69 protein-coding genes and 3 tRNA genes (1 of these 72 cut by a window edge) are annotated in these 81,909 nt (G+C 38.4%); 44 read left to right on the forward strand and 28 right to left on the reverse strand.

The features are described 5' to 3' along the window. Nucleotides 1-189: the 3' end of a 1,6-anhydro-N-acetylmuramyl-L-alanine amidase AmpD gene (ampD, locus tag IMO47_RS15315; protein ID WP_196076734.1), read on the forward strand. 393 nt of this gene lie to the left of the window's left edge; 189 of the gene's 582 nt are visible here — the last part of the coding sequence; its start codon lies off the left edge, out of view; its stop codon occupies nt 187-189. 95 nt (nt 190-284) lie between these two features. Then, a complete protein-coding gene (gene murJ, locus IMO47_RS15320; protein ID WP_196076733.1) occupies nt 285-1,835 on the forward strand; it encodes a murein biosynthesis integral membrane protein MurJ in 1,551 nt (516 codons plus the stop codon). 73 nt (nt 1,836-1,908) lie between these two features. On the opposite strand, the gene IMO47_RS15325 is transcribed toward murJ, so the two are convergent. The 5 genes from IMO47_RS15325 to IMO47_RS15345 all read right to left on the reverse strand — a co-directional run bounded on the left by IMO47_RS15325 (nt 1,909) and on the right by IMO47_RS15345 (nt 7,292). Further along, complete coding sequence (locus IMO47_RS15325; RefSeq protein WP_196076732.1) at nt 1,909-2,598, reverse strand: FKBP-type peptidyl-prolyl cis-trans isomerase; 690 nt, start codon at nt 2,596-2,598, stop codon at nt 1,909-1,911. A gap of 46 nt (nt 2,599-2,644) precedes the next feature. Continuing rightward, entirely contained in the window at nt 2,645-3,355 is a 711-nt protein-coding gene (locus IMO47_RS15330) for an FKBP-type peptidyl-prolyl cis-trans isomerase (protein WP_196076731.1), read from the reverse strand. A 189-nt stretch (nt 3,356-3,544) separates the two neighbouring features. Continuing rightward, entirely contained in the window at nt 3,545-5,740 is a 2,196-nt protein-coding gene (locus IMO47_RS15335; protein ID WP_196076730.1) for a polysaccharide biosynthesis tyrosine autokinase, read from the reverse strand. A gap of 21 nt (nt 5,741-5,761) precedes the next feature. Next, the gene (locus tag IMO47_RS15340; RefSeq protein WP_196076729.1) at nt 5,762-6,190 is read right to left on the reverse strand and encodes a low molecular weight protein-tyrosine-phosphatase; all 429 of its coding nucleotides are present in this window, start codon (nt 6,188-6,190) and stop codon (nt 5,762-5,764) included. Nucleotide 6,191: 1 nt separating this feature from the next. After that, nucleotides 6,192-7,292, reverse strand: a complete 1,101-nt coding sequence (locus IMO47_RS15345; protein ID WP_196076728.1) for a polysaccharide biosynthesis/export family protein — start codon at nt 7,290-7,292, stop codon at nt 6,192-6,194. Nucleotides 7,293-7,829: 537 nt separating this feature from the next. On the opposite strand from IMO47_RS15345, the gene IMO47_RS15350 reads away from it, so the two are divergent. The 14 genes from IMO47_RS15350 to galE are packed head-to-tail and all read left to right on the forward strand — an operon-like array spanning nt 7,830 to nt 23,710. After that, a complete protein-coding gene (locus IMO47_RS15350; RefSeq protein ID WP_227552342.1) occupies nt 7,830-9,080 on the forward strand; it encodes an oligosaccharide flippase family protein in 1,251 nt (416 codons plus the stop codon). Next, nucleotides 9,077-10,075, forward strand: coding sequence for a glycosyltransferase family 2 protein (locus IMO47_RS15355; RefSeq protein ID WP_196076276.1), 999 nt, complete (start codon nt 9,077-9,079; stop codon nt 10,073-10,075). The genes IMO47_RS15350 and IMO47_RS15355 overlap by 4 nt, the downstream gene beginning before the upstream one ends. After that, entirely contained in the window at nt 10,076-11,419 is a 1,344-nt protein-coding gene (locus tag IMO47_RS15360; RefSeq protein WP_196083702.1) for an O-antigen polymerase, read from the forward strand. Next, on the forward strand, nt 11,419-12,588 hold the full coding sequence (locus IMO47_RS15365; RefSeq protein ID WP_196083701.1) for a glycosyltransferase family 4 protein: 1,170 nt from the start codon (nt 11,419-11,421) through the stop codon (nt 12,586-12,588). The genes IMO47_RS15360 and IMO47_RS15365 overlap by 1 nt, the downstream gene beginning before the upstream one ends. 21 nt (nt 12,589-12,609) lie before the next feature. After that, nucleotides 12,610-13,746, forward strand: a complete 1,137-nt coding sequence (locus tag IMO47_RS15370) for a glycosyltransferase (RefSeq protein ID WP_196077983.1) — start codon at nt 12,610-12,612, stop codon at nt 13,744-13,746. Next, nucleotides 13,746-14,780, forward strand: a complete 1,035-nt coding sequence (locus tag IMO47_RS15375; RefSeq protein ID WP_196076152.1) for a polysaccharide biosynthesis protein — start codon at nt 13,746-13,748, stop codon at nt 14,778-14,780. The genes IMO47_RS15370 and IMO47_RS15375 overlap by 1 nt, the downstream gene beginning before the upstream one ends. Nucleotide 14,781: 1 nt before the next feature. Beyond that, nucleotides 14,782-15,894 carry an NAD-dependent epimerase/dehydratase family protein gene (locus IMO47_RS15380; RefSeq protein WP_196076153.1) on the forward strand — a complete coding sequence of 371 codons (1,113 nt, stop codon included), beginning with the start codon at nt 14,782-14,784 and terminating at the stop codon, nt 15,892-15,894. A gap of 11 nt (nt 15,895-15,905) precedes the next feature. Then, complete coding sequence (wecB, locus tag IMO47_RS15385; RefSeq protein ID WP_196076154.1) at nt 15,906-17,036, forward strand: UDP-N-acetylglucosamine 2-epimerase (non-hydrolyzing); 1,131 nt, start codon at nt 15,906-15,908, stop codon at nt 17,034-17,036. A gap of 9 nt (nt 17,037-17,045) precedes the next feature. After that, nucleotides 17,046-18,239, forward strand: coding sequence for a glycosyltransferase family 4 protein (locus IMO47_RS15390; RefSeq protein WP_196077808.1), 1,194 nt, complete (start codon nt 17,046-17,048; stop codon nt 18,237-18,239). Between the two features lie 20 nt (nt 18,240-18,259). Beyond that, a complete protein-coding gene (locus tag IMO47_RS15395) occupies nt 18,260-18,880 on the forward strand; it encodes a sugar transferase (RefSeq protein WP_196075408.1) in 621 nt (206 codons plus the stop codon). A gap of 20 nt (nt 18,881-18,900) precedes the next feature. After that, nucleotides 18,901-19,776, forward strand: coding sequence for a UTP--glucose-1-phosphate uridylyltransferase GalU (gene galU / locus IMO47_RS15400; RefSeq protein ID WP_196075409.1), 876 nt, complete (start codon nt 18,901-18,903; stop codon nt 19,774-19,776). 15 nt (nt 19,777-19,791) lie between these two features. Next, nucleotides 19,792-21,051: a UDP-glucose/GDP-mannose dehydrogenase family protein gene (locus tag IMO47_RS15405; protein WP_196075410.1), complete on the forward strand. Its 1,260-nt coding sequence runs from the start codon at nt 19,792-19,794 to the stop codon at nt 21,049-21,051. Further along, nucleotides 21,048-22,679, forward strand: a complete 1,632-nt coding sequence (gene pgi, locus IMO47_RS15410; RefSeq protein ID WP_196075411.1) for a glucose-6-phosphate isomerase — start codon at nt 21,048-21,050, stop codon at nt 22,677-22,679. Before IMO47_RS15405 ends, pgi begins: the two co-directional genes overlap by 4 nt. Before the next feature lie 11 nt (nt 22,680-22,690). Further along, on the forward strand, nt 22,691-23,710 hold the full coding sequence (galE, locus tag IMO47_RS15415) for a UDP-glucose 4-epimerase GalE (RefSeq protein ID WP_196075412.1): 1,020 nt from the start codon (nt 22,691-22,693) through the stop codon (nt 23,708-23,710). Nucleotides 23,711-23,763: 53 nt separating this feature from the next. Here galE and IMO47_RS15420 read toward each other — a convergent pair whose 3' ends face one another. Then, a complete protein-coding gene (locus IMO47_RS15420) occupies nt 23,764-25,134 on the reverse strand; it encodes a phosphomannomutase CpsG (RefSeq protein WP_196075413.1) in 1,371 nt (456 codons plus the stop codon). Nucleotides 25,135-25,552: 418 nt separating this feature from the next. Here IMO47_RS15420 and IMO47_RS15425 point away from each other — a divergent pair, with 418 nt between their 5' ends. Genes IMO47_RS15425 through IMO47_RS15435 form a run of 3 tightly spaced genes read left to right on the forward strand, consistent with a single transcriptional unit; the run spans nt 25,553 to nt 30,497 of the window. Beyond that, nucleotides 25,553-27,106 carry a TolC family protein gene (locus IMO47_RS15425; RefSeq protein ID WP_196075989.1) on the forward strand — a complete coding sequence of 518 codons (1,554 nt, stop codon included), beginning with the start codon at nt 25,553-25,555 and terminating at the stop codon, nt 27,104-27,106. Beyond that, nucleotides 27,103-29,238, forward strand: coding sequence for a type I secretion system permease/ATPase (locus IMO47_RS15430; protein WP_196075990.1), 2,136 nt, complete (start codon nt 27,103-27,105; stop codon nt 29,236-29,238). The genes IMO47_RS15425 and IMO47_RS15430 overlap by 4 nt, the downstream gene beginning before the upstream one ends. Further along, the gene (locus tag IMO47_RS15435) at nt 29,235-30,497 is read left to right on the forward strand and encodes an HlyD family type I secretion periplasmic adaptor subunit (protein ID WP_227552272.1); all 1,263 of its coding nucleotides are present in this window, start codon (nt 29,235-29,237) and stop codon (nt 30,495-30,497) included. The genes IMO47_RS15430 and IMO47_RS15435 overlap by 4 nt, the downstream gene beginning before the upstream one ends. A gap of 213 nt (nt 30,498-30,710) precedes the next feature. Here IMO47_RS15435 and IMO47_RS15440 read toward each other — a convergent pair whose 3' ends face one another. The 7 genes from IMO47_RS15440 to IMO47_RS15470 all read right to left on the reverse strand — a co-directional run bounded on the left by IMO47_RS15440 (nt 30,711) and on the right by IMO47_RS15470 (nt 36,775). Beyond that, on the reverse strand, nt 30,711-32,048 hold the full coding sequence (locus tag IMO47_RS15440) for an MFS transporter (protein ID WP_196075991.1): 1,338 nt from the start codon (nt 32,046-32,048) through the stop codon (nt 30,711-30,713). 26 nt (nt 32,049-32,074) lie between these two features. Beyond that, the gene (locus IMO47_RS15445) at nt 32,075-33,532 is read right to left on the reverse strand and encodes an NAD-dependent succinate-semialdehyde dehydrogenase (RefSeq protein WP_196075992.1); all 1,458 of its coding nucleotides are present in this window, start codon (nt 33,530-33,532) and stop codon (nt 32,075-32,077) included. 6 nt (nt 33,533-33,538) lie between these two features. Next, nucleotides 33,539-34,975 (reverse strand): sigma 54-interacting transcriptional regulator, encoded by a 1,437-nt coding sequence (locus tag IMO47_RS15450; protein ID WP_242052681.1) that lies wholly within the window; start codon nt 34,973-34,975, stop codon nt 33,539-33,541. A 2-nt stretch (nt 34,976-34,977) separates the two neighbouring features. Further along, nucleotides 34,978-36,132, reverse strand: a complete 1,155-nt coding sequence (locus IMO47_RS15455; protein WP_196075993.1) for an iron-containing alcohol dehydrogenase — start codon at nt 36,130-36,132, stop codon at nt 34,978-34,980. 325 nt (nt 36,133-36,457) lie between these two features. Beyond that, nucleotides 36,458-36,533 (reverse strand) — tRNA-Gly (locus IMO47_RS15460). Nucleotides 36,534-36,578: 45 nt separating this feature from the next. Then, nucleotides 36,579-36,654 (reverse strand) — tRNA-Gly (locus tag IMO47_RS15465). A gap of 48 nt (nt 36,655-36,702) precedes the next feature. Continuing rightward, nucleotides 36,703-36,775, reverse strand: a tRNA-Gly gene (locus IMO47_RS15470). Nucleotides 36,776-36,992: 217 nt separating this feature from the next. Here IMO47_RS15470 and IMO47_RS15475 point away from each other — a divergent pair. From IMO47_RS15475 to IMO47_RS15490, 4 genes are all read left to right on the forward strand, one after another. Then, the gene (locus IMO47_RS15475) at nt 36,993-37,301 is read left to right on the forward strand and encodes a BolA family protein (protein WP_196075994.1); all 309 of its coding nucleotides are present in this window, start codon (nt 36,993-36,995) and stop codon (nt 37,299-37,301) included. 18 nt (nt 37,302-37,319) lie between these two features. Further along, nucleotides 37,320-37,712, forward strand: a complete 393-nt coding sequence (locus IMO47_RS15480) for a SirB2 family protein (protein WP_196075995.1) — start codon at nt 37,320-37,322, stop codon at nt 37,710-37,712. A gap of 84 nt (nt 37,713-37,796) precedes the next feature. Further along, nucleotides 37,797-38,633 (forward strand): ParA family protein, encoded by an 837-nt coding sequence (locus IMO47_RS15485; RefSeq protein ID WP_196075996.1) that lies wholly within the window; start codon nt 37,797-37,799, stop codon nt 38,631-38,633. Nucleotides 38,634-38,646: 13 nt separating this feature from the next. Next, nucleotides 38,647-39,060 (forward strand): hypothetical protein, encoded by a 414-nt coding sequence (locus IMO47_RS15490; RefSeq protein WP_196075997.1) that lies wholly within the window; start codon nt 38,647-38,649, stop codon nt 39,058-39,060. A gap of 68 nt (nt 39,061-39,128) precedes the next feature. Here the strand turns inward: IMO47_RS15490 and IMO47_RS15495 are convergent, their stop codons facing one another. Then, nucleotides 39,129-39,779 carry a DedA family protein gene (locus tag IMO47_RS15495; protein ID WP_196075998.1) on the reverse strand — a complete coding sequence of 217 codons (651 nt, stop codon included), beginning with the start codon at nt 39,777-39,779 and terminating at the stop codon, nt 39,129-39,131. 196 nt (nt 39,780-39,975) lie between these two features. Between IMO47_RS15495 and IMO47_RS15500 the strand changes: the two genes are divergently transcribed. The 5 genes from IMO47_RS15500 to IMO47_RS15520 all read left to right on the forward strand — a co-directional run bounded on the left by IMO47_RS15500 (nt 39,976) and on the right by IMO47_RS15520 (nt 45,168). Continuing rightward, nucleotides 39,976-40,392 carry a DoxX family protein gene (locus IMO47_RS15500; RefSeq protein ID WP_196075999.1) on the forward strand — a complete coding sequence of 139 codons (417 nt, stop codon included), beginning with the start codon at nt 39,976-39,978 and terminating at the stop codon, nt 40,390-40,392. 354 nt (nt 40,393-40,746) lie between these two features. Next, nucleotides 40,747-41,046: a hypothetical protein gene (locus IMO47_RS19725; protein WP_242052683.1), complete on the forward strand. Its 300-nt coding sequence runs from the start codon at nt 40,747-40,749 to the stop codon at nt 41,044-41,046. Between the two features lie 209 nt (nt 41,047-41,255). After that, nucleotides 41,256-42,824 carry a glutamine-hydrolyzing GMP synthase gene (guaA, locus tag IMO47_RS15510; protein WP_196076000.1) on the forward strand — a complete coding sequence of 523 codons (1,569 nt, stop codon included), beginning with the start codon at nt 41,256-41,258 and terminating at the stop codon, nt 42,822-42,824. A gap of 457 nt (nt 42,825-43,281) precedes the next feature. Continuing rightward, on the forward strand, nt 43,282-44,205 hold the full coding sequence (locus IMO47_RS15515; protein WP_196076001.1) for a LysR substrate-binding domain-containing protein: 924 nt from the start codon (nt 43,282-43,284) through the stop codon (nt 44,203-44,205). Between the two features lie 84 nt (nt 44,206-44,289). Beyond that, complete coding sequence (locus IMO47_RS15520; RefSeq protein ID WP_196076002.1) at nt 44,290-45,168, forward strand: SDR family NAD(P)-dependent oxidoreductase; 879 nt, start codon at nt 44,290-44,292, stop codon at nt 45,166-45,168. 137 nt (nt 45,169-45,305) lie between these two features. Here the strand turns inward: IMO47_RS15520 and IMO47_RS15525 are convergent, their stop codons facing one another. Further along, complete coding sequence (locus IMO47_RS15525; protein WP_196076003.1) at nt 45,306-46,073, reverse strand: putative porin; 768 nt, start codon at nt 46,071-46,073, stop codon at nt 45,306-45,308. A 485-nt stretch (nt 46,074-46,558) separates the two neighbouring features. Between IMO47_RS15525 and prfB the strand changes: the two genes are divergently transcribed. From prfB to IMO47_RS15550, 5 genes are all read left to right on the forward strand, one after another. Further along, nucleotides 46,559-47,654, forward strand: a protein-coding gene (prfB, locus tag IMO47_RS15530) for a peptide chain release factor 2 (protein ID WP_100250478.1) whose coding sequence is annotated in 2 segments (ribosomal slippage) — nt 46,559-46,630 and nt 46,632-47,654 — 1,095 coding nt in all. Because the reading frame shifts where the segments join, the coding sequence is not laid out codon by codon here. A 139-nt stretch (nt 47,655-47,793) separates the two neighbouring features. After that, nucleotides 47,794-48,093 (forward strand): helix-turn-helix transcriptional regulator, encoded by a 300-nt coding sequence (locus tag IMO47_RS15535; protein ID WP_009585144.1) that lies wholly within the window; start codon nt 47,794-47,796, stop codon nt 48,091-48,093. Between the two features lie 36 nt (nt 48,094-48,129). Next, on the forward strand, nt 48,130-49,188 hold the full coding sequence (locus IMO47_RS15540) for an alkene reductase (protein WP_196076004.1): 1,059 nt from the start codon (nt 48,130-48,132) through the stop codon (nt 49,186-49,188). A gap of 356 nt (nt 49,189-49,544) precedes the next feature. After that, nucleotides 49,545-50,825: a 3-deoxy-D-manno-octulosonic acid transferase gene (locus tag IMO47_RS15545; protein WP_196076005.1), complete on the forward strand. Its 1,281-nt coding sequence runs from the start codon at nt 49,545-49,547 to the stop codon at nt 50,823-50,825. Nucleotides 50,826-51,309: 484 nt separating this feature from the next. Further along, nucleotides 51,310-52,023 carry a 16S rRNA (uracil(1498)-N(3))-methyltransferase gene (locus tag IMO47_RS15550; RefSeq protein ID WP_196076006.1) on the forward strand — a complete coding sequence of 238 codons (714 nt, stop codon included), beginning with the start codon at nt 51,310-51,312 and terminating at the stop codon, nt 52,021-52,023. Here IMO47_RS15550 and IMO47_RS15555 read toward each other — a convergent pair. Beyond that, the gene (locus tag IMO47_RS15555) at nt 52,006-52,983 is read right to left on the reverse strand and encodes a mechanosensitive ion channel family protein (RefSeq protein ID WP_196076015.1); all 978 of its coding nucleotides are present in this window, start codon (nt 52,981-52,983) and stop codon (nt 52,006-52,008) included. The genes IMO47_RS15550 and IMO47_RS15555 overlap by 18 nt on opposite strands. 150 nt (nt 52,984-53,133) lie before the next feature. Beyond that, nucleotides 53,134-53,715, reverse strand: a complete 582-nt coding sequence (locus IMO47_RS15560) for a DUF805 domain-containing protein (protein ID WP_196076007.1) — start codon at nt 53,713-53,715, stop codon at nt 53,134-53,136. A gap of 293 nt (nt 53,716-54,008) precedes the next feature. Here IMO47_RS15560 and acs point away from each other — a divergent pair, with 293 nt between their 5' ends. Both acs and IMO47_RS15570 read left to right on the forward strand, forming a co-directional pair. Further along, on the forward strand, nt 54,009-55,955 hold the full coding sequence (acs, locus tag IMO47_RS15565; protein ID WP_196076008.1) for an acetate--CoA ligase: 1,947 nt from the start codon (nt 54,009-54,011) through the stop codon (nt 55,953-55,955). 167 nt (nt 55,956-56,122) lie between these two features. Further along, complete coding sequence (locus IMO47_RS15570; protein WP_196076009.1) at nt 56,123-57,304, forward strand: acyl-CoA dehydrogenase family protein; 1,182 nt, start codon at nt 56,123-56,125, stop codon at nt 57,302-57,304. Between the two features lie 123 nt (nt 57,305-57,427). Here the strand turns inward: IMO47_RS15570 and ampC are convergent, their stop codons facing one another. From ampC to msuE, 3 genes are all read right to left on the reverse strand, one after another. Next, on the reverse strand, nt 57,428-58,549 hold the full coding sequence (ampC, locus tag IMO47_RS15575; protein ID WP_227552274.1) for a class C beta-lactamase: 1,122 nt from the start codon (nt 58,547-58,549) through the stop codon (nt 57,428-57,430). Between the two features lie 355 nt (nt 58,550-58,904). Continuing rightward, nucleotides 58,905-60,023 carry a dimethylsulfone monooxygenase SfnG gene (gene sfnG / locus IMO47_RS15580; protein ID WP_196076011.1) on the reverse strand — a complete coding sequence of 373 codons (1,119 nt, stop codon included), beginning with the start codon at nt 60,021-60,023 and terminating at the stop codon, nt 58,905-58,907. Between the two features lie 44 nt (nt 60,024-60,067). Continuing rightward, nucleotides 60,068-60,805 carry an FMN reductase gene (msuE, locus tag IMO47_RS15585; RefSeq protein WP_196076012.1) on the reverse strand — a complete coding sequence of 246 codons (738 nt, stop codon included), beginning with the start codon at nt 60,803-60,805 and terminating at the stop codon, nt 60,068-60,070. 377 nt (nt 60,806-61,182) lie between these two features. Here msuE and IMO47_RS15590 point away from each other — a divergent pair, with 377 nt between their 5' ends. The 4 genes from IMO47_RS15590 to IMO47_RS15605 all read left to right on the forward strand — a co-directional run bounded on the left by IMO47_RS15590 (nt 61,183) and on the right by IMO47_RS15605 (nt 66,874). Beyond that, nucleotides 61,183-61,836 (forward strand): response regulator transcription factor, encoded by a 654-nt coding sequence (locus IMO47_RS15590; RefSeq protein WP_004832028.1) that lies wholly within the window; start codon nt 61,183-61,185, stop codon nt 61,834-61,836. Between the two features lie 231 nt (nt 61,837-62,067). Continuing rightward, complete coding sequence (locus tag IMO47_RS15595) at nt 62,068-63,306, forward strand: MFS transporter (protein ID WP_196075076.1); 1,239 nt, start codon at nt 62,068-62,070, stop codon at nt 63,304-63,306. 219 nt (nt 63,307-63,525) lie between these two features. Continuing rightward, on the forward strand, nt 63,526-65,925 hold the full coding sequence (locus IMO47_RS15600; RefSeq protein WP_196075089.1) for a YgiQ family radical SAM protein: 2,400 nt from the start codon (nt 63,526-63,528) through the stop codon (nt 65,923-65,925). A 424-nt stretch (nt 65,926-66,349) separates the two neighbouring features. Beyond that, the gene (locus tag IMO47_RS15605; RefSeq protein ID WP_196075077.1) at nt 66,350-66,874 is read left to right on the forward strand and encodes a DUF2726 domain-containing protein; all 525 of its coding nucleotides are present in this window, start codon (nt 66,350-66,352) and stop codon (nt 66,872-66,874) included. A gap of 54 nt (nt 66,875-66,928) precedes the next feature. On the opposite strand, the gene IMO47_RS15610 is transcribed toward IMO47_RS15605, so the two are convergent. The 7 genes from IMO47_RS15610 to argS form a co-directional block, all read right to left on the reverse strand. After that, the gene (locus IMO47_RS15610; RefSeq protein ID WP_196075078.1) at nt 66,929-67,285 is read right to left on the reverse strand and encodes a RidA family protein; all 357 of its coding nucleotides are present in this window, start codon (nt 67,283-67,285) and stop codon (nt 66,929-66,931) included. 68 nt (nt 67,286-67,353) lie between these two features. Next, on the reverse strand, nt 67,354-67,563 hold the full coding sequence (locus tag IMO47_RS15615) for a hypothetical protein (protein ID WP_196075079.1): 210 nt from the start codon (nt 67,561-67,563) through the stop codon (nt 67,354-67,356). Nucleotides 67,564-67,628: 65 nt separating this feature from the next. Continuing rightward, nucleotides 67,629-69,041, reverse strand: coding sequence for a cell envelope integrity protein CreD (creD, locus tag IMO47_RS15620; protein WP_196075080.1), 1,413 nt, complete (start codon nt 69,039-69,041; stop codon nt 67,629-67,631). Between the two features lie 118 nt (nt 69,042-69,159). Then, the gene (creC, locus tag IMO47_RS15625; RefSeq protein WP_196075081.1) at nt 69,160-70,620 is read right to left on the reverse strand and encodes a two-component system sensor histidine kinase CreC; all 1,461 of its coding nucleotides are present in this window, start codon (nt 70,618-70,620) and stop codon (nt 69,160-69,162) included. A gap of 9 nt (nt 70,621-70,629) precedes the next feature. Continuing rightward, nucleotides 70,630-71,343, reverse strand: coding sequence for a two-component system response regulator CreB (gene creB, locus IMO47_RS15630; protein ID WP_196075082.1), 714 nt, complete (start codon nt 71,341-71,343; stop codon nt 70,630-70,632). A 451-nt stretch (nt 71,344-71,794) separates the two neighbouring features. Next, on the reverse strand, nt 71,795-72,394 hold the full coding sequence (locus tag IMO47_RS15635; protein ID WP_004832014.1) for an SPOR domain-containing protein: 600 nt from the start codon (nt 72,392-72,394) through the stop codon (nt 71,795-71,797). Between the two features lie 88 nt (nt 72,395-72,482). Next, entirely contained in the window at nt 72,483-74,273 is a 1,791-nt protein-coding gene (gene argS, locus IMO47_RS15640) for an arginine--tRNA ligase (RefSeq protein ID WP_196075083.1), read from the reverse strand. Nucleotides 74,274-74,470: 197 nt separating this feature from the next. On the opposite strand from argS, the gene IMO47_RS15645 reads away from it, so the two are divergent. Next, a complete protein-coding gene (locus IMO47_RS15645; protein ID WP_196075084.1) occupies nt 74,471-74,890 on the forward strand; it encodes a hypothetical protein in 420 nt (139 codons plus the stop codon). 57 nt (nt 74,891-74,947) lie between these two features. Continuing rightward, the gene (locus IMO47_RS15650) at nt 74,948-75,217 is read left to right on the forward strand and encodes a DUF2798 domain-containing protein (protein WP_196075085.1); all 270 of its coding nucleotides are present in this window, start codon (nt 74,948-74,950) and stop codon (nt 75,215-75,217) included. Nucleotides 75,218-75,229: 12 nt separating this feature from the next. Here IMO47_RS15650 and IMO47_RS15655 read toward each other — a convergent pair whose 3' ends face one another. Continuing rightward, nucleotides 75,230-75,823, reverse strand: a complete 594-nt coding sequence (locus IMO47_RS15655; RefSeq protein ID WP_196075086.1) for a hypothetical protein — start codon at nt 75,821-75,823, stop codon at nt 75,230-75,232. A gap of 325 nt (nt 75,824-76,148) precedes the next feature. Here IMO47_RS15655 and IMO47_RS15660 point away from each other — a divergent pair, with 325 nt between their 5' ends. From IMO47_RS15660 to IMO47_RS15670, 3 genes are all read left to right on the forward strand, one after another. Beyond that, a complete protein-coding gene (locus IMO47_RS15660; RefSeq protein WP_196075090.1) occupies nt 76,149-77,846 on the forward strand; it encodes an NAD-dependent malic enzyme in 1,698 nt (565 codons plus the stop codon). Between the two features lie 226 nt (nt 77,847-78,072). Next, nucleotides 78,073-81,393, forward strand: a complete 3,321-nt coding sequence (locus tag IMO47_RS15665; RefSeq protein WP_196075087.1) for a type VI secretion system Vgr family protein — start codon at nt 78,073-78,075, stop codon at nt 81,391-81,393. Continuing rightward, nucleotides 81,386-81,909 (forward strand): LysM domain-containing protein (locus IMO47_RS15670; RefSeq protein WP_196075088.1); only part of this gene is annotated, 524 nt, incomplete at its 3' end. The genes IMO47_RS15665 and IMO47_RS15670, both read left to right, overlap by 8 nt.

The following is an 81,909-nucleotide window of genomic DNA, read 5'->3' on the forward strand; positions in this document are numbered from 1 at the left end:
GAAGAAGTACAATATCAACAGTTGGTTGATGTGGTGATGGCTTTGCAACAGGCATATCCGAAAGCTGATCATCATTTAGCTGGGCATTCCGATGTTGCGCCTGGTCGAAAAACTGACCCAGGAGCACATTTTCAATGGCAACGCTTTCGGGAAGAATTGACGCAGAAAAAATTGAGTATAAAAAATTGAGTATAAAAAAATAAGACTAAAATAGATTTCTGTTTATGATTTAACAACGCAATTTTGAGAATATTTAATTACAATAGCGACTTTATTTTAACTAGGTGAATACGATGGCGCTGTGGCGATCCACCTTTATTGTTAGTGCAATGACCATGCTGTCAAGAGTCTTGGGTCTGGTACGAGATATGGTACTGCTCAATGTCTTTGGTGCAGGTAAGGATTTTGACACCTTTGTGGTTGCTTTTCGTATTCCCAATTTTTTCAGGCGGTTGTTTGCTGAAGGGGCATTTTCTCAAGCATTTATTCCCGTTCTCACTGAGTACAAAACTACAAAACTGCATGCTGAAGTGCAAATTTTGATTAGTCGGGTGTTTGGTTGTTTGTTAATGGTGATGTCATTATTAACGCTGATCAGCATGATTATTGCGCCAGTCATTTTGTATATTTATGCACCTGGTTTTCATAGCGATCCCGCCAAATTTGACCTTGCTGTCGATATGTTCCGTTTGACGATTCCATATCTGATGTTTATGTCACTGACCGCGTTTGCCAGCAGTATTTTAAACAGCTATGGATCATTTGCATCACCTGCATTTTCGCCTGTATTGCTCAATGTTGCAATGATTGCAGGGGCTTGGTGGCTAACGCCTTATATGGCACAGCCAATTATGGCGCTGGGTTGGGCTGTGGTTGCTGCAGGGGTTTTACAACTTGCGATACAAATTCCTGAACTCTGGAAGAAAAAATTACTGATTCCACCTAAAGTTGATTTTAAACATGAGGGTGTAGATCGAATCTTAAAGCTGATGTTGCCTGCTTTATTTGGGGTATCCGTGACACAGATTAACTTGTTGTTGAATACAATCTGGGCATCGTTTATGCAAGATGGCTCTGTATCATGGTTATATAGTGCAGAGCGAATGACTGAATTGCCGCTTGGGCTGATCGGAGTTGCGATTGGTACAGTGATTCTTCCTTCTCTTTCGGTGAGTAAAGCTGAACAAGATCAAGCCAAGTTCCGTAGAATGTTGGATTGGGCGGCACGTGTGATTGTTTTGGTGGGTGTTCCTGCCAGTATTGCATTATTCATGTTGTCTACCCCCATTATTCAAGCGCTTTTCCAACATGGTGCTTTTGATGCACGTGATACACAAATGACTGCATTGGCTCTGCAATGTATGAGTGGTGGTGTACTGGCATTTATGCTGATTAAAGTCTTTGCACCAGGTTTCTACGCCATTCAGGATACCAAAACACCGGTACGAGTGGGATTAATGGCCGTTGCTGCCAATGCCATCCTAAACGTGATATTTATTGGAATCTTTAAACTGATTGACTGGCAAGCAGAGCATATGGCTCTAGCAATTGCGTCATCAGGTTCTGCTCTGGTAAATGCTGGGATGTTGTATTTTTATTTGCATAAAAAAGACATATTCCGTTTTGGTGCACATTGGAAAAAACTTTTCATTCAGTTTGCGATTGCCAACATTGCCATGATTGTAGCATTATGGTGTGCTTTGACTTGGTATGATGGTAGCGTTTCTCAATGGATTCGGATTCTTGAGGTGGTTGGGCTCTGTCTAGTCGGTGTGATTGCTTATGCTGTTGCTTTACTGGTATCGGGTTTTAGACCAAGACATTTAAAGCATTAACGATAAGATTGATGCTTATTAGAAATAAAAAACATCGCAATTTAAGCGATGTTTTTTAATATTTATGCTGAAACTAAGGTAACACTTTCAACAGCTCTACATCAAAGATTAAGGTACTGTCTGGTCCAATCGCATCGCCTGCACCCATGTCTCCATAGGCGAGTTTTGCTGGAATAAAGAAGCGATATTTAGCACCTTCTTTCATCAGTTGTAACCCTTCAGTCCAGCCTTGAATGACTTGGCTGACTTGGAATTCAACAGCTTCGTTGCGTGCAAAAGAACTATCAAAAACGGTGCCATCCAGTAAGCGACCTTCATAATTGACAGATACTTTAGACTTTGCTGAAGGTGATTTTCCAGTTCCTTGTTGCAAGATACTGTACTGTAAACCACTTGGGCGTGTAATCACACCTGCTTTTTTTGCATTTTCAGCAAGAAATTTTTCACCAAGTTGAGCATTTTCATCAGCGACTTTTTTAAATTCTAGCAACTGTTTAGCTTCAGTCTGTTGCTTGTATTGGGCTAATGCTTTGGCCATTTCTTCATCGGTCAATGCAGCTTTTTGACCTGTAGATCCTTCTTTAATTCCTTGAATAAAGGCATCTAAATTGATCTGTTTAAGGGTATCAGCATTGCTACGTCCCATGACATAACCATAGCTGTAGCCAAGTTGATCTTGCTGAGCGCTTTTATTGTTAATGGGTGCAGCAAAAGCAACGCTACTTATTAAACCCATACTGAGTGCAATCAGTGTCTTTTTCATAATTAAAAATCCAAAAAGGAGAGTAAACCTCTCCTTTCTTTAACTGTTATTTCACTTGAATCAGTTCAACATCAAAAATGAGTGTACTGTTTGGAGGAATCGTCCCTGGAACACCTTGTTCACCATATGCCAGTTTTGCAGGAATATACAAGGTTGCTTTGCCGCCTTCTTTCATCAGTTGTAAACCTTCAGTCCACCCTGGAATCACTTGATTTAAAGGGAATTCAACAGGTTGACCACGGTCATAAGAGCTATCAAACACTTTACCGTCTAAAAGTTGACCTTTGTAGTGTACGGTCACTTGTGAGGTCGCAGATGGCTGTTTGCCTGTGCCTTCTTTGGTGATTTTATATTGCAATCCTGATGCAGTTGTTTTAACACCTTCTTTCTTTGCATTTTCTGCTAAGAAAGCATCACTGGATGCATTAGACTGTTTTGTTTGTTGCAATTGCTTTTGTTGCATTTCTTTTTGAAACTCAACATAAGCCTTTTGTAGTTCTTCATCAGTATAGGCACGTTGCTTTTTCGCATGACCGTCACGGATACCGTTAATAAATGTATTGACATCAACTTCTGGTGGAGTTTGGCTGGCAACTTCATAACCAAGCGCATAACTGATTTTTTCTACAGGTTTTGCGTCTTTTGACATTAAATGACTACTGTTTACATCAGCAGGGTGTTGAGATGCATAATAAACAGGAACAAGTGCAGCACCACCTAAGATTACAGCGATTGCGATGGGTAAGGCTTTACTCATAAAAAATTCCAAATTTTAATCTTTTAACAAGTTCATTTACAGAATGAACAGAAACTGCACAAGCATATAACTTCTTTAGTCTAAACGATATAGTTATCTGAGCTGAACAACTAAAAATATACAGTTATGTTGTCCATTGCCCCAGCATAAAAAAGCCAGAATAAATCTGGCTTTTTGTCTTATTTGGAATTAATCATCTTTGGTCGATGTATAAGCATAGGCGTAATTATAGCCATAATTACCGCCAGCTGTTGCTTGAACATCGTTGAGAATAATCCCGTTCACTTTGCTTCCCGCCTGTTCAAAGCGATTCACAGTCAATTCCAATTCTTTCATCTGAGTTTTGGCATAGCGTGCAACCACCAAGTTAACACCGGCAAATTGTGAAATGATGATTCCGTCTGTCACTGCCAAGATCGGTGGCGTATCAATAATAATATGATCATATTGCTGAGACAGTTGGGATAGTAGTTCACTAAAACGTGGTGAACTCAGCATTTCAGCTGCATTGCCTTGGTTCTTACCACGAGGCAGAAAATCCAAGTGGTTTACACTGTTTGAATGCACAATACATTGTTCTAGCGAACTTTGATTGGTTAGATATTCAGTTAAACCTGGTGCTGTATCATTATCAAAGTATTTATGTAAATAGCCACGACGAATATCGGCATCAATCAAAAGCACCTTTTTATTGCCTTGCGCAAAAATTGCAGCAAGATTGGTTGAAATAAAAGATTTCCCAATTTCTGGTGCAGGTCCCGAAATCGCAATAATATTATTTTTGGCATTGTTTAATGCAAAATGGATGGTTGTACGAATACTGCGTAAACTTTCAATCGCGATATCTTCGCCATTTTTAACCGCAAGGATAGGAATCGATTTTTTCTTTTTCAGCAATTGCACACGACTTTCTTGGATTGGAGAACGAGGCACAGTTGCATAAACTGGTAAATCAAGTTCATTTTCAATACGACTTGCATCTTTAATGCCCGATGAAAGCATATTACGAAGTAGAGCAATCATTACTCCAATAAATCCACCTACAAAAATAGAAAGAAGTAACACAATCAATTTTTTAGGCTTAATTGGTTTTACGGGTTCAACTGCGGTATCAATGATACGTACATTGCCGATTTCACCCGCTTTTACAATTTTTAATTGCTGATAGCTATTTAATAATGATGTGTAGAGTTCAGTATTGACTTTAACATCACGGTAAAGTTGTAAGTATAGACGTTGGGTTTCAGGTAAACGTTTAATTGCTTGATTCAACTCAGTTGATTTTTTCTGAATTGCTGCAAGTTGCGCATTGATCTCTGTCATCAGCGGATGATCAGGAGTGTATTTGGCAGAGTATTCAGCTTGTTTCTGCTTTAACTCAATACGCATTTTCTCCAATTCAACATTTTGCTTTAACATCAACTCTGATTCTTGAGTGACGTCCACAGTATTATATTGTTCACGGAATTTATTAAATTTAATTTCGGATGCTTCAAGTTGCTGTTTTAACTCAGGAAGCTGCTGATCAAGAAAACTTAAAGTTTGTTTTGATTCTAAGGTTTTACGTTCAATGTTTTGTTGATGGTAAACACCTAAGATATGATTCAGCACCTGAGTGATATGTTGCCGATCACTTCCACTATAGCTTAGACCAATCACACCTGTCATTTTGCCCTTTTCAGCAACTGAATAAGTTGCTTGAATTATTTTCATCGCTGAAGGAAGTGCAAGTTTAGTAATGGTAAAGTCTTGTTGAAATGGATGGCTACTATTAATTTGAATAGACCATAGACCGTTATTATTTTGAAATTGGTTAATTTGGTTAAGGACACCTTTAAATACAACTTGATCTTTATAAGTTAAACTAAACTGATTTTTGTCTATAAACTTTAAGATGAGCGGTTTATCATAATAATATTCTGGGATATCAAACTTTAATATGGAGAAACCAGACTGATTTTCTTGAAAACTAACGGCTTTGGCACTATAGCTTAGTTGTGTTTTATCTTTAGAGATTAGTCTGTGTAAGAAAGTATCAGCATTGTTCTTGATTCGAATATTTAAATTTAAATTATTGATGACTTTTCCAAGTACAAGTCGTGAATTTAAAATTTCCATTTCAGCATCAGCTGGGGATTTTTGACCAAAGCCGCCAGCAATATCTTTTAACCCACCCATTAAGGCAGCTGAAGCGGCACTCCTACCATCTTCAACCTGAACTAAGGCATCTGTGGAGTAGATAGGTGATGTTACACGTAAGTAAAGTAGAGCACAGATCAAACTTAAAATGACACAAAGTGCAATCACTTTCCATTGGGCAATTAAAGAGAAAAACAACTCTTTTAAGTCAATCGTATCATCATTAGTTTTTGAATTTTGATTCATAGGTAAACAACTAATTAAAATTTATAGATGTGATTGCCAGTCAGTGGCATAAGCTTGGATATTTTTACATGTTTCATCAAAAAAAGCTTGATCATGTTGGTATGGATCAGGCACATTTTGATCTTGCCAATGACCTAAGCGAAACACCTTACCTTTGGCAAAGGGCCATTTCTGCTCAATATGTTGAGACTGATTTTTACTCATTACCAAGATTAAGTCTGCTTTTTTGATCAGATCTGCATTAATTTGTCGTGCAATATGCGAACGCATATCAATACTTAAAGCATCCATACAGGCAATCGCTTTATCATCTGCAGAATGACCAACCATGGCAGCAAGCCCTGCGGATTCTATTTTTAGATTAGGATGGCTTTGTTTTAAAAAAAATTCTGCCATTGGACTACGACAAATATTGCCAACACAAACCACTAATATGTTTCGAATCTGCATCTTATTTACCCAATTGATCAAAGCTATATAAAGCACTTGAGAATGGAATAATTTGATTCATAATACGTTGCCAGCGTGTTAGACCGGTAGCATCAATATAAACGATATCATTTTTTTGCATGGCAAATTGATTGGCTAAAGCCAAATTACCTAGACTACTTAAGTTCAGATGATAAATTGTCGATTGTTTGGTATCCAAATTAGTACGCATCACATAAATTCGTGCAGCACTTGCAGAATAAGGACTAATGCCTTCACTCTCACCAAGTACATCACTTAAGGTCATCCCTTGATCACGCAATGTTAGCGCTTGACTACGACTTGACTCACCCATCACATAGAGTTTTTGATCTTGTTTGGTATGGACAAAAATGGTGTCATTCGGTTGAATCAACAGTTGATGTAGAGACAGTCCCTGTTTTTCGAGCTGAATGGTATTTAAGTTATAGGTTTGACCATTTCGAATCAGCTGAATGTTTGTGGTATCGCCTGTTTTTGTGTCGATACCACCAGCTTGACCTAAGGCAGTATAGATACTGATCGGTTGATCATTTAAAGTATATTGTCCGCTACGCAAGACTTGACCGTTAACAAAATAACGATGCCCTTCATAAGACAGTACACGAACAACCACATCAGGATGTTTTAAATATTTTGCAAACTGGCTGTGTAAAAAACGATTGGTTTCAGCTAAAGTTTTGCCTGCAATACGTACAGAACCCACTAAAGGTAATTGAACATTGCCGTTTGAATCAATTGGATAGCCTACAGCCTTGATGTTGGTCGCATCTTGGATGGGAGGTGTAATTTCAGGATAGGCCCAAAGTTGAATCGAAAGAACATCGCCTGAACTTAAACGATAAGTGCTTTGTTGATGATGAAATAATGAAGCAAGATCGCTGGATTGGGCTTGATCTACAATATTTAGGCTTGGAATAGTCGTTTGGGTTAATTGAACAACTGAGAGTTCAGCACCTTGATCAGTTTTATACTGTCCTTGCTCAGGTAAATCATAGGTTTGAAGCCCTGAAGTGATCGCACAACCAGAAAATGAAATTGAAATGGCTAAAATTGTCAACAGTGATGTGTACGGATACTTCACATTCAAAACCCTTATTTTATATTACGTTTTAACTTGAACTTAATCTGGAGGTAAGATTGTATGCTAAAATTAGCCTAAATCCTACTTTATTTGTGATGGATTGATTGTGGAATTTAAGAAGTTTTGTTTAAAATCTGCTATATAATCGTAGCATATTATTTCATTAGCAATAGTAGTCGATTATCCTGTTTGATGGATTTTATAATGATTAACTTTGGTTGGCCTAGGGAGATATTATCTGTGGTAAGCGAATGTCAGGTGAAATACAATAAAATTTTGTAAGTAAGATGTGATATTGAATGCTTATTATTGATTCTATTGTAGTATTTAAGGTGCTACTAGTTTGAGGTTTTGGAAATTTTTAAATCTATTACCCTGAAATTTTGAGATAATTTTTTGTTGAAGAACAACTTAGTTTGTACTAAATGGCTAAGAGTGATGATGTGAAATAGTCTTAATCCTTCCATTTTTAATAAGTTATGCTGTGTAATTTGATGTTTTTTTGTAAGTAGCCTTATATATGAGTTATATTTAGTGATGAATTTTTTTAAAGTTTCAAACTTTATAAAAGAATATAAAACAGTGATTGAAAATTATTTTTTTATGACAGTTTTACAATTTGTTAATTCATTTGCATATCTTGCAATTTATCCATATTTGATTTTGAAACTTGGTGTAGATCAATATGGTATATATGTCTTTGCATTGTCAATAGTAACTATACTAATAAATATTATTAATTTTGGTTTTGATTTACCTGCTTTAAAAGTTGTTTCTGAAAATCCGCAAGATAAAAATAAGAAAAAAGAAATTTTAGATGTTGTAACATCATCAAAGATATATTTAACAATTATTAGTACTATTTTTTTCTTCTTTTTGTTAGTTTCGATACCATTATTATATAACCATATAGAAATACTTTTGCTAACATATCTTCAAGTATTAGGTACCATTTTTTTGCCATTATGGTATTTTCAAGGCATTCAGAAAATGAAACTTGTTACTATTTTGCAAGTTATATTTAAAATATTATCTATTCCTTTAATTATTTTACTTGTAAAAGAGAAAAACGATTTTATTAACTTTGTTTTAATTGCATCATTAACAACTGTTACTTCTTCAATTCTTGCATTTGTTTTGATTCTATATACGGAGAAAATCAACTTTAAATTAAAAAGAATAAGTGAAATAAAACATATTTTTAAAGAAAGTTTCCCCTTTTTTTTAAACTCTATTACGTCTGTGATTAAGGATCAAAGTGTTGTAATTGTAATGGGGATATTTTTTGGTATGAAAGAGGTTGCATTATACGATTTGGCCATGAAAATAATTATAATACCAAGGACAATTTTTGTTAGTTTAAATGCAGCGATATTTCCCAAGATTATTAATAAAATAACAAAACAACGTATAAAAAATATAATAAAATTCGAATTTGCAATAGGTTTTTTTGTTATCTTTTTTATAACCGTCCTTGGATGGTATTTGGTTGATCTTTTAGGTCACGGTAAAATGGGAGAGGCATATATATTAAGTGTCATACTAAGTGTTACAGTGTTGACTTGGTTAGTTGTAGGTTGTTTTGTTAATTTTATTTTTGTTCCAAATAATAAAACTTTTTATGTAGCTAAAAATCAGTTTGTTGCATTGGTAGTATTGTGTGGTGTGATGCTTATAGGCTTATTTTTGATTAAGAATATAGTTGTATTGGCTTTAGCTGTAGCTATCTCTGCTTTGGCAGAAATTATATATTGTTATTTCGTAGTAAAGAAAGAGAAATTAATATGAAGCCATTAATAAGTATTATTGTCCCAATATATAATGTTGAAAAATATATTGGAAAGTGTATCCAATCTGTTTTTGATCAGACTTATGAAAATATTGAATATATATTTGTTAACGATTGCTCACCTGATAAGTCTGTTCAAATTATAGAACTAGAATTAAAAAACTATCCTAACAGAGTGAAAAATGTTCATATAATTCATCACTCTGAAAATAAAGGAATAGCTGCTACCAGAAATACTGGACTAAAACATGCAAGCGGCTTATATATTCTACAAGTCGACGGTGATGATTATATAGAAAAAGATACAGTATATAGCTTGGTTGAAGTGGCTTTAGCGGAGAAGGCAGATATTGTTACTTTTGATTATTTTTTAGAATGGAAAGAAAAAAACAAAATAGTTTCACATTATTATAGTGATAATAAAAATGAATATTTAAAATTTATTTTGGAGGGGAGATCTGAACCTGCGATTTGGAATAAATTTATAAAGAAAGAACTATTTTTAGAGGTAGGTGCAAGTTTTCATGATGGTGTTAATTATGGTGAAGATTATATGGTGGTGCCTAGATTAATATATGGTGCTAAAAAAATAATAAAAATAGATAAGCCATTCTATCATTATATAAGATGGAATGTTAATTCATACTCTTCAAATATTAAAGATAAAAATATAAAGGACTTAGTTTTTGTGTTAAATGAACATTTAAAGTATTTTGTGGATTTTAAAGGAGAAAAAGGTTTATATCCAAGCATTGAAAAAGGTTTAGAATTGAAAATTATAGAGTTATTGAGAGATGTAAGTTCTATTAGTCAGTATAATTTGATTTATAAGCTTTTTGTTGTTGAAGATAGGGTTTTTTATTCTAGCGGCTCTATGTATGGTAAGATAGTAATGTATTTATTTAAGAACAAGTTCTTTTTTATGTTGATGGGTATTCAGCGAATAATTAAATTTTTAAGAATGAATGTTCAATATATAAAAGGGAGAATGTAAGTGGGTAAAATTTCAATAAATATATTAATGTGTTTTATTTCTATTTTATTTTATATATCTGCTCCGCAAACATATTCTTATGAGTTTTGCTTTTTTGTATTTATTGCCTATATTTTTTTTAATGTGGTTTATTTTTTACAAGATATTAAAAATAGAAATTTATCGTTTGAATTTTTATTCATGATCTCCTTTCTAATGACGAATTTTATTTATCCGGTTTTTTATTATTTAAATAATCCAGCTATTAGCCTATTTGCATTTTCTTTTAATGAAAATGTAATATCAAAATCTACAAGTTTAGCATTGCTGGGTTATGCTTTTTATATACTAGGAAATTCTAATTATAAAAAAAATGTACGATTAAAATATAATGAAATAAAAATTAGTGATCATATAGTGTGGATTGTTTTTTTTCTATCTTTAGTGAATTTTATTATATTTTTTTCATTAGGAGGGTTGAGTTTTTATAAGGATATATATAGCGGTGGAAACGCTGAAAGTGGTGTTAGTGTTTATTTTATGCTTTTTTTAAGCGTTACTACTTATTTGTTAAGTGTATTAATTTTTAATAATAATAATAGACTTTTAAAAATAATTATTTTATTTTATATTTTGGGCCTGATTATAGTATTTCTTTCTACTGGTGCTAGATTATTTGCAATGAGTTTAGCGCTCTTATTATTAATTCAATATTCTAACTTTATAAAAAAGATACCTGTTGCTGTAGTTTCAATGCTGATGTTTATAGGGGCATTTTTGCTTCATGTTGTTCAAGTCTATCGTGAAATAGGTGTAGATAATTCAAGTTTTAGTGCTGTATTGGTTGAGTTGTTTAATGGGAAAAGCTCAGTCTTTGATTCATTTCTAGATTTAATTATTAATAACAGAAACCTATACGTTTTAACTGATTTTGTTGACTCATATGGCTATGTATACTTTTTAAATGTATCGGCTTCAGTTTTTGGTGTTTTTCCAGGAATTAAGAGTTTAATGAATTTTTTTAGTATACCAGACTATATGACGTCAGGTACATTGCCTACATTTCTAGAATTTGGATATAACGCAAGTTTTGGATTAGGCACAAATATGGTTGGTGAGGCATATTTATCTTTAGGTGTGTTAGGGGTGGTTTTTGTATTCTTTGCTTTTGGAGTCATGATTAATTATTTTAATAATAAAGCTAAAATTAATATATATTATAGAATTTGTTTTTTCTTTCTAGCAAGTCAAGCGGTTTTTTTTCCAAGGATTGATTATTTATGGGGAACAAGACTAGTTGTCTGGATGTTGGTGACTTATTTTTTAGTCAAACTTTTTTCTAAATTTTTAAAGAGTAATCATTAATGAAGGTAATCAACCTTTTATATTTAATACCATCATTAAAAAATTCGGGTGGTATGGAAAGAGTTTTAACAAGTAAAGTAAACTTTTTGGCAAACTCTAATAAATATAAAATTTTCATTGCAACAACTGAGATGAGCGATAGAGATCACTGTTTTTTTGAAGTTAATAATGATGTTGAAATTATTAACTTTGAATTGAATTTTAATACTTTATTTAATTTTAATATTTTTAGTAAAATCATTGAAACAAAGAAATTGTTAAATGTATATGAATATGAGCTAAAAAAAATTATATTGCAGAAAGAAATTGATATTTGCATCTCAATGGGGGGGAAAGAGTTAGAGTTTCTTGGAAATTTAAATCTTCCTTGTAAAAAAATATACGAGTGTCATTTTGAAAAAAATTATAAAAGTAAATTTTTGGAAATTTATGGGAAAAATAACTTTTTATGGAAAATTTATGGGAAAATTAGGGATTGGCAACATTTTAAACTAGCTTCTAAGTTCGATATGGTGGTTGTTTTATCTAAAGGAGCATTTAATGATTGGAAAAATCTTCCTAACCGAACAATTATAATTGCAAATGCATCACCTATTTTATTGAACCCTGATTTTAAGATTGATTTATATAGCAAGAGTATAATTTCCGTTGGTAATCTTGTTGTTGTAAAAGGGTATGATTTATTAATTGATGCTTGGGCGTTAATTGCACAAAACTATCCTGGTTGGACCCTTTATATTTATGGGAATGGAGAATTAAAAGATATTTTACAAAAACAGATTAATTCATTAAAGCTAGATAATTCGGTAAAATTAGCTGGTGTAACTAAAGATGTACGACTTAAGTTAGAAAAAAGTGCATTTTATGTTATGTCTTCTAGGTCAGAGGGGTTACCAATGGTATTAATTGAAAGTATAACTTGTGGATTGCCTATAGTAGCTTTTGACTGTGAAACTGGTCCACGTGAAATAATAGAGAATAGTGGTTGTGGTATATTGGTCGAAAATGGAAACATTAAAAAACTTGCAGAGGCTATGAGCTTTATGATTAGTAGTAAAGAGATACGTGCTGAGATGTCTAAAAAGGCTGTTGAAAAGGCAAAAGATTATGAATTAAATAATATAATGCAAAAGTGGGAACAAATTTTTTTTGAAATGACAAAGAAATAGCTTTAGTAAAGAAGGTAGTTCATGAAAGTTTTAGTAGATGCTTCGATTTGCTCAAAAGGCGGTGGGGTTCAAGTTGCTTTAGCACTAATTAATAATATTGCTCTCGATCCTGCATTTGAAGTTATATGTGTTACTTCAGAGGAAGTTGATGCTCAACTTACAAGCAAAATAAAGTTTGGTATTCACCATTATTACCCTGAAAAAAATGAAAATATTTTTGGAAAAAAAAGGCAAGGTAAAAGATTATTAAATATTGAAAAAAAACATAATCCAGATTTAGTATTTGTTGTTTTCGGCCCGTCTTATTGGAGGCCTAAAGCCAAAACTTTACAAGGATTTGCTTTGCCATTAATGGTATATCCTGATACAAGAAATAATGTTTATAAAAATAATAGAATTGAATATTTTTATCAGAAAATGTTGAATGCATATAAAGCTAGGATAATGAGAAAAAATTCAGATTATGTTGTAGTTGAAACTAATGCTTTTAAAGATCGTGTAAGTAAGTTTTTAGGTTTCAGTGATTCTAAAATTTCTGTAATTGAAAATAGTTTTAATGCCAATTTCTTGAATAAAAAAAGTGAAAGAAAGAGTAAAGAAAAGTTAGAGATTCTTGTTCCTACTGCATACTATCCACACAAAAATTTAGAAATTTTAGTTGATGTTGCTTCGAATTTACTTTGTAGCAATAAAACACATATTATTTTTAATTTTTTGATTGATGAAAAGTCAGAACATTGGATTAATATTATTTCGGACGCAAAAAGTAAAAAAGTCGAAAACTTTTTTAACACTTTTGGTCCAGTAAATAACACACAGATGGTGGAGCTATATGCTAAAACAGATTTTGTTTTATTACCTACATTAGCAGAAGCTTCAACGGCTGTATATCCAGAATCTTTTATTAGTCAGAAGGTGTTGTTAACATCTAATCTGGATTTTGCAGTAGAATTGTGTGGAGAGGCTGCTGTCTACTTTGATCCTTTTGATGCTAAAGACATTGCTGAAAAAATTCTAGAAATAGAATCTAATAAGTCTAAGCAAAAAATATTGATTCAAAAAGGCTTAGAGCAGGTCCAAAAGTCTTATCTAACACCTGAAAATAAATGGTTGAAGCAAAAAGATTTAATCACAAGATTAGTTAACGAGAGTTTTTAATGTTCGAAAATAAAGTTCTATTACTTACAGGTGGTACAGGTTCATTTGGTAATGCTGTACTAAATCGTTTTTTAGATAGTGATTTTAAAGAAATTCGTATCTTTAGCCGTGATGAAAAAAAACAAGATGATATGCGTAAAAAGTATCAATCATCTAAGCTTAAGTTCTATATCGGTGATGTACGTGATTTCAATTCTGTATTAAATGTTACACGTGGTGTTGATTATATTTTTCATGCGGCAGCACTAAAACAGGTTCCTTCTTGTGAGTTCTATCCTTTAGAAGCCGTAAAAACTAATGTCTTAGGCACCGAAAACTTACTTGAAGCTGCAATTCAAAATAAAGTATCTCGTGTGGTCTGTCTAAGTACAGATAAAGCTGTATATCCAATTAATGCAATGGGTATTTCCAAAGCAATGATGGAAAAAGTAATGGTAGCAAAATCTCGTAATCTTGAAGGAACAGGAACAGTTATTTGCGGAACCCGTTATGGCAATGTTATGGCTTCACGTGGTTCAGTTATTCCATTATTTGTTGATCAAATTCGGGCTGGAAAAGCCATTACGATAACAGACCCACACATGACTCGCTTTATGATGACACTTGAAGATGCAGTTGACCTTGTACTTTATGCGTTTAATCATGGTCAAAACGGTGATATTTTTGTACAAAAAGCACCTGCGGCAACGATTGATACATTAGCACGTGCAATTACACAAATGCTTGATAAAGAAAATCATCAAATTAATGTGATTGGTACTCGTCATGGTGAAAAAGCATATGAAGCTCTTCTAAGTCGAGAAGAAAAAGCTTGTGCTGAAGATCTTGGTGATTATTTTCGAGTTCCAGCAGATCAGCGTGATTTAAACTATGAAAAATACATTGAAGACGGTAATACCAAAGTTGTTGAATATGAGGATTACAATTCACATAATACAATACGTTTAGATGTTGAAGGTATGAAAAAATTATTGCTTAAACTTGAATTTATTCGCGATTTAACAAATGGTATTTACAAGTCACCAGAGGTTTAAAATGAAAGTTTTGGTTACTGGAGCAAATGGTTTTGTAGCTAAAAATTTAATACAGTATTTATCTGAAAAAGAAAATATTGAAATATTAAAGTTATACCGTGATTCAAGCGAGCAAGAGTTAGAGCAATTGGTTTTGGGTGCTGAGTGGATTGTGCATTTAGCAGGCGTAAATAGACCTAAAAGCGATGATGAGTTTATAGACGGCAATATTTCGCTTACTGAAAAAATTTGTGAGATTTTGCGAGCGAATAAGAAAAAGACATCAATTATATTATCATCTTCTATTCAGGCAGAAAGAGATAACATTTATGGTCAAAGTAAGCTCGGTGGAGAGCAAGCATTAACTAAATTGAATCAAGAAAATGGAAATCCAATTTACATTTCTAGAATGGTCAATATTTTTGGTAAATGGTCAAAACCAAACTACAACTCAGCAGTTGCGACCTTCTGTTATAACATTGCAAATGATCTACCTATACAAATCAATGATCCAAATGCACTGATTAGATTGGTTTATATTGATGATGTCGTTGAAACGATTTGGGATATTTTAAATCAAAAATATTCAGCAAATGAGTCATTTGAAATTAAACCTGAATATCAAATCTCCGTGGGGCAACTTGCTGAAACAATTTATGGATTTAAAGGTTCGAGAGAATCCTTAATTACTGATCGAGTAGGTAAAGGTTTAACTCGTGCTTTATATTCAACATATCTAAGTTTTTTTAGTCCAAAGCAGTTTGACTATCCCGTAACAAAATATGGTGATAATCGTGGTGTATTTGTAGAAATGTTAAAAACCCCTGATGCGGGACAATTCTCATATTTTACAGCTCATCCAGGCATTACTCGTGGTGGGCATTATCATCATACCAAGACAGAAAAATTTTTGGTGATCAAAGGTAAGGCTTTGTTTAAGTTTAAACATGTGATCACTGGTGAGTTTTATCAATTAGAAACTTCTGGTGAAGAGCCGAGAATAGTGGAAACAGTTCCAGGTTGGACACATGATATTACCAATATTGGTGATGATGAAATGGTGGTAATGTTATGGGCAAATGAAATATTTGACCGTTCAAAACCAGATACATATGCAATGCCATTATCTAATTAAAGAGTTATTTTGTGAAAAAATTAAAATTAATGACAGTTGTAGGGACTCGCCCAGAAATTATTCGTTTATCTCGTGTGATGGCCGTATGCGATAAATATTTTGATCATGTTATTGTACATACTGGTCAAAATTATGATTATGAGTTAAATGAAATTTTCTTTACAGACTTAGGTATACGCAAGCCAGATCATTTTTTAAATGCAGCAGGGGCTACTGGGGCAGAAACAATTGGTAATGTTATCATTGCAGTAGATAAGATTCTAGAGGAAGCTCAACCTGATGCATTATTGGTATTGGGTGATACCAATAGTTGTACAGCCGTTATTCCAGCAAAGCGACGTAAAATTCCGACATTCCATATGGAAGCGGGAAACCGTTGTTTTGATATGCGAGTGCCTGAAGAGATTAATAGACGTATTGTAGATCATACTGCTGATATTAATTTGACTTATAGTACAATTGCTCGAGATTATTTACTTGCTGAGGGGTTGCCCGCTGATCTTGTGATCAAAACAGGTAGCCCAATGTTTGAAGTATTAACCTATTATAAAGAGAAAATTCTATCTTCAAATGTATTAGAACAATTGAAGTTGAAAGAGAAAGAGTATTTTATTGTGAGCGCGCATCGTGAAGAAAATATCAACTCAGATGAAAATTTCTTAAATTTGATTGAAATGTTAAATGCCGTGGCGGAAAAATATAATTATCCTGTAATTGTTTCCACTCATCCTAGAACACGTAAACGTATTGAACAAATGGGCGTAACATTTCATCCGTTAGTACAATTGTTAAAACCACTGGGTTTTAGTGATTATAATAAATTACAACTTTGTGCCAAAGCAGCTTTATCTGATAGTGGAACGATTAATGAAGAGTCTTCTATTCTAAACTTTCCAGCTCTGAATATACGACAGGCACATGAGCGCCCAGAAGGTATGGAGGAAGCCGCAGTCATGATGGTTGGCTTAACTTCAGAACGTATTTTGCAAGGGCTGCAAATTTTAGAATACCAAGCTAGAGGAGATGAAAGAGCACTCCGTTTAGTCGAAGATTACAGCATGCCAAATGTTTCGGAAAAAATAGCACGCATTATCTTAAGTTATACAGACTATGTTAATCGTGTAATTTGGAAAAAATATTAAGGCAATTAGATGATGAAAAAGACATACTTAGTAACAGAATACTATCATTCAAATCAAAATACGACAGGGTATTTGTTTCATAAGTTATATATCCATTTGAAAAAGGTATATGGTTCTGAGTTATGTTTGATTATCAAAGAAGACAAAAACAATGATGTTATCGACCCTGAAAGCATCATTGTTAAAGATTTGAATTTGAATAAGAAGAGTTTGATTCAAAGGTTATTTTTTGAATTGATTATTTCTTTTCGTTTTTTTATTAAAATATTAAAAAATGTTAAAAAGCAAGATCTTGTTTTTACGGGAACCACACCTATTTTTCTATTGGTTGTCATTTACTTTGCTAAAAAAATGATCGGTTTTAAATGGGTGTTACTTGTTCATGATGTATTTCCTGAAAACTTAGTGGCTGCTAAAGTTTTGAAAAAGGAAAATTTTCTTTATAAAGTTTTAAAAAAAGTTTTTGATATTTTCTATGCAACCCCTGAAAAGTTGATTGTTATTGGCCAGGATATGAAAGATCTCGTTGATGGAAAAACTCATAAGAAAAATAGTGTTGTGATTCAAAACTGGATTGATGAAAATGATATTGAAGTAGAAGAAAAAAGTTCCAATGAAATATTAAAAAAAATAAACTGGGAAAATGAATCCCCCATTTTTCAATTTTTTGGTAATATTGGACGTGTACAAGGTGTAGATAATATTGTTGAAGCGATTAAGTTAATAGAACCATTCAAAAGACCTAAATTTTTATTTATGGGAGACGGTGTATATGTAGAACAACTTAATCATGCAATACAAATATTAGGTGACTCGAATATACAATATATTGGCTCTGTGCAACAAAGTGAGAAATCTAAGGGCTTAAATGCTGGAGATATTGCGATCGTAACTTTAGCTGACGGAATGTTGGGATTAGGTGTACCAAGTAAAGCCTATTTTTCAATGGCAGCTGATAAGCCTCTATTAGCAATAATGGATGAACATTCTGAAGTTGCTTGTATGATTAGAGCCCATCAAATTGGTTGGGTTGTTCCACCTGAAAATCCAGAGCTTTTAGCGCAAGTTATCCTACAAATTACAGAAAGTACATCAAAAGATAATATGATATCTTCTAGAAGTGTTTTAATTAATAATTATTCTGAGCCAGTAGCAATGAAAAAAATAGTAGAGGTTTTACAGCATGTCTCTAATATTAAATAAGAAATTGAGGTTTTATTGTAATGAAAAGACTAGTTGATATCATTATTGCGTCAATAGCATTTTTATTACTGTCGCCAATTTTTCTGATTGTGTCATATAAAGTACGTAAAAATTTAGGTTCACCTATTTTTTTCTATCAAGAGCGTCCAGGAAAAGATTGTAAAAAATTTAGAATGATTAAATTTCGTTCTATGAAAAATGCTTTTGATCAAAATGGTCAGCCCTTACCAGATGATCAGCGGATTACACCCTTCGGACAAAAATTACGCTCAACCAGTTTGGATGAAATGCCGCAATTATTGAATGTCTTAAAAGGCGATATGAGTATTGTTGGGCCTCGCCCACAACTTCCAGAGTTTGTGGAGCATTATACAACTCACCAAATGCGCCGCCATGAAGTTAAGCCAGGTATGACAGGACTTGCACAAGTGAGTGGCCGAAATAATCTTTCTTGGGAAGAGAAGTTTGATCTAGATGTTGAATATGTTGAAAAACAATCAATTCTTCTTGATTTTAAAATTATGTTTAAAACTGTAGAAGTGATGCTGAAAAAAGAAGGTATTGATTCACCAGACCAAGCAGTTGGTGCGAGCCGTTTTTCTGGTACAGAATCTACAGATACCAAATCTACCAATCATTAATATTGTTGTGAAAGTTCGTTATGATTAAAAAAGCCATTCTTCCCGTTGCTGGTCTCGGCACACGTTTTTTACCTGCAAGCAAATCTATTCCTAAAGAAATGGTGACTGTGGTTGATCGCCCTGCCATTGAGTATGTGGTCAAAGAAGCTGTGGCAGCGGGTATTGAACAAATTATTTTGGTGACGCATTCATCAAAAGCATCTATAGAAAATTATTTTGATCGTAATTTTGAGCTCGAAACAACATTAGAAAATAAGAAAAAAATAGATTTACTCAAAGAAATTACTGAAATTTTACCGAGCAATGTCAGCGTGGTTAGTGTAAGACAGCCTCAACCATTGGGTTTAGGTCATGCTGTGTTATGTGCAAAATCAGTGGTGGGTGATGAAGATTTTGCTGTGTTATTACCAGATGTGTTGGTCAAAGAAAATAGCACTGAAAATGATCTTACTCGTATGATTCAACGTTTTAACACATCGAAAGCATCACAAATTATGGTTGAAGCCGTACCTGATCATTTGGTAGATCAATATGGTATTGTAGATGTTGAAGCATCACCTGAAGAAGGTGAAAGTATTGTCATGCAAGGTATCGTAGAGAAGCCTGCTGTTGGTACAGCACCTTCAAACTTATCTGTGGTGGGACGTTATGTACTGCCTGCTAAAATTATGCAGTTACTCGAACAAACGCCGAAAGGTGCAGGGAACGAAATCCAACTCACTGATGCGATTGCAGCCTTACAAAAAATAGAAAGTGTAGAAGCCTATCGGATGAAAGGTCAAACTTTTGATTGTGGTAGTAAAATCGGTTATTTAAAAGCTGTATTGCACTATGGTGTAGGACATCCAAAACTCGGTGAAGAATTCAAACAACTCATCAAAGAACTGAATTTATAAAATATTGGGTATGATATGAATATTTGTGTATTTGGCACAACACTTCAAGCTGGCGTTCTCGCTGGCTTGTTTGCTGAATATGGGCATCATGTGTATTGGTGTCCTCAAGTAGGCGTTGAAAAGCAGTCCTCAGTTCACTATCAAGATGAAGATTTAAATCGGCTGATCCAAAAACAGATTAAGAATCATGCCATTGAATTGGTTGGCGTGAAGCAACTCCAACTACACAGTGAAGTTTTTTTATTTAGTTTTAACCCGTCTGAATTTGATCAAGCCAAAAAATTAGCTGAAGAACTCAAGCGAAGCCCCATCATACATCCGAAGTTAATGATCAATGGCTCAACCTTTGGTTTGGAGGGTACAGACACACTGAAAGAAATTTTGGTTGCCGATCATTGGGCGTATTTGCCAGACACCATTCAAGAAGGTAATGCGATTCAAAGTTTTACTGGACTCAAGCAGGTAATCATTGGTGTCGATCATGTGGCGACCCAAGCAATTGTTAAAGAGTTGTTAAGACCATTTTTCCAATTAAAACATCAATACCTCTTTATGCCATTTTTAGATGCTGAATTTACCAAACTGAGTATTTCAGGCATGTTAGCAACACGTATCAGTTACATGAATGATATGGCACAAGTGGCAGAAAAACTCAATATTGATATTCAAAATGTAAAACAAGGTTTAGCTGCGGATAATCGAATTGGTGCGAGCTATCTCTCTTCTGGTGTAGGTTTTGGTGGTGAAAATTTTTCTCATGATATTTTAACCCTTACAGGTACCGTTGCTGGTTCTGGAATCAAAAGCCAATTACTCGATCAGGTTTGGAATATTAATGAACAGCAAAAAGAAATTTTGTTTCGCAAGCTGTGGAATTATTACCAAGGACAATTGACGGGTAAAATTGTTGCGATTTGGGGGGCATCCTTTAAAGAAAATACCTCGAGTATTGAAAACTCCCCAATTCATGCCATGCTTACTGCACTTTGGGCACAAGGTGCAATTGTTCAACTCCATGACCCACAAGCATTAGAGCGAGTATCTGCTCTGTATGGCGAGCGCAGTGATTTAATCTTATGCCATGATCAATATCAAGCCGTCGAAAATGCGCATGCTTTATGCCTATTAACCGCTTGGAAGCAATATTGGAGTCCAGATTACACTCAACTTGTGCAGAAAATGGCCCATCCATTTATTCTAGATGGACGTAATATCTGGGATCCAAAATTTGTTAAAGGACAAGGTTTTGCTTATCAAGGTGTGGGGCGCGTATGATAACATCGATATTAGAGATGGATCAAAGTCAGCAAAGCGTTCAACAATTACGTTTAACCGATTTGTTTCAGCAAGACCCACAGCGTTTTGAAAAATTTTCGGTTCATTTTGATCAATTGAGTTTTGATTACAGTAAGCATCGTATTGATCAAACGGCATGTGAAGCTTTGTTTAAATTTGCAGATTCAAAGCAACTGAGTGCATGGATTCAACGTTTATTTACAGAAGAGCCGATCAACTACACTGAAGGTCGAGCGGCAATGCATTGGGCGTTGCGTTTACCTAAACAGGATCAAGATTACCCCGAATTGGCTCAAGCTGTGCACCAACAACTCGATCGCATGTTTCAGCTTGTTGAAAAAGTGCATGCAGGGCAATGTCGTGGTTCAACGGGCGAAGTGATTCAAGATGTTGTGAATATTGGTGTAGGTGGATCAGATCTTGGACCTCTTATGGTCAGCCATGCCTTATCCGATTATAAAGTCACCACAGCAAAACCATTAAAAGTTCATTTCGTCTCGACCATGGATGGAAGCCAGCTTTCTGAACTGTTGCATCAATTGCGGCCTGAAACGACTTTATTTATTATTTCCTCAAAATCCTTTGGGACCATTGATACCTTATCCAATGCACAAACCGTGCGCCAATGGTTGGAAAAAGCATTAGGTCATCACAAAAGTATCGTACAACATCACTTTATTGGTGTTTCAACCAAACCTGAAAAAATGACTGAATGGGGAATTGCACCAGACAACCAGTTCCTGCTATGGGATTGGGTGGGTGGACGTTATTCATTGTGGTCCTGTATCGGTTTGCCGATAGCCTTGCAAGTCGGTGTTGAGGGCTTTAAACAGCTTCTGGCTGGTGCTTATGCGATTGACCAACATTTTCAAAAGACACCGTTTGAACACAATATTCCAGTCCTGATGGGATTGCTGGGGGTTTGGAATACTAATTTTCTGGATATCCAAACTCATGCGGTATTGCCCTATGATGGGCGGTTGAAATATTTTGCATCCTATTTACAACAGCTGGAAATGGAATCGAATGGTAAATCCATTCAACGCAACAATCAGAAAGTCGAGCTAAAAACGTGTCCGATTGTATGGGGCGAAGTAGGACCCAATGCACAACATGCATTTTATCAGTTGCTCCATCAAGGAACACATGCGGTGAGTTGTGATTTCATCGCACCTGTACAGCGCTATAATGCCAATCAATTTACCTATGCAGAAAATGCTGAAGCATTGATTGAACAACATCATCTGGCTTTATCCAATTGTTTGGCTCAATCACGTTTATTAGCTTTTGGTAATCAGGCTTTAAATGCGGATGAGTTAGAGAGTTTACCTGAATATAAACAATATGAAGGCAATCAACCCAGCTCTACACTTTTATTACAAGAACTCAGTCCTTATAGTCTTGGAATGTTGATTGCTTTGTATGAACATAAAGTCTTTGTACAGTCGGTCATGTGGAATATTAATCCATTTGATCAGTGGGGCGTTGAAAAGGGTAAAGAAATTGCCAATCAACTGCTTCCTATTCTTAGTGGTAAAGAAAAAGACTTTTCTCAATTAGATGCTTCCACACAAGGTCTAATCAAGATATTGCTAGGTAAAGAATAGAGAAAAAACGTATGGCGAATATTTTAGTCACAGGTGGAGCAGGTTATATTGGCTCACATACGTGCTTGGAACTTCTAGAAGCAGGACATGATGTGGTTGTGCTTGATAATTTGTCCAATAGTTCAGAAGAATCACTCAAGCGTGTACAGGAACTTACAGGGAAAAGTCTGAAGTTTATCCAAGGCGATATTCGTGATCCACATGATTTAGACCAAGCATTTGCGACACATAAAATTGATGCGGTGATTCATTTTGCAGGCTTAAAAGCGGTGGGAGAAAGCCAAAAAATTCCACTGAGTTATTTTGATCATAACATTGCAGGATCAATCCAGCTGACGCAAGCCATGGAAAGGGCAGGGGTTTTTAATCTCGTTTTTAGCTCATCTGCAACAGTTTATGATGAAGCCAATATCTCTCCTTTAGATGAAACTATGCCAACAGGTATGCCTTCAAATAATTATGGCTATACCAAACTGATTGTTGAGCAATTGTTGCAGAAATTAGCCATCGCAGATCCACGTTGGTCGATTGCACTATTACGTTATTTTAATCCAGTTGGCGCACATAAAAGTGGTCGTATTGGTGAAGATCCGCAAGGGATTCCAAACAATCTGATGCCTTATGTCACGCAGGTTGCTGTTGGACGTCGAGAAAAACTATCGATCTATGGTGATGATTATGACACGATCGATGGGACAGGAGTTCGTGACTATATCCACGTGGTTGACTTAGCCAATGCACACTTATGTGCGCTAAATAATCGTTTAAATGCCAAAGGTTGTCGTGCATGGAATATTGGTACAGGCAACGGTTGTTCTGTGCTTGAGGTAAAGAATACTTTCGAAAAAGTGAATGGCGTTGCTGTCGCTTATGAAATTGCACCCCGTCGTTCGGGAGATGTAGCAACATCATTTGCCAACAATGCACGAGCTGTTACAGAACTCGGTTGGACAGCAAAATATACCCTTGAAGATATGTTAGCAGACAGCTGGAACTGGCAAAAACAAAATCCAACAGGCTACCAATCATAAACTTGTAAAAGGAAAATAGGCGCATTGAGCGCCTATTTTTTTATGATGAAAAACTAAGCCTGAATCAACTGGGTTAATTCATCTACATAGTCCTGCATCGGTTTAGGATCACGATCTGCACGGCTTTCGATATTCAAACGTAATAGGGGTTCGGTATTTGAAGCACGCACATTTAAACGCCATGCACCAAAATCAAGACTTACTCCATCTGTTTGATCAATGGCTGGATTCAAATCAGCAAAATGGTCAAAAATCTTTTGAATGGTGTCTTGAGTATCTTTCACTTTAAAGTTGATTTCACCACTGCACGGAAATTTAGCAATCATATCTTCAACAAGGTTTGAAAGTGATTGTTGTGTATCCGATAACACTGAAATCGCCAATAGCCATGGAATCATGCCACTGTCGCAGTAAGCAAAGTCACGGAAATAGTGATGCGCACTCATTTCTCCACCATAGACCGCATTATGTTCACGCATCACATCTTTAATGAATGCATGTCCAGATTTGGATTGGACAGGTGTTCCTTGATACTGATTGACGATATCTAAGGTATTCCAAACCAGACGGGGGTCGTGGACAATTTTCTCGCCTGATTGTTTCAATAAAAATGCTTGAGCCAATAGACCAACGATATAGTAGCCTTCAATAAATTGACCTTTCTCATCAAATAAGAAGCAACGATCAAAGTCGCCATCCCATGCAATTCCCATATCTGCATGGTGAATTAAAACCGCATTGCGTGTACTGTCGCGATTTTCGACTAAAATTGGATTAGGGATACCATTAGGGAATGTACCGTCTGGATGATTATGAATTTTGATAAATTCAACTGGAATATTTAATGCTTTGAATTTTTCTTCGATGGCATCAACCACATGCCCGGCAGCGCCATTGCCTGCATTCATCACCAATTTGAGGGGGCGAATTTTTGCGGGATCAATATAGGTGAGTAAGTGTTCAATAAATTCAGGCAGAATATTGTATTTTTGCGTTGAACCTTTTTTCTCAACTTCAATGAACTCTTCTGATTCGGCCAAGGCTTGAATATCTTTTAAACCAGTATCTGCACTGATCGGACGGGCATTTTCACGAACCAGCTTCATCCCATTATAGTCCATAGGATTGTGACTGGCTGTAACTTCAATTCCGCCCTGTACATCGAGATGAAAAGCACCAAAATAAACTTCTTCGGTTCCCGTCATCCCCAAATCAAGTACGTCTACACCTGCATCATTTAAACCACGAATAGTCGCTTGTTTTAAATCTTCGCTCGTTAAGCGAACATCACAACCCACCACCACAGTTTTTGGTTGATAGATCTGCCCATAAGCACGACCCACTTTATAAGCAATTTCCTCATTGAGTTCTGTACCCAGTTTGCCTCGGATGTCATAGGCTTTAAAACAAGTCAGTTTATTCATGTCCATCTTTCTATTGTATAAGCTTGGGATTTGAGTGAAGGATCATTTTAACCCTAAAGTGTGTAAAAAATGAGATATGAAGATGTAATTTTAGTTTGAAAGCTAAAATATCATCTTTTCTATGCCTTTCTTGTTATTTTTAAACATATTTTAAGTATTGTTATCTATTTTTAATGAATAGTTTTGGGCGAATTAAAAAATTAATTTTTACTAAATTCTACAATTCATGTGATAAAGATCACGGTTATTTTATTCTTCTTATTGAATTAGAAGATGTTTTCAGAAAAAATTATACTTTAAAAAATTGAAATATCTATTTGCTTGAATTTTATAATGTGTAGAATAGCAATCGAGCAAGGGAATAATTCAAAATAATTCAATGCCGATAATTACAAGCATGTTTAGGTGCCATTCAGGAATGTTAATCACTAAAAAGCCAGCAATTTTTTTAAAAAACTTGGGTGCGATCAGTGTATGTGTTCTGATTCAGAACCATGGTCATGCACAAGATACGACTTATTTAAAAGGCATCAAGGACAGCGTCGCAGGTTTAATCAAACCCAAAGATGACTCATCCTTTCGTACCGTACAACTTAAGCAACTCGCTGACTTTGAATACCAACCCGAGCAAAGCACAGCCAACACTTTGCCTGTGGTCAAACCCTATCTAGGGCAAAAAGCATCTTTGAATAATCTTTATCTGGAAAATACCTCACCAGCCCAGCAATATGCGTTATCTACACGAACCTTGAATCTTGAAGAAGCCGTGCAAATCGCCGTTAAACGCAATCCCAATATTGCCCAAACCATTTCTACTCTGGCTTCTCAAAATGCCAATATCGATGTCGCCAAGGCACAATATTATCCGCAATTAAAAGCCGGTATGAATACTGGTGACTTTACTTCAAATGATAAAGGGCGGCAGCTATATTCTGTTGAAGCCAATCAATTGCTCTATGATTTTGGCAAAGTCAAAAGCAGTGTCACCACACAACAGAATAAATTGGCGGTTGAACAGGCCAACGTCTTGATCAGTATTGATGAAATCTCCACGCAAACGGCGCGAGATATTTTAGCTTTACTGAGATATCGTAATATTATAAAAATCGCCCAGGATCAATTTGATGGGGTCAGCCGTTTACATGAGATTGCACGATTAAGAGCCGAGGCAGGCATCAGCAGCCATGCAGATCCTGTACAGGCACAAAGTTATGTTGAGTATTCTCGTTCCTATCTGATTACTCAACAGAATTTTCTCAGACAGCAAGAACAAAAGCTACGCACCTTATTGGGTTTTGATGTCAGCCAAACCGAGTTCAATATTCCTGATGAATTCGTTAAGCAGTCAGGTTTATATGACGACCCTGAAGTGAATACCATTCCCAGCATGATTGCAGCAAAGGCTCAAATTGATGTGGCACAGAGTCAAAAGAAACAGACCCAACTCAGTGTTTATCCAACCATTTCATTGGTCGGTGCGGTGACCAAGGCATTGCATGGTCAAAACCCCAATACCGGGATTGAAAACGATACCGACAGTTCAATTGGGGTGCAGATGTCGAGTAATTTCTATCAAGGCGGTGCTGTTGGTTCACAAGTCAAAGCGGCAAATTATGCCGAACAGGCCGCACGCGCCAAATTGAATGCCACCTATCTCAATATTATGGATCAGGCACAGATTGCCCGTGAAAGTATAGAAAACACCGATAAACAAATTTGGGTATTGATGGACCGAGAACGCTCAACCGCCAAAACCCGTGAGTTGTATGAAGAGCAATACAAACTCGGCAAACGCTCGATTTTAGATTTACTCAGTTCCGAACAATCATATCAAAGCTCAAGGATTGAAAGAGAAGCTGCACGATTTGATATCTATGACACCATTGCACAGTTTATCAATGTAACCGGTAAGAGCAGACATGCTTATCATTTAAATAATATTCAAATTCAGGGGTTTGAAGTTCAGCCATGAATAATAATACACTCAACTATCAACCCTGGTTACAAGCCATTGTCGCAGTTGCACAACATTACCGTATTCAACCCTCAGAAGAACAAATTCGTCTGCAACTGGATTGGAATAAATATCACCATATTGATGACATGCTGGCATTGATTACCCGTCAAGTCGGCTTAAATGTACGTCAGGCTGACTTTAGCACAGATGTCCTCAATCCCTGGCGCTTGCCTGTAGTGGTTGAACTCAATGATGGTCAGGTGGCGGTGATTGAGAAAGTCGACACGACTGGCAATGTCAGTCTGCAGCTCAGTGGTGATCAAGGGCTGTCACAAAGCTTCAGTGTGCAGCAGCTTCAAGCCCATGCCAAGCGCGTCTATATTTTTAGACCCGAAACCTCCGTGCCTGATGCACGTGTTGATGAGTACATCAAGCCTTATGAGAAAAGTTGGTTCTGGGACATTGTTCTAAAAGACTGGAGACGCTATACCGACATTATGGTGGCTTCCATGATTGCCAATATTTTGGCGTTGGCGACCATCATCTTCTCCATGCAAGTCTATGATCGTGTGGTACCTTCTCAGTCTATTCCCACCTTGTGGGTTCTTGCAGGTGGTGTGCTGATCGCAGCAGTCTTTGAATTCATTCTGCGAATCGCACGGGTCTATCTATCCGACATTATCGGTAAACGTGCCGACTTAAAGATTTCAGACCGGGTATTTGGTCATGCATTGCGCATTCGCAATAAAGATCGGGCACGTTCAACAGGCTCTTTTATTTCGCAGATTCGCGAACTTGAAGGGGTTCGTGAATTGGTCACCTCAACCACCATCAGTGCGATTGCCGATCTACCGTTTTTCTTTCTGTTTCTGGTGATCTTTTGGCTGATTGGGGGCAATATTTTCTGGGTGATGTTGCTGGTTGTACCGTTGATGATTGTTCCGGGCTTCTTGGTACAAAAGAAATTGGCACAATTGGCGACGGAAGGGATGCGTGAATCCGCAATTCGTAATGCGATTTTGGTTGAAGCCGTGCAGGGCATTGAAGATATCAAGTTGCTGCGTGCTGAAGCCAGGTTCCAAAATCAATGGAACCACATGAATGAAGTTTCTGCTGATGTCAGCATGCGCCAACGAAAAATTGTCGGGTGGTTAAATGCATGGACACAAAAGATTCAAGGTTTGACCTATGCCATCGTGGTCTTGGTGGGGTGTTTCGCGGTGATGAAAGGCGATATGACCACGGGTGCCTTGGTGGCGTGTTCAATTCTCTCCTCACGGATGCTAGCCCCCATTTCTCAAGTAACGGGCGTGCTGGGACGCTGGCAACAAGCCAAAGTGGCGAAAAACGGTTTAGATGAGTTGATGCAAAAACCGGTTGATCGCCCTGAACGTGCTCAATTGATTCAGCGTAAAGTGCTGTTAGGCGATTATGATTTTAAAGGTGTGGTGTTTAAATATACCGATGATGATCCACGACCGACCTTGGTCATTCCCCAACTCAAAATTGCGGTCGGTGAAAAGGTGGCGATTCTGGGACGCAATGGCGCAGGGAAATCCAGCCTTTTACAATTACTGGCAGGGATGCAATTGCCTGTACAGGGCAAAATTAGTCTGGATGGTGTCGATCAATCCTTGCTGGATCCTGATGATATTCGCCGGGATATGGCACTGCTCAATCAAAATGCCCATTTATTCTTTGGTACCATCCGTGAAAATCTAACCTTGGGTGCCCCCTTGGCAACCGATGAAGAAATTGTACGTGCTTTGCAAATCACCAATGCACTGGAAATTGTTGAGCAGAAAAAAGAGGGCTTGGACCATACCATTCTTGAAGGCGGTGTGGGCTTTTCAGGCGGACAGAAACAGGCATTACTGCTGACCCGCTTATTGTTGAGAAACCCGAATATTGTCTTGCTGGATGAACCTACGGCGTCGATTGATGATGTCTCTGAAAAAGTCCTGATTCAACATCTAAAACAATGGCTGGGTCATCGCACCTTGGTGGTGGCAACCCACCGCCCTGCAGTCCTGCAACTGGTGGATCGTATCATTGTGGTACATGAAGGAAAGATTATTAAAGATGGACCACGAGATGCCATTTTAAATCCCCAACATCAGCCGAATGCGGGAGGTGCTTCAGCATGAGTCAAGAAAACAATCAACAAAAGATTGAACTGCAAAGCACTGCACCGGCTGCTCCCCATGATCATGAGACGAGCGATCTGCTCAAGCGTCCCAGCAATCCATCCGCATTAAAGTTTTCAGAACCGCCTTTGCCTAAAGCCAGTTTTATTATTTGGATCGTGGCTGCGGGCTTACTGGCATTTCTGATTTGGGCATGTGTTTTTAAATTAGAAGAAGTCTCAACGGGCACAGGTAAGGTGATTCCTTCCTCCAAAGAGCAAATCATTCAATCCTTAGATGGTGGGGTACTCACCAGTTTGGATGTCAAAGAGGGCGATATTGTGCAAAAAGGGCAAACCCTTGCCCAGATTGACCCCACCAGATTTGAGTCACAGGTCGGAGAAAGCCAGAGCAAATTACTGGCAACCCAAGCTACCGCTGCACGTTTAGAAGCAGAAGTGAATGGTACACCGCTGCGTTTCCCCAAAGAGGTATTGTCCATACCTGCCTTGGTTCGAGAGGAAACTGCACTGTATACCTCCCGTCGTGCCAATCTGGATGAGTCCATCACCGGGCTAAAACATGCCTTGTCCTTGGTGCAAAATGAATTGCAAATGACTCAACCGCTGGTTGCCAAAGGTGCGGCATCTGAAGTTGAAGTGTTGCGTCTGAAACGTGATATCAATAACTTTGAAAACCAGATCAATGATAAACGGAATGACTACTATGTAAAGTCACGTGAAGAGTTGGCAAAAGCCAATGCGGATATTCAGTCTTTACAGCAAATCGTGGCAGGACGAAACGACTCAGTCAAACGTTCGACCTTTAAAGCGCCTGTTCGCGGTGTGGTAAAAGAAATTGCCGTAACGACCATCGGTGGGGTTGTACCACAGAATGGAAAGTTGATGACCATTGTACCGATTGATGAACAGTTATTGATTGAAGCGCGGATCTCTCCACGGGATATTGCATTTATTCATCCGGGACAACCGGCTTTAGTGAAAATCACGGCCTATGACTATTCCATTTATGGTGGCTTGGAAGGTAAAGTGACGGTGATTTCACCCGATACCATCCGTGATGAGGTGAAACAGGATCAGTTTTATTATCGTGTCTATATTCGAACCAATACAGATAAATTGGTGAACAAAGCGGGTAAATCTTTTTCGATTACCCCGGGTATGGTGGCAACTGTTGATATTCGTACAGGTCAGAAAACCATTATTGAATACTTGTTGAAACCTTTCAATAAAGCCAAGGAAGCATTAAGAGAACGTTGAGTGTTTTTAGGTCAACAAGCATGGATTGAAATCCATCGATGGAAATAAAAAACCAATCCGAAGATTGGTTTTTTATTGATGTCTGTTGCGTCTGGGTCCTGAATAGCATTGATCCCGGAAAGTTGATAAACTTAAAATATCCGGGTGATATACCGCTCAGCACATTAAGCTGCCCTTGTTGGAAAATTTAATGTGGTCAAAAAACGTTTTAAACTATTTCACATCTTTTAAATCAATGCCTTTCGATTCTTTCAGGCTTGCTACAGCAAGTACTGAAATGAATGAAACGATTGCAATATAAATTTCAATAGGCAATGTTGCATCGTAAGTTTTAAACAAATAGGCACAAATAATCGGTGCCATTGAACCTGCTAAGATTGATGCAAATTGATAAGAAAAAGAAACACCTAAATAGCGCATTTTGGTTGGAAATAATTCCGCCAATGTTGCAGATTCAGGGGCATATGCCATGGCTTGGAACAATAGACCAATACACATCATCACAAAAATCGTGGCGTAATTGCCTGAACTAATTGCTGAGAAATAAAAGAATACCCAGATGATCAACCCAATATTTCCAGCCATCATGGTTGGCTTACGTCCAATTTTGTCAGATAAATAGCCACTGAAAAGCATGGTAAAGAAATGGAAAACATTGGCTGCCAGCAGAATCATCAGCACTGTTTTATATTCAATACCGACTTTTAGGGTGAGGAAAGTGATGGTGAATACCACGATCATATAATAGGAGGTATTTTCGCCTAAACGAAGCAATAATCCAGACGCTAAGCGTTTAGGATAAGTAGTAACTAATTCTTTAAAATTTGAAGAGTTATCTTGCTTTTCCTCAGCTTGTTTCAATGCTTCTTGGAAAATAGGTGCATCTTCCACACTACGGCGAATCCAATAACCAATAAAGATAATGATGGTTGAAAGCCAAAAAGCGACACGCCATCCCCAGCTCAGGAAATTTTCATTGGAGAGAATCATAGACAGCGCCAAAATCACCAAACTTGCTAAAATATTGCCAGCGCTTACGGCAGATTGTGGAAAGCTCGCCCAAAAACCACGTTGATGGTTTGGACTATGTTCACCCACCAACAAGATTGCACCACCCCATTCTCCACCGACTGCAAAGCCTTGGATAAAACGCAGCACAATCAATAACACAGGTGCCATATAGCCAATGCTGTTATAACCCGGTAAGCACCCCATCAAGAACGTGGAAGCACCGACTAAAAACAGACTGAGCTGTAAAAGTTTTTTACGTCCATATTTATCGCCAAAATGACCAAATACCAGACCGCCTAAAGGACGTGCTATAAAACCAATCGCATAAGTGGCAAAGGCAGCAATAATTCCATCTAGGGTGGTTCCTGCATTAGGAAAAAATAAATGACCAAATACCAAAGTACTGGCAATACCGTAAATATAAAATTCATACCATTCAGCAACAGTCCCTGCCATTGAGGCACCGACCACCTTTTTAATATTCGGTGGAGAGCTGTCACTTGTAAGCGGTGTAGAAGTATTTCCTGATACTTGTTCCATTACATCATGTCCTTATTTAATTAAAGTTAAGCTTTAAAATTACCCAAGCATAAATATTTCAATTCGCTATATTCATCCAAACCATGTTTTGAACCTTCGCGTCCTAGTCCTGAAGCTTTAACCCCTCCAAAAGGTGCTTCAGTAGTAGAAATTAAGCCGGTATTAATTCCCACCATGCCATATTGCAGGGCTTCGGCAACGCGAAATGTACGATGAAGATTTTCTGTGAAAATATAGGCAGCCAGACCAAATTCAGTGTTATTGGCACGTTGGATCACGTCCTGTTCATTTTCAAATTTAAAGATCGGGGCGAGAGGGGCAAAAGTTTCTTCTCGAAAACACAGCATGTTGTCCTGTGCATTGGCAATAATGGTCGGTTCAAAGTATTGTGGTCCCAAGGTGGAAACTTGACCGCCATAAACCAATTCACCACCTAGGCTGAGGGCATCATCAATATGTTGCTGGATTTTCTCTACGGCTTTTTGATTGATGAGTGGTCCTAGATCTGTATCAGAATCTAAACCATTACCGAGTTTTAACTGCGAGACTTTGTCTTTGAGTTTGCGAATAAATTGATCGTAAATACTGCTATGTACGAAGATGCGATTGCTACAAACACACGTTTGTCCTGCATTTCGAAATTTACTGTCAATGGCTCCCTGTACGGCATTGTCTAAATCTGCATCTTCAAAGACGATGAGTGGTGCATTGCCACCTAATTCCAGCGATAGTTTTTTAATGGTCGGCGCACATTGTTCCATCAATAAAGCGCCGACAGGGGTAGATCCTGTAAAACTTAATTTTTGTACGATTGGACTCTGTGTCAATGGGGCAACAATTTCTTTTGAATGACCTGTCACAATATTTAAAACACCTTTGGGAATACCGGCTTGCTCAGCAAGATAAGCGAGCGCAAGTGCAGTTAAAGGTGTTTCTTGAGCAGGTTTGACAATCATACTGCAACCCGCGGCCAATGCCGGTGCTACTTTGCGTGTGATCATTGCAGCAGGGAAATTCCATGGTGTAATGGCGGCACAGACTCCCACAGGTTCACGAAAAGTGAGTAAACGTTTGTCTTGGGTAGGCGCAGGAATGGTTTCACCGTACATACGACGACCTTCTTCAGCAAACCATTCAATAAAACTCGCAGCATAAACAATTTCACCCTCAGCTTCTTTGAGCGGCTTACCTTGCTCAAGCGTCATGATGCTGGCAAGTTCCTGTTTGTGTTCAAGGATGAGCGCAAACCATTTTTTAAGTAGATCAGAACGGTATTTGACGGACTGTTTTTTCCAGTCCAGATATGCTTCTTGAGCAAAAATAATCGTTTGCTCGACCTGTGCCACGGTAAGCGCGGGAATTTGTGCAATCACCTGACCTGTCGCCGGATTTTGCACATCGATATGACGTTGATCACTTGAGCTGATCCAGTTACCATTGACATAGGCCTGTTGTTTAAAGGTTGATAAAGAAGCAATATCCATATTGGTTTACTCTTGATAATGTTGCTGATAACGCTGTCGTTTTTTAACCAATGTTGATTGGTCAATACCTAAAGCTTGGGCTGCCTTTTGTGTGGTTTTAAACACAGCAAGGGCGTGAGAAATAATCTTGAACTCAAAATCATCGACTTGTTTTTTGAGTGTTTCTGATGAGTTTGAAAAGGGCGTGCTGAACTGGGTATTGCCATGTAAAGCGCACTGTATATCTTCAGGAATGTCTTCAGGCAAAATGGTGGATGACTCACTCAGCACAACAGTTTGCTCAACAAAATTAGTCAGCTCTCGAATGTTTCCTGGCCATGAATAGGCTTTGACCAACTCGATCACCTCTGCTGAGTAGTGTTTGTTGGTATGATATTTCTTATTGAAATTTGCCAAATAAAGTTCTAATAATGGCTCAATTTCAGAGATGCGATTTTTTAAATCTTCTAATTTTAATGAGGTGACGCAAAGGCGATAATAAAGATCTCTTCTAAATTTGCCTTCCTCAACCAGTTTTAATAAATCGTGATGGGTTGCAGAGATAATACGAACGTCAGTGTAGACATATTCAAAACCGCCTACTGGAATAAAACGGTTGTCTTCAATGACTTTGAGCAATTTTGCTTGTAGCGCCAAAGGCAGGTCACCGACTTCATCCAAAAATAAAGTACCGCCGTTGACGACTTCAAATAAACCTTTCTTACCTTTTTGTAAGGCACCTGTAAAAGCACCCGGCACATAGCCAAATAATTCAGATTCCAGTAAACCGTCTGGCATGGTGGCACAGTTAATTTCCAAGAAAGGCTGATCTTTTCGTGGACTGTTCTTATGAATATAGCGTGCCAGTACGGTTTTTCCTGTCCCTGTATTGCCTTGAATGAGAATTTTAATGTCTGAATGTGCGATACGCTTCGCTCGATTAAAGGTTGTATTGGTACTGTCACTTAAGTTGGTCAAATAGTTGTCATTTAACTTGCGTGTTGAATATTTCTTTTGCGTGTTACGAATGTCTTCAAGCTCTTTTTGATCTTTTTGGGCTTGAAGTAAAACTGTGATGTCACGAACCGATGTAATCACTGCAATAAGTTGATTTTCCTGATTAAATACAGGATGTCCCGTGACCAGCAGTTCAGTATGGTTTTGTAAGGACTGCAAAATGGTAGTTTTCTGATGAGTTTGAATCACGTCCATCGAGACTGAACGTGAAAAAACACCTTGATTGACCAAGTCTTGGATCGGATGATCAATTAAATCTTCTCGATTTAAATGCGTCAGCTTTAAGTAGGCATCATTGACAAATAAAGTGGTGCCCAGATGATCGGTGATATATACACCGTCATCTAAGGCATTCATAATCGATGTTAATATTTGATAAGAAATATCCGCATCTTTTGAATTGTTTGCAAGAAGATTGACCCAAGTCATGGCAAGAAACTCATTCATTATTAATATGCTTCATAATAAATGTTTTCGATTTCCTGCTGTGTTAAACGTCGTGGATTATTGCGGAGTAATCTTTCCACCTTAATCGCTTCCGCAGCCAGTTCAGGAATCACTGATTCAGGAATATTGAAATTTCGAAGACCTTTGGGAATATTGACCATCTCACAAATATTATGTAAACGGCTAATCACACGATCAGCAATTTGAAGATCATTCAGCCCCGTTGTTGGTTCATTAAAGCATTCAGCAATCACTTTAAATCTGTCCAAACAGGCGATGCGGTTGTATTCCATGACGAAAGGCAGCAATAAGGCATTACTGACACCATGTGCCATATGGAAACGCCCACCTAAAGGGTATGCAAGTGCATGTACTGCACCAACGCCAGCATTACCAAAGGACAAACCTGCCATTAAGCTGGCATTTGCCATATCTTCATGGGCTTGTAGGTCATCTGGATTGGCATAGGCTTTGGGTAAGGCATTGATAATTAATTTCATTGCCTGAATCGCCAAGGCATCTGTCAAGGGTGAAGCATTGACAGAAATAAACGATTCAATTGCATGAACCAAGGCATCCACACCACTGGCTGCGGTAATATGTGATGGACAGCTTAAGGTCATTTCAGGTGCGACAATTGCAACATCCGGCAGTAGAAAGTCGCTCACGATACCTTTTTTAATTTGATTTTTAGAGTCAGAAAGAATGGCAATATTGGTGACTTCTGAACCTGTTCCTGCGGTAGTGGGCAATACAATCAAAGGAAGTCCCTTTTGACTGACTTTGTTCTCGCCAAAGAAACTTTCCAAAGGCTCATGATTGTTGCCATAAATGGCAATACATTTTGCGGTATCAATAACACTTCCACCGCCAATTGCGATCACGCCATTATATTGATCTTGCTCAAAGAATTTTTTGGATTGTAAAACCACTTCAATTTCAGGTTCAGGCGTAATATCCGCATAAATTGAAAACTCAATATGCTCTTGTTGTAGTAGATCGGTCAGTGGCGTTAATGAACCTGAATTTAAGATGCCATGATCAGTCAGTATTAAAACTTTAGACATATTTAAATCATGGCAGTATTTGGCTAACTGTTTGGATGCATTAAAACCAGTTACTAATTTATGCGCAGACTTGAATGTATGAATCGGCATCTTTATTCCATTAAGAAGTACAATTTTTGTGTTTTAAGCAATTGCTGTGCCAATTATTTTTAATTATATAAAACAAAAGCTTGTGTTTTTTAAAGATGCTTTTATATGATAGTTTTCATAAATAATGAAAATTATCATAACCACTTGGACAACTTCACTGTGATAACAGCTGAGCTTTAGTTCTGATTTAACGTATGTGTTGGACTTATTTATTGAGCATGAATTGGATCAATCGGTTGAAATTTAGAATAATAAACTTTAGCGTCTAAAGCCTGTCTTTCAGGCAATAAAAAACCCCGATCTTTCGATCAGGGCTTTTTGAATTTGGAGCGGGAAAGGAGACTCGAACTCCCGACCCCAACCTTGGCAAGGTTATGCTCTACCAACTGAGCTATTCCCGCGGAGTCTGTCCAATTTTTTAAATAAAAAACTGAATAAAAAAATTTTGGAGCGGGAAAGGAGACTCGAACTCCCGACCCCAACCTTGGCAAGGTTATGCTCTACCAACTGAGCTATTCCCGCGGAGTCTGTCCAATTTTTTAAATAAAAAAACTGAATGAAAAAATTTTGAGCGGGAAAGGAGACTCGAACTCCCGACCCCAACCTTGGCAAGGTTATGCTCTACCAACTGAGCTATTCCCGCATGCGGTGTATAATACATCAACAAATGATAGGGTCAAGATTTTTCTGCAAGGTTCATGGTTAATTGCATAAAATAAAGACATTTTTATGAAAAAAATTCAAAATTTAATTTAAAACATTCCAATATGGTTGTAAAAGTCTAGCTTTAGTCACGGAGAAGTATACAGAATCCGTTATACTATCGAATCTACCCGTTGGCATCTCTAAAAGGAATCCGCATGAGTTTAGAACAACAATTGATTGAACAGTTAAATCAACTTGAGCCCTCTCATTTAGAAGTGATCAATGAGTCCTCTGGTCATGGTGGATATTTCCCGGGAAAAGAATCACATTTTAAAGTGGTGATCGTCAGTGAACAATTTGCAGGGCTACGTTTGGTGCAGCGTCATCAAAAAGTTTATGCAGTCGCAAAAGAATTACTCAGTCCTGGAAAAATTCATGCTTTGGCAATTCATGCCTACATTCCAAGTGAATGGCAAGGTCAAGCACCTGCAAGCCCTGAATGTGCACATGCACCTAAGTCATAACGCTTAGGAAGATTAAAGATGGATATACATTTATTCGTTAAAATTATTCACATGACCAGCGTTGCTTTACTCATGCTGGTTTTTGTTTTACGTGCAGTGACTTTATTTGTAGGTACAGAAGGTCAACAGCCAAGTTCAAAAGGGCGTGTTGTTTTGGTTGCCTTACAGCACCTCTCCTTGACGCTGATTGTGCTCACGGGTATTACTTTGTTAATCATCAATGATTTCAAAGTACAGCCATGGTTTTATGCCAAAGTCATGCTGTTTATGGTCTTCCTTTCCTCTCAAATTAAAGCCTATAAAAAAGATGACTCAGTGCTTTTGGTTCAACGCCGTGCAGGTATGGTGATTGGCGCGGTAGCGTTGATTGCAACGCTGGGTTTAGTGATGGTTAAACCAGTTTTTGGCTGATTGTTAGACATGAATTTCACACTTGGATGAGGTCTGGGTTAAACTGCATACAAGTTTAAAAATAATGAGATATTGGGGATTTGTATGTTAACTCGTGTGGTGTTTAACCAAAAAGGCGGTGTAGGAAAATCAAGTATTACAGTAAACCTTGCAGCAATCAGTGCGCATCAAGGTTTTAAAACACTGGTGATTGATTTAGACCCGCAAGCAAATTCAAGCCAATACCTGTTAGGTGATGATGCAACCTATTCTGCTGAAAAGACGGCTTTAGAACCCAATATTGAAAACTTTTTTAATGATGTGCTTGGAAACAATCAGCAAAAGGGGCTGATTGGGAATGCACTGGGTACACTTCTCAAAACAAAAAATAAGGGATTTGAACAATATATTCATCGCTCGCCATTTAAGGATTTGGATGTTTTGCCTGCAAGCCCAAGTTTAGGTGAGTTGGAACATGCGCTAGAGTCAAAGCATAAGATTTACAAGCTGCGTGATGCCATTCAAACGTTGTCTGATCAATATGAACGTATTTATATTGATACACCTCCCGCATTTAACTTTTTTACTTTGTCTGCATTGATTTCGGCAGATCGCGTATTGATTCCATTTGATTGTGATGTATTTTCAAAACGTGCCTTACAAACCCTGATTGAAAATGTCATTGAAACACAGGATGATCATAATGATCGCCTTGAAATTGAAGGCATTGTGGTGAATCAATATCAGGCACAAGCAAAATTACCCCGTGAAGTGGTACAACAGCTTAAAGATGAAGGTCTGCCTGTTTTGGAGAATATGCTTCCGCCATCGGTATTGATGAAAGAATCACATCATAAAAATCTACCATTAATTCATTTGGCTACAGATCATAAATTGACTCAAGCCTATCAATCATTGTTCAATGAGATTGATAAAAAATAATTTCGAGATTGTAATGAAATCATTGAAAATGACTTCTGTTAAATTATCCGTTGTTGCTTTAGCGACGGTACTTGTGTCGGCATGTGCGACAACGGTAAAGCCAACTTATGTATCACCAACTCAGTACCAAGCCATGAACTGCATGCAGCTCAATACTGAGTTTAATCGCATTCAGCAGTATATCAACAATGGTGTTCAACCTGCGAAACGCACGGGCGTTGGTGTTGGACTCGGTGTTGGTGGCGGTTGGGGGAGTGGTGGATGGGGCTGGGGAATCGGTCCAAGCATCTCGGTAAACTTAGGACAATCTTCAAATACCAAGAACACTGAACTCTCTCGCTTGTATGGTGAGCAAGATGCGCTTTCACAAGCGGCTCAATTTAAAAACTGCCCTTATGTACCTAAGCGTCAGCAAGTAAAAAAATAAATGCTTTAATCCTATAAAAAAGCCGATTTTAAAAATCGGCTTTTTTTAACTTATTAAATTTGAAGCAATTATTGTTCCTTGGTTGCTTTATTTTTATCAAAAAACTTATGCCGTATATAACCGATCACACCAGGTAATATGCTAATAATAATTATAGCAAAAATAAAATGGGTAAAATGTTCTTTAATAAATGCCACATTACCAAATAAATAACCTGCTGTGACAAATGAACCAATCCAACAAAAACCTCCAATCGCGTTATAGGTTAAGAAGTATTTGTAATTCATACTTCCTGCCCCTGCAACAAAGGGTGCAAAAGTACGAGCGAATGGGATAAAGCGTGCAAAGATAATGGTTTTTCCACCATGCTTTTCAAAAAACTGTGATGTTTTAAGCAAATGTTCTTTATTGATAAATTTTGAATCAATTTCGAAAACACGTGGACCAATATATTTGCCAATATGGTAATTTAAAGTATCACCAAGAACGGCGGCAATAAATAACAGTAAAATTAAAACAGTTGGATCCATTGCACCTGTAGATGCAGCAAGCATACCTGCTGCAAAAAGTAAACTATCTCCAGGTAAAAATGGCATGACCACTAAACCTGTTTCAACGAAAATAATCAGGAATAAGATTGCATATACCCAAACACCGTAATTTTTAATAAATTCAAAAAGGTGCTCATCAACATGCAAAATAAAATCAATCAGATCCATAAGGCAAAAACTATGCGAATTGGTGCACAAATCCTAGCAGTGTGAGTTATGAAAGTCAGTATTAAAAAGTAAATATTTGAATTTATCATTGTTCTTAATTTGCAACGATAAGTTTAAATTTTAGGTATCGATCTGAAAATTTTTACTGACTAATATATATCCATCTTCAAAACGAAATACAAATTTAGGTGTTCTCATGTTTAATCCAAATGTTGTGGTTAAAAATATTGTAAATCAACCGAGTATGAATGCATTCATTGCATTGCTTGCTCGAATTTTAATGGCTTATATCTTCCTTGTGGCAGGCTGGGGAAAAATCACAGCATATAGTGCAACAGTCGGTTATATGGAATCTATGGGTGTACCAGGAGCAATGTTGCCTTTAACGATTTTGGTTGAGTTTGGTGGCGGTTTAGCGTTGTTGTTTGGTTTCCAAGCACGATTTGCTGCATTCGGCTTAGGTGTTTTTAGCTTGATTACGGCTTTCTTGTTCCACGGCGGTGAAACAGATGCAATTAACTTTATGAAAAACTTTGCAATGGCGGGCGGTCTATTTTTCTTAATGCTTCATGGTGCAGGTCGTTTCAGTATTGATCATGCCATTGAAAAATAAAAACGGAACTTGCAATTAGGCCAGATCAATCTCTGGCTTTTTGCGCGTTTTGCTTTGGATTAATCAAATAGATGAATTGGTTTATGCTATCTCAGACACCGTGTTCAAGCTTGCACAATGAAAAAACAAATCTTGGAAAGAATACAGGCACTTGGTGGCAATATTGATCGTGTCAAAGGTATATCGTGAATAGATGACTGATGCGCTATTCGTTTTAATACCGCTTTATATGAGCGACCTCAAGATGCGCCGTGGGCAACATCGGATGATCAAGAACCTATTTATGGTCTAGGTGAATATATCGATCAACATCAAGCCGAACTCGATAAAAATCCTGAGGTATTTTTCACTCAATTGATCCAAGAATATTATCAACTGACTGAAGAAGGACGAGGGCAAAGCTTTTGGCAACCGACACTTTTGACCCCCTATAAAGAAGGTACGGCTGATTTTAATGAATGGAATGATGACTTTTTAGATGATGAGATTGATCTTAAAGCAATCATTCAATTGACCGATAATACAGAACCTGATTTTTTACAATTGTTTTACCGATACGGTTTTCCTGATCATTTATATATTTATGCGTCAGATCCCTGTCCTGAAAATCCTACCTTGTTCGGCACAGATCATGAGTTTTTTTTAAAGAAGTGACGCATGAAGGTTATTTGGAAGATTTTTTAAATCGGTGTATCACACCCACAGAATTAATCGAGATCATTAAACAGAAAATGAATCTATAAGTTGATTATTTAAAATGATTTTTTTGAAAGATTGCGAACTTGCTTGAATGGAGTGCGTACAGCTTATAAAAATGATAGAATACGGCGCTTATATTCGTTTGCCTGCATAGTTGTTGACTCATGACTACCAATACTCAAATTACTGAAGATCGTATCCTTATTCTGGATTTCGGTTCTCAATATAGCCAGCTTATTGCACGCCGTGTACGTGAAGCTGGTGTATATTCTGAAATGTATGCTTTTGATATGTCTGAAGAAGACATTCGTGCGTTTAATCCTAACGGCATCATCTTGTCGGGTGGTCCTGAGAGTGTGCATGAGGAAGGTAGTCCACGTGCACCGAAGTGTGTATTCGAATTAGGCGTACCTGTATTGGGTATTTGCTATGGTTTACAAACCATGTCTGAACAGCTTGGCGGTAAAGTAGAGCCAGGCACAGTACATGAGTTTGGTTATGCTGCCGTTGATGTCTTGGTTCGTGACCAATTGCTTGGCGATTTAAACGATGGTGATGACAAGCTCAATGTTTGGATGAGCCATGGCGATAAAGTTTCAGCAATTCCTGAAGGCTTTAAAGTGACTGCAAGTACACCAAGTTGTCCTTTTGCAGCGGTGAGTGATGAAACGCGTCGTTTTTATGGTGTGCAATTCCACCCAGAAGTGACGCACACTGCCAAAGGTGCAGAGTTATTGTCTAACTTCGTACATCGAATCTGTGGTTGCCGTAATCTTTGGAACTCTGAAAATATCATCGACTTACGTGTTGAACAATTACGTGAGCAGATTGGTGATCAAAAAGTTCTTTTAGGGCTTTCAGGCGGTGTGGATTCTTCGGTAGTTGCTGCATTGCTTCATAAAGCAATTGGTGATCAATTGACATGTGTATTTGTTGACAATGGTTTACTTCGTTTGAATGAAGGTCAGCAAGTGATGGACATGTTTGCGAAAAACATGGGTATTCGTGTGATTCGTGCTGACGCTGAAAATCGCTTCCTAGCTGCACTTGCAGGCGAAGTGGATCCAGAGAAAAAACGTAAAATTATTGGTCGTGAATTCATCGAAGTTTTTGCTGAAGAAGCACGTAAGCTTGATGGCGTAAACTTCCTTGCGCAAGGCACGATTTATCCAGACGTGATTGAATCTGCGGCAACTAAAAATGGTAAGGCACATGTGATTAAATCACACCATAACGTGGGTGGTTTACCTGAGGATTTGGCATTTGAGTTGGTTGAGCCAATCCGTGATTTGTTTAAAGATGAAGTGCGTCGTTTAGGGACAACTTTAGGCTTACCACATGAAATGCTGTATCGTCACCCATTCCCAGGTCCAGGTTTAGGTGTTCGTATTCTGGGTGAAGTGAAGAAAGAATATGCTGATATTCTTCGCCTTGCAGATGACATCTTTATGCAAGAGCTTCGTGCAAGTGGTTGGTATGACAAAACTGCTCAAGCTTTCGCGGTATTCCAACCTGTAAAATCAGTGGGTGTGGTGGGTGATGGTCGTCGTTATGCATGGGTCATTGCACTACGTGCTGTTGAAACAGTTGACTTTATGACTGCCCGTTTTGCTCACTTGCCGTATGAGTTGGTGGACAAAATCTCGACACGTATCATGAATGAAATTAAAGACGTTTCTCGTGTAGTGTACGACGTCTCTTCTAAACCACCAGCAACCATTGAATGGGAGTAAAATCAGGCTTTCAAGAAGCAACGCTTCTTGCTGATTTTACGCCAAGAGCTATGCTCGCGGCAGTAAGAGCTTTCTAAAAGCAACGCTTCTTGCTGATTTTACGCCAAGGGCTATGCTCGCGGCAGCAGGGACTTTTTAAAAGCAACGCTTCTTGCTGATTTTACGCCAGGGGGATATGCTTTTATTAGGTTCGATAAATGACTTTAAAAAGAGCGCTTAGGCGCTCTTTTTAAATGTTTAATTGATAATAAAAATATTAAAGAATTCAACAAGATTTATCGATCAAGAATAAATAATATGCAATGTTTAATCTAACTAAAAATAGAAGATTATGCTATCAAGCCAAGTGTTGTGACCATTTCTTAAAAGCGGATCCTGATTACTAAGCTCGACCTGTATTTTTATTAACGATATGATTTGGACATAAATTCATCAATATTGATCCCTATAAATCCTCATGATAGAAACCAGATTGCTTTATCAATTCATCGCTGTGGCAGAAGAGTTGCATTTCAATCGTGCGGCGATACGGCTTCATATGGCGCAACCTCCTTTGAGTCAAGCTATTCGTCGATTGGAAGAGCAAATAGGAGCCCCTTTATTTGAACGTACTAATCGTAAAGTCACGCTAACGCCAGCAGGTAAAGTTTTTTTAGAGTCAGCTAAAAGAGTATTAGACCTTCTTGATCAGGGTGTTGAGCATAGTCGACGTGTGGCACAGGGAGTTGAAGGTCACCTTATCTTGACTTTTATTAATATCGAACCCTATGCCAAATTACTTACCGCAATTCGACATTTTCATTTTAATTATCCTGCTGTTTCTTTCACGATGCAGGAAGCAACCACACAAGAGCAGATCGAAAATTTAGAGCGAGGACATGCTGCTATTGGTTTTATGAGACGACCAGGTAGGACAGCTCTAGGTTTAAAGTTTGAACCCATTTTAAAAGAATCGGTCATAGTGGCACTGCCTTGCGCACATCGTCTAGCAAAATATCAGAAGATTCCATTGGTTCAACTACAGCAGGATGCTTTTGTTTCTTCTCCTCGGTATTTAGGTCAAGGCTTCCATGACCAGTTGATGCAACTTTGTGAGATAGCGGGTTTTGTCCCACGAGTTGTTCAACAGGCAAGGCAACTCCAGACACTGGTCGCCTTGGTTGCAGCTGGTTTCGGTGTTGCGTTGTTGCCAGCTTCATTGGCACAACATGAAAGAGAGGATGTCGTGTTTAAACCTATTCAAGTAGATGCACCCGATGCATTACGCTATGTGGAGTTGTTGATGGTGTGGAATGAATATAAACACTGTGCAATTCGTGACAAGTTACTTGATGAGGTCCGTAATGTAATGGGATCACAGTCAATCATTGAGATCATTTAAATATGATTTTGGTATAAATAATATATTTTACGTGTAAATCTGACTGTCTCATCATTGTGTTGACTATATTTATGGAGATGCAAGATGGAACAGAAATACGAACAAGCACAGACGCTTTTTAAAAATAAAGTTGCCATCATCACTGGTGCGGGACAAGGTCTTGGACAAGCTTATGCACAAGCGTTATTAGATCGAGGTGCATGTGTCGTCATTAGCGATTTAGGTACAGATCGTTTGGGGCAGGGAAGCAATCAAAGCTTAATTGTTGAGACAGCCCATGCTTTGAATGCCTATGATGGACAATTAATTTCACATTGTGGGCGCTTAGATCAGGAGATGGGATGCAAGGAACTGATTGAGTTAGCCATTGAAAAGTTTGGAGCATTAGACATCCTGATTCATAACGCTGGATGGGTGGGGTATCAGCAGATTGAGGATCAGGATAACGATTTTCTGGAGCGTGCCATGGGGATTAATGTATTTGCGCCGATTTGGTTGAGCAAGTACGCATGGAAGCATCTCAAACAATCGCCATCTGCGCGAATTGTACTCAATACATCTGACCGTGCAATGTATCAACATTATGCTCAATCTGGTTTAGTCGCTTATGCTGCTGGCAAAATGGCTCAAGTAGGGATTATGAATGCTTTAAGTAAAGAAGGGGAACCCTTTGGAATTTTAATTAATGCGATCTCCCCAGTGGCTAAGACCCGTATGTGGGGTATTATACAGCCATCTGAGAATTTAAAGCCAGAATGGGTAACTCTAGGTGTTCTCTATTTGGCGAGCCCGCTTTGCAAGGATACAGGTGTGATTCTTCGTGCTAGTAACAGCCAGTTTACAGCAACCCGTTTTTGTGAGAATGCAGACGTGATTTATCCTGAAAATTTGGCAAGAATTCAATGTCTAAGTATGGAAGAGGTTGCACAAAATTGGCAACGCATTAAGGAATTTAGTGGTTAAGCAAGATTGTTGGTCGATTCTTTGTGATGTCAGAACTGGATTGTGTGAATGAAGTTGGTATAGAGATATAAAAAAGCCAATCAACGAGTTGATTGGCTTTTGTTACTCACAAAGAGCGTTGTTTAATGTACTGAGGCTTAGAAACGGTATCCAGCACGAACACCATAAGTGTTGTAGTCATCACCGAAACCAACACGACCTTCCAGACTTACGTTTTGATTGAAGAATTTCTTCGCAGAAATACCCCATTCATCACGATTGGTTAGATCATTGTTGTAGTAATCAGCACCAACACTTAAAGTTTTGTCTAGATACAAGTCACCACGTACTTTGTATTCATCTAAATCGCCGAATGCACCAAATGCTTCAAAGTTAGCATCATATTGCCCCACTTTAGTCACATATTTAGCACGTACAGTTGGGTCTGCACCGTCATCACCGTTTTTAACGTCATAACCGGTTACACCCAAAGCAAGTAATAAACCTGGTGCAGGTAAATAACCCACTTCAGCACCGTAAGTTGTTACTTTATTGTCGATGTTGGTGCGATCAACTTCATGCTCATCACGACCGATACGACCACTGACATAGAAATCAGAGTTTGGTACGAAGTATTCAAGACCAGCGCCATATTGGCTGTCTTTTACACCGCTATTTTTTGCATATTCCACATTGGCTTTTACGTTACTTGCACGATCTAAGAATGCAGCTTCATTCAACGGTGAGTTACGAGTTTGTACTGGTTTAAAATAATAAGTACCATCTACACCGAAGTTATGAGTAGCATCAGAGTTGTCCCAATCATTATAAGTATAAGAACCACCTACTTCTGCTTGGTAAGCATGTGCAGTGCCAGTTAAAGCGGCTACGGAAAAGATTGCAGATGCAATTGCTAATTTTTTCATGGAATTTGCCCCCTATGAAGAAGAATTGATTTATACATGTTTAGTTACAATTTTGAGTCTAGGTGAAATTCAAAAATCGTCAACCATGCTATGGTAACGGCACTGTAACAATAGTGAGTATATGTAAATGGTTAATATTAAATATATGATAAATATAATTTAAATATTGTGTTTTGTTTTATTAAAACTGTGTAGATAATGTGGATATTAGTAGCCTTTGGGTAAGCCGGGGACATAGTTTGTAATAAAAAAGTACCTAAAAATTAAAATATTCTTAATTTATTGAGCTGCTGTATAAAATCTAAACATGATCTTTTAACTCTTAAAAGTGATGATTTCGATTGGAAGACCGACTTATTTTTTAAAGAGATTATCGTGGCGCTTTCCACTTTATGTTGATCTATAAAAAAGCCATATCTCAACTTTTTCTACTCTGTGGTAGAATGCCTGCGAATTAAAAGACGTCAAATGTGAGATTAAAACTCGTGGAAATTAATCCTTATCTAGTTCAGCTAAAAGACTTAAATGACCGTGGTCTAACACTACGGGGGTATCTTTGACTACGATCTGAAGAAAGAGCGTTTAGAAGAGGTTCTCCGCGAGTTAGAAGATCCCGCAATCTGGAATGATCAAAGCCGTGCACAAGCAATGGCAAAAGAAAAAGGTGAGCTTGAGAACGTCATCAATGTTTTAGAAGGTTTGGCAACCCAGTTAGATGATGCCCAAGCCATGCTTGATCTTGCAGTTGAAGCAGATGATGAAAGCTTATTGGCGGATGTCCAAGCAGAATTGAGTTCGGCTGAAGAAGAGTTGGCAAAACTTGAATTCCGTCGCATGTTCAGCAATCCGATGGATCCAAATCCATGTTATGTTGAAATCCAAGCAGGTTCTGGTGGCACAGAAGCACAAGACTGGGCTTCGATGCTGTTACGTATGTATATGCGTTGGATCGAACGTCATGGTTTTAAAGCAGAATTGATGGAAGAATCAGATGGAGATGTTGCCGGAATCAAATCTGCCACCATTCGTGTAGAAGGTGAGTATGCCTATGGTTGGTTGCGTACCGAATCAGGTGTACACCGTTTAGTGCGTAAGTCACCATTTGACTCTGGTAACCGTCGACATACCTCATTCTCTGCGGTATTTGTTTCACCTGAAGTCGATGATAATATTGAAATTGATATTAATCCTGCTGATGTACGTACCGATACCTATCGTGCTTCGGGTGCAGGTGGACAGCACATTAACAAAACAGACTCAGCAGTTCGTTTAACCCATGCTCCAACGGGGATTGTGGTGGCTTGTCAGAACCAACGTTCACAACATGCCAACCGTGATCATGCTTGGAAACAATTACGTGCTAAATTATACGAATTGGAAATGAGTAAACGTAATGAAGCAGCTCAAGCGCTTGAAGATTCGAAATCGGATATCGGTTGGGGAAGCCAGATTCGTTCATATGTACTGGACGATTCTCGTATTAAAGACTTACGTACAGGCGTAGAAAACTCGAATACCGGTGCGGTATTGGACGGTGATCTGGATAAATTTATTGAAGCCAGTTTAAAACAAGGTCTTTAATTTAAATTTTTAACAAAAGCAAAGCTTTATCTGTGTTTTTGCAATATATCTAAAAAAATCGATATTAAAATCGAAAAAATGCGATATATTATGTGGAAGATGCTGAATGGAGCTTTGCTCTGAATTGAATGTGTCTAAGATGGATATTGATTTAATTTCTAAAGCATTGGCGAATCCAACTCGACGTCAGATTTTGGAGTGGCTTAAAAATCCACAACAATATTTGTCTGAAGAGCAGTGCGGTGGCTTTGGGCGTGGTGTGTGTGCAGGGAATATCGAAAGACTCGGTAATGTCTCTCAATCAACCATGTCAAATCATTTGTCTGTTTTACAGCAGTCAGGATTAATTCAGGCAGAAAAATATGGTCAGTGGTCATACTTTTCACGCAATGAAGCTTTAATTCAGCAATATATTGATTATCTACAAAACTCGCTTTAAGGTCCCAAATTTGGGACAGCGAGTGATGAGGCAAATATGGCTGAACTCAATTCTCCCCTGGTACTTGGCGATTTACATCTCAAAAATCGTGTGGTGATGGCACCATTAACACGTAGCCGTGCCACCACTGACCGTGTACCTACCCCAATGATGGTCGAATACTATGCACAACGTGCCAGTGCAGGGTTGATCATTTCTGAAGCTACTGTCATTTCAGAAGAAGCCAATGGCTATCTCAACACGCCTGGATTATTTAATGATGCGCAGGTAGACGGGTGGAAACCTGTGACTCAAGCGGTACACGATCGAGGCGGATTAATTGTTGCACAGCTGTGGCATGTGGGTCGTGTTTCGCATCCAGATTTACTCAATGGCGAAACTCCTGTATCTGCAAGTTCGATTCAGCAAGCCGGTCAGGTCAGTCTATTGCGTCCTAAACGTGACTATGTGATTCCACGTGCCTTGGAAATTTCTGAAATTCACAGCATTACGCAACAATATAAACAAGCTGCAATCAAAGCCAAACAAGCAGGTTTTGATGGTGTGGAATTACATGCAGCCAATGGTTATCTGATCGATCAGTTCTTACAGAGTTCAACCAATCACCGTGAGGATGAATATGGTGGTTCTGTGGAAAATCGAGCCCGTTTTTTACTTGAAGTGGTAGATGCTTTAATCGAAGTATGGGGTGCAGGTCGTGTTGGTGTACATCTCGCACCACGTGGCGATGAGCATGATATGGGCGATGCTGATCCACGTGAAACTTTTGGTTATGCACTTGAGCAACTTGGCAAACGTAAAATTGCGTTTTTCTTTACTCGTGAGTATTTGGCTGAAGACAGTATCAGTCAATATATGAAGCAGCGTTCAGGCGGTGTACCATATATTGCCAATATGCGTCTAAGCCGTGAAGATGCGATTCACTTATTAGCAACGGGTCAGGCAGATGCGGTATCGTTCGGTAAGGCGTATATTGCCAATCCAGATTTGTTTGAGCGTCTTGTTCAAGATGCACCTTTAAATGAATTGGTATTTGAAAACATGATCGGTTCGCAAACAGCAGAAGGCTATATTGATTATCCAAGCTTAGTTTAATTACATTGTTGTCTTGAGATATCAATTATTTTTTGCTTAATCATATTGAAATAAGTTGATGTAGTTGAAATATGCAAAGCTTTGCAGCATAGGATCTCGTGCATATCGAATATATCGCAAGCGCTAAAGATCAGATTGGGTTGAAGTATAAATCCCTATGCTTCAGCCCTTAAACTTTGAATAGATTTTACTTCTGATCAGCTGAGTAAAACATGCTTTTATGATGATCGGTTCATCACTTTGGCTTGATCTTTGAGTTTTCCAGTGCCTTAACAACAAATCGTTAAATATTATTCATTAACAACTGAATAATGCTCTGTTATATTTGCCCATTGATCTGTATAGAGGCATTCTTTTTGGCTACTCCTTTCTGGTATAACGCAGCACTCGCAATCGTCAAACCTTTGTATCGGTGGCGGATCAAAAAGCGTGCGCAAAACATGGCAGAATACCAACAAGAAAGTCTTGAACGTTTTGGTCCATTTCAGGCAGTCAAAAATCAACATGCGATTTGGTTCCACTGTGTTTCAGTGGGAGAAACCAATGCGGCACAACCTTTAATTGAGCATTATTTACAAGCAGGTCGTACGGTTTTAGTGACCAATACAACAAAAACAGGACAAGCGCGCTCAAAGTCATTATTTTTAAAAGCAGCGTATGAGCCACTTTTTCAAGCGGTTTATTTGCCTGCAGATCAGAAGCATCTGATCGTTGATTTTTATCAAAAATATCAACCAAAGCTGCTGATTTTAGTAGAAACAGAGCTTTGGCCAAACTTGATCGATCAAAGCCAGCAATTTAAAGTGCCGTGTATTTTGGTCAATGCCAGACTTTCAGAAAAGTCAGCCAAAGGTTATGCCAAAGCACCGGGTCTGACTTTGCCAATGCTGAAAAAACTGGATTATCTATTGGCACAGGACCGGGCAACACAGCAGCGTTTTGTTGATTTGGGCATTCAGCAAGTCAAAACAGAAGTGGTCGGCAGTATTAAATTTGATATTTCTGCACCCGTACAATTTATTCATCACGCTGAACAGCTTAAACATGACTGGCAATTGAGTGATCGAAAAATTATAACCATCGCCAGTACGCATGCACCTGAAGAAGAAAAACTGCTGATGGCATTTAAGCCATATTTAGAACGTTATCGAAACTGGTTATTGATCATTGTACCACGCCATCCCGAACGCTTTGATGATGTTTTTTCGACAGCACAAAGCTTAAATCTAATCACTCATCGCCGTAGTTTAGAACAGAAAATCCAAACCGATACGCAAGTTTATTTGGCAGACAGCATGGGTGAAATGTGGCTGTGGTATGCCTTGAGCCAAGCATGTTTTGTGGGTGGATCATTAAATGAACCAGGTGGAGGTCATAATATTCTGGAACCCATGGTTTTAGATGTTCCCACTGTAATTGGACCGCGTTATTTTAATTTTCAGGCGATCGTGGATGAGTTTTTACAGGCAAATGCTGTAAAAGTGGGACAAACGGTTGATGAGGTTGTTGAACTTTTGGTCCGTTGCTTGGAAGATCAGAATTTTGCCCGGCAATTGAGTCTGCATGCAGTTGAAGTACTGAATCGTAATAAGGGCTCCTTACAGAAGCATATTGCAGTAATTGATCGGTATCTATAGTCAATCGGTCAAAAAAACCATCCACAGGAATATCATTTCTATTAATTAATATTTTTAATTAAATCAAATATATGGAAGAATAAGCTGTTTGATTGTAAAAAGCTTGTAATGCCACAGCTTACATTCAAAGTTTAAATATCTTTACCTAAGCAATGCCTCACTTTTCAGAGATGCTGACAAACCTTAAGCTGTAAACAAAGCAGTGCTTTGTTTTTTTTACTGATCTTGGACGAGGGGTACGTCCAATACCTTCGCCCAATGGCGACATCCATCGCTTGGCGGTAGGATAATCATCTATGATGCAACAGTACAAAAAATGAATTAGTCAGCAACAGTTTCTAAAGGTGCATACCAAAACACAAGCTTACTTTGTGATCAATAAATTTTTATAAATCAGTTGTATGAATAATCAAGTGGATTGATTATATAATTTTCATGTTGCGGATGAAGTAAGATAGCAAGCCAAAATGAACCAGACTTTATTATGAACATTGTTCTTCTCGACTCCCGTCAAACACAGTCCGATATTTGGAAAATCAGTTCAGATCGACAAATTGCACATTTGAACAATCATCTTGCTGCCAAAGTTGGTGATACATTGAAAGTGGGAATTCGAGATGGCGATCGTTATTTAACGGAGATTATTGCAGTTTCTGAACGAGAAGTTTTATTGAGACCGATTCAAAAAGAAGCTGTTCCTGCCAAATTACCCGTGACTTTAATTGTTGCTCTCCCCCGCCCGAAAGTATTGCGACGTATAATTATGGATGCAGTCACCATTGGGGTGCAGCATATTAGGCTTATACATAGTTATCGCGTCGATAAAAGTTACTGGCAAACGCCTTTTTTACAGCAGCTTGAACACTATATGACGTTGGGATTGGAGCAAGCAGGAGATACGATTGCACCAAAAATAGAACTACATAAGCGCTTTAAACCCTTTGTAGAAGATGTTTTACCACAGTTGATTGATGAACACTGCCCAGCTTATGTGGCACATCCCTATACTGAACAGAAGATGCCTTTTGCAATTGAGCATGCGTGTACTGTGATTATTGGTCCAGAAGGTGGTTTTATTCCTTATGAAATTGATTTGCTCATCAAAAACGGCTGCCAAGCTGTTAGCTTAGGCAACCGTGTTCTGCGTACTGAAACTGCGATTCCTTATGTACTGGGACGCTTATTTAGCACGTGCTGATTCGAGATCATCGCTAGATGGATCACCACGATATACTTTTACTTCCTGAACTGGATAAGGGATAGAAATATTGTTTTCTGCAAAGGCTTCCAGTACATTTTCTTGGATTTGGCTAATTGATGCAGCGGTAACAACTTGAGTGGTATCTACCCACCAACGGACTGTTAAATTAACTGAGAAATCTGCTAAAGCCGATACGTTTACAGTAAAGCCCGGTTGGCTCAGAATACGTTGATCTTTATCCAGTAATTTGAGAATAATGTCCTTGGCTTTCTGTACATCATCTTCATAGCCAATACCGACCACAAATTCACAGCGACGACGCTGATAAGCAGTATTGACGGTAACTGCGCTGGTATAAACTGTCGCATTCGGGATCACAATACGGCGACCATCGGGTGAGCGTAGGAAGGTGGCACGAATCTGAATATCTTCAACTGTCCCTTCCATGTTATTCACGATGATGTCATCACCAATTTTGAACGGTTCACCTAAAAGAATTAAAATCCCTGACAGTAGATTCTGGAAAATATCTTTAAAGGCAAAACCAATTGCAACCGAACCAATTCCCAATGCACTCATCAATTGCCCTGGTGTGAAACCTGGGATTGCAATGACCATGGCAATTAAAAAACCAAAAAAGATAATCGCCGTACTGCCTACACGGTTCAATACTAAAACTAAATTTTGGCGTGTATAGGTGCGATTTTCGAGTGTTCTACGGACAAAAAATTTAAACAGCTTAGACAGTAACCAGAAAATGGTAATGACAATCAGTGCAATACATAAATAAGGCATACGTTCCCAAAAACCATCGACGAATTTGTCGATGGTTGAGTAGGCATCTTTATACTTTTCGGTATGTTGAATTACCGTTTGTGCAGTTTTTTCGCCTGCAGAACTAATCAATTGAGTCGTGTCTTGCGCAACGGTACTCAATGCATTTGCTTCTTCAGCCACAATGATGTCCAATAAAATAATTGGCATATTTTGCCTGAAATTTTCAAGAAGTTAAGCGTTGATTACAGTTTTTCGTACAACCTAAAAATAAAATAATATTTATGAGAATTTTATCAGCATTCACAACGTTCGTTGCAAAATCAAGGCGCTTTAAAAATATTCAGTTCCCTTTTGAATAATCGCCGTAGGATTGTCAATCTCTCCTGTTCCCAGCATAAAAGACACGATACTGGTAGATGCAAATAAACCAATCACAAAAGTAATCACGATCAGCCAAGCGAGTAATTTTTCAATAAATGTAGATGGGCGTGGATGCCCGAAACGATTGGCCTTGCTGCAACCACGAGCAAAGAGCAAATAAAATGCCATAAAAAACTGCACGATTGGAATCAAAAATAACACCATCCACCAACCTGATTTATTACGATCATGGAGCCGGCGAGTCATCACCACGAAGATGAAATATAAATATATAAAACTTAAAAAGATATAACTGGTTTGACCTAATCCGGAAAGTGAGTGGATTGCATGTTGGCTAAAATGCATTGAATTTAAATTCAGGATTCCCAGCATTACACTTAAACTTAACAGTGCAAAACTAAAGAACAGCTGTAAGATCCCGAACCAAGCAATATAACTTAAACGATTGAAACGACTGTGCATCGATAGTGGATGATCAGTTGGTGATATGACCTGTTTTGAGAAAAATGGAGAGGATTCTTGGGTTTGCATGGTGATTGTGTCCAGTTGAAGAAGTTCAGTAAGGAAATGTTTTTTTCTGAAAAAATCCATATGCACTTATCACCACAAATTATAAGATCAAAAAAACGACATAGATATTGAAAATTCGAATGTTTTGGCAAATGACTTAACATTTTCCGATGGTTAAAGTGACCCCCGTGTCTACGACCAAAGCACAATTGTTAATCAAAATGCGCTATCGTAATACTGAACACATGCAGCAAATAAAATCAATAACGTAGGCATACATCTCGTGATGAGGTGGCAGATCAAGGAAGCAGAATATGAACGAAATATATCCAGTTCCAGAACAATTTGTAAAAACAGCAAGAACCAATGAACAAGAGTATTTTGACCGTTATCAACAGTCAATAGAGCATCCAGACGAGTTTTGGGCAGAAGCAGCAAAAAAACTGGATTGGATAAAACCATTTACCCAAGTTAAAAATACCAGTTTTGACAAAGATCATTTTAAGATTGAATGGTTTGCAGATGGTGAATTGAATGTCAGTGCAAACTGTTTAGATCGTCACCTCAAAGAACATCCACTTAAACCTGCAATCATCTGGGAAGGTGATCATCCATCACGACATAAAATTATTTCTTTTGAAGAGCTGCATGATGAAGTCTGTCGTTTTGCCAATGTATTGAAAAAAAATGGAATAACCAAAGGCGATCGAGTCATCTTGTATATGCCGATGATTCCCGAAGCTGCAATCGCGATGTTGGCATGCGCGCGTATAGGGGCCGTGCACTGTGTCGTTTTTGGAGGATTCTCTCCTGACTCCTTAGCCAGTCGGATTGATGACAGTCAGGCCAAACTCGTCATTACTGCTGATCAGGGGATGCGTGGCGGAAAAACGATTCCACTGAAAGAAAATGTGGATGCTGCATTAACGTTTGCAGGAACCAGTTCTGTTGAAAAAATGATTGTCGTTCATCGCACAGGTCACCCGATTCAGATGAAAGAGGGACGTGATTTGTGGTATCACATGGAAATTATGACGGTGACAGATATCTGCCCGCCAGAAGCCATGAATGCCGAAGATCCTTTATTTATCCTATATACCTCAGGTTCAACAGGAAAGCCCAAAGGTGTTTTACATACTACAGGTGGCTACCTCACGTATGTCAATTCAACTTTTAGAGAAGTATTTGACATCAAACAGGATGATGTATTTTGGTGTACTGCTGATGTGGGATGGATTACAGGACATTCTTATGTGCTTTATGGACCACTCTCTAACGGCACCACCACGGTGATGTCTGAAGGGATTCCGCAATACCCAACGTGGGCACGTACTGGACATATTGTCGATAAGCATAATATTACGATTCTCTATACAGCACCGACAGCAATCCGCGCCATGATGCGTGAGGGCGATGCATTTGTTCGCGAGAGCGACCGCAGTAGTTTGCGTTTATTGGGTTCAGTAGGCGAACCGATCAATCCTGAAGCATGGAATTGGTACTATACTGTGGTGGGAGAAAGCCGTTGTCCGATTGTCGATACATGGTGGCAAACCGAGACAGGTGGGATTTTAATTTCGCCATTGCCTGGTGCCACTGCGTTGAAACCTGGTTCTGCGACACGTCCTTTATTTGGCATACAGCCTGCTCTGGTTGATGCGGAAGGTCAGGAGCTGCAAGGTGAAGCTGAAGGGAACCTGATTATCAAAGATTCTTGGCCGGGGCAAATGCGTACCATATGGGGAGACCCTGAGCGTTTTATTGAAGCTTATTTTTCGACCTATCCTGGCAGTTATTTCACAGGTGATGGTGCACGCCGAGATAAAGATGGTTATTACTGGATTACGGGGCGTGTGGATGACGTATTAAATGTTTCAGGGCATCGTTTAGGTACGGCTGAAATTGAAAGTGCATTGGTGGCACATGAAAAAGTCGCTGAATCTGCTGTTGTGGGTATGCCTCATGAAATTAAAGGTCAGGGCATTGCGGCCTATGTAACCCTACAGGCAGGTGAGGCTGAAACTGAAGCGTTGCGCAAAGAATTGGTGAATTGGGTTCGTAAAGTATTGGGACCCGTCGCAACACCGGATGCCATTTATTGGGCACCTGCTTTACCAAAAACTCGTTCAGGTAAAATTATGCGTCGGATCCTCAGAAAAATTGCTGCCAATGAGTTGGATAGCTTAGGGGATACCTCGACTTTGGCTGATCCGAGCGTAGTGGATCAATTGATTACTGAAGTCAAGGCAAACACCCGATAATCTCAATACTGATGATTGGATTTGATGAAAGTTGACTAGCGCCGGCTGAAAAGCTGGCGTTTTTTAAATATTGTTTGCAATGAACAGAATAAGTAACGCAAGCATTGTGATAAGGGCATCTTATTTGATCTGCTAAGCTCAATGGATCAGATACAAGAGTTAAAACGATGAATGCACCACAACCTGCTTTAAATTCTTCGGCTTTGGATATTGCACAAGAACTGGCAAGACAATTTGCACGCACTGCAGCTGAGCGAGATAAAGCAGGCGGCAATCCGAAGTTCGAACGTGATTTGATCCGAAAAAGTGGGTTGTTGAGCTTGTCGATCCCACAGCAATATGGTGGGCAAGGTGCAGATTGGAAGACGATTTTTCAGACCGTTCAAACCATTGCACAAGTGGATAGTTCCTTAGCCCATGTCTATGCTTTTCATCATTTATTGATTGCTACGGTTCAGCTCTTTGCTCAGCCTGAACAATATCAGCAGTGGTTCGAGCGGACTGCACAACATCATTTATTTTGGGGTAACACGCTCAATCCTTTGGATAAACGAACCACTGTTCAACAAGTGTCTGAAAATGAATTTATTTTTCATGGCGATAAAAGTTTTTGTTCAGGTTCTATAGATTCAGACATTTTACTGTGTTCTGGTTTTAATGAGGCAGATAAGTTGCTCATTGCTGTGATTCCAACTCAACGAGAAGGGGTAAGCTTTTTAGGCGATTGGAATAACATGGGGCAACGCCAAACTGACAGTGGAACCAGTCATTTTGAGCAAGTTAAAGTCTATAAAAATGAGTTGCTCTTAAATCCTGGACCATTGAGTACGCCGTATTCCAGCTTACGTCCACTGATAGCACAATTGATTTTTGTACATCTTTTCCTGGGCGTGGCAGAAGGTGCATTTGAAATTGCCCAGCAGACCATACAGAAACAAAAAGCATGGTCAAAATCTTTGGTGGAACAAGCGACACATGATCCCTATATCCAAAAGCATTTTGCCGAGTTTTATGTCCAAATTCAAAGTGTACGCCTACTCACTGCTCAAGCCGTTGATGCTTTGCAAGCGGCCTGGAATATCGGTGAAAATTTAACAGCAGAACAACGTGGTCAGGTGTCCATCGCAATTGCTACTGCAAAAATTGCTGCAACCCATACTTCTTTATTGGTGACTCAAAATATTTTCCAAGTTTTGGGTGCACGTGCAACTACAGCACAATTGAATTTAGACCGTTTTTGGCGGAATGTACGTACACAAACTTTACATGATCCCATTGACTATAAATATCAGGAGGTTGGAGAGTGGGTGCTGACTGGAAAAGTACCAGATCCTAGTTTCTATTCTTAAGCCGGCGCAGTCATTTCATTTTCCCATGCGCCCAAACTCAGCTAGGTGAAAAGCGTAGATAGCGCGCAAGCGCTGAATCAGTGAGAGGCACATGACGTACCTCAGTTCGATAAACAGGAGCAATTAGGGATTAGATATCTGTTTCAATGTATTGAGCACATCATAGGCGGCTCGAATACGTTCGGCATTTGCAATTCTTTTATTCATCAGCATAACCAAGCCAAATTTTTCCGATGGAATATAAACTAAATAGGTTCCAAAACCATTTGTAGAACCTGTTTTATGGAACACCCTGGCACCTGATTGAACCAATGTTTTTTCAACTGGATTTGATTGCAGCACCACACGGTCAGAGTTGCTTTCTAATAAAGTGTCTAAGCTTGCCGGATCGTTGAAAGTTTCCCATCCAAGTGCCTGGGTCATTTCCCCCATTTTAAAGTAGCCGACATGTGTTCCCTGAATTGCAGGTCGAACGGATGCTTTCGCTTGTTCTGGATTTAAGTTTAAATTTAAGAACTGGAGCAGATCAGGAAGGCTTGATTTAACTCCATAGGCCTGGGCATCGAAAGGTCCTGGACTGACTCGAATTGGGTGATTGTTTTGATCATAGCCAAAAGCATAGTTGGACTGTTGTGATTTCGGGACATTGACATAGCTATGTTGGAGCTGAAGTTGGGGAAAGATAACCTGCTCTAATAAAGTACTAAATGGCATGTTCATGGCTTTTGCAGTAACTTCGCCAAATAACCCGATACTGGGATTGGAATATTGTCTAAATTGGCCGATGGGTCGATTGATCTTCCAGTCTTGAAAGTATTTGAGTGTTTGTGCATCCGTTTTGATTTGATCAGGAAATTGTAATGGCAGATTGCCAGTCGTGTAGGTCGCCAACTGTAAGAGAGTGACTTTATTGATTTGTGAATCTTTCAAAGCGGGTAAATATTTTCCTGGATGATCTTGAAGTGATAGTTTGGATAAACTTTGGGCATAACTTCCTGCTGTTGCAGTAAACAGCTTACTCACCGAGCCTAATTCAAAAAGTGTATTTTTATTGATTGATTTTTCATCAGTAAGGGATTGTACACCATAGTATTTTTCATAACTTTTGCCTTGGTACAGCACTCCAATTGCCATACCTGGTACCGCGTATTTTTGCATTAATGGCTGAAATGCTTGGGTTATTGCATTTTCAACCTTAGCTGTGGTTGGCTGCTGATTGGCATTTGCATAAGTCGTCAATCCCATACTACTGATCAAGACGTAAAAGATCGTTTTTGTTTTCTTTAAAAGAGCCATAACCACTTCATCCAATCTATAGGTAAAAAAGAGATTATTTTAATGTTGATCAGCTATTTTCCAAGATCAAGCTTGTTGAGTATATGTATGCGAATATAAATATTGAGATCAAAATAGATGATTAAAACAAATCTATAGGTAAACAACGATGTTTTATAGCTGATTTGAATGTTGGCACTGAATGATCATTCTATTTACCGCTGTAAAAAAAAATCCCTCAAGCCGAGTCATGAGGGATAAGCTGCAAATTTTGTTTTAGTTGTTTATTGTTGTTTTCGACGGCACAAACTGTGACTCTAAATAATCAGGCTGATTTCGCAGTAATGTGTGCTTTTTGTGCCTCTTCTAGCTGACGCACCAAAGGCAGTACTTTTTCACCAAAATATTCGACTTCTTCAATGAAATGTAAGAAGCCAGATAGGACCAAATCAACACCAATACTTTTTAACTCAACGATACGTTCAGCAATTTGTTGAGGTGTACCGATCAAATTGGTTTTAAAACCGTCGTTGTATTGCACCAAGTCTTCAAATGTTGATTTTGCCCAGTTGCCTTCACCTTCTTTAGAGGCGGCGCCTGCTTCACGGGTGGCATCACCAAAAGCATTCACTGCTTCAACATTGGCTTGATCAATAATTTCTTGCAACACTGCTTGGGCTTCTTCTTCTGTATCACGGGCAATAATGAAAGCATTGACCCCAATTTTTACTGAATGACCATTGAGCTTGGCTTTTTCTCGAATATCATCAATTTGCTTCTTTAATTCTTCAGGAGTATTGCCATTGGTAAAATACCAATCAGATACGCGAGATGCCATATCACGTGCTGCACGAGAACTTCCTCCCTGAAATACTTCAATATGAGGTTTTTGCAAAGGTTTTGGTTTTAAAGTGTAATCTTTAAACTGATAATATTTACCATCGAAACTATAGTTGTCCGTGGTCCAGATGCCTTTTAATGTTCGAATAAATTCTTCAGAACGTACATAGCGCTCATCATGTTCAGGCCAAGGTTCACCGATCGCATCAAATTCACCACGAAACCAACCACTCACTACATTAATGGCGATACGGCCATTGGTCAGATAGTCGATTGTTGCCAATTGTTTGGCAGCCAAAACAGGCTTCCAAGGTCCAGGAAGGATCGCAGCAATGACTTTTAATTTATCTGTTTTAGCCAATAAAGCATGACTAAAACTCACAGACTCATGCTGATTTTCAGCGCCATAGCCAGCGGTGAAACGGATTTGGGTGAGGGCATATTCAAAGCCATTTTTTTCAGCAGCTTGAGCCAAGCGGACATTATAGTCATAGCTCCAGTCGGTACGCTGTTCAATATTACTGACCACTAAACCACCACTGACATTGGGAACCCAATATGCAAACTTAATGGCTGGATTATGGTGTGATGAAAACTGTGACATAACATGACCCTCTATTTTTATTGTCTGCGGATACGAGGTTGCAATTAAGCAACCTGTGATTGTGGTGATTTGGACTTTGCATGCAGACGAGATTCTGCTGCATCCAAGTCTGGGACTGCTGCTGAAGGCAGAACCTCATCTTGCTCGATTTGTTTGTTAATCCCTAAGTTTTGAGTGGCCTGTTCAGTCTTTGCTTTGACAACCTCAGCGCGTTGCCCTTTTGCAGGTGCCCATTCCAAAATTGGCAATGCACGTGCTACAGCCAAAGTAATACGATCTTGAATATGTTCGCTCTTAATGGTGTATTCAGGCGTGAAATCACGATCGGTTGCATAGACACCGATAGGCAATGTTTGTGCCTGGAAAAAGCTGAATAATGGACGGAGTTGATGTTCCAATACCAAAGCGTGACGGTCGCTTCCACCTGAAGCGGCCAGTAATACAGGCACATCGACCAATGCTGTTTGTTCAACAAAGTCAAAGAAATGTTTGAATAAACCTGTGAAAGACGCACGATAGACTGGTGTGCCGACAATCAAGGCATCTGCTGCTTCGACTGCTGCCAAATCATCTTGTACACGTTGTGGAAGCTGGTTACGATAAATTGCACCACCAAGTAAATGACCAATTTCACTGAATTTAATGAAATGCACATTGATCGGAGTTGCTTGACCGAGCTCATCTAATATGGCTTGAACTAAACTTTCTGTTTTGGAAGGGTTATTTAAGCCCCCTGATACAGCAACAATATTCAAGGGTTTTTGTTGAGTATAAATAGACATGTTGGCAACCTAATAAATTGGATCTCGGAATGCCATTCATTAATCTATATTCAGTGAAGTTGGTAAAATAATGAAAAACAGATTGGTTATCAATTTTTGAGATAAACACAAAAATCCACAGATATTTCTTGGATTTGATGATTAAGCGTATGAAGTTAAATGATATTACCTGTGAGAATAAGCAATTCTTTTTTATGTGTTTATTTTATATTTAAAAGTGATATTTAAATCTGTATTTCGATAAATAACCGAAAAATAGTAGGGAATTCTAATTAAAGCACACAAATAATTCAAAAATTCGTTAATATTAACGTATCTTAAATAGCAATAGTGCGGTTAGAATAAAAGAACTGTGCTAGAGATCTCTCACTTCGCTTATGAATATTTTAATCGTTGATGATCATCCACTGTTTCGCCATGCGTTAATTCAGGCGGTTCGTTATAGTTTGCCACAGGCTCAAATCAGTGAAACTGCGGCTGTTAATGAGTTTTATGAGCGTTTGGAAAATGGTCCAGAACCAGATTTAGTCTTATTGGATTTAAATTTACCTGGAGCATCGGGTTTCTCTGCATTGGTTCATGTTCGTGCACAATATCCTGCGATTCCAATTATTGTGGTTTCAGCCCACGAAGAAGCCTCGATTATTCAACGTGCGATTGCACACGGTGCAATGGGTTATATTCCGAAGTCTGCACATCCAAGTCACATTGGGGAGGCGATTCGTCAGGTATTAGAAGGCGAAATTTGGTTGCCGCCAAATTTACCGACTGCGAATATGAATTTTGATCCTCGTGCTGCAGATGAGACAGCTTTAGCAGAACGTATCCAATCGTTAACACCGCAGCAATTCCGTGTCTTGATGATGGTTGCCGAAGGTTTGTTAAATAAACAGATTGCGTATGAGTTGGATGTTTCTGAAGCGACCATTAAAGCCCATGTAACCGCAATTTTCCGTAAGTTGGGCGTACAAAACCGTACTCAAGCTGTTTTGGCAATCAATGCTCTGAATATCGAAGAGAAGAAAGTTTAAATTTTTTCTGATGATTTAATGAACCCTGGAAAAATCTCTAAAACTATATGAAGAGTGTATTAAAAATATGCTCTTTTTAATCCATAAATTCTATTAAAAACTTATTTAATTAAAAACATATGTTTATCTGGATTGCATCGATCCTGCTACAGTAGCCTATTCTTTACAATACTTTTCACTTTTATCAATCCTTTAAAATAAGCGTATACTGGACAGACATGAGGAATAACTATGTCTGAAGCAGCTGAATCTACACCCTATATTGAGTATGGTACTCGCCCTTTTCAAGCGATTTTACTATCGTTATTTCTTGCAGGGTTTGCGGTATTTTCATCATTGTATTGTGTTCAACCGATGATGCCTTTTTTAGCAAAATTCTTTCACGTTACCCCAACACATAGCAGTTTTCCACTTTCATTCTCCACCATTGCATTGGCTTTAGGACTTTTATTTGCCGGGCTAATCTCAGATCGCTATGGTCGTAAACAGATCATGGCAATGTCTTTATTTGCGACCGCAACCTTGTTGTTAATAAGCGCATTGTTACCCTATTGGGAAATCTTTCTTGCAACAAGAATGATGATTGGTTTAGCCGTGAGTGGCGTTGCTTCTGTTGCGATGACCTATATAGGTGAGGAAATTGCACAAAAAGATGTTGGCTTTGCGATGGGGCTGTATATTTCAGGTACTGCGATTGGTGGTATGGGCGGGCGCTTAATTGCGGGTGTTTTACTGGATTATATTTCATGGCAAACAGCCACCATGATTATTGGTCTGCTTAACTTATTGATCGCAATAACATTCTATATTGCACTACCTGCCTCCAAGCACTTTAAATCTTATCCCATTCAATTTTCTCGCTTTATCGAGTCGTTCAAGAAAAATCTCTCTGATGCAAAATTAAGATTGTTATTTATCGAAGGTTTTATTTTGATGGGATGCTTTGTCACTGTATTTAACTACATGAGCTACCATCTTTTAGAAAAACCTTTTGAGTTGTCTCAGACTTGGATTGGTCTGATTTCGATCGCCTATTTATCCGGTATTTATAGCTCACCGCGTGCTGCTGGCTGGAGTCGTCAATTTGGACGTGCAAAAGTTTTGATTGCTATGTTTTGTAGCATGTCTTTTGGCTTGTGGGTGATGTTCATTCCCTCTTTATGGACCGTGTTAATCGGGCTATTTATTTTCACTTTTTCATTTTTTGCGGCACATTCCACCTCAAGCAGCTGGGTGTCCATACAGTCTTTACAATATCGTGCAGTCGGTTCTTCACTGTATTTGTTCTGCTACTATCTGGGTTCAAGCCTTTTGGGAAGTGGTAGTGGCTTGGTTTGGGAAAAATATGGCTGGTCGGGTTTAACCCTTAGCATAACTGCTGTGTTGGGGATGGGGATGGTGATCGCTTTAAAATTGAATCAAATGCAGAAGTATTCCGAGTCAGATTCAACAAGGCATGAATCGAATTAATCCGTCTCCAGGTTTTATGGATTGATTCACCCACCTCATGTAAAAACAGCTTGTTGTTCTGGTTTAGCCATTTGAATGGACTGAAAATGGAAAAATTGCAGCTAAAAAAATAAAATGTTTACTTTTTAATCAAGCAACATGAGCAAAATTCATGGTAAAATGATTGGCTTTCATCTTAGATCTCTCCCGATCGCCAACTGCCAATCGAGAAAACTCACCATGTCGACCGCTTATACTGCTCAGACAGCGCCTGTTGCGTTGTTTGATTATGACAAATATTGGGCATCGTGCTTTGAACCAGCACCGTTTCTGCCTATGTCTCGCGAAGAAATGGATCAACTCGGTTGGGACAGTTGTGACTTTATTTTGGTGTGTGGGGATGCATATATTGACCATCCTTCATTCTGTTCAGGGATTATTGGTCGAACACTTGAAGCGCAAGGCTTCCGTGTCGGCATAATCGCTCAACCAGACTGGACATCTGCTGAAGCCTTTAAGGTTTTAGGTAAACCAAATATTGCTTGGGGTGTTACAGCGGGTAATATGGACTCGATGATTAACCGCTATACCGCAGATCGCAAGATTCGTTCAGATGATGCTTATTCTCCAGACAATGTACCGAATAAACGTCCAGATCGTGCTGCAACGGTTTATTGCCAACGTTGCCGTGAAGCATTTCCAGACGTACCCGTGTTATTGGGTGGCATTGAAGCTTCTTTACGTCGTATTGCTCATTACGATTACTGGTCAGATAAAGTTCGCCGTTCAGTTTTGATGGATTCTAAAGCGGATTTATTGATGTATGGCAATGGTGAGCGGTCGATAGTTGAAGTGATGCACCGCCTTGCCAAAGGTCAAAAAATTCACGAAATTACTGATGTTCGCGGTACAGCATTTATCGTCAATAAGAGCAATCGGGCTTCAAAAGCCAAATTTGTTGAAATTGCATCCAACGATGTGGATTCAATCGGTCGAGTTGATCCGATCATCAACCCGTATGTGATGACTGAAGATTTGGATGGTTGTGAAATTGAGCAAAATAAAGGAAATTCTTTAAGCCAATATCAAAACTTCCAAAAAGAATTGGTGGCCAATCCTGTGGTACGTGAAGGCGATCATCTGGATGAAAATACCCAGATTGTACGTTTACAACCTGCATCTAAGGCGATCAAACATAAGTTACCGCCCCGTGAGTTGGCTGTAATTCGTTTACCTGCTTTTGAAGAGGTAGCTGAAGATCCAGTATTGTATGCACATGCAAATCGTATTCTACATTTGGAAACCAATCCGGGAAATGCGCGTGCCTTGGTGCAAAAACATGGTGAGCGTGATGTGTGGCTCAATGCTCCGCCGATTCCTTTGACTACTGAGGAAATGGACTATGTGTTTGATTTGCCATATGCACGTCTACCACATCCTGCTTATGGTAATGCACGTTTCCCTGCCTTTGACATGATTAAATTCTCCGTGAATATCATGCGTGGCTGTTTTGGCGGCTGTACGTTCTGTTCGATTACAGAGCATGAAGGGCGAATTATTCAGAACCGTTCAGAAGAATCAATTTTGCGTGAAGTAGAAAAGATTCGTGATACAGCACCGGGCTTCACAGGCATTATCTCTGATCTCGGTGGTCCAACGGCAAATATGTACCGTTTACACTGTAAAGACCCAGAAATTGAAAAAAATTGCCGTAAACCTTCATGTGTTTATCCAGGCGTTTGCCAAAACTTGCATACGGATCACGCACCTCTAACACAGTTGTACCGCAAAGCCCGGGCAATCAAAGGTATTAAAAAAATTCTGATCGGTTCTGGCTTACGCTATGATCTTGCTGTATTGAATCCCGAGTATGTCAAAGAGCTGGTTCAGCATCATGTGGGTGGTTATTTGAAAATTGCCCCTGAACATACCGAAAAAGGTCCATTGTCAAAGATGATGAAACCTGGAATCGGGACCTATGATCGTTTTAAACAGATGTTTGACCGTTTTAGTAAGGAAGCAGGTAAAGAACAGTATCTGATACCTTACTTTATTGCCGCGCATCCAGGAACTACAGATTATGACATGATGAATCTGGCGATCTGGCTCAAGAAAAATGGTTTCCGTGCTGATCAGGTTCAAACTTTCTATCCATCACCGATGGCAACCGCGACAACGATGTATCACACCAATAAAAATCCATTGGCGAAAGTGGCGCGTTATACTGAAAATGTCGACATTGTTAAAGGTGAAAAGCGTCGTCGTTTACATAAAGCATTCTTACGCTACCATGATCCAAATAACTGGCCTTTATTACGTGATGCCTTACGTGAAATGGGACGTGCTGATTTGATTGGTAACTCTAAACAGCATTTAATTCCAACTTACCAGCCCCAAGGTACAGATGGTCAGTATCAATCTGCACGCAAGAAGAATTCGTCATTTGCAGGCGACTCACAAAAACGTACGGGTGAAAATACTGTACGATCTCAGTCACGTCATGCTGCTCTGTCAAATCGTCCTCAAAAAGGGCAAGTGTTGACGCAACATACAGGTTTACCACCGCGGGAAACAGGGGATCGTAAAAAGCCTTTGGGTGGAAACAGCAAAGGAAAATCTAAGCCTAAAAGCAGAGCTTAAGATTTGGTCCATATTAAAGAGGGTGTGAAAGCATCCTCTTTTTTAAATTTGAATTGACCAATTAAAATACAAATCTGTGGATAACTATGCTTAAACTGTTGAAAAAAAATGTGTACTAAAAGTACACAATTCATTCTTTTAATTGTCCTACAATCAAACTAAAGTTTTATCGGATTTAGTTGTATTCGTAATAGATACAAGGTATAAAAGCCATAAATCAATTCATTTATTTGTAAGAATAAATGAGGAAAATAAATAATAGTTCAACAAATATTTAAAAACCGTGATATGAGTTGTTATTTTTAAAAATGATCAAATTTATATCTCATATGTGACGTTGAGCTGATAGTAAAAAAGTATCTTAAGATACACAACAACTGGTCTTATTTGACCAAATTATAATAAAGAATTAGGAAGATGAAACATGGACATATTGATTGTTGCGAGTTTGATACTATTTGCCGCCTTGATCGTGATTGCTTATAAAGGATTGAAAAATAAGCAGCAAGTTGATAGTGCTCTGCGTAGACGAGCAGTGTTCAATTCACATGAACAAATTACTTTTACTCGATTAAAAGAAATTTTACCTGAAGCCAATATTCTGGCACATGTCTCTTTTGATGCATTACTCACAACAAAATATTTACACACGCGTCGTAAATATCAGCAAATGTTTGCAGATTTTGTTGTACTGGATAAAGACTGTAAAGTTTTGGCTGTGATTGCTTTGGAAGATATCAATGCAATTAAACGTAGCAACCAAAATACTTATAAAGATGCCTTGCTGCAATCTGCCGGCTATCGCGTCATTCGTTATTTGGGTATTCCTGAATATCAGGATTTGCGTGAAGATTTTTTAACAGAATTCGCTGAAATGAGCCAACCGCATGTATTAGAGGAACAACTGTTGGGGAAGTTTGATCTTTATTCCAATCGTGTATATGGCTGATGAAAAATGCATGTTGAGACATGCATTTTTAACTGTTTGAATTAATTTTTACAACTATTCTGGTTTTACTGCAACTACTGTCATTTCAACCAAAACATCTGGTCGATAAAGTCTGGCTTCAACACAAGTTCTTGGAAGGGCTTGAATATCTGAACACCAGGCATCCCAAACCTCATTCATTGCCGCATAATCATTTTCAATATCTTTTAAAAAGATCATCACAGACATGATGTGGCTTTTGTCTGTTCCTGCATCTGCAAGAAAACGGTCAATCATATCTAGAGTTTGCTGGGTTTGCCCTTTGATATCCAAATTTAAATCCGTTGCCAATTGACCTGCCAAATGGACTAAATTGCCTGAAATCGCAATTTCAGAAAAGCGCTTTTCTACATGCAAACGTTGTACAGTCATGATTACTCTCAAATCTTGTTTATGGTTTAAATTTTACGTGATCAAGATGCATCTGCAAACCAACTTTGTTATGCATGAGTAAACGTATCGATACGAATTAAAGTTTTGTGTTTAAAAACAATCAAACAATCGTATTCAGGGCAAATGATCAGGCTACCTAAGTTCAAAAACTGAATTTTTGCAATGCGTAATTGATTTAAGCAATATGCAAACGAAGATTGTAAAGGGCAAAGTTGCTGTAGTTGTGCTGGCGCTTTTTGTTTGATGAAAATATTCATGACTATTTCAGTGAACTTAAAAATATGATTGAGCAGTGAATGGTGGGACATTCACTGCATGGCAATTAAGGTTGAGGAGGAGTGTAGGATTTGAGTATCCGTTCCGGCTTAGGGTTGATTTGGTACCAGTCAATATGACGTGTAATGAACATAACGACTGCAAGTAGTACAAATGAAATAACGGAACCGATTAAGAAGGTTCTGCCGGAGGACTGTAATAACATATACATCACGGCATAAAGTGAACTTAGAATTACGCTGAATAGAGCAGCAGCCTTAAATCCTTTCATTACATAGAATAAATACCATGTCATCAGCCCAACACAGGCAATACCTGCAACAATATATGCCCATGCAAAGGCATAATATTCACTGATGGAAAGAAGCAGAACAAAGAAAATGCCTTGAGCCATTGCCACCAAAGAATATTGGATTGGATGAATACGCAAGCTTTTCAGGATTTCAAATAAAAAGAAACAACCGAAAGTAATGATGATAATCACAATCCCATATTTGATTGCACGGTCTGTTTGAGTGTAAACATTGACGGATTCTAAGAATTCGGTTGATAAGCCAATACGTGGATTTTGTTCAGCCTCATAGGTATTTTCTTGAGTGTAATACCCCTGATTGAACTGGCGAATGCAATCACTGCTATCACATTCAATCAGTTTGTTGATGTTCTGATGTCCCAACGCGATATTTTTCCAGTCTGCGCTGAATTGTTGGTGACTACTGGTTTTGGCAAAAGGTAAATTTTGTCCTGAATATTTGGTATCCGCCCAATTACCTTTTGCTTGATATGTGACACTTCGACTGGTTGGAACCAATGTAAATTTACCAAGACCAGTAAGATTGGCGGTTAAATCAAAACTAAAACCATTTTGAATGGTATTGATCAATTCAGGATGATTTTTTATAGCCACACGCATAAAGTCAAAACCAGAAGCATCACTGCCTTGGGGGCTCATTTCAAATAGGTAATTTTTATTGAGTATTTTTAATGTTGGCTGAGTATCTAAACCTCGAGGGTCATGTACAGGAAACATGATTTCTGCTCGGTTCCATTGATAGTCTTTATCTTCCAGTATCGGTTTTTGAAAGACGCCTTTGGCAGTTAAATTTGCATTATAGCTAATCGCTCTGTAGATCGTACGTTTATAAGTATCGTCGTAAACCTGAAAATCAGATGCCCACTGGGTACTGTCTGCACTGATATATACCCAATGTTCTTCCGTGCATGAATATGCGACTTTTTTGTCATCCAAACAGGTTTTAATTTCATTGTAGGGTATACGAATATACGGTGAAATAATGGTTTGTGGGCTGATGTTGTTTTGTGAAATTTCCCTAAGAAAAGCTTGCTGATATCCCTGTCGTTCTGAGACAAGTGTAGTAATGAATACTAAACCTATCCAAAACAGTGCAATCAAAATAGCAATTGCAATAATTTTAAAGGTAAGAAAATTGGATCGCATCACGGTGTTCCTGAGCCGTTATTTTTGTTGCTCTCAGTGTGCAAAGCCGAAATGTGTTTTGTTTGAGCTGACTTTGTATTTTATGTGAAGTTCAGGTGAACAATTCAAACTGGTTTAATTAAAGCAAAATCTTGACCAATACGCCTTGTTGATGAGATTGTAGAATTGGTATCTGATTTTCTTCAATATTTAGAATATTAATCTGACCATGATGTTGCTCAATGACTTGCTGAACAATACTGAGCCCAATGCCAGAGCTACGTTGTTGGCTGATTGGACGAGGAAGAGAAAAATATGTATCAAAGACTTGTGTAAGGGCATAATCAGGAATCCATACACCTTCGTTAAAGATATTTAATTCAATGTGTTGAGGGGATTGTCGATGCAGTTGAATCAGAATTTTTGCTGAATCCTGAGAAAAATCCAAAGCATTGTCTAAAATATTGGCGAGCGTTTGTTGAATCCAGAAACGATCTGCATGGATCATACAATCGGCCTCAATATCGAGCAGGCACTGAATTCTTTTAGCCTGCATTTGGCTGGCATGCCGATCTAAAGTCTGCTGAATTAAAGTGGATAAATTAAAATTTTGAATCTCAATTTGATGCCTTGATTTTTCTAAGCGCGTCAGCAACAACATATGGTCAATCAGGTTCTGTAAACGCTGACTTTGTTCATGGATATGCTTGGCAAAGTTTTGTTGATCCCTTAAAGGCAAATCTTCTTTGAGCAACTCAGCACTGGCTTGAATCGCGGTTAGAGGGCTTTTAAGTTCATGGGTGAGCGTGTTGACATAATGTTCGACATAAGCACGGTCTTCGAGTTTTTCACGCATATCTTCGACGGCTTGAGCAACTTGATTGAGTTCTTTGGCGGAACGAAAATGTGGTGTCTGATTGACAGGAGCCAGTGCTTGAGCATATTTACGTACGCGATCGATACTGTGTTTAAGCCAATAGGCAACAAGACTGGCTAAAAATAAACTCAACAAAGTAATCCATATAGCTTGGCGAATCAGTTGATTTTCAGCACGTTGGATGTAGGGTTGCACGGATATATTGGGTTTACCAATACTGACCACTCCAATTAATTTTTGTTGCTGACCCTGTTGATGGTAGATGGGGGCAGCAATAAACATGGTGCTGCTATTACTATCTTCCTCATAACTTCGGGTTGAACGAACACCATATCTGCCTCTTAATGTAAGGTAGACATCATTCCATTTTGAATAGTCTTGTCCTGTTGCAACGCCTTGTGAATCATAAATCACAATGCCTTTTTGATTAGTGATATAAATTTGTTGATTGATTTCATTCTTATTGTGTTGCCAAATATTGGCATTGATTTTTCGATTGAGTGCATTTTGGATTTTTTCATCAAACTGGGGGGTACCAACCTTATTTTCGTAGACATCTTCCGCCACCAACATGGCAATAATATTGGCATTTTCCGCAAGAGTATCTTCGACAACCTGTCGTACATTGGGTTTAACTTGCTGGTTAAAGGTATAAGACATAAACCATAAACCGAGCAAGATAATTAACCCGAAGAAGAACCAAATACGGATAAATATCGACATGCTTTATGCTTACCTTTTTAGGCTATAACCAAAACCACGGTGAGTTTCGATGGGATCTTGTTCAGCAGAAATTTGTTTAAGTTTATTCCTTATACTCTTGATATGGGTGTCAACCGTTCGATCTAGACTGTGTTCAGGATGTTCCCAAACCTGATCCATCAATTGTTGACGGCTAAATACTTGCTCGGGATGTTGAATCAGCAGTTTAAGTAAACGATATTCATAACGTGTTAATTGCAGTGCAGTACCCAAGTATTGAATCTGCAAAGACTCATCATTGCATTGCCATGTTTGGGAATGTTTGGATATCGAAGGGGACGTGATTTGCGTATTTTGTTGAAGCTGATTTTGAATCTCCATTCTGCGCCAAATGGCTTTGATTCTAGAGACAATTTCTCTTGAGCTAAACGGTTTGGTACAATAGTCATCTGCACCAATCTCTAAGCCAACAATGCGATCAATTTCATCATCACGTGCAGTCAGAAAGAGCAGTGGAGTATGATTGAAATGACGAATTTTTTTACATACATCAAAACCGTTTAAGTCCGGTAAACCAATATCTAAAATGATAAAGTCGAAAGTCTGTTGTTGAATATAATCAAGGGCTTGGATACCTGAATTTGCCCATGTGACTTGCCACTCTTCACGCTCAAGTGCGTAGCGTAATGGCATAAGTATAGCTGCATCATCTTCAACGCATAAAATCTGCTTTTTATGACTCATTGCAATTAAATATTGATCATCTTGTGTTGAGTGTACTGAAATTGAAATCTTTAGGCGAATGAATTTTAAGTGAAGTTTAAATGAAGATTTTCTAGGAAAAGGAAAGGATTATTTTAGGAAGAGTAGCGGATGATGCAAATATGCATTTACCCATGCCAAGCTCGGAGCGCCCTGTAATGTTCGGATTTGATCGTCACGCCAACTACAGGACAGCAAATCAAGAGTATTGGTGACTTTTGATCTCTCTGCGGATACATGGGTAATGTATTGCGGGAAATAGATTACTCTAATTTTGATCGGCTTGGGTAAATATTTAGTCAAATTATATTTTTTTGAGTAAAAAATAGGCGAATGATTTGAACAGATAGAACAGTTAAAATTTAAATTAAAAACAGGATGCTAAGACATCCTGTTTTTAATAAATAGCTTAATTCAATGGGAAAGAGAGCAATTAACGTTTAACCACAATCGAATCTATTCCACTATGTTGCAGGGTTTGCTGTGCGATCACCGCAGCATTTTGTGACTCATAGGGACCAGAAATCACGCGATACCAAGTCTTGCCACCTTCAGTACTTTGTACAACATCAGCAGATAAACCATTTAAAATAATTTCGGCACGACGAGCATCTGCGGCATCGGGATCATCATAACTACGAACTTGCAGGATGTATTCAGGTTGGGCTGGTGCTGTTCGCTCAGCGTTTACACCGACATCAACGTTGTCTGTTTGAGTTTGAGAAGGTGCTTCAACAATCACGGGTTGCTGCTGATTTCTATTCTCTGGAACCGCTTGTTCAGGAATCGGTGTCACTTGCTGTTGTGGCAACAGATCATAAAAGCGGTAGTCTTTGTTGGTATCTTCTTGATAATGTTCAGATGTAATTTCATTTCGAGGTTGAACAGGCGCCCATGGTTTCCATAGCATCAGTGCGACACCAAAACTTAACACGATTAAAATGACCACAAGCATCCCTAACCATTTAGGAATCAATGGTTGTTTAGGTTTGGTTGGTCTTTCAGACACACCGCGTTGCGTTTTTCCAAACACGAGAAATCCTCTTATTATTTATTGTTTAACATCGCGTTCAAGCATAGTTTCGCTTGAGCGCGATGTAAAGTAATGATTTATTGCTGACTTACATGCTTTCAGGCGCAGAAACACCAAGCAGTTCTAAACCATTACGAAGAACTTGCTGAACATTGGCAGACAGCAGTAAACGTGCTTGTGTCAATTCAGCATCCTCGCCTAAAACCTTATTCTCGTTGTACCAACCATGGAATAAAGCCGCGAGTTCTTTCAAGTAGTTACCCACTTGATGCGGTTCATAATTGTTTGCCGCACGAATAATCACTTCAGGATAAGCAGCAAGTTTCGCCAAAATCTCAGCCTCTGCTTCAAGTTCTAATCTTGCAGCAAATTGACGCGCATTTTCAGGATCAAATTGAATATTTGTTGTCGCTGCTTTTTCTAACATGCGGCAAATACGTGCATGGGCATATTGAATATAATACACCGCATTGTCTTTGCTCTGTGATACGGCTAAATCCAAGTCAAAGTCGATATGCTGTTCAGATTTGCGCATGACATAATAGAAACGAGCCGCATCATTGCCAACTTCTTTACGAAGATCACGTAAAGTCACAAATTGACCAGAGCGAGATGACATTTGTACCATCTCTCCACCACGCCATAAGCTTACAAACTGCACCAGTAACACGGTAAGTTTAGATGAGTCATAGCCCATCGCATCAATGGCTGCCTTTACGCGTGAAATATAACCGTGGTGGTCTGAGCCCCAGATATCAATCAGGTCGGTATAGCCACGCTGTAGTTTATTCAAATGGTAGGCAATATCTGAAGCAAAATATGTGGTTTGTCCATTGCGACGTTTTACAACACGGTCTTTTTCATCGCCAAATTCAGTCGATTTAAACCAGATGTTGCCATCTTTTTCATAAAGATAACCACGTTGATCCAAGGTTTGTAGAGCTTCGTCAATTTTATCAGTCAAAGAAGCTTCACTGAACCACTGATTAAAAGTAACACCGAATTCCCCAAGGTCATCTTTAATATCATCTAAAATGGCATGTAATGCAGCTTGATGGAATACACGATAGCTTTCACCAATCAGTTTTTGTGAGTTATGAATCAAGCCATCAATATGCTTTTCTTTATCACCTGAAAGCACGACTTTGTTGCCTTCTGTATCGAGTTCTTCAGCATATTGAACGTCTTCAGGAACATCTTTATAAATCTCATCGACAGGACGTACATAAGCATCACCATCTTTATCGATAATGCTTTGAGCAATTTCTTTAACGTAGTCACCTTGGTAGGCATTTTTGGGGAAAACTAAAGTTTGCCCTGTCAACTCTAAGTAGCGTAAATAGGTGGAGGTCGCAAGGATATCCATTTGACGTCCTGCATCATTCACATAATATTCACGATCAACTTTAGCACCTGTTGCTTCTAATAATGTTGCAACAGTCATTCCATATGCCGCACCACGACCATGTCCTACATGTAGGCTGGACGTTGGATTGGCAGAAACGAATTCAACTTGGATTTTTTTGGCTGCATTGGCTTGGGTTTTACCAAACAAATCTTTTTGTGCTTGAATTTGATCAAGTACAGCAAAGCGTTGATCTGCATTGAGGAAGAAATTGATAAAACCAGGTCCGGCAATTTCAGCTTTTGCGATATCAACCACTTCTGGGAGATTTGCTAAAATTTTCTCAGCAAGATCACGTGGTTTCATACCTGCAACTTTTGCACCCATCATGGCAATGTTTGATGCGAAATCACCGTGGCTTCGGTCTTTGGTTCGCGTTAAAACACTTGTGTTTTTCCAGTCAGATGGAAGAGTCCCTTCAGCTTGTAGGGATTGCACTGCATGATCAAGAGCTGCTTGTATGGCCGTATTCATAATCTATAGAGAAATAAATGTCGCAGAAAAACGCTAAATATAGCAAATTTTAAGCCTTTTAGGGGAATGCATTTGTATAGAATAAAACTTATTCAATGGGAAGAATCGCAGTCTTGGATTTTTTATCTATTTTCGATATTGAAAAGGTCAACTGACAGTTTAGATTGACCCTGTTTCAAAAAAAAGGATAATTGGTGATGTTGGTGAGTTTTTTGGATCAATTTGATGATCAGGAAATAAAAAAAGAACAAATTATTCGAATGTTTAGCCAAGTTAAAGTGAAAGATCTTGAATTTTCAAACTCAGGCTATTTTGCACTGGATCTTGCAAATCAAGGACAAATCATTCTTCTGTTTTGGTTTGTGGATCACACCCACTTGATCTTGCGCTATGACAAAAATATCCCCACTGCACAACAAGGCGAATCTTGGTTAACTTACAATGAACAAATGAATTCGAAACTTTTTGATATTGGCGACGATACTTGGCTGCCTTTAAATTCAATCATTTCATTGGAGCACGCTTTAAATAGCATAGTAATGTTCTACGATGAACCAATGAATTTACCCACTGAAACAAAGTGGCAAAATGTGTCGGATGTGATGTGGAATGATTGATTGTTTCACTCACCTGAAAAGCATAAAATTGCCTTGCCTATTAAATTTTGAGTCATCATGTCAAATATGCCTCCCACGATTATCGGAAATATTCCGAAACTCCCTGCAAAATTCGCGGCATGGATCATGCCTCTGTTTTTATCCTGTTTAATGAGTGGCATGGTGTCCTTGATTAATATGTTGATTAATGTCGGTTTAGTTGAGGGTTTTTGGACGAAATGGCTTTCAGCTTGGATGGTTTCTTGGGCAGTGGCATATCCAGTTGTGTTGGTTGTTTTACCTCTCGTTCGTCGACTGACTGCTGTGTTTGTAGATATGCCTAAATAAAGTTGCGTTATTTTACATACAGCTGACGGGTTTGCTGAGTAATTCAGCATGTCCATTGTTAAAAGTATAAAGCTTAGAATTATTAAAAATCTTAATGACTTTTGCCTTACTCAGAGTGGCTTGGAAAGTCGGCATTTTTTTTGCGTTGACCAAATCAAAAGGATTGCCATAGTTCTTATTATCCACCAGGAACTGTACTTGACCTGCCTGTGGATCATGCGCTTTCAATAATTCTTTGCCGTCTTTGTCTTCGATACTGAAACCTGATTTTTGCGAAGGAATTTTACAGTTTAAACGTAAATATAAAATATTGCCGTCAGCAGCTTTGTTTTGTAGGGTATAAATTCCCTGTAAATCATTTTCAATATAGACCCATTGTCCAGTGGGCATATTGAGTTTCATTTGTTCAAGCTTTTCCAAGGTCGCTTTACTGACGTCAACTACGCCTTGTTTATCAACTTCAGGGACTTTTGCTTCACCGAGACCAACCAGGCTTTTGACCTTTTCAGTGGTTTTGGAAACACCAGAAGATACTTTTTTTGCTGTTTGACAACCTGTACAGAGCACCACAGTGCTAATCAGAAGTATAAAAATATTTGTGTTCATTGTTATTGGATGTGCTTCATTTGATTGAGAACAAAATAAATTGAAATACGCAAAAAATCAATCATCAGGCAAGCGGATTAGAAACCAAGTAGCTTGAATAATTTAATTAATACCTTGTTATGTATATAAAAAATTATAATTTGTATCAAATGTATAACGGATTTTCCAAAAATGAGAATAATTTATCATTCTGTAAAATACTTTGAATATCACTATCACGTATCTAAATACCCATTTAGTCGAAAATAGGCTTAAGCTTGTATGCGACCAAAGTCGTAGCTTAGCAAAAGATAGAAGCAGAATGACTGCTTCAATGAGAATGGAAATGCCAACGGAAACCTTGAAAAAATATCCTCTATATATTCATTACGCAGGCAATGCCTTACTAGAACTGCCATTACTCAACAAAGGCTCTGCCTTCACAGAGCAAGAAAGAACTCAGTTCAACTTACACGGTTTGATTCCTCATGTGATTGAAAGTATCGAGGAACAGAGTCAACGTTCTTATCAGCAGTATTGTTCTTTTAGTGAAGCAATCAATAAGCATATTTATTTACGAAATATTCAAGACACCAACGAAACACTTTTTTACCATCTGATTGAAAATCATTTAAGTGAAATGATGCCGATTATTTATACACCAACAGTGGGTGAGGCATGTCAGCGTTTTTCGGATATTTATCGACGTCATCGTGGCGTATTTATTTCTTACCCTGATCGTAAATATATTGATGAGATCATCCATAACGTCAATCGTAAGAACGTTAAAGTGATTGTGATTACAGATGGTGAACGTATTCTTGGTTTAGGTGACCAAGGTATCGGTGGTATGGGTATTCCAATCGGAAAATTATCACTTTATACCGCGTGTGGCGGTATTAGTCCTGCATATACATTGCCAATTACAATAGATGTGGGAACCAATAATCAACAATTGCTCAATGATCCAATTTATATGGGATGGTCACAGCCACGTGTCAGTGGTGACGAATACTATGAGTTTGTAGACGAAGTAATTGCCGCAGTGAAACGTCGCTGGCCAAAAGCGTTGATTCAATTTGAAGATTTTGCACAAAAGAATGCGATGCCGTTGTTGGAAAAATATCGTGATAAGATTTGCTGCTTTAACGATGATATTCAAGGTACAGCAGCTGTGTGTGTAGGAACACTGATTGCGGCAAGTCGTGCGGCAGGCAAACAGCTGAAAGATCAAAAAGTAACTTTCTTGGGTGCAGGTTCAGCGGGGTGTGGTATCGCAGAACAGATCATTGCGCAAATGGTGGCTGAAGGTTTAACCGATGCTGAAGCACGCGCGCAAGTCTTTATGGTCGATCGTTTTGGGCTGATCACTGAAAATCAGCCAAACCTACTTGATTTCCAGCGTAAGCTTGCACAGAAGCCTGATGATGTTGCACATTGGGGCAATGCAGAAGAAATTATTTCTCTACTGGATGTTGTTAAAAATGCCAAACCAACGGTATTGATCGGTGTATCGGGTCAACCGGGCTTATTTACAGAAGAAATCATTAAAACCATGGCGGAAAATTGTGAATACCCAATTGTATTGCCGCTATCCAATCCGACTTCACGTGTCGAAGCGGTTCCTGCCGATATTATTCAATGGACTGAAGGCAAGGCATTGATCGCAACGGGTAGTCCTTTTGCACCAGTGAATTATCATGGTGAAACATTTAATATTTCCCAATGTAATAACTCTTATATTTTCCCGGGTATCGGTTTAGGTGTCGTGGCGGTTCAGGCTACGCGTGTTACAGATAACATGTTAATGGCATCAAGTTCGGCTTTGGCAGATTGTTCACCAAAGTTACAAGATATTCATGCGGACTTGCTACCGGATTTAAACGAGTTGCAGAAAGTTTCTAAAATTATTGCATTTAAAGTTGCTCAAGCAGCAATGCAAGATGGTGTTGCGACGGTAATGAGTGATGAACAATTACTTGAAAGCATTGAACAAAACTTTTGGAAACCCGCTTATCGTGATTATAAGCGTGTTCCTTTCTAAGCATTTCCAATTTTTTATAGAAGGGGCAAATTGCCCCTTTTGTAATGGGATGAACGGATAAAATTGGAGGTTGTTATTGATTTAAATATCTGTATTTTTCTCATAAAAATGAGGTGGATTTTGAGTTTGTCAGTTACAAAAATAAAAAATTTAACAATTTCTGTATGTCTTTCTATGAGTTTTTATTTACAATAAGCCAACATGTCATTGAATATCAATAACTAAAATGTTGAAAAATATTAATACTTTACTTGAAAGTTTTGGGTTGGGATTGCAGACTAGGGCTGTCCATGTCCAATTCTCAAATCAAGCCTTAAATGGCAGTGTATTTCTACAGTGCATTCAGGGACAACAATATATTAATCAAGGATTGAAAGCAGAATTACTTTGCCTTTCAACCAATGCACATATTGCTTTAAAACAATTTATAGGTTGTCAGGTTTCTGTTGACCAAGTCACTGACTTTGGGGAACTCTATCGAACCACAGGAATCATTACTGGCGCAAGTCAAGGACAAAGTGACGGTGCATTAAGTATTTACAAGCTCACGCTTGAAGATGCGACCAGCCTTTGGCATAAACGTCGCAATAGCCGCGTTTTCATGAATAAAAGTATTTTGGAAATATCTGAAGTTTTATTCAAGGAATGGCAAACCAAAAGTGCATTATTTGCATCTAGTTTGAGTTTGGATAGCCGTGGTTTAAAAAAACAATATGATGTGCGTCCTTTTGTGATGCAATCAAACGAAACAGATTACGAATTTTTAACAAGATTGTGGCGCAGTGAGGGCATTAACTGGTTGGTTGATGAATCTGAACGTATAGTTCCCGTTTCCGCTGCACAGATTCAAACCCAGAAATTAAGATTGATTGATGACAATAGTCAATATGAAGCAATGCCTAGACGCAGTATACGCTTCCATCGCAGTCATGCAACAGAACGATTTGATACCATTACCAGCTTAATTGCACAACGATCAATCCAATCCACAGCTGTACAAGTGCAGCGCTGGCAAGCTGACAATCTCGCACAAGATCAGGGCGATAGTCAACTCAGCAATCATCAGCATAGTGAACAACAAGACAATGAAACGTTGAGTTTAGAGCAGGCGTGGACCATTAGCCCAGCGTGGACCAGTGACCTCAAAGGTGAAGACCAGACCACTGCTTCAAGTTCGGCTCAAGTGGATAAACTCAATACTCAACTTTCACAATACCAAGAACTACAAGCCAAATATTTTACCGCAATCAGTTCAGTACGTGATGCACAAGTTGGTTATTGGTTTGAGTTGAGAGAGCATCCGGAAATTGATCAGCATGAAGGTTCAGATCGCGAGTTCTTGATTCTCGGTAAAACCTTCTATAATCAGAATAATTTACCGAAAGAACTGCAAGATCAACTTTCTAAACTGCTTAATTTAAACTATTGGAATCATTTGATTAAAGATCAGCGTCAAGCCAATGAGCTGTCATTGGTACGACGCAGAATTCCTGTCGTTCCAGAATACAATCCATTAACACACAGACCTTCTGCATTCCCGCAACGCGCTAAAGTGGTGGGTCCACAAGGTGAAACAATTTATGTGGACCAATGGGGACGCATTAAAGTCCGTTTCTTGTTTACCCGTAGTGACGATAATAGCCATGACGGTGGTGCAGGTTCCAATGATAACGATACCGATTCAGCATGGGTGGATGTATTAACCTCATGGGCAGGAGAAGGTTACGGGACACGATTTCATCCTCGGGTTGGTGAAATCGTGGTGATTGATTTCTTTGATGGCAATGTAGATCGTCCATTTGTGATGGGACGTTTACATGAAGCAGAACGCCATCAAACCATGTTTGATGTCAAGGGGCAGCTTCCAGATACCAAGAAACTCAGTGGTATACGCTCATCTGAGGTCGGTGGTTCAGGCTTTAACCAACTCCGATTTGATGATACGACTGGGCAAATCAGTGCCCAACTGCAAAGCAGTCACGCAGCCACACAACTTAACTTGGGAAATTTAAGTCATCCCAAAGATAAAGAAACCAGCAATGGTCGTGGCGAAGGTTTTGAATTAAGAACAGATGCTTATGGTGCGGTACGTGCAGGAAAAGGCATGCTTATCACGACCTATGCCCAAGAAAATGCGATTGCAGATCATTTAGAAGCAGCCCAAGCACAGTCTTTGTTGAATCAAGGGGCTGAAAGCATGAAGGTGCTAAGTGAGATTGCTGTTAAGCAACAAACCGATGCATTGAATGTCATCAATCGATTGCCTAAATTCATTCAATCCCTAGAATTAAAAAGTGCAGGACAGGCATTAAATACAACTCTCAATCTATTTAAAGAAGGGGTGAGTAATGACCCCTTGAACGCTTTAAAAGATTGCGGTGGATTCATTAAAGATATTGGTGCCTTAGGTGGCAATGCAAAAGGTATTGTGGATGAATTTAATGAATATTTTTCTGATGCGAAAGAAGCCGTTGAAAACTTAAAAGCATTTATTGAAAATGTGGAAGAACACGGTACAGATATCATTAAAGGCAAGCTTGCGACCCTAAAGGATAATATTAAATCTAATCCTTTTGAATCCATCAGTAATGTGGGTAAAGTCTTGTCCAATGTCGAAATCAAAGATTTTGACATCATGAGTACCTGTGGAACATTTAACAAGGGTAATAAGCTTGAAATTAAGCCGCTGGAGGCTTTGAGTAGTTTGCAGGGCTTTATGGAGGGCTATACACAAGGTCTGGAAAATAGCAGCGACAACGCCAAACAAGAACAAGGTAAGATTTTCCGTCAAGCATTGATGTTATTGGCTTCGCCAAATGGGATTGCATTAACTACTCCAGAAGACATTATTCTTCAAGCTTCTCAAGATATTGCTGAAAGTGCACATGGTTCGATTAACCTGAGCGCTCAGAAGAATATTGTGGGTCATGCGCAGGATAAAATTAGTTTGTTTGCCGCACAGAAAGGGTTAAGTGCGTTTGCTGCAAAAGGACCGATAAAAGTACAGGCACAGGACGATTTGATTGAAATCATTGCAAAGAAAGTCATTAAGCTGATTGCAACTGAAGACAAGATTGAGTTAACCAGCGCTAAAGAGATCGATCTAAAAGCGGGTGGTTCTCAGCTCGTTGTTAATGGCAATGGTGTCTTTATCAAGACAGGCGGGAAGTTTGAGGTGAAGTCTGGACAGCATTTGTTTACCAGTGGAGCGAAGGTGTTTTATGAGGTGCCTGAATTGCCAAGTAGTGGACCATTCACAAAAGCATTTCATTTTGTGTCATTAGAAGGAGAAAAGTTTGAAAATGCTATTATTCAAGTATACCAAAAAATAAAAGATGATTACTTTATAAAAGCAGATTCTAAGATTACTGATTCATTATTTAAACTAGAAGAGTATGATGAGAATTTTGAATATAAAGCTCTTGTTGGTTTTGATGATTGGGTATCATGGTTTGATGAAGAAGATATCGATGAGGTGGTTGAGGAGATTGATTTAGGAGATCATATTAATCCATACGATCATAATGAGGATAAAAACAATGGATAATGTATATATCGTGAAAAATGGTGATACTCTTTGGGGGATTTCTAATAGATATAAGATCAAGCTTAGTGAATTAATTGAAATAAATAAGCTTTATGGTCGAAAGCAACACCTCTTACAAATAGGTCAAAAAATATATTTAAAAGGAACTGCAAAGAATATAGATACTATTTTAACTATAAAAATGTTCGATTTGAAGTGGGAAGCTATTTCTAACGCAAAACTTTTATTAGAATATGATGATCATTGTTATATTGTAACTTCTGATGATGATGGCGTGATTAAAAATATTCAAATTGAGGATTCATTAAAGGGAATAAAAATTAGTTTATACACAGTGAAAAATAAATTTGAGTTAATAGCTAATCATAAAACTCTTCCGTTGGGTAGAAAAGTAATAAAATTAAGTTCCAGAGCTATGGTTCTAAAAGGAAGAACTTTGCAGCAAAATGGGATTCCTCAAATAGATACAAAAACCATAGAAAAAAAATTGAAAAAAACGAATCAAAAGAGAGAGAG

The organism is Acinetobacter sp. Res13-Abat-PEC15-P4-01 (assembly GCF_015676285.1).
Classification (GTDB): Bacteria; Pseudomonadota; Gammaproteobacteria; order Pseudomonadales; family Moraxellaceae; genus Acinetobacter; species Acinetobacter nematophilus.

Coding starts and splice junctions, on each gene's coding strand:
- IMO47_RS15550 (WP_196076006.1), top strand. CDS start 51,310: ATGAACATTGTTCTTCTCGACTCCCGTCAAACACAGTCCGATATTTGG.
- IMO47_RS15645 (WP_196075084.1), top strand. CDS start 74,471: ATGTTGGTGAGTTTTTTGGATCAATTTGATGATCAGGAAATAAAAAAA.
- IMO47_RS15520 (WP_196076002.1), top strand. CDS start 44,290: ATGGAACAGAAATACGAACAAGCACAGACGCTTTTTAAAAATAAAGTT.
- creD (WP_196075080.1), bottom strand. CDS start 69,041: ATGCGATCCAATTTTCTTACCTTTAAAATTATTGCAATTGCTATTTTG.
- galE (WP_196075412.1), top strand. CDS start 22,691: ATGGCGAATATTTTAGTCACAGGTGGAGCAGGTTATATTGGCTCACAT.
- IMO47_RS15480 (WP_196075995.1), top strand. CDS start 37,320: ATGGATATACATTTATTCGTTAAAATTATTCACATGACCAGCGTTGCT.
- acs (WP_196076008.1), top strand. CDS start 54,009: ATGAACGAAATATATCCAGTTCCAGAACAATTTGTAAAAACAGCAAGA.
- IMO47_RS15455 (WP_196075993.1), bottom strand. CDS start 36,132: ATGCCGATTCATACATTCAAGTCTGCGCATAAATTAGTAACTGGTTTT.
- IMO47_RS15340 (WP_196076729.1), bottom strand. CDS start 6,190: ATGCAGATTCGAAACATATTAGTGGTTTGTGTTGGCAATATTTGTCGT.
- IMO47_RS15650 (WP_196075085.1), top strand. CDS start 74,948: ATGTCAAATATGCCTCCCACGATTATCGGAAATATTCCGAAACTCCCT.
- sfnG (WP_196076011.1), bottom strand. CDS start 60,023: ATGTCACAGTTTTCATCACACCATAATCCAGCCATTAAGTTTGCATAT.
- creC (WP_196075081.1), bottom strand. CDS start 70,620: ATGTCGATATTTATCCGTATTTGGTTCTTCTTCGGGTTAATTATCTTG.
- IMO47_RS15370 (WP_196077983.1), top strand. CDS start 12,610: ATGAAAGTTTTAGTAGATGCTTCGATTTGCTCAAAAGGCGGTGGGGTT.
- IMO47_RS15515 (WP_196076001.1), top strand. CDS start 43,282: ATGATAGAAACCAGATTGCTTTATCAATTCATCGCTGTGGCAGAAGAG.
- IMO47_RS15595 (WP_196075076.1), top strand. CDS start 62,068: ATGTCTGAAGCAGCTGAATCTACACCCTATATTGAGTATGGTACTCGC.
- IMO47_RS15485 (WP_196075996.1), top strand. CDS start 37,797: ATGTTAACTCGTGTGGTGTTTAACCAAAAAGGCGGTGTAGGAAAATCA.
- IMO47_RS15380 (WP_196076153.1), top strand. CDS start 14,782: ATGAAAGTTTTGGTTACTGGAGCAAATGGTTTTGTAGCTAAAAATTTA.
- creB (WP_196075082.1), bottom strand. CDS start 71,343: ATGAGTCATAAAAAGCAGATTTTATGCGTTGAAGATGATGCAGCTATA.
- guaA (WP_196076000.1), top strand. CDS start 41,256: ATGACTACCAATACTCAAATTACTGAAGATCGTATCCTTATTCTGGAT.
- IMO47_RS15500 (WP_196075999.1), top strand. CDS start 39,976: ATGTTTAATCCAAATGTTGTGGTTAAAAATATTGTAAATCAACCGAGT.
- msuE (WP_196076012.1), bottom strand. CDS start 60,805: ATGTCTATTTATACTCAACAAAAACCCTTGAATATTGTTGCTGTATCA.
- argS (WP_196075083.1), bottom strand. CDS start 74,273: ATGAATACGGCCATACAAGCAGCTCTTGATCATGCAGTGCAATCCCTA.
- IMO47_RS15655 (WP_196075086.1), bottom strand. CDS start 75,823: ATGAACACAAATATTTTTATACTTCTGATTAGCACTGTGGTGCTCTGT.
- IMO47_RS15590 (WP_004832028.1), top strand. CDS start 61,183: ATGAATATTTTAATCGTTGATGATCATCCACTGTTTCGCCATGCGTTA.
- IMO47_RS15440 (WP_196075991.1), bottom strand. CDS start 32,048: ATGGAACAAGTATCAGGAAATACTTCTACACCGCTTACAAGTGACAGC.
- IMO47_RS15665 (WP_196075087.1), top strand. CDS start 78,073: ATGTTGAAAAATATTAATACTTTACTTGAAAGTTTTGGGTTGGGATTG.
- IMO47_RS15450 (WP_242052681.1), bottom strand. CDS start 34,975: ATGAATGAGTTTCTTGCCATGACTTGGGTCAATCTTCTTGCAAACAAT.
- pgi (WP_196075411.1), top strand. CDS start 21,048: ATGATAACATCGATATTAGAGATGGATCAAAGTCAGCAAAGCGTTCAA.
- IMO47_RS15615 (WP_196075079.1), bottom strand. CDS start 67,563: ATGAATATTTTCATCAAACAAAAAGCGCCAGCACAACTACAGCAACTT.
- IMO47_RS15490 (WP_196075997.1), top strand. CDS start 38,647: ATGAAATCATTGAAAATGACTTCTGTTAAATTATCCGTTGTTGCTTTA.
- ampC (WP_227552274.1), bottom strand. CDS start 58,549: ATGGGATTGACGACTTATGCAAATGCCAATCAGCAGCCAACCACAGCT.
- IMO47_RS15405 (WP_196075410.1), top strand. CDS start 19,792: ATGAATATTTGTGTATTTGGCACAACACTTCAAGCTGGCGTTCTCGCT.
- IMO47_RS15570 (WP_196076009.1), top strand. CDS start 56,123: ATGAATGCACCACAACCTGCTTTAAATTCTTCGGCTTTGGATATTGCA.
- IMO47_RS15430 (WP_196075990.1), top strand. CDS start 27,103: ATGAATAATAATACACTCAACTATCAACCCTGGTTACAAGCCATTGTC.
- IMO47_RS15600 (WP_196075089.1), top strand. CDS start 63,526: ATGTCGACCGCTTATACTGCTCAGACAGCGCCTGTTGCGTTGTTTGAT.
- IMO47_RS15540 (WP_196076004.1), top strand. CDS start 48,130: ATGGCTGAACTCAATTCTCCCCTGGTACTTGGCGATTTACATCTCAAA.
- IMO47_RS15335 (WP_196076730.1), bottom strand. CDS start 5,740: ATGAATCAAAATTCAAAAACTAATGATGATACGATTGACTTAAAAGAG.
- IMO47_RS15445 (WP_196075992.1), bottom strand. CDS start 33,532: ATGGATATTGCTTCTTTATCAACCTTTAAACAACAGGCCTATGTCAAT.
- IMO47_RS15330 (WP_196076731.1), bottom strand. CDS start 3,355: ATGAGTAAAGCCTTACCCATCGCAATCGCTGTAATCTTAGGTGGTGCT.
- IMO47_RS15475 (WP_196075994.1), top strand. CDS start 36,993: ATGAGTTTAGAACAACAATTGATTGAACAGTTAAATCAACTTGAGCCC.
- IMO47_RS15420 (WP_196075413.1), bottom strand. CDS start 25,134: ATGAATAAACTGACTTGTTTTAAAGCCTATGACATCCGAGGCAAACTG.
- IMO47_RS15375 (WP_196076152.1), top strand. CDS start 13,746: ATGTTCGAAAATAAAGTTCTATTACTTACAGGTGGTACAGGTTCATTT.
- IMO47_RS15435 (WP_227552272.1), top strand. CDS start 29,235: ATGAGTCAAGAAAACAATCAACAAAAGATTGAACTGCAAAGCACTGCA.
- IMO47_RS15365 (WP_196083701.1), top strand. CDS start 11,419: ATGAAGGTAATCAACCTTTTATATTTAATACCATCATTAAAAAATTCG.
- IMO47_RS15390 (WP_196077808.1), top strand. CDS start 17,046: ATGATGAAAAAGACATACTTAGTAACAGAATACTATCATTCAAATCAA.
- IMO47_RS15535 (WP_009585144.1), top strand. CDS start 47,794: ATGGATATTGATTTAATTTCTAAAGCATTGGCGAATCCAACTCGACGT.
- IMO47_RS15560 (WP_196076007.1), bottom strand. CDS start 53,715: ATGCAAACCCAAGAATCCTCTCCATTTTTCTCAAAACAGGTCATATCA.
- IMO47_RS15395 (WP_196075408.1), top strand. CDS start 18,260: ATGAAAAGACTAGTTGATATCATTATTGCGTCAATAGCATTTTTATTA.
- galU (WP_196075409.1), top strand. CDS start 18,901: ATGATTAAAAAAGCCATTCTTCCCGTTGCTGGTCTCGGCACACGTTTT.
- IMO47_RS15525 (WP_196076003.1), bottom strand. CDS start 46,073: ATGAAAAAATTAGCAATTGCATCTGCAATCTTTTCCGTAGCCGCTTTA.
- IMO47_RS15350 (WP_227552342.1), top strand. CDS start 7,830: ATGAATTTTTTTAAAGTTTCAAACTTTATAAAAGAATATAAAACAGTG.
- IMO47_RS15610 (WP_196075078.1), bottom strand. CDS start 67,285: ATGACTGTACAACGTTTGCATGTAGAAAAGCGCTTTTCTGAAATTGCG.
- IMO47_RS15425 (WP_196075989.1), top strand. CDS start 25,553: ATGTTAATCACTAAAAAGCCAGCAATTTTTTTAAAAAACTTGGGTGCG.
- IMO47_RS15605 (WP_196075077.1), top strand. CDS start 66,350: ATGGACATATTGATTGTTGCGAGTTTGATACTATTTGCCGCCTTGATC.
- IMO47_RS15325 (WP_196076732.1), bottom strand. CDS start 2,598: ATGAAAAAGACACTGATTGCACTCAGTATGGGTTTAATAAGTAGCGTT.
- IMO47_RS15660 (WP_196075090.1), top strand. CDS start 76,149: ATGCCAACGGAAACCTTGAAAAAATATCCTCTATATATTCATTACGCA.
- IMO47_RS15355 (WP_196076276.1), top strand. CDS start 9,077: ATGAAGCCATTAATAAGTATTATTGTCCCAATATATAATGTTGAAAAA.
- IMO47_RS15495 (WP_196075998.1), bottom strand. CDS start 39,779: ATGGATCTGATTGATTTTATTTTGCATGTTGATGAGCACCTTTTTGAA.